The organism is Streptomyces sp. NPDC090088 (genome assembly GCF_044747345.1).
Taxonomy (GTDB): domain Bacteria; phylum Actinomycetota; class Actinomycetes; order Streptomycetales; family Streptomycetaceae; genus Streptomyces.
Genome location: NZ_JBIVDZ010000003.1, coordinates 229,292 through 344,634 on the forward strand (window position 1 = coordinate 229,292; position 115,343 = coordinate 344,634).

97 protein-coding genes, 3 tRNA genes and 1 pseudogene (1 of these 101 cut by a window edge) are annotated in these 115,343 nt (G+C 70.5%); 59 read left to right on the plus strand and 42 right to left on the minus strand.

Translation table 11 applies throughout. The annotated features are described in order from the left end of the window. Positions 1 to 123 precede the first annotated feature (123 nt). Together ACIPSJ_RS17005 and ACIPSJ_RS17010 are read right to left on the minus strand one after the other, a co-directional pair. Positions 124 to 1,509, minus strand: a complete 1,386-nt coding sequence (locus tag ACIPSJ_RS17005) for a serine hydrolase domain-containing protein (protein WP_401346505.1) — start codon at positions 1,507 to 1,509, stop codon at positions 124 to 126. 37 nt (positions 1,510 to 1,546) lie between these two features. Then, positions 1,547 to 2,251 carry a TetR/AcrR family transcriptional regulator gene (locus ACIPSJ_RS17010; protein ID WP_401346507.1) on the minus strand — a complete coding sequence of 235 codons (705 nt, stop codon included), beginning with the start codon at positions 2,249 to 2,251 and terminating at the stop codon, positions 1,547 to 1,549. Between the two features lie 135 nt (positions 2,252 to 2,386). Between ACIPSJ_RS17010 and ACIPSJ_RS17015 the strand changes: the two genes are divergently transcribed. Continuing rightward, the gene (locus ACIPSJ_RS17015) at positions 2,387 to 3,520 is read left to right on the plus strand and encodes an FAD-dependent oxidoreductase (RefSeq protein WP_401346509.1); all 1,134 of its coding nucleotides are present in this window, start codon (positions 2,387 to 2,389) and stop codon (positions 3,518 to 3,520) included. 33 nt (positions 3,521 to 3,553) lie between these two features. Here the strand turns inward: ACIPSJ_RS17015 and dnaB are convergent, their stop codons facing one another. Next, positions 3,554 to 5,026: a replicative DNA helicase gene (dnaB, locus tag ACIPSJ_RS17020; RefSeq protein WP_359211609.1), complete on the minus strand. Its 1,473-nt coding sequence runs from the start codon at positions 5,024 to 5,026 to the stop codon at positions 3,554 to 3,556. 459 nt (positions 5,027 to 5,485) lie between these two features. On the opposite strand from dnaB, the gene ACIPSJ_RS17025 reads away from it, so the two are divergent. After that, complete coding sequence (locus ACIPSJ_RS17025; RefSeq protein WP_401346511.1) at positions 5,486 to 6,823, plus strand: MATE family efflux transporter; 1,338 nt, start codon at positions 5,486 to 5,488, stop codon at positions 6,821 to 6,823. A 129-nt stretch (positions 6,824 to 6,952) separates the two neighbouring features. Here the strand turns inward: ACIPSJ_RS17025 and rplI are convergent, their stop codons facing one another. The 4 genes from rplI to rpsF all read right to left on the minus strand — a co-directional run bounded on the left by rplI (position 6,953) and on the right by rpsF (position 8,679). Then, entirely contained in the window at positions 6,953 to 7,399 is a 447-nt protein-coding gene (gene rplI, locus ACIPSJ_RS17030; protein ID WP_355712524.1) for a 50S ribosomal protein L9, read from the minus strand. 18 nt (positions 7,400 to 7,417) lie between these two features. After that, positions 7,418 to 7,654, minus strand: coding sequence for a 30S ribosomal protein S18 (gene rpsR / locus ACIPSJ_RS17035; protein ID WP_006381652.1), 237 nt, complete (start codon positions 7,652 to 7,654; stop codon positions 7,418 to 7,420). Between the two features lie 64 nt (positions 7,655 to 7,718). Then, the gene (locus ACIPSJ_RS17040) at positions 7,719 to 8,315 is read right to left on the minus strand and encodes a single-stranded DNA-binding protein (RefSeq protein ID WP_359211601.1); all 597 of its coding nucleotides are present in this window, start codon (positions 8,313 to 8,315) and stop codon (positions 7,719 to 7,721) included. Between the two features lie 73 nt (positions 8,316 to 8,388). Continuing rightward, the gene (gene rpsF / locus ACIPSJ_RS17045) at positions 8,389 to 8,679 is read right to left on the minus strand and encodes a 30S ribosomal protein S6 (RefSeq protein WP_093500872.1); all 291 of its coding nucleotides are present in this window, start codon (positions 8,677 to 8,679) and stop codon (positions 8,389 to 8,391) included. A 264-nt stretch (positions 8,680 to 8,943) separates the two neighbouring features. Between rpsF and ACIPSJ_RS17050 the strand changes: the two genes are divergently transcribed. From ACIPSJ_RS17050 to ACIPSJ_RS17060, 3 genes are all read left to right on the plus strand, one after another. Next, the gene (locus tag ACIPSJ_RS17050; protein ID WP_355712520.1) at positions 8,944 to 9,246 is read left to right on the plus strand and encodes a hypothetical protein; all 303 of its coding nucleotides are present in this window, start codon (positions 8,944 to 8,946) and stop codon (positions 9,244 to 9,246) included. A gap of 165 nt (positions 9,247 to 9,411) precedes the next feature. Continuing rightward, positions 9,412 to 10,533, plus strand: a complete 1,122-nt coding sequence (gene femX / locus ACIPSJ_RS17055; RefSeq protein ID WP_355712518.1) for a peptidoglycan bridge formation glycyltransferase FemX — start codon at positions 9,412 to 9,414, stop codon at positions 10,531 to 10,533. 66 nt (positions 10,534 to 10,599) lie between these two features. Then, positions 10,600 to 11,631: an alanine racemase gene (locus ACIPSJ_RS17060; RefSeq protein ID WP_355712516.1), complete on the plus strand. Its 1,032-nt coding sequence runs from the start codon at positions 10,600 to 10,602 to the stop codon at positions 11,629 to 11,631. A gap of 87 nt (positions 11,632 to 11,718) precedes the next feature. On the opposite strand, the gene ACIPSJ_RS17065 is transcribed toward ACIPSJ_RS17060, so the two are convergent. Together ACIPSJ_RS17065 and ACIPSJ_RS17070 are read right to left on the minus strand one after the other, a co-directional pair. Continuing rightward, the gene (locus ACIPSJ_RS17065) at positions 11,719 to 13,218 is read right to left on the minus strand and encodes a glycosyltransferase family 87 protein (RefSeq protein WP_401346514.1); all 1,500 of its coding nucleotides are present in this window, start codon (positions 13,216 to 13,218) and stop codon (positions 11,719 to 11,721) included. A 131-nt stretch (positions 13,219 to 13,349) separates the two neighbouring features. Next, a complete protein-coding gene (locus ACIPSJ_RS17070) occupies positions 13,350 to 15,989 on the minus strand; it encodes a transglycosylase domain-containing protein (protein ID WP_401346516.1) in 2,640 nt (879 codons plus the stop codon). 363 nt (positions 15,990 to 16,352) lie between these two features. Here ACIPSJ_RS17070 and ACIPSJ_RS17075 point away from each other — a divergent pair, with 363 nt between their 5' ends. From ACIPSJ_RS17075 to ACIPSJ_RS17090, 4 genes are all read left to right on the plus strand, one after another. Beyond that, entirely contained in the window at positions 16,353 to 17,036 is a 684-nt protein-coding gene (locus ACIPSJ_RS17075; RefSeq protein ID WP_359211588.1) for a helix-turn-helix transcriptional regulator, read from the plus strand. A gap of 43 nt (positions 17,037 to 17,079) precedes the next feature. After that, complete coding sequence (locus ACIPSJ_RS17080; RefSeq protein WP_359211585.1) at positions 17,080 to 18,162, plus strand: inositol-3-phosphate synthase; 1,083 nt, start codon at positions 17,080 to 17,082, stop codon at positions 18,160 to 18,162. A 111-nt stretch (positions 18,163 to 18,273) separates the two neighbouring features. Continuing rightward, the gene (locus ACIPSJ_RS17085) at positions 18,274 to 19,536 is read left to right on the plus strand and encodes an MFS transporter (protein WP_401346519.1); all 1,263 of its coding nucleotides are present in this window, start codon (positions 18,274 to 18,276) and stop codon (positions 19,534 to 19,536) included. A gap of 118 nt (positions 19,537 to 19,654) precedes the next feature. Next, positions 19,655 to 20,122, plus strand: a complete 468-nt coding sequence (locus ACIPSJ_RS17090) for a hypothetical protein (protein ID WP_401346520.1) — start codon at positions 19,655 to 19,657, stop codon at positions 20,120 to 20,122. A gap of 120 nt (positions 20,123 to 20,242) precedes the next feature. On the opposite strand, the gene ACIPSJ_RS17095 is transcribed toward ACIPSJ_RS17090, so the two are convergent. Beyond that, complete coding sequence (locus ACIPSJ_RS17095; RefSeq protein ID WP_401346523.1) at positions 20,243 to 21,685, minus strand: CCA tRNA nucleotidyltransferase; 1,443 nt, start codon at positions 21,683 to 21,685, stop codon at positions 20,243 to 20,245. Positions 21,686 to 21,972: 287 nt separating this feature from the next. Here ACIPSJ_RS17095 and ACIPSJ_RS17100 point away from each other — a divergent pair, with 287 nt between their 5' ends. From ACIPSJ_RS17100 to trxA, 7 genes are all read left to right on the plus strand, one after another. Next, on the plus strand, positions 21,973 to 24,372 hold the full coding sequence (locus ACIPSJ_RS17100; protein WP_401346526.1) for a DUF6049 family protein: 2,400 nt from the start codon (positions 21,973 to 21,975) through the stop codon (positions 24,370 to 24,372). A gap of 46 nt (positions 24,373 to 24,418) precedes the next feature. Further along, positions 24,419 to 26,728: a murein biosynthesis integral membrane protein MurJ gene (gene murJ, locus ACIPSJ_RS17105; RefSeq protein ID WP_401346529.1), complete on the plus strand. Its 2,310-nt coding sequence runs from the start codon at positions 24,419 to 24,421 to the stop codon at positions 26,726 to 26,728. A 118-nt stretch (positions 26,729 to 26,846) separates the two neighbouring features. Beyond that, on the plus strand, positions 26,847 to 28,568 hold the full coding sequence (locus tag ACIPSJ_RS17110; protein WP_401346531.1) for a protein kinase family protein: 1,722 nt from the start codon (positions 26,847 to 26,849) through the stop codon (positions 28,566 to 28,568). Between the two features lie 26 nt (positions 28,569 to 28,594). Further along, positions 28,595 to 29,320, plus strand: coding sequence for an RNA polymerase sigma factor SigM (gene sigM, locus ACIPSJ_RS17115; protein WP_359211563.1), 726 nt, complete (start codon positions 28,595 to 28,597; stop codon positions 29,318 to 29,320). Next, positions 29,317 to 30,213: an anti-sigma factor family protein gene (locus ACIPSJ_RS17120; RefSeq protein ID WP_401346533.1), complete on the plus strand. Its 897-nt coding sequence runs from the start codon at positions 29,317 to 29,319 to the stop codon at positions 30,211 to 30,213. The genes sigM and ACIPSJ_RS17120 overlap by 4 nt, the downstream gene beginning before the upstream one ends. 194 nt (positions 30,214 to 30,407) lie before the next feature. Then, on the plus strand, positions 30,408 to 31,376 hold the full coding sequence (trxB, locus tag ACIPSJ_RS17125; RefSeq protein WP_365695072.1) for a thioredoxin-disulfide reductase: 969 nt from the start codon (positions 30,408 to 30,410) through the stop codon (positions 31,374 to 31,376). A 46-nt stretch (positions 31,377 to 31,422) separates the two neighbouring features. Further along, positions 31,423 to 31,755 carry a thioredoxin gene (gene trxA / locus ACIPSJ_RS17130; protein ID WP_089100462.1) on the plus strand — a complete coding sequence of 111 codons (333 nt, stop codon included), beginning with the start codon at positions 31,423 to 31,425 and terminating at the stop codon, positions 31,753 to 31,755. A gap of 104 nt (positions 31,756 to 31,859) precedes the next feature. Here trxA and ACIPSJ_RS17135 read toward each other — a convergent pair whose 3' ends face one another. The 9 genes from ACIPSJ_RS17135 to rpmH form a co-directional block, all read right to left on the minus strand. Continuing rightward, positions 31,860 to 32,477, minus strand: coding sequence for a GNAT family N-acetyltransferase (locus ACIPSJ_RS17135; protein ID WP_359211554.1), 618 nt, complete (start codon positions 32,475 to 32,477; stop codon positions 31,860 to 31,862). A gap of 338 nt (positions 32,478 to 32,815) precedes the next feature. Continuing rightward, positions 32,816 to 33,937 (minus strand): ParB/RepB/Spo0J family partition protein, encoded by a 1,122-nt coding sequence (locus ACIPSJ_RS17140; protein ID WP_401346538.1) that lies wholly within the window; start codon positions 33,935 to 33,937, stop codon positions 32,816 to 32,818. After that, on the minus strand, positions 33,934 to 35,007 hold the full coding sequence (locus ACIPSJ_RS17145) for a ParA family protein (protein WP_359211652.1): 1,074 nt from the start codon (positions 35,005 to 35,007) through the stop codon (positions 33,934 to 33,936). The genes ACIPSJ_RS17140 and ACIPSJ_RS17145 overlap by 4 nt, the downstream gene beginning before the upstream one ends. Positions 35,008 to 35,305: 298 nt before the next feature. After that, positions 35,306 to 36,022 carry a 16S rRNA (guanine(527)-N(7))-methyltransferase RsmG gene (gene rsmG, locus ACIPSJ_RS17150; RefSeq protein WP_359211549.1) on the minus strand — a complete coding sequence of 239 codons (717 nt, stop codon included), beginning with the start codon at positions 36,020 to 36,022 and terminating at the stop codon, positions 35,306 to 35,308. A gap of 117 nt (positions 36,023 to 36,139) precedes the next feature. Then, on the minus strand, positions 36,140 to 36,652 hold the full coding sequence (locus ACIPSJ_RS17155) for a R3H domain-containing nucleic acid-binding protein (RefSeq protein WP_359211547.1): 513 nt from the start codon (positions 36,650 to 36,652) through the stop codon (positions 36,140 to 36,142). A 15-nt stretch (positions 36,653 to 36,667) separates the two neighbouring features. After that, positions 36,668 to 37,978, minus strand: coding sequence for a membrane protein insertase YidC (yidC, locus tag ACIPSJ_RS17160; protein WP_401346544.1), 1,311 nt, complete (start codon positions 37,976 to 37,978; stop codon positions 36,668 to 36,670). Between the two features lie 3 nt (positions 37,979 to 37,981). Beyond that, positions 37,982 to 38,347: a membrane protein insertion efficiency factor YidD gene (gene yidD, locus ACIPSJ_RS17165; RefSeq protein WP_401346547.1), complete on the minus strand. Its 366-nt coding sequence runs from the start codon at positions 38,345 to 38,347 to the stop codon at positions 37,982 to 37,984. Beyond that, positions 38,344 to 38,715 (minus strand): ribonuclease P protein component, encoded by a 372-nt coding sequence (gene rnpA, locus ACIPSJ_RS17170; protein WP_089100455.1) that lies wholly within the window; start codon positions 38,713 to 38,715, stop codon positions 38,344 to 38,346. Before rnpA ends, yidD begins: the two co-directional genes overlap by 4 nt. Positions 38,716 to 38,736: 21 nt before the next feature. Next, positions 38,737 to 38,874 carry a 50S ribosomal protein L34 gene (gene rpmH / locus ACIPSJ_RS17175; protein WP_015659252.1) on the minus strand — a complete coding sequence of 46 codons (138 nt, stop codon included), beginning with the start codon at positions 38,872 to 38,874 and terminating at the stop codon, positions 38,737 to 38,739. A 373-nt stretch (positions 38,875 to 39,247) separates the two neighbouring features. Between rpmH and dnaA the strand changes: the two genes are divergently transcribed. From dnaA to ACIPSJ_RS17220, 9 genes are all read left to right on the plus strand, one after another. Next, on the plus strand, positions 39,248 to 41,197 hold the full coding sequence (gene dnaA, locus ACIPSJ_RS17180) for a chromosomal replication initiator protein DnaA (protein ID WP_401346549.1): 1,950 nt from the start codon (positions 39,248 to 39,250) through the stop codon (positions 41,195 to 41,197). A gap of 1,000 nt (positions 41,198 to 42,197) precedes the next feature. After that, positions 42,198 to 43,328, plus strand: a complete 1,131-nt coding sequence (gene dnaN / locus ACIPSJ_RS17185; RefSeq protein WP_355712474.1) for a DNA polymerase III subunit beta — start codon at positions 42,198 to 42,200, stop codon at positions 43,326 to 43,328. 177 nt (positions 43,329 to 43,505) lie between these two features. Further along, positions 43,506 to 44,384 carry a phosphogluconate dehydrogenase (NAD(+)-dependent, decarboxylating) gene (gene gnd / locus ACIPSJ_RS17190; RefSeq protein ID WP_359211533.1) on the plus strand — a complete coding sequence of 293 codons (879 nt, stop codon included), beginning with the start codon at positions 43,506 to 43,508 and terminating at the stop codon, positions 44,382 to 44,384. 40 nt (positions 44,385 to 44,424) lie between these two features. Beyond that, entirely contained in the window at positions 44,425 to 45,546 is a 1,122-nt protein-coding gene (recF, locus tag ACIPSJ_RS17195) for a DNA replication/repair protein RecF (RefSeq protein ID WP_401346553.1), read from the plus strand. Then, positions 45,543 to 46,070, plus strand: a complete 528-nt coding sequence (locus ACIPSJ_RS17200; protein WP_401346557.1) for a DUF721 domain-containing protein — start codon at positions 45,543 to 45,545, stop codon at positions 46,068 to 46,070. Before recF ends, ACIPSJ_RS17200 begins: the two co-directional genes overlap by 4 nt. Positions 46,071 to 46,444: 374 nt before the next feature. Continuing rightward, on the plus strand, positions 46,445 to 48,508 hold the full coding sequence (gene gyrB / locus ACIPSJ_RS17205; protein WP_359211525.1) for a DNA topoisomerase (ATP-hydrolyzing) subunit B: 2,064 nt from the start codon (positions 46,445 to 46,447) through the stop codon (positions 48,506 to 48,508). A gap of 42 nt (positions 48,509 to 48,550) precedes the next feature. Further along, complete coding sequence (gyrA, locus tag ACIPSJ_RS17210) at positions 48,551 to 51,154, plus strand: DNA gyrase subunit A (protein ID WP_359211522.1); 2,604 nt, start codon at positions 48,551 to 48,553, stop codon at positions 51,152 to 51,154. A gap of 18 nt (positions 51,155 to 51,172) precedes the next feature. Then, positions 51,173 to 51,949: a DUF3566 domain-containing protein gene (locus ACIPSJ_RS17215; protein ID WP_401346561.1), complete on the plus strand. Its 777-nt coding sequence runs from the start codon at positions 51,173 to 51,175 to the stop codon at positions 51,947 to 51,949. Between the two features lie 111 nt (positions 51,950 to 52,060). Further along, positions 52,061 to 52,137: transfer RNA gene (locus ACIPSJ_RS17220), tRNA-Ile, on the plus strand. Between the two features lie 224 nt (positions 52,138 to 52,361). Here the strand turns inward: ACIPSJ_RS17220 and ACIPSJ_RS17225 are convergent. From ACIPSJ_RS17225 to ACIPSJ_RS17235, 3 genes are all read right to left on the minus strand, one after another. Beyond that, a complete protein-coding gene (locus ACIPSJ_RS17225) occupies positions 52,362 to 56,420 on the minus strand; it encodes an AAA family ATPase (RefSeq protein WP_401346564.1) in 4,059 nt (1,352 codons plus the stop codon). A gap of 434 nt (positions 56,421 to 56,854) precedes the next feature. Further along, the gene (locus ACIPSJ_RS17230) at positions 56,855 to 57,322 is read right to left on the minus strand and encodes a hypothetical protein (RefSeq protein ID WP_401346566.1); all 468 of its coding nucleotides are present in this window, start codon (positions 57,320 to 57,322) and stop codon (positions 56,855 to 56,857) included. A 75-nt stretch (positions 57,323 to 57,397) separates the two neighbouring features. Next, entirely contained in the window at positions 57,398 to 57,847 is a 450-nt protein-coding gene (locus tag ACIPSJ_RS17235; protein ID WP_365695059.1) for a DoxX family membrane protein, read from the minus strand. Positions 57,848 to 58,042: 195 nt separating this feature from the next. On the opposite strand from ACIPSJ_RS17235, the gene ACIPSJ_RS17240 reads away from it, so the two are divergent. Genes ACIPSJ_RS17240 through ACIPSJ_RS17250 form a run of 3 tightly spaced genes read left to right on the plus strand, consistent with a single transcriptional unit; the run spans position 58,043 to position 60,439 of the window. Then, complete coding sequence (locus ACIPSJ_RS17240; RefSeq protein WP_359211508.1) at positions 58,043 to 59,254, plus strand: amidohydrolase family protein; 1,212 nt, start codon at positions 58,043 to 58,045, stop codon at positions 59,252 to 59,254. Between the two features lie 48 nt (positions 59,255 to 59,302). Then, the gene (locus ACIPSJ_RS17245) at positions 59,303 to 59,506 is read left to right on the plus strand and encodes a ferredoxin (protein ID WP_355712452.1); all 204 of its coding nucleotides are present in this window, start codon (positions 59,303 to 59,305) and stop codon (positions 59,504 to 59,506) included. Positions 59,507 to 59,509: 3 nt separating this feature from the next. Next, complete coding sequence (locus ACIPSJ_RS17250) at positions 59,510 to 60,439, plus strand: FkbM family methyltransferase (RefSeq protein ID WP_401346569.1); 930 nt, start codon at positions 59,510 to 59,512, stop codon at positions 60,437 to 60,439. 87 nt (positions 60,440 to 60,526) lie between these two features. Here ACIPSJ_RS17250 and ACIPSJ_RS17255 read toward each other — a convergent pair whose 3' ends face one another. The 3 genes from ACIPSJ_RS17255 to ACIPSJ_RS17265 all read right to left on the minus strand — a co-directional run bounded on the left by ACIPSJ_RS17255 (position 60,527) and on the right by ACIPSJ_RS17265 (position 62,615). After that, positions 60,527 to 61,306, minus strand: a complete 780-nt coding sequence (locus ACIPSJ_RS17255) for a glycosyltransferase family 2 protein (protein WP_401346571.1) — start codon at positions 61,304 to 61,306, stop codon at positions 60,527 to 60,529. Next, positions 61,303 to 62,091: a GntR family transcriptional regulator gene (locus ACIPSJ_RS17260; RefSeq protein ID WP_401346574.1), complete on the minus strand. Its 789-nt coding sequence runs from the start codon at positions 62,089 to 62,091 to the stop codon at positions 61,303 to 61,305. Before ACIPSJ_RS17260 ends, ACIPSJ_RS17255 begins: the two co-directional genes overlap by 4 nt. A gap of 170 nt (positions 62,092 to 62,261) precedes the next feature. After that, positions 62,262 to 62,615, minus strand: a complete 354-nt coding sequence (locus tag ACIPSJ_RS17265; RefSeq protein ID WP_401346576.1) for a DUF6344 domain-containing protein — start codon at positions 62,613 to 62,615, stop codon at positions 62,262 to 62,264. A gap of 350 nt (positions 62,616 to 62,965) precedes the next feature. On the opposite strand from ACIPSJ_RS17265, the gene ACIPSJ_RS17270 reads away from it, so the two are divergent. Together ACIPSJ_RS17270 and ACIPSJ_RS17275 are read left to right on the plus strand one after the other, a co-directional pair. Further along, positions 62,966 to 63,094 carry a DLW-39 family protein gene (locus ACIPSJ_RS17270; RefSeq protein ID WP_003999697.1) on the plus strand — a complete coding sequence of 43 codons (129 nt, stop codon included), beginning with the start codon at positions 62,966 to 62,968 and terminating at the stop codon, positions 63,092 to 63,094. Positions 63,095 to 63,283: 189 nt separating this feature from the next. Continuing rightward, positions 63,284 to 64,648 (plus strand): hypothetical protein, encoded by a 1,365-nt coding sequence (locus tag ACIPSJ_RS17275; RefSeq protein WP_401347417.1) that lies wholly within the window; start codon positions 63,284 to 63,286, stop codon positions 64,646 to 64,648. On the opposite strand, the gene ACIPSJ_RS17280 is transcribed toward ACIPSJ_RS17275, so the two are convergent. Together ACIPSJ_RS17280 and ACIPSJ_RS17285 are read right to left on the minus strand one after the other, a co-directional pair. After that, entirely contained in the window at positions 64,612 to 66,141 is a 1,530-nt protein-coding gene (locus ACIPSJ_RS17280) for a serine/threonine-protein kinase (protein ID WP_401346577.1), read from the minus strand. The two genes, ACIPSJ_RS17275 and ACIPSJ_RS17280, sit on opposite strands and share 37 nt — an antisense overlap. A gap of 163 nt (positions 66,142 to 66,304) precedes the next feature. Then, positions 66,305 to 66,853: a DNA-binding protein gene (locus tag ACIPSJ_RS17285; RefSeq protein ID WP_359211490.1), complete on the minus strand. Its 549-nt coding sequence runs from the start codon at positions 66,851 to 66,853 to the stop codon at positions 66,305 to 66,307. Between the two features lie 142 nt (positions 66,854 to 66,995). On the opposite strand from ACIPSJ_RS17285, the gene ACIPSJ_RS17290 reads away from it, so the two are divergent. Then, a tRNA-Ala gene (locus ACIPSJ_RS17290) sits at positions 66,996 to 67,068 on the plus strand. A gap of 131 nt (positions 67,069 to 67,199) precedes the next feature. On the opposite strand, the gene ACIPSJ_RS17295 is transcribed toward ACIPSJ_RS17290, so the two are convergent. Then, positions 67,200 to 67,895: a DUF5324 family protein gene (locus tag ACIPSJ_RS17295; RefSeq protein ID WP_355712438.1), complete on the minus strand. Its 696-nt coding sequence runs from the start codon at positions 67,893 to 67,895 to the stop codon at positions 67,200 to 67,202. Positions 67,896 to 68,223: 328 nt separating this feature from the next. Here ACIPSJ_RS17295 and ACIPSJ_RS17300 point away from each other — a divergent pair, with 328 nt between their 5' ends. After that, on the plus strand, positions 68,224 to 68,757 hold the full coding sequence (locus tag ACIPSJ_RS17300; RefSeq protein WP_359211487.1) for a peptidylprolyl isomerase: 534 nt from the start codon (positions 68,224 to 68,226) through the stop codon (positions 68,755 to 68,757). Positions 68,758 to 68,852: 95 nt separating this feature from the next. Beyond that, a complete protein-coding gene (locus ACIPSJ_RS17305) occupies positions 68,853 to 69,752 on the plus strand; it encodes a rhomboid family intramembrane serine protease (protein WP_359211483.1) in 900 nt (299 codons plus the stop codon). 264 nt (positions 69,753 to 70,016) lie between these two features. Here ACIPSJ_RS17305 and crgA read toward each other — a convergent pair whose 3' ends face one another. Then, on the minus strand, positions 70,017 to 70,271 hold the full coding sequence (gene crgA / locus ACIPSJ_RS17310; RefSeq protein ID WP_359211480.1) for a cell division protein CrgA: 255 nt from the start codon (positions 70,269 to 70,271) through the stop codon (positions 70,017 to 70,019). A 152-nt stretch (positions 70,272 to 70,423) separates the two neighbouring features. Here crgA and ACIPSJ_RS17315 point away from each other — a divergent pair, with 152 nt between their 5' ends. The 6 genes from ACIPSJ_RS17315 to ACIPSJ_RS17340 are packed head-to-tail and all read left to right on the plus strand — an operon-like array spanning position 70,424 to position 74,578. Next, a complete protein-coding gene (locus ACIPSJ_RS17315; RefSeq protein ID WP_401346581.1) occupies positions 70,424 to 71,212 on the plus strand; it encodes a DUF881 domain-containing protein in 789 nt (262 codons plus the stop codon). Between the two features lie 24 nt (positions 71,213 to 71,236). Next, entirely contained in the window at positions 71,237 to 71,923 is a 687-nt protein-coding gene (locus ACIPSJ_RS17320; RefSeq protein WP_401346583.1) for a class E sortase, read from the plus strand. 52 nt (positions 71,924 to 71,975) lie between these two features. Then, complete coding sequence (locus tag ACIPSJ_RS17325) at positions 71,976 to 72,137, plus strand: hypothetical protein (RefSeq protein WP_355712426.1); 162 nt, start codon at positions 71,976 to 71,978, stop codon at positions 72,135 to 72,137. After that, complete coding sequence (locus ACIPSJ_RS17330; RefSeq protein ID WP_355712424.1) at positions 72,134 to 72,772, plus strand: aminodeoxychorismate/anthranilate synthase component II; 639 nt, start codon at positions 72,134 to 72,136, stop codon at positions 72,770 to 72,772. Before ACIPSJ_RS17325 ends, ACIPSJ_RS17330 begins: the two co-directional genes overlap by 4 nt. Further along, a complete protein-coding gene (locus tag ACIPSJ_RS17335; RefSeq protein ID WP_401346586.1) occupies positions 72,769 to 73,809 on the plus strand; it encodes a class E sortase in 1,041 nt (346 codons plus the stop codon). Before ACIPSJ_RS17330 ends, ACIPSJ_RS17335 begins: the two co-directional genes overlap by 4 nt. Before the next feature lie 19 nt (positions 73,810 to 73,828). Further along, a complete protein-coding gene (locus ACIPSJ_RS17340) occupies positions 73,829 to 74,578 on the plus strand; it encodes a class E sortase (RefSeq protein ID WP_401346588.1) in 750 nt (249 codons plus the stop codon). 162 nt (positions 74,579 to 74,740) lie between these two features. On the opposite strand, the pseudogene ACIPSJ_RS17345 reads toward ACIPSJ_RS17340, so the two are convergent. Then, positions 74,741 to 75,115: pseudogene (locus ACIPSJ_RS17345) on the minus strand (restriction endonuclease); the annotation flags it as partial. On the opposite strand from ACIPSJ_RS17345, the gene ACIPSJ_RS17350 reads away from it, so the two are divergent. Next, positions 75,023 to 75,379, plus strand: coding sequence for a hypothetical protein (locus ACIPSJ_RS17350; RefSeq protein WP_401346590.1), 357 nt, complete (start codon positions 75,023 to 75,025; stop codon positions 75,377 to 75,379). The pseudogene ACIPSJ_RS17345 and the gene ACIPSJ_RS17350 sit on opposite strands and share 93 nt — an antisense overlap. Positions 75,380 to 75,813: 434 nt before the next feature. Here ACIPSJ_RS17350 and pknB read toward each other — a convergent pair whose 3' ends face one another. The 6 genes from pknB to ACIPSJ_RS17380 form a co-directional block, all read right to left on the minus strand. Next, on the minus strand, positions 75,814 to 77,793 hold the full coding sequence (pknB, locus tag ACIPSJ_RS17355; protein ID WP_359211461.1) for a Stk1 family PASTA domain-containing Ser/Thr kinase: 1,980 nt from the start codon (positions 77,791 to 77,793) through the stop codon (positions 75,814 to 75,816). Between the two features lie 169 nt (positions 77,794 to 77,962). Further along, positions 77,963 to 79,447: a penicillin-binding protein 2 gene (locus tag ACIPSJ_RS17360; RefSeq protein WP_359211458.1), complete on the minus strand. Its 1,485-nt coding sequence runs from the start codon at positions 79,445 to 79,447 to the stop codon at positions 77,963 to 77,965. After that, positions 79,444 to 80,886: an FtsW/RodA/SpoVE family cell cycle protein gene (locus ACIPSJ_RS17365; protein ID WP_355712410.1), complete on the minus strand. Its 1,443-nt coding sequence runs from the start codon at positions 80,884 to 80,886 to the stop codon at positions 79,444 to 79,446. The genes ACIPSJ_RS17360 and ACIPSJ_RS17365 overlap by 4 nt, the downstream gene beginning before the upstream one ends. Before the next feature lie 27 nt (positions 80,887 to 80,913). Next, complete coding sequence (locus ACIPSJ_RS17370) at positions 80,914 to 82,473, minus strand: Stp1/IreP family PP2C-type Ser/Thr phosphatase (protein ID WP_355712536.1); 1,560 nt, start codon at positions 82,471 to 82,473, stop codon at positions 80,914 to 80,916. A 98-nt stretch (positions 82,474 to 82,571) separates the two neighbouring features. Beyond that, positions 82,572 to 83,093 (minus strand): FHA domain-containing protein, encoded by a 522-nt coding sequence (locus ACIPSJ_RS17375; RefSeq protein ID WP_046727648.1) that lies wholly within the window; start codon positions 83,091 to 83,093, stop codon positions 82,572 to 82,574. A gap of 10 nt (positions 83,094 to 83,103) precedes the next feature. Further along, positions 83,104 to 83,979 carry a DUF3662 and FHA domain-containing protein gene (locus ACIPSJ_RS17380; protein ID WP_359211453.1) on the minus strand — a complete coding sequence of 292 codons (876 nt, stop codon included), beginning with the start codon at positions 83,977 to 83,979 and terminating at the stop codon, positions 83,104 to 83,106. 386 nt (positions 83,980 to 84,365) lie between these two features. On the opposite strand from ACIPSJ_RS17380, the gene ACIPSJ_RS17385 reads away from it, so the two are divergent. Beyond that, positions 84,366 to 84,452 (plus strand) — tRNA-Leu (locus tag ACIPSJ_RS17385). A gap of 200 nt (positions 84,453 to 84,652) precedes the next feature. Continuing rightward, a complete protein-coding gene (locus tag ACIPSJ_RS17390) occupies positions 84,653 to 85,585 on the plus strand; it encodes an NAD(P)H-binding protein (protein ID WP_401346593.1) in 933 nt (310 codons plus the stop codon). A gap of 219 nt (positions 85,586 to 85,804) precedes the next feature. Here the strand turns inward: ACIPSJ_RS17390 and ACIPSJ_RS17395 are convergent, their stop codons facing one another. The 3 genes from ACIPSJ_RS17395 to ACIPSJ_RS17405 all read right to left on the minus strand — a co-directional run bounded on the left by ACIPSJ_RS17395 (position 85,805) and on the right by ACIPSJ_RS17405 (position 91,566). Then, the gene (locus ACIPSJ_RS17395) at positions 85,805 to 88,072 is read right to left on the minus strand and encodes a SpoIIE family protein phosphatase (protein ID WP_401346595.1); all 2,268 of its coding nucleotides are present in this window, start codon (positions 88,070 to 88,072) and stop codon (positions 85,805 to 85,807) included. A gap of 165 nt (positions 88,073 to 88,237) precedes the next feature. Then, complete coding sequence (locus ACIPSJ_RS17400) at positions 88,238 to 90,709, minus strand: FtsX-like permease family protein (protein ID WP_401346598.1); 2,472 nt, start codon at positions 90,707 to 90,709, stop codon at positions 88,238 to 88,240. Beyond that, on the minus strand, positions 90,703 to 91,566 hold the full coding sequence (locus ACIPSJ_RS17405; protein WP_401346600.1) for an ATP-binding cassette domain-containing protein: 864 nt from the start codon (positions 91,564 to 91,566) through the stop codon (positions 90,703 to 90,705). Before ACIPSJ_RS17405 ends, ACIPSJ_RS17400 begins: the two co-directional genes overlap by 7 nt. Positions 91,567 to 91,854: 288 nt before the next feature. On the opposite strand from ACIPSJ_RS17405, the gene ACIPSJ_RS17410 reads away from it, so the two are divergent. The 5 genes from ACIPSJ_RS17410 to ACIPSJ_RS17430 all read left to right on the plus strand — a co-directional run bounded on the left by ACIPSJ_RS17410 (position 91,855) and on the right by ACIPSJ_RS17430 (position 96,741). Continuing rightward, positions 91,855 to 93,111, plus strand: coding sequence for a sensor histidine kinase (locus ACIPSJ_RS17410; protein WP_401347419.1), 1,257 nt, complete (start codon positions 91,855 to 91,857; stop codon positions 93,109 to 93,111). Continuing rightward, entirely contained in the window at positions 93,090 to 93,776 is a 687-nt protein-coding gene (locus ACIPSJ_RS17415; protein WP_401346602.1) for a response regulator transcription factor, read from the plus strand. The genes ACIPSJ_RS17410 and ACIPSJ_RS17415 overlap by 22 nt, the downstream gene beginning before the upstream one ends. 284 nt (positions 93,777 to 94,060) lie before the next feature. Continuing rightward, entirely contained in the window at positions 94,061 to 95,458 is a 1,398-nt protein-coding gene (locus ACIPSJ_RS17420) for a DUF2252 domain-containing protein (RefSeq protein ID WP_401347421.1), read from the plus strand. 101 nt (positions 95,459 to 95,559) lie between these two features. Then, entirely contained in the window at positions 95,560 to 96,372 is an 813-nt protein-coding gene (locus ACIPSJ_RS17425) for a hypothetical protein (RefSeq protein ID WP_359211436.1), read from the plus strand. Positions 96,373 to 96,411: 39 nt separating this feature from the next. Next, positions 96,412 to 96,741, plus strand: coding sequence for a rhodanese-like domain-containing protein (locus tag ACIPSJ_RS17430; RefSeq protein ID WP_401347424.1), 330 nt, complete (start codon positions 96,412 to 96,414; stop codon positions 96,739 to 96,741). 124 nt (positions 96,742 to 96,865) lie between these two features. Here the strand turns inward: ACIPSJ_RS17430 and ACIPSJ_RS17435 are convergent, their stop codons facing one another. After that, positions 96,866 to 97,999: an acyl-CoA dehydrogenase family protein gene (locus ACIPSJ_RS17435; RefSeq protein ID WP_401346606.1), complete on the minus strand. Its 1,134-nt coding sequence runs from the start codon at positions 97,997 to 97,999 to the stop codon at positions 96,866 to 96,868. Positions 98,000 to 98,195: 196 nt separating this feature from the next. Here ACIPSJ_RS17435 and pepN point away from each other — a divergent pair, with 196 nt between their 5' ends. From pepN to ACIPSJ_RS17455, 4 genes are all read left to right on the plus strand, one after another. After that, the gene (pepN, locus tag ACIPSJ_RS17440) at positions 98,196 to 100,631 is read left to right on the plus strand and encodes an aminopeptidase N (RefSeq protein WP_401346608.1); all 2,436 of its coding nucleotides are present in this window, start codon (positions 98,196 to 98,198) and stop codon (positions 100,629 to 100,631) included. 486 nt (positions 100,632 to 101,117) lie between these two features. Beyond that, positions 101,118 to 101,900 carry a DUF5819 family protein gene (locus ACIPSJ_RS17445; RefSeq protein ID WP_401346611.1) on the plus strand — a complete coding sequence of 261 codons (783 nt, stop codon included), beginning with the start codon at positions 101,118 to 101,120 and terminating at the stop codon, positions 101,898 to 101,900. Next, the gene (locus ACIPSJ_RS17450; protein WP_359211425.1) at positions 101,897 to 103,108 is read left to right on the plus strand and encodes an HTTM domain-containing protein; all 1,212 of its coding nucleotides are present in this window, start codon (positions 101,897 to 101,899) and stop codon (positions 103,106 to 103,108) included. The genes ACIPSJ_RS17445 and ACIPSJ_RS17450 overlap by 4 nt, the downstream gene beginning before the upstream one ends. Beyond that, the gene (locus ACIPSJ_RS17455; protein WP_401346614.1) at positions 103,105 to 103,839 is read left to right on the plus strand and encodes a TrmH family RNA methyltransferase; all 735 of its coding nucleotides are present in this window, start codon (positions 103,105 to 103,107) and stop codon (positions 103,837 to 103,839) included. Before ACIPSJ_RS17450 ends, ACIPSJ_RS17455 begins: the two co-directional genes overlap by 4 nt. Positions 103,840 to 103,937: 98 nt before the next feature. Here the strand turns inward: ACIPSJ_RS17455 and paaN are convergent, their stop codons facing one another. Then, a complete protein-coding gene (paaN, locus tag ACIPSJ_RS17460; protein ID WP_401346617.1) occupies positions 103,938 to 105,629 on the minus strand; it encodes a phenylacetic acid degradation protein PaaN in 1,692 nt (563 codons plus the stop codon). 148 nt (positions 105,630 to 105,777) lie between these two features. Between paaN and ACIPSJ_RS17465 the strand changes: the two genes are divergently transcribed. After that, the gene (locus tag ACIPSJ_RS17465) at positions 105,778 to 107,298 is read left to right on the plus strand and encodes a 3-hydroxyacyl-CoA dehydrogenase (protein ID WP_401346619.1); all 1,521 of its coding nucleotides are present in this window, start codon (positions 105,778 to 105,780) and stop codon (positions 107,296 to 107,298) included. Further along, positions 107,295 to 107,882, plus strand: a complete 588-nt coding sequence (locus ACIPSJ_RS17470) for a TetR/AcrR family transcriptional regulator (protein ID WP_401346622.1) — start codon at positions 107,295 to 107,297, stop codon at positions 107,880 to 107,882. The genes ACIPSJ_RS17465 and ACIPSJ_RS17470 overlap by 4 nt, the downstream gene beginning before the upstream one ends. 2 nt (positions 107,883 to 107,884) lie before the next feature. Here ACIPSJ_RS17470 and ACIPSJ_RS17475 read toward each other — a convergent pair whose 3' ends face one another. Continuing rightward, the gene (locus ACIPSJ_RS17475) at positions 107,885 to 108,388 is read right to left on the minus strand and encodes a winged helix-turn-helix transcriptional regulator (RefSeq protein WP_390971779.1); all 504 of its coding nucleotides are present in this window, start codon (positions 108,386 to 108,388) and stop codon (positions 107,885 to 107,887) included. A gap of 175 nt (positions 108,389 to 108,563) precedes the next feature. On the opposite strand from ACIPSJ_RS17475, the gene pdhA reads away from it, so the two are divergent. From pdhA to ACIPSJ_RS17505, 6 genes are all read left to right on the plus strand, one after another. Then, on the plus strand, positions 108,564 to 109,721 hold the full coding sequence (pdhA, locus tag ACIPSJ_RS17480) for a pyruvate dehydrogenase (acetyl-transferring) E1 component subunit alpha (protein ID WP_401346624.1): 1,158 nt from the start codon (positions 108,564 to 108,566) through the stop codon (positions 109,719 to 109,721). Beyond that, complete coding sequence (locus tag ACIPSJ_RS17485) at positions 109,721 to 110,725, plus strand: alpha-ketoacid dehydrogenase subunit beta (protein ID WP_359211407.1); 1,005 nt, start codon at positions 109,721 to 109,723, stop codon at positions 110,723 to 110,725. The genes pdhA and ACIPSJ_RS17485 overlap by 1 nt, the downstream gene beginning before the upstream one ends. Beyond that, positions 110,725 to 112,056, plus strand: a complete 1,332-nt coding sequence (locus ACIPSJ_RS17490; RefSeq protein ID WP_401346626.1) for a dihydrolipoamide acetyltransferase family protein — start codon at positions 110,725 to 110,727, stop codon at positions 112,054 to 112,056. Before ACIPSJ_RS17485 ends, ACIPSJ_RS17490 begins: the two co-directional genes overlap by 1 nt. A 96-nt stretch (positions 112,057 to 112,152) precedes the next feature. Then, on the plus strand, positions 112,153 to 113,079 hold the full coding sequence (locus ACIPSJ_RS17495) for an NTP transferase domain-containing protein (RefSeq protein WP_401346628.1): 927 nt from the start codon (positions 112,153 to 112,155) through the stop codon (positions 113,077 to 113,079). Continuing rightward, positions 113,076 to 114,488, plus strand: a complete 1,413-nt coding sequence (locus ACIPSJ_RS17500; protein ID WP_401346631.1) for a molybdopterin molybdotransferase MoeA — start codon at positions 113,076 to 113,078, stop codon at positions 114,486 to 114,488. The genes ACIPSJ_RS17495 and ACIPSJ_RS17500 overlap by 4 nt, the downstream gene beginning before the upstream one ends. After that, on the plus strand, positions 114,485 to 115,343 hold the 5' portion of the coding sequence (locus tag ACIPSJ_RS17505; RefSeq protein WP_355714151.1) for a potassium channel family protein. The gene runs 239 nt beyond the window's last position; 859 of the gene's 1,098 nt are visible here — the first part of the coding sequence; the start codon lies at positions 114,485 to 114,487; the stop codon falls past the right edge of the window. The genes ACIPSJ_RS17500 and ACIPSJ_RS17505 overlap by 4 nt, the downstream gene beginning before the upstream one ends.

The window sequence follows — 115,343 nt, forward strand, 5'->3', positions numbered from 1 at the left end:
TTGGGGGTCGGGGGTGTGGCGTCTCGGCGCTTGTTTTGGGTGTTTGTTGGGTTTGTGGGGGGGGGGGGGGGGGGGCCCCCCCCCCCCCCCCCCCCCCCCCCCCCCCCCCACCCCCCTCGACCGTCAGCCGATCCCCCGCCACCCCTCGGGGTCCACTCCGCCGGGCACAGAAGACGCGTCCTCGTACGGCTGACGGGTGAACACGAACGATCCGAGGTCCAGGTGGCTCACGCTGCCGTCCGGGCGTCGTACGGGTCGTAGAAGCTCTCCGGCGTAGTACCCCTCCAGGCCGGTCCAGGTGCCGTCACCGTCGGCCCGGAAGCGCGCACGGCGGCCGGCGCCCGACAGCGGCCCCAGCGAGACCAGCCCGTCGGCCGTCACCGTCAGCACGAAGGCATGGGTGCCCCAGTACCACTGGCCCGCCAACTCCAGGACGGACGGATCGACCTGGGCCAGCGGGCGCCAGGGCTCGGGGATGCGTGGCTCGGCCTCCGCGACGATACAGACGAGGTCGGCGCCGACGGAGGACAGCAGCGGGCCGGAGGTGCAGTTCGCCAGGGCCACGGCCGCCACATCATCGTCCACGCTGACGGTGAGGTTGGCCAGGAAGCCGGGCAGTGAGCCGGAGTGCCCGACGAGCAGCCTGCCGTCCCGGCGCTGGATCTGCAGACCGAGGCCATAGGTGGCACCGTCCAGAACATCGGCGGCCTCGGCGGGGGCGGCCGGGGTGCGCATCTCCCGCACCGACTCGGCGCTCAGCACCCGGTCGTCGCCGGCCGCCAGGAACACGGCGAAGCGGGCCAGATCGCCGGTGGTCGACCAGAGCTGCCCCGCGGGCGCCATCCGGCCGAGGTCCTCCAACGGCTCCGGGAGCAGCGCGTCGGCCCAGGGGTGCACCGCCCAGCCGCCGGCGTGCGGCGCCTGCGGCTGGGCGCTCGTGCGGTCCAGGCCCAGCGGTTCGAGCACCTCCCGCCGGAGCACCTCCTCCCAGGGAGCACCGCGGAGCTCCTCGACCAGCGCGCCGAGCAGGGTGTAGCCGGGGTTGGAGTAGTGGAACCGGCGGCCGACGGGGTGCAGGAGAGGCTGTTCGCCGAGGACATCGCTCAGCTCCGGCCGCAGCGAGCCCGGGGTGCGCTCCCACCACGGCGCGGGCGACTCGGCGGCCAGTCCGCCGGTATGCGCGAGGAGTTCGGCGATGGTCGCCTCCCCCGCTCCGGTGCCCGGCAGGTGCTTCTCCAGAGGGTCGCCGAGGTCGAGCAGCCCCTCGTCGCGCAGCCGGAGCACCAGAACGGCCGTGAAGGTCTTGGTGATCGAGCCGATCCGGTACTGCACGTTCTGGTCCGGTCCGTGCCCGTCCACCGAGGTCCGCGCCCCGTGCCAGACGGCCCGCCCGCCCCGCACGACCGCCGCCACCAGTGACGGCGCCCGCCCTTCGGCCTGGGCCACGGCGATGCGATGCAGCAGCGCCCGTCTGGTCGCGGGGAGCAGCTCTTCCTGGGATGTCGTCATGTGCCCAGTCCACCCGGTGGGCGGACCGGCGTCGAGTTCATTTCGACGGCGGTGGCCAGGCGCCGTCGGCCGACTGCCGGCCAGCGGTGATCCCGGCGAGGATGAGGTCGATGCCCGCGACGAACTCGGCTCGGTCGTCATGGTTGCGCAACTGGCCGGCGATGTTCCGGGTGAACCCGTACTGGCCGGGGTCGAGTTGCGCCCACTCGGTCGCCACGGCGTCGAGGAAGTCGGTGCGGTTCGTGTCCGGCCGGAGCGTCAGGGTGTTGACGGCGTTCTGGCCCGCGACGCCGAGGATGTAGTTCAGCAGCGCGGACGCCGCGGTGAACTGGGCGGCCTCGGGCACCTGGAGCGCCTGCACCTGGCGTCCGATGCGTTCGAAGACGCCCAGCATCGGCGACTGCCACGAGGTGCGGGCGAGCTGTGCGCCGACCCACGGGTGGGCGTCGATCGCGTCGAACACCCCGAGCGCGAGGTCGCGGATCGCCTGCTGGGGCGTCGCGTCGGTGGCGTCGTCGGCAATGGTGGCGACGACGGCCTCGGTGGCGGCGGCCAGGAGTTCGGCCTTGCCCGTGACGTGCCAGTAGATCGCGCCCGGACCGGTCGCGAGGTGTTCCGCCAGGACCCGGAAGGTGAGCCCGCTCTCGCCCACGGTGTCGAGGAGTTCGACGGCCGCACCGACGATGCGCTCGCGGGAGAGCGGTTCCTGCCGTCGTTCCGGACGACGCGCCTTCGTTGCCATGCGGCCATTCTAGGCATCGTGGAACACCGTTCCACCTTGACAAGCTCTGGAACCTCGTTCCATCGTGGACGCGCTGGAACAGCGTTCCAGAGGCCTGGCGCCCGCCCGGCCGTCCATGGTCAGGAAGGAACCACCATGACCACTCCGGTCACGATCATCGGCGCGGGACTCGGAGGACTGACGCTCGCCCGGGTCCTGCACCTCCACGGCATCCCGGCCACCGTCTACGAGGCGGACCCCTCCCCGGCGGCTCGTGCGCAGGGCGGGATGCTCGACATCCACGACCACAACGGGCAGGTCGCCCTGCGGGCCGCCGGCCTGACGGAGGAATTCCGCGGCATCGTCCTGGAGGGCCGCCAGGCGATGCGGATCCTGGACCGGGACGGGACGGTCCTGCACGAGGAGGCCGACGACGGCACGGGCGGCCGCCCCGAAGCCCTGCGCGGCGAACTGCGGCGGATCCTGCTCGCCTCGCTCCCGGCCGACACCGTCCGCTGGGGCCACCGGGTCACCGGCACCCGCTCCCTCGGCGCGGGCCGCCACGAGGTGACCTTCGAGAACGGCACCGCCGTCGACACGGAACTCCTGGTCGGCGCGGACGGCGCGTGGTCACGGGTCAGGCCGCTGCTGTCCACCGCCACCCCCCGGTACGCCGGCAGGTCCTCCGTGGAGACCTACCTGTTCGACGGCGACACCCGGCACCCCGCCGGCGCGAAGGCCGTCGGCGGCGGCGCGCTCTTCGCACTCGCGCCGAAGAAGGGGATCCTTGCGCACCGGGAGAGCGGCGGCACCCTGCACGCCTACGTGGCGCTGTGCAAGCCGCTGGACTGGTTCGACGCCATCGACTTCGGCGACACCGCATCGGCCACGGCGCGGATCGCCGCGGAGTTCGACGGCTGGGCGCCGGAACTCACCGCCCTGATCACCGACACGGACACTCCGCCGCGACTGCGTCCGCACCACACGCTGCCCACCGAGCACCGCTGGGAGCGGGTGCCCGGGGTGACCCTCATCGGCGACGCCGCCCACCTCACCGCGCCCAACGGCGAAGGCGCCAACCTCGCCATGCTCGACGGCGCCGAACTCGGCCGGGCCCTCGCCGCACACCCCGACGACATCGAGACCGCGCTCGCCGAGTTCGAGCAGGCCATGTTCCCGCGCAGCGCCGCGGCCGCCGTCGACGGCGACGACCTCCACGAAGTCCTCCTCGGCGACGGCGCCCCGCACCACTTCGTCCGCCTCTTCACCGGCCACGCACAGGCCGGCTGAGCGACGGCACCGAGCGGCCGGGGCGGCCCGGGATCAGGTCTGCGCCATGTCCACGAAACGGGAGTAGTGGCCCTGGAAGGCCACGGTGATCGTCGCCGTCGGGCCGTTTCGGTGCTTGCCGACGATGATGTCCGCCTCGCCCGCGCGCGGTGACTCCTTCTCGTAGGCGTCCTCGCGATGGAGCAGGATGACCATGTCCGCGTCCTGCTCGATGGAGCCGGACTCACGCAGGTCGGACACCATCGGCTTCTTGTCGGTGCGCTGCTCGGGTCCACGGTTCAGCTGCGAGAGCGCGATCACCGGGACCTCCAGCTCCTTGGCCAGCAGCTTGAGGTTTCGGGACATGTCCGAGACCTCCTGCTGACGGCTCTCGGAGCGCTTGCCGCCGGACTGCATCAGCTGCAGATAGTCGATGATCACGAGCTTGATGTCGTTGCGCTGCTTGAGCCGGCGGCACTTGGCGCGGATCTCCATCATCGACAGGTTCGGCGAGTCGTCGATGTAGAGCGGGGCGGCCGAGACGTCCGGCATCCGGCGGGCCAGCCGGGTCCAGTCCTCGTCGGTCATCGTGCCGGAGCGCATGTGGTGCAGGGCGACCCGGGCCTCGGCGGACAGCAGACGCATCGCGATCTCGTTGCGGCCCATTTCGAGGGAGAAGATGACGCTGGGCAGGTTGTTCTTGATGGAGGCGGCCCGCGCGAAGTCCAGCGCGAGGGTCGACTTGCCCATGGCGGGACGCGCGGCGATGACGATCATCTGGCCCGGGTGCAGGCCGTTGGTGAGCGAGTCCAGATCCGTGAAGCCGGTGGGCACACCCGTCATCTCGCCGGTGCGGGAGCCGATCGCCTCGATCTCGTCGAGGGCGCCCTCCATGATGTCGCCGAGCGGCAGGTAGTCCTCGCTGGTCCGCTGCTCGGTGACGGCGTAGATCTCCGCCTGGGCGCTGTTGACGATCTCGTCGATGTCGCCGTCGGCCGCGTATCCCATCTGCGTGATGCGCGTGCCGGCCTCGACCAGGCGGCGCAGCACGGCCCGCTCGTGGACGATCTCCGCGTAGTACTCGGCGTTCGCCGCCGTCGGCACCGTCTGGACGAGGGTGTGCAGATAGGAGGCGCCGCCGACCTTGTTGATCTCGCCGCGCTTGGTGAGCTCGGCGGCGATGGTGATGGGGTCGGCCGGCTCGCCCTTGGCATAGACGTCGAGGATCGCCTGGTAGATCGTCTCGTGCGCGGGCTTGTAGAAGTCGTGGCCCTTGAGGATCTCGACGACGTCGGCGATGGCGTCCTTCGAGAGCAGCATGCCGCCGAGCACGGACTGTTCGGCGTCCAGGTCCTGCGGGGGAACCCGTTCGAAGGTGGCGCCGCCCTCCCAGTCGCCGTCCTCCCGGCCCCGGTCGTGCCGGTCGTCCCGGCCTCGGCCGCCCTCACCGCGACGGCGGGAGGCGGGCAGACGATCACTGGGACCGGCTTCGGCCCACGGATCGTCCAAGGGCTCGGAAATGCTCACCGAGCCACCTCCTCCCGTCCGACCGGCGGACCTCGCCGTGCCCTCTTTTCTACGGCACGGCACTGACAACTGGGTCGCCTTGTTCCGGTTCTGGACGCGTCGGTTTTGTGAGGTTTCCGAGGCCGTGAGAAGGAGTGGGCGCCGGACCACGTTAGGCCCGCGGGCACCGTCAGCCAATCTGGTTATCCACAGGCCATGTGGACGACGGCCCGTATGCTGTGGAGAACCCGCCAAAACCTGTGCACGACACGGTGGACAGCCCTGTGAACAAGCCCTCGATCTCCCTCCATGAACAGCCCTGACCTGCGTCTTTGTCATCCACCGGCTGTGCAGAAGAAAAACTTTCCCAGTCGGACCAAGATCGCTTCGAACGGCGCGCGAAAGCACGGCCCCTACACACATCAGTAAGGGTCATTGAGCAATTGCATCTCTTACCTGTGGACGATTAGATTAGCGCCCATGCCACAGGCTCCCGCGATCCCCCAGGCCACTCGACGGCGGCACGACCGAGAGATCGTCACGCTGGCCGTCCCGGCCTTCGGCGCACTCGTCGCCGAGCCGCTTTTCGTCATGGCCGACAGCGCGATCGTCGGCCATCTCGGTACCGCGCAGCTCGCCGGTCTCGGGGTCGCCTCGGCCCTCCTCACCACCGCGGTGAGCGTCTTCGTCTTCCTCGCCTACGCCACCACAGCGGCCGTCGCCCGCCGAGTCGGCGCCGGCGATCTCCAGGCAGCGATCCGCCAGGGCATGGACGGCATCTGGCTGGCGCTGCTGCTCGGCGCCGGCGTCATCGCCGTCGTCCTGCCCCTGGCCCCCGGCATAGTGGAACTCTTCGGTGCATCCGCCACCGCGGCTCCCTATGCGACGACCTATCTGCGGATCTCCTCGCTCGGTATCCCGGCCATGCTGGTGGTGCTCGCCGCCACCGGCGTCCTGCGCGGCCTGCAGAACACCCGGACCCCGCTGTACGTCGCCGTCGCGGGCTTCGTCGCCAACGCCGGACTCAACGCCGGGCTCGTCTACGGAGCCGGACTGGGCATCGCCGGTTCCGCCTGGGGCACCGTCATCGCCCAGTGCGCGATGGCGGCGGTCTATCTGATCGTCGTGGTCCGTGGCGCCCGCAGGCACGGAGCGTCCCTGCGCCCCGACGTGGCCGGGATCCGGGCCTCGGCACAGGCCGGCGCGCCGCTGCTCGTCCGGACACTCTCCCTGCGAGCCATCCTCATGATCGCCACGGCGGTGGCGGCCCGGCTGGGCGATGCCGACATCGCCGCCCACCAGATCGTGCTGTCGCTGTGGAGCCTGCTGGCCTTCGCCCTGGACGCGATCGCGATCGCCGGACAGTCCATCATCGGCCGCTATCTCGGTGCGGAAGACACCGAGGGCGCCCGCGAGGCCTGCCGACGCATGGTCCAGTGGGGCATCGCCACCGGAGTGGCCCTGGGCCTGCTGGTGGTGGCCGCCCGACCGCTCTTCCTCCCGCTCTTCACCAGCGACCCCGCCGTGACGGACACCGCGCTGCCCGCGCTGCTGATCGTGGCCGTCTCCCAGCCGATCTCCGGTGTGGTGTTCGTCCTCGACGGAGTCCTCATGGGAGCCGGAGACGGACCGTATCTCGCCGGCGCCATGGTCGTGACGCTTGCGGTCTTCACGCCGGTGGCGCTGCTCGTTCCCGTCCTCGGCGGTGGGCTCACCGCCCTCTGGGGCGCCATGACGCTGATGATGGCCGTACGGATGGCCACCCTGTGGCTGCGGGCCCGCTCGGGCCGGTGGATCGTGACGGGCGCAACGCGCTGACCGACGCACTCAGTCGGCGGTTTCACGTGAAACATCGCGGGCTGTCACGTTTCACGTGAAACAAGCAAAAGGGGCCGCACCCATGAAGGGTGCGGCCCCTTTCAGTTACTGCTCAAGCCGTGCGCAGCGTCAGGCCGCGACGACCTCGATGCTGACCGTGGCGGCAACCTCGGGGTGCAGACGCACGGACGTCGCGTGGGCGCCCAGGGTCTTGATCGCCGAGGAGACCTCGATGCGGCGCTTGTCGACCTCGGGGCCACCGGCAGCCTTGATCGCCGAAGCGATGTCGGCCTGGGTGACGGAACCGAAGAGGCGACCGGCGTCGCCGGCACGCACGGCCAGGCGAACCTTGACGCCCTCGAGCTGGGCCTTCACCTGGTTGGCCTGCTCGATGGTCTGGATCTCGTGGATCTTGCGAGCACGACGGATCTGCTCGACGTCCTTCTCGCCACCCTTGGTCCAGCGGATAGCGAACTTCCGCGGGATCAGGTAGTTGCGAGCGTAGCCGTCCTTGACGTCGACGACGTCGCCGGCGGCACCGAGGCCAGAGACCTCGTGGGTGAGGATGATCTTCATGTTTCGGTCACCCTTCCCTTAGCGCGCGGTGGACGTGTAGGGCAGCAGCGCCATCTCACGGCTGTTCTTGACGGCCGTGGCGACGTCACGCTGGTGCTGCGTGCAGTTGCCGGTCACGCGGCGGGCACGGATCTTGCCGCGGTCGGAAATGAACTTCCGCAGCATGTTCGTGTCCTTGTAGTCCACGTACTGGACCTTGTCCTTGCAGAAAGCGCAGACCTTCTTCTTAGGCTTGCGCACAGGCGGCTTCGCCATGGTGTTTCTCCTGTGTGATCAAGAAGTGGGGATGCGAGCCCTTGGCTCTTCGGGCCTGTGGCCCTTAGAACGGGGGCTCGTCCGAGTAGCCGCCGCCGCTGCCGCCGGAGTTGCCGGAGCCGCCGCCCCAACCGCCGCCACCCTGGTTGCCGCCGCCGGCGGGAGCGCCGGAGGCCCAGGGGTCGTCGTTGGGAGCGCCGCCCTGCTGGCCGCCGCCGGAGCCGCCGCCCCAGCCGCCGCCACCCTGGCCGCCACCGCCGCCGTAACCACCCTGGCCACCGCGACCGCCCTGACCGCCGGCGGTCTTGGTGACCTTGGCCGTGGCGCTTCGCAGGCTGGCGCCGACTTCCTCGACGTCCAGTTCGTAGACCGTGCGCTTGACACCCTCACGGTCCTCGTAGGACCGCTGCTTCAGCCGGCCCTGCACGATGACGCGCATGCCTCGCTGGAGCGACTCGGCGACGTTCTCCGCCGCCTGCCGCCAGACCGAGCAGGTGAGGAAGAGGCTTTCGCCGTCCTTCCACTCGTTCGTCTGGCGGTCGAAGGTGCGGGGAGTGGACGCGACGCGGAACTTCGCGACCGCCGCACCGGACGGGGTGAAGCGCAGCTCGGGGTCGTCGACAAGATTGCCGACGACCGTGATGACGGTCTCGCCTGCCATGGGGAACCTCTCGGCGGGTTTGCTGCTGGCTGCTTGCTGCTACTCGAAACCCGAGATCAGCTGAGCGGGAAGCTCAGTGGGTCTCGGGGCGGAGGACCTTGGTCCGGAGGACCGACTCGTTCAGGTTCATCTGGCGGTCGAGCTCCTTCACGACCACAGGCTCGGCCTGCAGGTCGATGACCGAGTAGATGCCCTCGGGCTTCTTCTTGATCTCGTACGAGAGACGACGACGGCCCCAGGTGTCGACCTTCTCCACCTTGCCGTTGCCCTCACGGACGACGGAGAGGAAGTTCTCGATCAGGGGGGCGACAGCGCGCTCCTCCAGATCGGGGTCGAGGATGACCATCACCTCGTAGTGACGCATGTGGAACCCACCTCCTTTGGACTCAGCGGCCACGGTCGTTCCGTGGCAGGAGGGTTGTGATGCGTACGCAACGGTATCGGCCGCCACTGACATTCGGGGGGTTCCCTCGGGATCCCCGGCCGCGGCCTGGGCAGACACCGGTGCAGACGGTACAGAGTACCCGCACACGTGCTTCCGGTTGAAATCCGGTGGCCTGGCCCCTCAATCTGTACACATCGGGTGTGTACGGCGCTACGATGCGCCGCCTTCCGCAGGAGGTGCCCTATGGCACAGGCATTGCGACCCAACACCGCCGGATCCCTGTTCGCCACGGACGGCAAGCCCCATCCGCTCCAGGACTCACTGATGGCAGTGACGCTGGTGCTCGGGCTGGTCGCCTTCTTCACCTCGTTCTTCCACAGCCTGCACCTGCTCAGCTCCTGGACCGGCCTGATCGGCATCCTCACCGGTCTGTACGGGCAGTGGATCTCGATCACCACGCGCGAGCGCTTCGGTCTGATCCTGGGTCTCGGTGCCGCGGGCGTCGGCTTCTTCATCGGTATGGCGCACGGCGGGCTGTTCGGGTAGCCGTCCGGCACCTCCCGCAGCACAGCGGAACGTCCCGGCCTTTCGCGGGCCGGGACGTTGGTGCCGTACGCCCGGTCGGGCCGCGAGCAAGGCGCAGTAGGCTTCGGCGCGAGAGCCGGAGCCCCTGTACCCATGGGGACACACCAGCCCGAGGAGCGCCCCGACATGAGCCTGACCCTGAGGACCATCAGCCGCGAACAGCATCTGGCCTACATCCAGAGCCTGCCGGCGGCTAGCCACATGCAGGTCCCGGCCTGGGCAGATGTCAAGGCGGAGTGGCGTTCGGAGAACCTCGGCTGGTTCGACGAGCGCACCGGCGAGATGGTCGGCGCCGGCCTGGTGCTGTACCGCCAGCTGCCCAAGATCAAGCGCTACCTCGCCTATCTGCCCGAGGGCCCGGTCATCAACTGGTTCGCGCCGAATCTCGACGAGTGGATCCAGCCGATGCTGGCCCACCTCAAGCAGCAGGGCGCGTTCTCGGTGAAGATGGGCCCGCCGGTGATCATCCGGCGCTGGGAGGCCAACTCCATCAAGGCCGGCATCCAGAACCCGGACGTGAAGCGGCTGCGCGACATCGAGGCCGACTTCATCGAGCCGCGCGCCTTCGAGGTGGCCGACAAGCTGCGCCGGATGGGCTGGCAGCAGGGCGAGGACGGCGGCGCCGGCTTCGGCGACGTCCAGCCGCGCTACGTCTACCAGGTGCCGCTGGCCAACCGTTCCCTGGAAGACGTCCACAAGAACTTCAACCAGCTGTGGCGACGCAACATCAAGAAGGCCGAGAAGGCCGGTGTCGAGGTCGTCCAGGGCGGCTACCAGGACCTCGCGGAGTGGCAGCGGCTGTACGAGATCACGGCCGTGCGCGACCACTTCCGGCCGCGCCCGCTGTCGTACTTCCAGCGCATGTGGACGGCCCTCAACACCGAGGACCCGAACCGGATGCGGCTGTACTTCGCCCGGCACAACGGGGTGAACCTGTCCGCGGCGACCATGCTGATCGTCGGCGGGCACGTCTGGTACTCCTACGGCGCCTCCGACAACATCGGCCGGGAGGTGCGGCCCTCCAACGCCATGCAGTGGCGGATGCTGCGCGACGCCTACGCGCTCGGCGCCACCGTCTACGACCTGCGCGGCATCTCGGACTCGCTGGACGAGACGGACCACCTCTTCGGCCTGATCCAGTTCAAGGTGGGCACGGGCGGCCAGGCCGCCGAGTACCTCGGCGAGTGGGACTTCCCGCTGAACAAGCTGCTCCACAAGGCTCTCGACATCTACATGTCGCGCCGCTGACGTCACGCTCCGTGCTTCTATAGCCCTGACACACCCCAGCCATCCAGAGAGGTACCAGGTCCGGCCATGGCGCTCACGCTCTACGTCGACACCGCGCGCTGGCGGGCGCACCACAAGCACGTGCAGGAGCAGTTCCCGGGGCTGGTCCCGGTCTGCAAGGGCAACGGCTACGGCTTCGGGCACGAACGCCTGGCGGAGGAGGCCACGCGTCTGGGCTCGGACATCCTCGCCGTCGGCACGACGTACGAGGCCGCGCGCATAAAGGACTGGTTCGGCGGCGACCTGCTGGTGCTGACGCCCTACCGGCGCGGCGAGGAGCCCGTTCCGCTGCCCGACCGCGTCATCCGGTCGGTGTCCTCGATCGACGGCGTGTACGGCCTGGTGGGCGCCCGTGTGGTCATCGAGGTGATGTCCACGATGAAGCGGCACGGCATCAGCGAGCAGGACCTGCCGCAGCTGCACTCGGCCATAGAGAACGTCCGCCTGGAGGGCTTCGCCATCCATCTGCCGCTGGACCGCACCGACGGCTCGGACGCCGTCGAGGAGGTCATCGGCTGGATGGACCGGCTGCGCGCGGCCCGGCTGCCGCTGCACACCATGTTCGTCAGCCACCTCAAGGCCGACGAACTGGCCCGGCTGCAGCAGCAGTTCCCGCAGACCCGCTTCCGGGCCCGGATCGGCACCCGGCTGTGGCTGGGGGACCACGACGCCACCGAGTACCGGGGGGCGGTCCTGGACGTCACCCGCGTCGCCAAGGGCGACCGGTTCGGCTACCGGCAGCAGAAGGCGGCCTCGGACGGCTACCTGGTGGTCGTGGCGGGCGGTACGTCGCACGGGGTGGGCCTGGAGGCCCCGAAGGCCCTGCACGGCGTCATGCCGCGTGCCAAGGGCGTCGCACGGGCCGGTCTGGCCACGGTGAACCGGAACCTTTCTCCGTTCGTCTGGGGCGGCAAGCAGCGCTGGTTCGCGGAGCCCCCGCACATGCAGGTGTCGATCCTCTTCGTGCCGACGGAGGCCCCCGAGCCCAAGGTGGGCGAGGAGCTGGTGGCCCATCTGCGGCACACCACCACCCAGTTCGACCGCATCGTGGACCGCTGACGGTCCCCGGAACGCCGAAAGGGCCGTACACGGACTCCGTGTACGGCCCTTTCTCACGGCAGGAACCAGGCTGTTCGGGCTGTTCGCTCAGAGCGAACCGTCCTCGGAGGATCGGCTTCCCCATTCCACCTGCGGCCCCTCGAAGTGGGCGGCGTGGCGCGGGGGAAGCGTGGCACCGCCGAGCACGAAGACGTCCTCCGCGCCGTCCAGCACCCCGCCCGAGGGGTCGTCGTCACCGGAGCGGCGCACCACGTCCCGTTCGGGCATGAGGATGTCGCGTACGACCATCGCGCACAGGTAGAGCGTGCCCAGCAGGTGCACGGCGATCGCCCAGTGGTAGCCGTGGGTCGGCAGGCCCTTGTGGGCGTCTCCGCTGGTCGTGTACGCGAGGTACATCCAGATCCCCAGGAAGTACGCCACCTCGCACGCCTGCCAGATCAGGAAGTCCCGCCACTTGGGCCGGGCGAGGACGGCCAGCGGCACCAGCCACAGGACGTACTGCGGGGAGTAGACCTTGTTGGTGAGGATGAAGGCCGCCACCACCAGGAAGGCCAGCTGGGCGAAGCGCGGCCGGCGCGGGGCGGTCAGCGACAGGGCGGCGATACCCACGAAGCAGAGCAGCACCAGGATCATGGCCGCGTTGTTCACGAAGTCGGTGGACGGCGGGGTGGTGGTGTTCTGTGCCCAGATCAGCCAGAAGGACCCGAAGTCGACCCCCCGCTCCTGGCTGAACGTGTAGAACTTCGACCAGCCGTCGAAGGCGAAGATCATCACCGGCAGGTTCACCACGATCCAGGCGCCCGCCGCGCCGCCGAAGGCGACGAAGAACTCCCGCCATTTTCCGGCCCGCCAGCACAGCAGGAGCAGCGGCCCCAGCAGGAACACGGGATACAGCTTGGCGGCCGTGGCAAGGCCCAGGAGGACACCGAAGGCGAGGGGACGGCTCCGGGACCACATCAGCATCGCCGCGGCCGTCAGAGCGACCGCCAGGAGGTCCCAGTTGATGGTGGCGGTCAGCGCGAAGGCGGGCGCCAGCGCGACCAGCAGTCCGTCCCAGGGGCGCCGGCGGTGCGTTCGGACCACGCACACCGCGATGACGGCGGCGCAGACCATCAGCATCCCGGCATTGACGAACCAGTACACCTGCTCCTGGAGCTGGATGCTGCCGCTGCCCGGCGTGAGCCATGCGGCGACCTCCATGAACACACCGGTCAGCACCGGGTATTCGAGGTAGTCCATGTCGCCCGGGAGCTTGTCGAAGTACGGCACCAGGCCGTCGGCGAAGCCCCGCCCCTGATAGAGGTGCGGAATGTCCGAGTAGCAGGCGTGGGTGTACTGGGAACTCGCGCCGAAGAACCAGCCGCCGTTGTAGCAGGGCGCCTTCTGGATCAGGCCCAGGGCGAACATGCCGATCGCCACGAGGACCACCACCCGTAGCGGCGTCCACCAGGACGTCCCGAGCAGCGCACGCCGCCCGATGGGGCCACCGATCAGCTCACTCCCGGCGGCGGCGACCGCGTCTTCCCTGGTCGGCCGCACCGGCTCCGGCTCGCGCACGCTCACGGGCGTCGTCTCTGCACTGGGCATGGGGCCCATCCTGCCGTACCTCTCTAGGAATACGCCGAGGGCCGCCGCACCTCGTCGGGTGCGGCGGCCCATGTTTCACGTGAAACACACTACGGCGGGCGAAAAGGTCACCTACCGGTCAGGCCTCACGGCTAGCCGGTCGATCCGCCGAAGAGATTCCCTCCGCCGTTGGCATTGCCTCTGGTGTTGCCTTCGCCGGTCGTCTCCGTGGCCGTCGGCGAGGACGTGGTACCGGAGGTGCTGCCGGTGTCACCGCCGTCGGTCGAGCAGTTCCAGGCGAACTGGCAGGTCTCGGTCGCACTGGGCGACGGCGAGGTGACCGTCTCGCTGGGCGTGGCGCTCGGCGTGATGCTGGGCGTCTCGCTCGGCGTGATGCTGATGGTCGGAGTCGGGGAGGGAGCCCCCGCCTCGTCCGCGACCTCACCGATCTTGCTGGCGTCCGGGAAGCCGGGGTCGTTCTTGCCCTTGAGCGCGGCCGTCATGTACTCGGTCCACACCGAGGTCGGGATGTCACCACCGTGGATGGACTCCACGCCGGCGGTGCCGTTCATGGAAAGCAGCTCGGCGTCCTTCGGGTTCTCCCGGAACATCGCCACCGACGTCGCCAGCTGCTGGGTGTAGCCGACGAACCAGGCGGACTTGTTGCTGTCGGTGGTACCGGTCTTGCCCGCCGCCGTACGGCCCAGGGCCTTGGCGTTGGTACCCGTACCGTTCTGGATCACGTTCTCCAGAGTGTCCGTGACGTTGTTCGCGACGTCCGAGGGCATCGCGGTGCTCACCTTCGGCTTGCTGAAGCCGCTCACCGGCTGCCCGTCCTCCTTGACCTCCGTCACCGAGTACGGGTCCGCGTGCTTGCCGGACGCTGCGAAGGTGGCGTAGGCGTCCGCCATGCGGATCGCGCTGGGGGTGGACGTACCGATGGCGAACGACGGGTTCAGCGTCGACATGCTGTCGGGCAGGATCCCGGAGGACTCGGCCACATCCCGCACATGCGTCAGGCCGACGTCCACGCCGAGTTGCACGAACGGCGTGTTGATCGACTGTTCCATCGCCTTGCGCAGGCTGATGTAGCCCCAGGCGTGGTCACTCTCGTTCCGCTGACGGAAGATCGAGTTGTCCTTGTTCAGGAAGTACGTGCCGTCCTGCTTCTGCACCTTCAGGTTGTCGTTGCCGTTGTACTTGCTCAGCGGCGAGAGCCCGACGCCGTCGGTCTTGTACGTCCCGTACTCCATGGCCGCGGCCAGCACGAACGGCTTCCACGTCGAACCGACGGGGACACCGGAGGTGTCGGCGTTGTTGGTGAAGTGGTTGTTCTCGTAGCCGGCGCCGCCGTACAGGGCGACGATCGCGCCGTCGTTGGGCACCACCGAGGCGGCACCGAACTGGACGTACTTGTCCTTCTCCCGGTTCTTCGGATCCAGCCGCGCCTTCTGGACCTTCTGCACGGCCGCACTCAGCGCGTTGACCTTGTCCTTCTGGAAGGTCGTGTAGATCTGGAAGCCGCCCTTGTCGAACTGCGCCTCCGTGACGTTGGAGTGCGCGAGGACGTACTTCTTGGCCGTGTCGGCGAGGTAGCTGATCTGGCCGGTCATGCCCTTGGTCGCCTTGCGGCCCTGGGGCAGCGGGTACTTCTTGACGGCCTGCTGGTACTGGGCGTCGGTGAGGTGCTGGTCCTTGTGCATCTCCTCGAGGATCCAGGCCCAGCGTTCATGGGAGCGCTTGTAGTTGGCTTCCTTGGTGGCCGCGGGGTCGATGTCCGGGTTGCCCGCGGGGTCGTAGTAGGTCGCGCCCTTGAGCAGCGAGGCCAGGACCGCGCACTGGCTCGGGGTGAGGTCCTTCGCGTCCACGCCGTAGTAGGTCTGGGCGGCGGCCTGGATGCCGTACGCGCCCCGACCGAAGTACGAGGTGTTCAGGTAGCCCTGCAGGATCTGCTGCTTGGTGAGCTTGGTGCCCACCTTGATGGAGATGAACATCTCCTTGAACTTGCGGCTGACGGTCTGGTCCTGGCTGAGGTAGGTGTTCTTGACGAACTGCTGGGTGATCGTCGAACCACCCTGCGTCTCACCACCCCGGGCCATGTTGACCAGGGCACGGGCGATACCCATGGGGTCGACGCCCGAGTCCGAGTAGAAGCTCTTGTTCTCGGCCGAGATCACCGCGTCCTGCATGGCCTCGGGGATCTGGTCGATCGTGACGTTCTGCCGGTTCGCACCGGCGCCCGTCGCGACCATCTGATCGCCGTTGGACCAGTAATAGACGTTGTTCTGGGACTTGGCCGCGTCGTTCTCGTTGGGGATGGTCACCATGGCGTAGCTGACGCCGACCAGCGCCACCAGGCTGCCGAAGAAAGTGATGCACAGCCCGGAGACGAGCTTCCAGGAGGGGACCCAGCGACGCCAGCCGAACCGGTTGGCTCTGGGGTAGTCGATCAGACGCTTCTTGCCCGGCGCCGACGACGCCCGGCCTCTGCCACGTCCGGGCCCGGCAGGACCTCCCGGGCCACGGTTCCCGTTGTCGGGCGCTCTGCGGCGGCCTCCCGTGTTTCTCTGCGCCGCCCGGCGTGCGTCTGCACGACTGCCGTAGGGGCGCTCTTCACCACCCGAGCCTTGGGAGTCCGACCCGTAGGAACGGGACCCATAGGAGTCGGAAGGAGACCCGGTGGCGCCTCGCGGTGCCGCACGGCGGCCGGAGGTCGGGTCGGACTGGCCGCGTCGGGCCGCGGCACGTCCGCCTCCCTGCGGCTGCTGCGGTTTGCGACGGTGCTCGCTCATCGAACGATTACTCCTCGGGCAGGCGCACCCGTGCGCGCCTGGAAACGGCGGCTGGTTTCCGGTCCCCCCGAAGTACGGATGTGGTCGGTCCTGCATTCACCCGTACTGCACCGGGGACAGGGACGCCCCCCAGGCGTCACTCGGTTCCCGGTGGTTTGCATGCCGCACAGACTACGCACCGCCAAAACCCGCCGAGCCCCGAAGTTCACACCAAATCAGGCAAGTTGCCTCCTGCGAATCGGTGATGTGATCCCGTTCACCGTCGTTCCTCTTGTCGCATGGGTCAGCCCGATCTATCGTCGGGATGTATCGAGTCGATACATCAGAGCGAGATAAGCGAGACGCGGACGAGAGGAGGCGACCATGAGCCGGCGCTCCGGCATCCTTGAGTTCGCCGTGCTCGGCCTGCTCCGCGAGTCCCCGATGCACGGCTATGAGCTGCGGAAACGGCTGAACACCTCACTGGGTGTGTTCCGTGCGTTCAGCTACGGGACGCTCTACCCCTGCCTCAAGACGCTGGTCGCCAACGGCTGGTTGATCGAGGAACCGGGAAACACCGCCGAGGACGCCCTCGCCGCACCGCTCTCCGGCCGCCGCGCCAAGATCGTCTACCGGTTGACGGCGGAAGGGAAGGAGCATTTCGAGGAGCTCCTCTCCCAGACCGGCCCCGACGCGTACGAGGACGAGCACTTCGCCGCCCGGTTCGCCTTCTTCGGGCAGACCTCGCGCGATGTGCGGATGCGCGTGCTGGAGGGCCGTCGCAGCCGGCTGGAGGAGCGCCTGGAGAAGATGCGCGCCTCGCTGGCGCGCACCCGGGAGCGCCTCGACGACTACACGCTTGAGCTCCAGCGCCACGGGATGGAGTCCGTGGAGCGCGAAGTGCGCTGGCTGAACGAGCTCATCGAGAGCGAGCGGGCCGGACGGGACCTGAAGGGTCCCGCCTCCGGGGGGTCCGCTCAGCAGAACACCACCAATGGAACGCCGGGCGTCCTGCCCCGGTCCGGGGATTCCCCCGGACCGGATACGCCCGGCGACACCGCCACGTGAGACCCGCTCAGGGCCTCACTCGTACACACAGGGAGCAACCGGAATGGGTTCGGTTCGCGTAGCCATCGTCGGCGTGGGCAACTGTGCCGCGTCGCTGGTGCAGGGAGTCGAGTACTACAAGGACGCCGACCCGGCGTCCAAGGTCCCCGGCCTGATGCATGTCCAGTTCGGCGACTACCACGTCAAGGACATCGAGTTCGTCGCCGCCTTCGACGTGGACGCCAAGAAGGTCGGCCTGGACCTGGCGGACGCCATCGGCGCCTCCGAGAACAACACCATCAAGATCTGCGACGTCCCGAACACCGGTGTGAAGGTACGGCGCGGCCACACCCTGGACGGTCTCGGTAAGTACTACCGCGAGACCATCGAGGAGTCCGCGGCCGAGCCGGTCGACGTCGTGAAGATCCTCAAGAAGAAGCAGGTCGACGTCCTCGTCTGCTACCTGCCGGTCGGCTCCGAGGCAGCGGCGAAGTTCTACGCCCAGTGCGCCATCGACGCCAAGGTCGCCTTCGTCAACGCCCTCCCGGTCTTCATCGCCGGCACCAAGGAGTGGGCGGACAAGTTCACCGAGGCCGGTGTCCCGATCGTCGGTGACGACATCAAGTCGCAGGTCGGCGCCACCATCACGCACCGCGTCATGGCGAAGCTGTTCGAGGACCGGGGTGTCGTCCTGGACCGCACGATGCAGCTGAACGTCGGCGGCAACATGGACTTCAAGAACATGCTCGAGCGGGACCGCCTCGAGTCCAAGAAGATCTCCAAGACGCAGGCCGTCACCTCCCAGATCCCCGACCGGGACCTCGGCGAGAAGAACGTCCACATCGGCCCGTCCGACTACGTCGCCTGGCTGGACGACCGCAAGTGGGCCTACGTCCGCCTGGAGGGCCGCGCCTTCGGTGACGTCCCGCTGAACCTGGAGTACAAGCTCGAGGTCTGGGACTCCCCGAACTCCGCGGGTGTCATCATCGACGCCCTGCGCGCCGCGAAGATCGCCAAGGACCGGGGTATCGGCGGCCCGATCCTCTCCGCATCGAGCTACTTCATGAAGTCCCCGCCGGTCCAGTACTTCGACGACGAGGCCCGCGAGAACGTGGAGAAGTTCATCCGCGGCGACGTCGAACGCTGAGTCTGAAGCTCGCCAAAAATCGCTCCTGCCAGGGCTGCTCTGAGGGTCCCCGGGTCATCCGACCCGGGGACCCTTCCCCTTGGTGCGGTCCCCTGTGTGAGGCTGTGCACCATGCCCGTCGTCCGCGACCTGCGTGTCCTGCTGCGCCTGCGGGACTTCCGCCGTCTGCTCGCCGTACGCCTGCTCTCCCAGGGTGCCGACGGCGTCTACCAGGTCGCGCTCGCCGCCTACGTCGTCTTCTCCCCGGAGAAGCAGACCTCACCGGCCGCGATCGCCTCGGCCATGGCGGTCCTGCTCCTCCCGTACTCCCTCGTGGGCCCCTTCGCGGGTGTCCTGCTGGACCGCTGGCGCCGCCGCCAGGTCTTCCTCTACGGCAATCTGCTGCGCGCCCTGCTGGCCGCGGTGACCGCCGTGCTGATGATCAGCCACGTCCCCGACTGGCTCTTCTACGCCTCCGCCCTGTGCGTCACGGCCGTCAACCGCTTCGTCCTTTCGGGTCTGTCCGCCGCGCTCCCGCGGGTGGTCGACACCGACCGGCTGGTGCTGGCCAACTCCCTGTCCCCGACCGCCGGAACCCTCGCCGCGACGGCCGGCGGCGGTCTCGCCTTCGGCGTGCGGCTGCTGGCCTCGCACTCCGATGCCGCCGTGGTGCTGCTGGGCGCCGCGCTGTACCTGGCCGCGGCGCTCACCTCCCTGACCATGGCCCCGGGGCTCCTCGGCCCCGACCGGCATCCGGCGCAGCCGACCCTGGGGACGGCGGTGATCACCACGGCACGTGACCTGCTGGCGGCGATACGGCACCTCGCCGCGCCCCGACGGCGTGAGGCGGTCTGGGCACTGCTCACGATGACCGCGATGCGCTTCTGCTACGGCGCCCTGCTCGTCCTGGTGCTGATGCTGTGCCGCTACGCCCTCTCCTCCGACCCGGACGAGGGACTCGGTCTGCTGGGGGTGGCGCTGGGGATCTCCGGCGCGGGCTTCTTCACAGCGGCCGTGGTGACGCCCTGGGCCGCGGGGCGGCTCGGCCCCGGACGCTGGATCGTCGTCTGCGCCGCGTCCGCCGCCGTACTGGAGCCCGCCCTGGGCCTCCCCTTCACGACCGGCCCCATGCTCGTCGCCGCCTTCGTCCTGGGACTCGTCACCCAGGGCGCGAAGATCGCAACGGACACCATCGTGCAGTCGTCGGTCGACGACGCCTTCCGCGGCCGGATCTTCTCCGTGTACGACGTCCTCTTCAACGTCGCCTTCGTCGGAGCAGCCGGCGTCGCCGCCCTGATGCTCCCGCCGGACGGCCGCTCCGCCGCTCTCGTCATCACGGTCGCCCTGATCTACGCGGCGGTTGCAGGGGCTATGGCCCGCTTTGAACGCCGCTGAGGATCACAGCGGAGTCACGGAATGTCGCCTGCTCACAGCAGCGTCAGTGGCAACGGCTAACTTACGCGGGTCTTAACTCGCGCATTGCGCACTGATGTTCTCCAGGGGGACTTCCACCGTGACAACTCCGCCGCCGCCCCAGGGCCAGGCTCCGTACCCGCCGCAGGGGCAGCCTCCCTACCCGCCCCAGCCGGGCTTCCCGCAGCAGGGCGGTCCGTACGCGCCGATGCCTCCGCAGCCGCAGCGCAAGCTCAAGCCCAAGACGATCAAGAACATCGTCATCGTCGCGGTCGCCCTGGTCGCGGCCGTCGGCGGCTACCTGGCGAGCCGCAACGACGCCGACACCGCGAAGGTCGGGGACTGCATGCACCGCGGCAGCACCAACGACAGCAACCCGGACCTCGAAGTCGTGGACTGCGGCTCCCCCAAGGCGCAGTACGTGGTCCTGGCCAAGATCGACGGCACCTTCACCAGCGCCAGCGCCCAGATCTCCTGCGAGACCAAGGCCAAGGACTTCCAGTACGCCTACATGGAGACGAAGAGCAGCGACGACTTCCTGCTCTGCCTGAAGGACTACTCGAAGTAAGGACGTAGGTAGTGGAGAGGGGCGATGTTTCACGTGAAACATCGCCCCTCATCGCATCTCGGCGCCCCAGCGTCCCGGCGGGGTCATGTTTCACGTGAAACATGACCCCGTTCCACGCTCTCAGCCCTGCGCGGCCCACCACTCCTTGAGCGCGGCCACCGCGGCATCGTGCTCCATCGGACCGTGCTCCAGCCGGAGCTCCAGCATGTGCTTGTAGGCCTGACCGACCTCCGGACCGGGCCGGACTCCCAGGATCTCCATGATCTGGTTGCCGTCGAGGTCCGGGCGGATCGCGTCCAGCTCCTCCCGCTCCTGGAGCTCGGTGATCCGCTGCTCCAGGCCGTCGTAGGCGCGGGAGAGAGCCGCGGCCCTGCGCTTGTTGCGCGTGGTGCAGTCGGACCGGGTCAGCTTGTGCAGGCGGTCCAGCAGCGGGCCGGCGTCACGGACGTAGCGACGGACCGCCGAGTCCGTCCACTCGCCGGTGCCGTAGCCGTGGAAACGCAGATGAAGTTCGACCAGTCGTGAGACGTCCTTCACGAGCTCGTTGGAGTACTTCAGAGCCGTCATGCGCTTCTTGGTCATCTTCGCCCCGACCACCTCGTGGTGGTGGAAGGAGACACGGCCGTCCTTCTCGAAGCGGCGAGTGCGCGGCTTGCCGATGTCGTGCAGCAGCGCGGCCAGCCGGAGGGTGAGGTCGGGACCGTCCTCCTCCAGCGCCATCGCCTGCTCCAGGACGATCAGGGTGTGGTCGTAGACGTCCTTGTGCCGGTGGTGCTCGTCGCTCTCCAGACGCAGGGCGGGCAGCTCGGGCAGGACATGGTCGGCCAGGCCGGTGTCGACGAGCAGCGTCAGCCCCTTGCGGGGGTGGGCGGAGAGGATCAGCTTGTTCAGCTCGTCCCGGATCCGCTCGGCCGAGACGATCTCCAGACGTCCGGCCATGTCCGTCATCGCCGCGACGACCTCGGGGGCGACCTCGAAGTCGAGCTGGGCGGCGAAGCGGGCGGCGCGCATCATCCGCAGCGGGTCGTCCGAGAAGGACTCCTCGGGCGTCCCCGGGGTGCGGAGCACGCGCAGTGCCAGGTCCTCCAGGCCGCCGTGCGGGTCGATGAACTCCTTCTCCGGCAGGGCCACCGCCATCGCGTTGACGGTGAAGTCACGCCGGACGAGGTCCTCCTCGATGGAGTTCCCGTACGACACCTCCGGCTTGCGCGAGGTGCGGTCGTAGGCCTCGGACCGGTAGGTGGTCACCTCGATCTGGTAGCCGTCCTTCTGTGCCCCGACTGTGCCGAAAGCAATACCGACCTCCCAGACGGCATCCGCCCAGGGACGGATGATCTTCAGTACGTCCTCGGGGCGGGCGTCCGTGGTGAAGTCCAGATCGTTGCCGAGCCGGCCCAGCAGCGCGTCCCGGACCGAGCCGCCGACCAGGGCAAGCAGGAACCCGGCCTCCTGGAATCGACGGGCGAGGTCGTCGGCGACGGGGGCCACCCGCAGCAGCTCGCTCACCGCGCGCTGCTGCGCCTGGCTCAGGGCAGTAGGAGTGTCTTCATTGGCGTTCGGCACAACAGAAAAGGGTACGTGCCCCGGGCCGCCCGAAGCGCCGCCATATTCCGGCAGCGGCCCTGCGTGGGCCCGTGCAAGAGGAGTGGGACAGCTCACTCCAAACCCGCTCAAGAACAGCGCTCGGCGCCTACGGGAATCCTCTGGCGATACTGAAACATAGGGGACGGGCCGGTGTTCTTTCCCGATCTTGCGGAGCAGACCGCGGCACTTCCGTTCAGCGCACCTCGTTACCATGCGTGGACGCACATTCCGACGACCACTGACGACGACTAGGGACGGACGAGCGCGTGGCCGAGGCGGCAGACTTCCAGGGGACGCCCTCACCTGCCCGCCGCTGGCTGCGGCGCACCGGGGCACTGCTCGCGGGCGCGCCCCTGCTGGCCGGACTGATGCAGCTGCCGGCCGCGACGCCGGCCCAGGCGGCCGGCTCGGACACGGTGTCCGTCGCCCTGGACTCGCTCAGTCCCAGCGCCCCCAGCGACGGGGACACGCTGACCGTGTCCGGCACGGTGACCAACAACGGCAAGCAGGCCGTCACGGACGCCCATGTGGACCTGCGGGTGGGTGCGCTGCTCAGCACGCGGTCGGCGATCGACACGGCCGCCCAGCACTCCGACGACCTACAGACGAGCCTGGGCACCGACGTCGGCGACAAGTACGCCGAGGACTTCGACTCGCTCTCCCCGGGGGTCGCCGAGCACTTCAGCATCTCCGTACCGGTCGACAAACTCGATCTCGGCCAGGACGGCGTGTACCAGTTCGGCGTCTCGGTGTCCGGCCAGACCTCCGCACAGCAGTGGGACCAGGTGCTCGGCATCCAGCGGACGTTCCTGCCGTGGCAGTCCTCCGAGGCCGACACGAAGACGAAGACGACGTATCTCTGGCCGCTGACCTCCACCGTCCATGTGACGGCGCGGACGGGGGCGGGCGAGCTGCAGACGCCGGTCTTCCTCAACGACGACCTCGCCAAGGAGATCTCTCCCGGCGGCCGGCTGGCGCAGATGCTGGCGCTCGGCAAGGAGCTGGACGTCACCTGGGTGATCGACCCGGACCTGCTGGCCTCCGTCGACGCGATGACCCGCAACTACCGGATCCAGGGCGCCGGCGACAGCACCACGGCCGGCACCCATCAGGCGGTGGCCAAGCAGTTCCTGTCCGACCTGCAGGACGCGGTGGCGGACCGGGAGGTCGTGGCTCTCCCCTTCGCCGACCCGGACCTGGCCTCCCTCGCCCACAACGGCACGAGCGTGACCGGCTCACTGAGCCACCTCAAGGACGCCACCGACGTCGCCGCGACCACCGTGAAGACCGTGTTGCACGTCACAGCCGACACGGACTTCGCATGGCCCGTGGACGGCGCCGTCGACCCGTCGATCATCAAGGTGGCCACGTCGGCGGGCGCCGACAAGGTGATCGCCCGCAGCGACAGCCTCCAGGAGACCGGCGGGCTGACCTACACGCCCTCGGCGGCGCGTCCGGTCGGTGGCGGCACGACGGCGGTGGTCGCGGACGCCCGGCTGTCCACGGCGTTCGAGGGCGATCTGACCAACGCGGACTCGGCCGTTCTCTCCGTGCAGAAGTTCCTCGCCCAGAGCCTGGCGCTGAACACCCAGACCGGCGAGCAGCGCAGCATCGTCGTCGCGCCGCAGCGGATGCCGTCGGCGAGCCAGGCCCAGGCGATGGCGACGGCGATCACCGCGCTGCAGGACAGCAACTGGTCGCAGTTCCAGGACCTCGCCTCGGCCGCGAAGGACAAGCCCGACCCGGGCGCGACCACGAAGATCCCGTCGTCGTCGGCCTACCCGTCCTCGCTGCGCAAGCAGGAGCTGCCCCGGACGGCCTTCGAGCAGATCGCCCGCACCCAGGACAAGCTCGACAACTTCCAGGTGATCCTCACCGACGAGTCCCGGGTGGTGACCCCCTTCGGGCGGGCCATAAACCGTGAGATGTCCACGTCGTGGCGGGGCCGCGGCAGCGAGGCGGACACCTTCCGCACGGGCGTGGAGTCCTGGCTCGACGACCTCATCGGTCAGGTCAAGCTGATCGACAAGTCCGAGACCAAGCTCTCCGGCCGCAGCGCCACCATCCCGGTCACGGTCCAGAACAACCTCGTCCAGGGCGTCGACCACCTCGTCCTGCGGCTCACCTCGTCGATGCCGACGCGACTGGAGATCGGCGGCAAGCCCTACTACGAGCAGCGCGTCGAGGTCTCCGGCGGTCACAGCCAGTCCGTGAAGTTCTCCACCTCGGCCAATGCCAACGGCCGGATGGAGGTCACCGCCCAGCTCTACACCGAGGACGGCCAGGAGTACGGCGACCCGGTCAAGTTCGACGTCAAGGTCACCGAGGTCACCCCCACCGTGATGCTGGTCATCGGCGGCGGTGTGCTGCTGCTGGTGCTCGCCGGCTTCCGGATGTACACACACCGCAAGCGGGCGACCGCCCGCCAGGCCGAGGAGAGCGACGGTCCCGACGAGGCCGGCGGCGCCGCCCCGGACGCCCCCGAGTCCGACGGCCCCGAGGGCACCGACGGACCGGAGAACCCCGGCACCAGTGGCGATCGTCTCGCGCAGGAGTCCGTGGCCCGGTCCGGGGAAGACGACCCGGAGCAGCCGAGTGACCCGACACCGGACACCGCACCGGAAAGCGCCGACCCGTCGGAAACGGGTGAGAGAGTGGACCGTTGAGCGAAGTCGTGGCCGGTGTGGCCCGGGACGATGAGGTGGGGTAACCATGAACGCGCCGTACGACGGTGAAAGCGGCCAGGGCGCGGCCGGTTCGGGCTACCCCGAGCCGCCGCCGGAGCCCGGCCAGGTCCCGCCGCAGCACGCGGCTGACATGTACCTCCAGGACGCCTACGACCAGGACCCCTACCGGGCACAGGACCTCTCCGCCCAGGACCCGGTCGCCGAGGCGCTCTACGACCGCGCCGCGCACCCCCCGCCGCCCCCGGGCACCTACCCGCAGCAGCCGCTGTACGGCCGGCCCGCCCAGTCCCCCTACGCCCCCGACCCGCACGTGTGGGCCCAGACCCCCGCGCCCGAGCCGGAACGCCCGGCCCAGTACCTGCCGTACGGCGACGACCCGCGCACGACCCAGTTCGTGGGCGTGGACGACCTGGTCACGCACTCCGGCGAGGAGCGCCACGAACCGGACGCCTTCGCGCACCTCTTCCGGGACCAGCAGCAGGGCGGCTACCGGGATCCGCAGCAGGGTGGCGGGCGGCTGCCGTCCGAGCCCCCGTCGGTCCCTGGGCCGGCCGGCGCCCCCGTCGGGCCCCCGTCGGTCCCGCACTACCCGTCGCAGGCCGCGACGCCCGCGGCCGACCAGACCCTGAACCTCGGCGCCGCGCCCGTGGCACCCCCGGCAGCCGCCCGGACCGAGACCCCGGCGGCCGCGCCCGCGAAAAAGGGCGGGAAGGCCACGGGGCTGCTGAAGTCCAGTGCCGTGATGGCGGCGGGCACGATGGTCTCCCGCCTCACCGGCTTCGTCCGCTCCGCGCTGATCGTCTCCGCGCTCGGCGTGGGCCTGCTCGGTGACACGTTCCAGGTCGCCTACCAGCTGCCGACGATGATCTACATCCTGACCGTCGGCGGCGGCCTCAACTCTGTGTTCGTGCCGCAGCTGGTGCGGGCCATGAAGGAGGACGAGGACGGCGGCGAGGCGTTCGCCAACCGGCTGCTGACCCTCGTGATGGTGGCGCTGGGCCTGCTCACCGCGGCCACCATCGCGGCCGCGCCCTTCCTCATCCGCCTGCTGTCCGACTCGGTCGCCAGCGACCCGGCGGCCAACGAGGTCGGTGTCACCTTCGTCCGCTACTTCCTGCCCTCGATCTTCTTCATGGGCATCCACGTGGTGATGGGTCAGATCCTCAACGCGCGGGGCAAGTTCGGCGCGATGATGTGGACCCCGGTCCTCAACAACATCGTCATCATCGTCACCCTCGGCCTGTTCATCTGGGTGTACGGCACGGCCGCCCACTCCGGCATGAAGGTCACGACCATCCCGCCGGAGGGCCAGCGGCTGCTCGGCCTCGGCGTACTGCTCGGCCTCGTGGTCCAGGCCCTGGCGATGATCCCCTACCTGCGCGAGACCGGATTCCGGCTGCGGCTGCGCTTCGACTGGAAGGGCCACGGCCTCGGCAAGGCCGCCACCCTCGCCAAGTGGACCGTGCTGTTCGTCCTCGCCAACCAGGCGGGCGCCCTGGTCGTCTCCCAGCTGTCCACCTCGGCCGGCAAGCACTCCCCGGTCGACGGCACCGGTTTCGCCGCCTACGCGAACGCCCAGCTGATCTGGGGCCTGCCGCAGGCCATCATCACGGTCTCCCTGATGGCCGCCCTGCTGCCCCGCATCTCCCGCTCGGCCGCCGAGAACGACGGGGGCGCCGTCCGCGACGACATCTCCCAGGGACTCAGGACGACCGCCGTCGCGATCGTCCCCATCGCCTTCGGCTTCCTGGCCCTCGGCATCCCGATGTGCACCCTGATCTTCGGCTCCTCGGGCATCAGCCAGTCCACCAACATGGGCTTCATGCTGATGGCCTTCGCCCTCGGCCTGATCCCCTACTCGGTGCAGTACGTCGTCCTGCGCGCCTTCTACGCGTACGAGGACACCCGCACCCCCTTCTACAACACGGTCATCGTCGCCGCCGTCAACGCGGGCGCCTCAATCGCCTGTTACGTCCTGCTGCCGGCCCGCTGGGCGGTGGCGGGCATGGCCGCCTCCTACGGCCTGGCCTACGCGATCGGCGTCGGGGTCGCCTGGCGGCGGCTGCGCAAGCGGCTCGGCGGCGACCTGGACGGCACCCGGGTCATCCGCACGTACGCCAGACTGTGCATCGCCTCCGTGCCGGCCGCGCTGCTCAGTGGTGCGGCCTGCTACGGCATCGGTCACACTCTGGGGCAGGGTGTGATCGGTTCCTTCGCCGCGCTGGTGGTCGGCGGAGCCGTGCTGCTCGGCGTCTTCTACGTCGCCGCGCGCCGCATGCGCATCGAGGAGCTCAACTCCCTCGTGGGTATGGTGCGCGGGCGTCTGGGTCGCTGAAGCGGGGGCAAGCGCACAACCATCGTTCGCCGCCGCGTGTCGTGCATGGCGGGGGACTGTGGGCACAATTGATTTCGGCGTCGGACAGCGTGCAACGGATGGGGAGGCAGGAACGACGGTGGCGGAACGGAGCACGGCTGCCGTCGACGTGGCAGACAACAGCGGTGACGAGCCGCTGACCGCCAAGGCGGACCAGTCCACGGCCGACGGGGTGGCCAAGAACCCGGAGCGGGACACGGACAGCGACGAGGCACAGGGGAGCGGCACGGCCGCGGGCCCCGGGAAGAAGACCTCACCTCCCGAACTGCACAGCGGTCACAAGCTCGCCAGACGCTATCGCCTCGAGGAGTGCGTCACCCGTCTGGACGGATTCAGCAGTTGGCGTGCGGTCGATGAAAAACTCCGGCGTGCCGTCGGAGTCCACATCCTGCCCGCCGACCATCCACGGACCCGTGCGGTGCTGGCCGCCGCCCGTTCCGCGGCCCTGCTGGGCGACCCGCGGTTCGTGCAGGTCCTGGACGCCGTCGAGGAGAACGACCTCGCCTATGTCGTGCACGAGTGGCTGCCGGACGCCACCGAGCTGAGCACGTTGCTCGCGGCCGGCCCGCTGGAACCGCACGACGCCTACCAGATGGTCAGTCAGATCGCCTCGGCGATGGCGGCCGCGCACCGCGAGGGGCTGGCTCATCTCCGCCTCAACCCCAACGCCGTGCTGCGCACCTCCACGGGCCAGTGGCGCATCCGCGGGCTCGCGGTGAACGCGGCGCTGCGCGGTATCAGCTCCGACACCCCGCAGCGCACCGACACCGAGGCGATCGGCGCCCTGCTGTACGCGGCGCTGACCCAGCGCTGGCCGTACCAGAGCGACGCCTACGGTCTGCCGGGGCTACCCAAGGACGTCGGTCTGATCGCACCCGACCAGGTGCGTGCCGGTGTCCACCGCGGGCTGTCCGAACTCGCCATGCGCGCCCTCGTCAACGACGGCGCCACCGCCTCCCGCCACGAGTCCGCGTGCACCACGCCGGAGGAGCTGGTGAAGGCGATCGGCGAGATGCCCCGCATCCGGCCGCCGGAGCCGGCCTTCACCACGCCGCCCGACTACCAGCGCACCACGTACCAGCAGGGCACCTACGGCCGCCCCACGCCCCCCGGCGTGTCGCAGCCGCTCCAGGCCCCGCCGTCCCCGCTCCAGAGCCGTACCGGCAAGGCCCTGAAGTGGGCCGTCTCGGCCCTCCTCATCGCCGCCCTGGGCCTGGGCAGCTGGCAGCTCGCGGACGCCCTGATGAACCAGGGCGGTTCGTCCGACGACACCAACAACACCCAGACGACGGACGACGGCGACAAGAGCAGCGCCAGCCCCACGCCCGCCGCCACGATAAAGATCGCGGGCGCCGAGGAGTACGTCGCCGAGGGCGGTGCCCAGCACCCGGGCGACGTGAAGCTGACCTACGACGGCAGCACCTCGACCTACTGGCGGACGAAGACCTTCAACGAAGGTCCCGAGCTGGCGCCGTACAAGCCGGGTGTGGGCATCGTGTACGACCTCGGTTCCGCCAAGGAAGTCAGCACGGCGAGCATCGGGCTTCGCTACGCTGGCGATCACACAACGGTCGAGCTGTACGCGGCCGACTCGCTGACCCCGTCGTCGTTGGGTTCGATGACGAAGATCGGGAGTGTGACGACCAGCGGCAACACCGCCTCGGTGAAGGTCAGCAAGAAGGTGAAGAGCCAGTACGTGCTCGTGTGGATCACCGCTGTACCGAAGTCGGGAGAGGACCCCGCCGCGTACTCGGGAGCCGGCTACAAGCAGGCCATCACCGAAGTGAAGTTCACAGGCTGACGTCTCACCGTAGGCGGAGGGGGCAGATGGCGGAGGGTGCCGGATACGGCGGGGCGAGCGACCAGGAGTTGCTCGCCCGCCATGTGGAGGGCGACCCCGATGCCTTCGGTGAGATCGTGCGGCGGCACCGGGACCGGCTCTGGGCGGTCGCGCTGCGGACCCTGGGGGACCGCGAGGAGGCCGCTGACGCCGTCCAGGACGCCCTGGTGTCCGCCTACCGGGCCGCCCACACCTTCCGGGGCCAGTCGGCCGTCACAACGTGGCTGCACCGGATCACGGTGAACGCCTGCCTCGACCGGGCCCGGAAGGCGGCCTCCCGCAAGACCGCCCCCGTCGACGACACCGAGCGGCTGGAGCAGCTGCTGGAGCCGCATGAATCGGCCTCCGCTCCCGCCGAGCGGAACGATCTGCACCGCCAGCTGCTCGAAGCCCTCGGCACGCTGCCGTACGACCAGCGTGCCGCTCTCGTCCTGGTGGACATGCAGGGCTATCCGGTGGCGGAGGCGGCCCGGATCCTCGAGGTACCCACCGGGACGGTGAAGAGCCGCTGTGCTCGCGGCAGAGCCAGACTCCTGCCCTTGCTCACCCATCTACGGCCGGAAAACACCGGTGCCGAAAACGACCCGGACCCGGCACGGAACCGGGCGGAGGGGACATCCGTCCCACCTGCAGCGGGGCCCCAGGACGGTGGCCCACAGGACACCGGGCCGAGTGATTCGGCCGCAGTGAAGGGCGGAGGTGGGCGAGCGTGACGTCGACGACAGACACGACCGGGCACCCGGACGTCGCGGAGATCTCCGACCTCACCGAAGGCCTGTTGCCGCCCGCCCGGACCGAAGAGGTACGACGGCACCTGGACGAGTGCGAGCTCTGTGCCGACGTCCACACCTCGCTGGAGGAGATCCGGGGTCTGCTGGGCGCCCTGCCCGGTCCGCCGCGGATGCCGGCCGATGTCGCGGCCCGGATCGACGCCGCCCTCGCCGCCGAGGCCCTGCTGACCGCGACGACACCCGAGGCGCATGTTTCACGTGAAACATCGACCCTCGCATCGACTTCCGTGGACCGGCCCGCCGGCCGCCCCAGCGCCTCGACCGGCCCCGGCCGCAAGGACCACCGTGACCGCGGACATGCTCGCGGCCGGCGCCGCCGGACCCTCGTCCTCGGCGCCGTCTTCACCGCCGCCGTCCTGGGTGCCGGTTCCTTCCTCCTCCAGTCGCTCGGCGGCAGCGGATCGCCGACGGCTCAGGGCAAGCCCACCGACTCCGCCGGAACCTTCTCCGAGAGCACCCTGCACAGCCAGGTGAAGGACCTCCTCGGTACGCGGACGGGCACACAGCGAGGCTCTCAGAAGCCGTACCGCATCGATGGCCAGTCCGTCGGACCCAGCCCGACGGACAACCTGAACACCTTGATCCAGCCCCCGGGGTCGGTGCCGTCCTGCGTCCGCAACGGCATCAGCCAGAGCGGCAGCGTCCTCGGCGCGAAGGAGGGGACCTACGAGGGCAAGGACGCCTATCTCGTCGTGCTCCCCGACCCCGACGACGCCTCCCGGGTGACGGCGTTCGTCGTCGACGCCTCGTGCGTCGGCAAATCGACCGCCTCCCCGGGCAAGGTCCTCCTCAAGGAGTCCCTGGCGAAGTCCTGAGCGGCCTCGATGCGTCCCTCGGAGCAGGGGACGCATCGTCTCGTCCCGGCGTGGAAATCCGTACGGTGTGGGATGCCCGTGTGCCCGGACACACCGGGAATGCGCGCCCCGTAGGATCCGTTGGGTGGGGTGAGAGCTTCTGACAGAAACTCCCACCGGTCGAATGACGTAGACCAGAGACGAGGAACCAAGCCGTGAGCGACGTCCGTAACGTGATCATCATCGGCTCCGGGCCCGCCGGCTACACGGCGGCGCTCTACACCGCGCGCGCGTCGCTGAAGCCCCTCGTGTTCGAGGGTGCCGTCACCGCGGGCGGTGCGCTGATGAACACCACCGAGGTGGAGAACTTCCCGGGCTTCCGCGACGGCATCATGGGCCCCGACCTCATGGACAACATGCGGGCGCAGGCCGAGCGCTTCGGCGCCGAACTCGTTCCGGACGACATCGTCTCCGTCGACCTGACCGGTGAGATCAAGACCGTCACCGACACCGCGGGCACGGTCCACAAGGCCAAGGCCGTCATCGTCACCACCGGCTCCCAGCACCGCAAGCTGGGCCTGCCGAACGAGGACGCGCTCTCCGGCCGTGGCGTCTCCTGGTGTGCCACCTGTGACGGGTTCTTCTTCAAGGAGCAGGACATCGCCGTGATCGGCGGCGGCGACACCGCGATGGAGGAGGCCACCTTCCTCTCCCGGTTCGCCAAGTCCGTGACGATCGTCCACCGCCGGAACACCCTGCGCGCCTCCAAGGCGATGCAGGAGCGCGCCTTCGCCGACCCGAAGATCAAGTTCGCCTGGGACAGCGAGGTCGCCGAGGTCCAGGGCGACCAGAAGCTGGCCGGCCTGAAGCTGCGCAACGTGAAGACCGGGGAGCTCTCCGACCTGCCGGTGACCGGCCTGTTCATCGCGATCGGCCATGACCCGCGCACCGAGCTCTTCAAGGGCCAGCTGGACCTCGACGAGGAGGGCTACCTCAAGGTCGCCTCGCCCTCGACGCGCACCAACCTGACGGGTGTGTTCGCCGCCGGTGACGTGGTGGACCACACCTACCGCCAGGCGATCACCGCGGCCGGTACCGGCTGCTCCGCTGCTCTCGATGCCGAGCGTTTCCTCTCCGCCCTCGCGGACGAGGAGAAGGCCGAGCTCGAGAAGACCACCGCCTGATCCTCCCCCTTCCGCCCCACCGCACGATCAAGTAAAGGAGCCCGCCGTGGCCGGCACTCTGAAGCATGTGACCGACGCCGACTTCGAAGAGGTCGTCCTCAAGAGCGACAAGCCCGTCCTGGTCGACTTCTGGGCCGAGTGGTGCGGCCCGTGCCGCCAGATCGCCCCGTCGCTCGAGGCGATCGCCGCCGAGCACGGCGAGAAGATCGAGATCGTCAAGCTGAACATCGACGAGAACCCGAACACGGCGGCCAAGTACGGCGTCATGTCGATCCCGACCCTGAACGTCTACCAGGGTGGCGAGGTCGCCAAGACCATCGTCGGTGCCAAGCCGAAGGCCGCGCTCGTCCGCGACCTTGAGGACTTCATCGCCGAGTGATGTTTCACGTGAAACACGAATGGGCCAACCCCTCGGGGTTGGCCCATTCGCTTGAGCGGACGGGCTCCGGACCGCTCTGCTTGCGTGGGCGGGCTCCGGACCACCTACAGCGGTCGCAGCACCGGTTCCTTCTGTACGGCCCCCAGAAGGCGGTCGAGCGCCAGCTCCACGTCTTCCTTCCAGGAGAGCGTCGTCCGCAGCTCCAGCCGTAGCCGAGGGTGCGAGGGGTGCTGCCGGACCGTCTTGAAGCCCACGGCGAGCAGATGATCCGCGGGCAGCAGACAGGCCGGCTCCTTGTAACGGGCGTCGCCGAACGCCTCGATCGCCTTGAAGCCTCGCCGCAGCAGATCCTTGGCGACCGTCTGGACCATCACCCGTCCAAGTCCCTGCCCCTGATAGCCGGGCATGATGAAGCCGGTCATCAGCTGGACGGCGTCCGGTGAGACCGGGCTCGTGGGGAACGCCGTGGACCGTGGGACATAGGCGGGCGGGGCGTAGAGCACAAAGCCGACCGGGATGTCGTCGACATAGACCACCCGGCCGCACGATCCCCAGTCGAGCAGGACCGCGGAGATCCAGGCTTCCTTTTCCCGGGCGGCCCTGCCCGCCCTTACCGCTGCTTCGCCGCTGACGGGATCCAGTTCCCAGAAGACACACGAGCGACAGCGCTGGGGAAGGTCCTGAAGGTTGTCCAGGGTGAGCGGTACGAGCCGACGCCCCATGAAGGCTGTTCCTCGCTTCCTTCGCCCGCGGCATCGCGAGCGGCTGTCAGAGCGCTGCGTTCCCTGAGCAGACTGCCGACGAAGCCGACGGTCGCGCCCAGTCCCAGGCCCGCGCTCACCAGGCCGGTGCGGCTCATCGTTCGCATGGCCCTTGCCTCTCCCTCGGAGGTGCTGCCAGCTGCCGGGTGGATGCGCCATACCCGAACGCATCGTATCCACACAGCGATTCCATCGAAACTGCCAGAAAGCAAAGAGCGGACCGTGTTCCGGCACGCACCGGACACGATCCGCTCTCTGAATGACAAGAGGTCGACCGAGCGGGACCCCACTCGGGTCGGTCAGTCCTCGGCCTCCTCGGACTCCTCGGAGCCCGTGGAGTCGCCGTCGTGGAGGCCCTGGTGCAGGACCGGCCCCTCGCCCGGAGCGAGCGTGCCGAGGATCCGCTCAAGGTCTTCCATCGAGGCGAACTCGACGGTGATCTTGCCCTTCTTCTGACCCAGGTCGACCTTCACCCGGGTCTCGAAGCGGTCCGAGAGCCGCGTCGCCAGGTCGGTCAGCGCCGGGGAGACCCGGGCGCCGGCCCGCGGACCCTTGGCCCGCGTCGTCGCCTGGGGCCGCGAACCCATCAGGGTCACGATCTCCTCGACGGCCCGTACCGACAGCCCCTCGGCCACGATCCGGTGGGCCAGCCGGTCCTGCTCCTCCGAGTCGTCGACGGAGAGCAGCGCCCGGGCGTGCCCGGCGGACAGAACTCCGGCGGCCACCCGGCGCTGGACCGCCGGCGAGAGCTTCAGCAGCCGCAGGGTGTTGGAGACCTGCGGGCGGGACCGCCCGATGCGGTCGGCCAGCTGATCGTGCGTGCAGTTGAAGTCCTTCAGCAACTGGTCGTAGGCGGCGGCCTCTTCCAGCGGGTTCAGCTGGGCCCGGTGCAGGTTCTCCAGCAGCGCGTCCAGAAGGAGCTTCTCGTCGTCCGTCGCGCGGACGATCGCCGGGATCGCCTCCAGGCCGGCCTCACGGCAGGCCCGCCAGCGCCGCTCGCCCATGATGAGCTCATAGCGCGAGGGACCCAACTGCCGTACGACGACGGGCTGGAGAAGGCCGACCTCCTGGATGGAGGTGACCAGCTCCTGTAGAGCGTCCTCGTCGAACACCTCACGCGGCTGGCGCGGGTTCGGCGCGATGTCGTCGAGAGGGATCTCCGCGAAGTGGGCGCCCATCGGAGCAGCGGGCACCTCCGCGGCTCCGCCGAACACCGACGGCTCCTCGGTTTCATGGGAAACCGGCGGCAGTGTCGTCACCTTGGCCGCAGCGACACCACGGTCGGTCGTCAGCACCGGGACCGCTGCGGGGGACGGGGATACCGCACCCCCCACCGCCGTCTGAGCCGGGGTCTTCTCGGTCGGTGCAGCTGGGATCAGTGCGCCGAGGCCGCGTCCCAGCCCCCTCCGTCGCTCGCTCACTGGATCCCCTCCACCATGCTCGGGTTCGTCTGGGCGCCGATATGGGCCTGCGTCGGGTCGTAACTGACTCCGATGCCCTTCAGCGCGATTTCTCGGGCCGCCTCAAGATAGGAGAGGGCACCGCTCGATCCAGGATCGTAGGTCAGTACCGTCTGCCCGTAGCTCGGCGCCTCGGAGATACGGACCGAGCGAGGAATGCTCGTCCGCAGCACCTCGTCGCCGAAGTGACTGCGCACCTCGTCCGCGACCTGGGAGGCAAGGCGCGTCCGGCCGTCGTACATGGTGAGCAGGATGGTCGACACATGCAGGTTGGGGTTGAGGTGCCCCCGTACCAGGTCGACGTTGCGCAGCAGCTGGCCCAGGCCCTCCAGCGCGTAGTACTCGCACTGGATCGGGATGAGCACCTCGGCGCCCGCGACGAGCGCGTTGACCGTCAGCAGGCCGAGTGAGGGCGGGCAGTCGATGAGGATGTAGTCCAGCGGCTGCTCGTACGCCAGGATCGCCCGCTGGAGCCGGCTCTCCCGTGCCACCAGGGACACCAGCTCGATCTCCGCACCGGCGAGATCGATCGTGGCGGGGGCGCAGAAGAGACCTTCGACGTCCACCACCGGCTGTACGACCTCCGCCAGGGGCTTGCTCTCGACCAACACGTCATAGATGGACGGAACTTCGGCGTGGTGGTCGATCCCCAGCGCTGTGGACGCGTTGCCCTGAGGGTCGAGGTCGATCACCAGAACGCGGGCGCCGTGCAGAGCCAGCGACGCGGCAAGGTTGACGGTCGTCGTCGTCTTGCCCACGCCACCCTTCTGGTTGGCGACCACCATGACTCTGGTCTGCTCCGGACGTGGCAGTCCTTCGCCGGCGCGGCCCAGAGCCTCCACCGCGAGTTGGGCAGCACGACCGATGGGAGTGTCGTCCATAGGAGGCGGTGTTTCACGTGAAACATCCGCCCCCATCGACTCGGTACGGGGACCGGGGACCGGATCGGTCATCGGTCCCGCGATGTTGGCGTCGGACCGCAAGGATTCACTCTCCTCGACTTCAGGCTCGCAATGAACAGAGCCTCCCATGTCTTCGGGGTCGCGAACCAGTGAGGCCTGTTGTTCTGTGGAGAAATCCACCTCTGTGGACATCTCCGTGCCCCTCAAGGGGGACGGAGCGTCACCAGAGGCTCCCTCTCCGAGGGCTCCTAGAGATTTTCGGTCGCGTGGTTCGGCCGCGGCGCGAGTCCGACCGATGATGCCGTGCAGCAGTGAGCGACGTTTCACGTGAAACACGATGCACAGCGAGCGCGACCGAAAAGCCGCGACACTCCGTCATGCGTAGGTTTGGCAGCTTGTGTGGAGTACGTCTCGTCCGCAGGACGGATCAGCGGCGCCTACGCGCCCTTCCCGTACGAGCCGCCTTCGCCCGCTTGGCCGCGAAGCGCACCCCGCCCGGACTCTCCCCGACCTCCACCCGCACCACGGTGGAGAGCGGATCCACCACACCTTCACCCACATGCAGGATGGACGTGGACACCGCGCCGAGCTTCGTGAGAGCGGTGGACGCCGCCTTCAGCTCCTCCTCCGCCGTGTCCCCCTTGAGGGCGAGCATCTCGCCGTAGGGACGCAGCAGCGGAATGCCCCAGGTGGCCAGCCGGTCCAGCGGGGCCACGGCACGGGCCGTCACCACATGCACCGGGGGCAGACTGCCCATGACCTCCTCGGCCCGGCCACGCACGACGGTCACATGGTTCAGGCCCAGCAGCTCGACGACCTCGGTGAGGAAGTTGGTGCGGCGCAGCAGTGGCTCCAGCAGGGTGATGTTGAGGTCGTCCCGGACCAGCGCCAGGGGGATGCCCGGCAGACCGGCACCGGAGCCCACATCGCACACCGTCACCCCTTCGGGGACGGCCTCCGAGAGCACCGCGCAGTTCAGCAGATGCCGCTCCCACAGGCGGGGTACTTCCCGTGGGCCGATCAGACCACGCTGCACACCTGCCTCGGCGAGCAGCTCCGCGTAGCGGACCGCATCGGCGAAGCGCTCGCCGAAGACTTCCCGCGCCTGTTCGGGCGCCGGGGGGAGCTCCGCAGCCTCCGTCACGGGGACCGTCCTTCCGTACAGCGCCGGCGCTCCGCGCACCGGCCACCAGAACTACCAGGCTGACAAAGTTCGGCCCCGCCTGCTCAACAGACGGGGCCGGTACAACGTGGGGACCGATCAGGCGGGCAGCACGACGACGAACCGCTGCGGCTCCTCGCCCTCCGACTCGCTGCGCAGTCCGGCGGACTTGACCGCGTCGTGCACGACCTTGCGCTCGAACGGGGTCATCGGCTTGAGCTTCACGGGCTCACCGGTGCTCTTGACCTCAGCGGCGGCCTTGGCACCCAGCTCGGAGAGCTCGGCGCGCTTCTTGGCACGGTAGCCCGCGATGTCGAGCATCAGCCGACTGCGGTCGCCGGTCTCCCGGTGCACGGCCAGGCGGGTCAGCTCCTGGAGCGCCTCCAGCACCTCGCCGTCGCGGCCGACCAGCTTATGCAGGTCGCGGCCGCCCGAGTCGGAGATGATCGACACGGAGGCGCGGTCGGCCTCGACATCCATGTCGATGTCGCCGTCGAGATCGGCGATGTCCAGCAGACCCTCGAGGTAGTCCGCCGCGATCTCGCCCTCCTGCTCCAGGCGGGTCAGGGTGTCTGCACCCTCGGCAGCGGCGGAGGTGGTGCCTTCCGTCACGGGATGGGCTCCTTCTTACTTCTTGGACGGGGACTTGGGGCGCTGCGGACCGCCCTTGCGCTGACCGGACTGAGCCCTGCTGCGGCCGTTGGAGCCGCCCTTCGGGGGCTGCTGGGCGGCGGGCTTGGCGTCCTGCGGCTCGTCGGACTTCTCCAGCGAGGTGGTCTTCTGCGAAGAGTCCGAGGAGTCCGAGGAGTCCGAGGCATCCGACGGGGAATCGCCGGCCGCCTTCGTACCGCCGGACTGCCGCTGGGCCTTGGTCTGGCGCTTGGGCTGCTGGCGCTTGGCGGCGGCGGTGGTCGCGACGCCGTCCTCGGTCAGCGTGGCGGCCTGGGCCTCGCCCTTCACCACGGTGCCGTCGGCCTGGGCCACCAGGCCCGACTTGGTCAGCGCGTTGATGAAACCGCGCTCGAACTCGTTGCGGTCGCGGCCCTTCGCGACGATCGCCTTGATGATCGTCTTCTCGCTCCGGCGCCGGGTCTTGCCGTGGTCCGTGACGTGCTTGGTGAGGCGCTCCAGGTAGGCGGCCTGAGCCTTGGAACCCGGGGTCGGGTTGTTGCGGATGACGTACATCTGCTGGCCCATGGTCCACACGTTGGTGGTCAGCCAGTAGACGAGGACACCGACCGGGAAGTTGATACCGAAGACGGCGAACATGACCGGGAAGACGTACATCAGCATCTTCTGCTGCTGCATGAACGGCGTCTTCACCGTGGTGTCGACGTTCTTCGTCATCAGCTGGCGCTGCGTGTAGAACTGCGACGCCGACATCAGAACGATCATGATCGCGGTGACGACCCGGACGTCGGTGAGGGAGGCACCGAGCGCCTCCACCTTCGCGGAACCGTCCGTGAACTTCGCGGCGAGCGGGGCACCGAAGATGTGCGCATTACGGGCGCTGGCGAGCAGCGACTCGTTGATGACACCGATCGTCGTGCCCGTCGCGATGCCGTTGAGCACGTGGTACAGGGCGAAGAAGAACGGCGACTGCGCCAGGATGGGAAGGCACGAGGAGAGCGGGTTGGTACCCGACTCCTTGTACAGCTTCATCATCTCTTCGGACTGGCGCTGCTTGTCGTTCTTGTAGCGCTCCTGGATCTTCTTCATCTCGGGCTGCAGCGTCTGCATGGCCCGGGTCGCCTTGATCTGCTTCACGAAGAGCGGGATCAGGCAGATGCGGATCAGGATCACCAGGGACACGATGGACAAGCCCCAGGCCCAGCCCGTGTCGGGACCGAAGATCTTCCCGTACACCGAGTGGAACTGGACGATGACCCATGAAACGGGTGTCGTGATGAAGCTGAACAAGCTGGCAATCGTGTCCACTAATCATGCTCCTTGGGCATGGGACGAAGTCTCTGCGGCCGGGCTCGAAGGAAGCTCGGTGGGAGCCTTCCCTTCGGTGGCCGAGTCGGCGGCGGAGGGCCCGCCCCTGCGTGCACGCCAGGCGTCACGCAGCATTTCGTGCCACCGCGGGCGCTTGCGCGGCGGGACATGGTCCACACCGCCGAGCGACCACGGATTGCACCGCAGGATGCGCCAGGCGGTCAGTGCCGTTCCCTTGATCGCACCGTGCCGGTCGATGGCCGTGTAGCCGTAGTGGGAGCAAGACGGGTAGTACTTGCACACCGGCCCGAGCAGCGGACTGATCGTCCACTGGTACAGCTTGATCAGAGCCAGCAGTGGGTACTTCATCGCGCGCCCCCTCCCAGCAGCCGCTCGATGGCGGCATCCAGGTCTCGGGCCAGCTGTGCATGGTCGGCGTCACCCGCTCCGGGCAGCGCTCGTACGACTACCAGGCTACCGGGGGGAAACAGGGCGACTCGCTCGCGCATCAGATGACGCAGTCTGCGCTTCACCGTGTTGCGCACCACGGCACCACCCACGGCCTTGCTCACGACGAAACCCGCACGCGTCGGGGGAGCGCTCTCCCCAGGCGCGTGCGGGTCCGTGGCACCGCTACGAAGGTGGACGACGAGGGACGGGCGGCCTGCCCGGCGACCCCGTCGTACCGCGGTCGCGAAGTCCTCGCGCCGCCTCAGCCGATGCTCGGTAGGCAGCACGACGTCATGACCTGACCGGGATCAGGCGGACAGGCTGGCGCGACCCTTTGCACGACGGTTCGCGAGAATCGCGCGACCGGCACGGGTGCGCATCCGCAGGCGGAAGCCGTGGGTCTTGGCGCGACGACGGTTGTTCGGCTGGAAGGTGCGCTTGCTCACTCGGGGGCTCCAGAAATCAAATCGGTGTGGCGGGTGCCGTCCTGGCTGTCACCGTGCGCCCACGAGTAGCTCGCATCACGCCCGAGTGCACCGCTTCCCGATCACCTTCAGCGATCTGTGCCCATCGGAGGCAGGCGGCAGCAGCCATCGACAACTCGACCTGGTTACGGTACGCGGGGCTACGCCATTCGGTCAAACCAGCAGTGACCGAGAGACACTATCCACAGGCTGGGGACAACAACTTGAACCGCACCCGCCACGCTGACTACCGTGGCTGGACTCCGATTCGTTCCTTTATCCCCGCCCGACCCGATATTCATCCCGACCCGTCCTCGAACCACACGTTCGTGGGACCCGTGAGAGAGCGTGCCCTGTGGCTGACGTACCTGCCGATCTTGCCGCAGTGTGGCCACGAGTACTGGAGCAGCTCCTCGGTGAGGGCCGCGGTCAGGGTGTGGAGTCGAAGGACGAGCACTGGATCCGACGCTGCCAGCCGCTCGCGCTGGTCGCGGACACCGCCCTGCTCGCCGTACCGAACGAATTCGCGAAGAACGTACTGGAGGGCCGTCTCGCCCCCATCGTCAGCGAGACCCTGAGCCGTGAGTGCGGGCGCCCGATCCGCATCGCGATCACCGTGGACGAGTCCGCGGGCGAACCGCCGGCCCCGCCGGCGCCTCCCCTGCAGCAGCAGCGTTACGAGGAGCCCGAGCTTCCCCCGGCACCGTACGACGGCGGCTACGGCCGCCACCGCGCCGAGGACCAGGGCGGCCGCGACCAGCTCCCGACCGCCCGTCCCGCCTACCCCTCCGAGTACCAGCGCCCCGAACCCGGCGCCTGGCCGCGCCCCGGGCAGGACGAGTACGGCTGGCAGCAGCCCCGGCTCGGCTTCCCCGAGCGCGACCCCTATGCCTCGCCGCCCCAGGACTCCTACCGCTCCGACGGCTACGGCGACTCCTACTCCCAGGAGTACCGCCCGCAGCAGCCGATGGACCGGCCGCCGTACGAGCAGCAGCGCGCCGAGTACGAGCAGCAGCGCACGGACTACGAGCCGCCGCGCGCCGACTACGACAAGCGATCCGAGTACGACAGCCGGCCGGACTACGACAAGCGGCCGGACTACGACCGGTCCGAGTACGACCAGCGCGACGCCGGCCGCCGTGAGCGGTCCGAGCCCTCGGGCGGGACGGTTCAGGGGCACCGGGGCGGTCCCGGACGGGCGGACCTGCCGAGCGCCGGCGGACCCGGCCCGCTGGGCGCCAAGCCCGCGCCGGCCGGCGGGCCGGGCGAACCGACCGCCCGTCTGAACCCCAAGTACCTCTTCGACACGTTCGTCATCGGCGCGTCCAACCGCTTCGCCCACGCGGCCGCGGTCGCCGTCGCCGAGGCGCCCGCGAAGGCGTACAACCCGCTCTTCATCTACGGGGAGTCCGGGCTCGGCAAGACGCACCTGCTGCACGCGATCGGGCACTACGCGCGGAGCCTCTACCCGGGCACCCGCGTGCGGTACGTGAGCTCCGAGGAGTTCACCAACGAGTTCATCAACTCGATCCGCGACGGCAAGGGCGACAGCTTCCGCAAGCGCTACCGCGAGATGGACATCCTGCTCGTCGACGACATCCAGTTCCTCGCGGACAAGGAGTCGACGCAGGAGGAGTTCTTCCACACCTTCAACACACTCCACAACGCGAACAAGCAGATCGTGCTGTCCAGCGACCGGCCGCCCAAGCAGCTGGTCACCCTGGAGGACCGGCTCCGGAACCGTTTCGAGTGGGGCCTGATCACCGACGTCCAGCCGCCGGAGCTGGAGACGCGGATCGCGATCCTCCGCAAGAAGGCGGTGCAGGAGCAGCTCAACGCCCCGCCGGAGGTGCTGGAGTTCATCGCCTCCCGCATCTCCCGCAACATCCGTGAGCTGGAGGGCGCGCTGATCCGGGTGACGGCCTTCGCGTCGCTCAACCGGCAGCCGGTCGACCTCGGGCTGACGGAGATCGTCCTCAAGGACCTGATCCCGGGCGGGCAGGACACGACGCCCGAGATCACCGCGACGGCCATCATGGCGTCGACCGCCGACTACTTCGGCCTCACCGTCGAGGACCTGTGCGGCAGCTCGCGCGGCCGGCAACTGGTCACGGCGCGCCAGATCGCCATGTACCTCTGCCGGGAGCTGACGGATCTGTCGCTGCCGAAGATCGGGGCGCAGTTCGGCAACCGGGACCACACGACCGTGATGCACGCCGACCGGAAGATCCGGGCGTTGATGGCGGAGCGGCGGTCGATCTACAACCAGGTGACGGAGCTGACGAACCGGATCAAGAACGGGTAGCGGTCGGCGGCTCAGCCGACGGTTCTACGGCGTTCAGGGCGCCCTTGGGAGAGATCCCGGGGGCGCCTTTTGCTGCCTGGGGGCGGTTCGGGAGTGGTCTGCTGCGGGCTCGGTGGGGGCTGGTCACGCCCACGCGGCGGAGCCGCATATCGATACAGCCCCGCGCCCCTGACGGGGCGCGTTCCCTGAACGGGGTCGCAGGCAAACGCCCCCCGGTGTTCGATTACCGGCCTGGTTACGGCCGTCCTCCACAGATTTGCCGACTTTCTTGCGTCCACACCCTGGGGACTGTGAAGTTGTCCCGAACGTCGTCCACAGGCTGGGGGCTGAAAGAGGATCAAGGCAGCTCAAGGGGCTGTGGAATCGTGGACGAAGGATCTCCACAGGCTGTGGACGACGAAGACGTCCACAGGGTGTGCATGAAGTTGTCCACCGGCAACCCACAGGCTGAGGGGCGGTTGTCCCCAGCGATCCCCAGCTTCTCCACACCGCTGTCCACTGTTCGGCAACGCGACGCGCCTCCTCACCGAGTCGAGTGAAAGGCGTCACACAAAGGTGCCGGGTTGGGCTGTGGGAAAGGTGGGTAAAGCTGGGGACGGCGTTGGGGAGAAGTGCCCTCGGGCTGTGCACGGTGTGTGCAGAACTTTCTGTTCTCCACAGAGACGCCCAGTTGTCCACCGGCTCCACCCACAGGGGCAGTGGACAAAATCTGGCCCCTGAGCTGGGCAAACGAGGTTATCCACGGTATCCACAGCCCCTACTACTACTGACAACTAGAGAGAGCTGGGAATCCGTTTCGAAGAGGGCCCTGTGCACAACTCGCTCTTCGGCCTCTGACCGCGCCTCGTCACGACTTGACCCCGACGGGCACCAGCTGTCAGTGCGGTGCGTCAGACTGGTCCCCGGTGTTCTTCCCCTCCCAGGGGCCGACGACACCGGAACAGACGACGAAGACGCAGCAGGGCGAGAAGCCCCGGCAACAGCAGGAGGCGGGCTTACGGTGAAGATCCGGGTGGAACGCGACGTACTCGCGGAGGCAGTGGCCTGGGCGGCACGCAGCCTCCCGGCCCGTCCGCCGGCGCCGGTCCTCGCCGGCCTGCTCCTGAAGGCCGAGGACGGCCAGCTGAGCCTGTCGAGCTTCGACTACGAGGTCTCCGCGCGGGTCAGCGTCGAGACCGAGGTCGAGGAGGAGGGCACGGTCCTGGTCTCCGGCCGGCTGCTCGCCGACATCTGCCGCGCCCTGCCCAACCGGCCGGTGGAGATTTCCACAGACGGTGTACGGGCGACGGTGGTCTGTGGATCCTCCCGGTTCACGCTGCACACACTGCCTGTGGAGGAGTACCCCTCCCTGCCGCAGATGCCGAACGCGACGGGCACGGTTCCCGGCGAGGTCTTCGCCTCCGCCGTCTCCCAGGTGGCCATCGCCGCCGGCCGTGACGACACCCTCCCGGTGCTCACCGGTGTGCGCATCGAGATCGAGGGCGACACGGTCACCCTGGCCTCCACCGACCGCTACCGCTTCGCGGTCCGCGAGTTCCTGTGGAAGCCGGAGAACCCGGAGGCCTCCGCGGTCGCCCTGGTGCCCGCCAAGACGCTCCTGGACACCGCCAAGGCGCTCACGAGCGGCGACAGCGTCATCCTGGCGCTCTCCGGCTCGGGCGCGGGCGAGGGGCTCATCGGTTTCGAGGGCGCGGGCCGCCGTACCACCACGCGGCTGCTCGAGGGCGACCTGCCGAAGTACCGGTCGCTGTTCCCGACCGAGTTCAACTCCGTGGCCGTGATCGAGACCGCCCCCTTCGTGGAGGCCGTCAAGCGTGTCGCCCTGGTCGCCGAGCGGAACACCCCGGTGCGGCTCAGCTTCGAGCAGGGCGTGCTGATCCTGGAGGCCGGTTCCAGCGACGACGCACAGGCTGTGGAGCGGGTCGACGCGCAGCTGGAGGGCGACGACGTCTCCATCGCCTTCAACCCGACCTTCCTGCTCGACGGCCTGAGCGCGATCGACTCGCCGGTGGCCCAGCTGTCGTTCACGACGTCCACGAAGCCGGCGCTGCTGAGCGGAAAGCCCGCGCTGGACGCGGAGTCGGACGAGGCCTACAAGTACCTGATCATGCCGGTGCGCCTCAGCGGCTGAGTTGTCCACAGCTGTGCACGGTGCCGGGCTCCCCCTGTGGGTACCCGGCACCCTCGCGGGGCGGGTTTCCCCAGGTGAGCGCCTATGCCCACAACTGTGCGCAAAGGGCCGGGACTAGGCTCGGACGTAGGTACGAAAGTGCCTCTCCTGCCACACCGCTACCTAAGGAACCAACTGATGGATCTCGGTCTCGTCGGCCTCGGCAAGATGGGCGGCAACATGCGCGAGCGGATCCGCCGCGCGGGCCACACCGTCGTCGGATACGACCGCAACCCGGACCTCGCCGATGTCCACAGCCTGGAAGAGCTTGTGGGCAAGCTCAGCGCCCCGCGCGTGGTGTGGGTGATGGTCCCGGCCGGGGCGCCGACCCAGTCGACGATCGACGAGCTGGCCGAACTGCTCGAACCCGGTGACGTGGTCGTCGACGGCGGCAACTCCCGCTGGACGGACGACGAGCGGCACGCCGAGGAGCTGGCGGCCAAGGGCATCGGCTTCGTCGACTGCGGGGTCTCCGGGGGCGTCTGGGGCCTGGAGAACGGCTACGCGCTGATGTACGGCGGCGACACCGGGCACGTCGAGAAGGTGCGGCCGGTCTTCGACGCGCTGAAGCCCGAGGGCGAGTTCGGTTCGGTGCACGCCGGCAAGGTCGGCGCGGGCCACTTCGCGAAGATGGTCCACAACGGCATCGAGTACGCGATGATGCAGGCCTACGCCGAGGGCTGGGAGCTGCTGGAGAAGGTCGACTCCGTCACGGACGTGCGCGAGGTCTTCCGCTCCTGGCAGGAGGGCACGGTGATCCGTTCCTGGCTGCTGGACCTCGCGGTGAACGCCCTCGACGAGGACGAGCACCTGGACCGGCTGAAGGGGTTCGCGCAGGACTCCGGCGAGGGCCGGTGGACCGTGGAGGCCGCCATAGACAACGCGGTGCCGCTGCCCGCGATCACCGCCTCGCTGTTCGCGCGGTTCGCCTCCCGGCAGGAGGACTCGCCGCAGATGAAGATGATCGCCGCGCTGCGCAACCAGTTCGGCGGTCACGCCGTAGAGACCAAGCAGTAGACCGAGCAGTAGCAGCCAACGGGGAGGTCGGCGCACCACCATGCACGTCACGCATCTGTCGCTGGCCGACTTCCGCTCCTACGCCCGGGTCGAGGTCCCGCTCGACCCGGGCGTCACCGCCTTCGTCGGTCCCAACGGCCAGGGCAAGACCAACCTCGTCGAGGCGGTCGGCTATCTCGCCACCCTCGGCAGCCACCGTGTCTCCTCCGACGCCCCCCTGGTCCGGATGGGCGCCGACCGCGCGATCATCCGCGCCCAGGTCCGGCAGGGCGAGCGGCAGCAGCTGGTCGAGCTGGAGCTCAACCCCGGCAAGGCCAACCGCGCCCGCATCAACAGGTCCTCGCAGGTCAGGCCCCGGGACGTGCTGGGCATCGTACGGACCGTGCTGTTCGCGCCCGAGGACCTCGCGCTGGTGAAGGGCGACCCGGGCGAGCGGCGGCGCTTCCTCGACGAGCTGATCACCGCGCGGTCGCCGCGGATGGCGGGCGTGCGGTCCGACTACGAGCGGGTGCTGAAGCAGCGCAACACCCTGCTGAAGACGGCGGCCCTCGCGCGGCGGCACGGCGGCCGGACCATGGACCTGTCCACGCTCGACGTGTGGGACCAGCACCTCGCGCGGGCCGGCGCCGAGCTGCTCGCGCAGCGGCTCGACCTGGTCGCCGCGATCCAGCCCCTCGCCGACAAGGCGTACGAGCAGCTGGCGCCGGGCGGCGGTCCGGTCGCGCTGGAGTACAAGCCGTCCGCGCCCGGCGAGGCCCACACCCGTGAGGACCTGTACCCCCAGCTGATGGCGGCCCTGGCGGAGGCCCGCAAGCAGGAGATCGAGCGGGGGGTGACCCTGATCGGCCCGCACCGCGACGACCTGGTGCTCAAGCTGGGGCAGCTGCCCGCCAAGGGGTACGCCTCGCACGGCGAGTCCTGGTCGTACGCGCTGGCGCTGCGGCTGGCCTCGTACGACCTGCTGCGCGCCGAGGGCAACGAGCCCGTGCTGGTGCTCGACGACGTGTTCGCCGAGCTGGACGCCCGGCGCCGGGAGCGGCTGGCGGAGCTGGTCGCCCCGGGCGAGCAGGTGCTGGTCACCGCCGCGGTGGACGACGACGTACCGCATCTGCTCACCGGCACCCGGTACACGGTGGCCGACGGGACGGTGGAGCGCGCATGAGCACCGACGGGCCGGCCCCCGAGAAGGAGCCTTCGGGCGTGGACCTCGCGCGCGTGGCGCTGCGCGCGGCGAAGGAGGCGGCACGCGCGCGGGGCGAGGCGGCGCAGCAGAAGAAGCAGGCGCGGCGCGGTGGCCTGCGCTCCGGCGCGCGCGCCGACGGCCGTGACCCCATGGCGCTCGGGTCCGCCATCAACCGGCTGATCACCGAACGCGGCTGGGAGACGCCGGCCGCGGTCGGCGGGGTGATGGGCCGCTGGCCGCAGATCGTCGGCGAGGACCTGGCCAAGCACTGTGTGCCGCAGCGGTACGACGAGGACGAGCGGGTCCTGGTCGTGCAGTGCGACTCGACGGCCTGGGCGACCCAGCTGCGCCACCTCGCGCCCGCGCTGGTCGCGCGCCTGAACGAGGACCTGGGGCACGGCACCGTACGCCTGATCAAGGTGCTCAATCCGGGCGGTCCGGTCCGGCGCTACGGCCCGCTGCGCGCCCCCGGGAGCATCGGCCCCGGCGACACCTACGGGTGACTTACGTCACGCCATCAGCCGAGCTGGGAGCCGTCGTACGGCCCGCTCGGCTGATCGTCGTACAACCGCACGCGGATGCGAATCGCGACCTGACCCCGGAGTAGCCAAGGGTTGACAGCCGGAAGCGCTGAGTGCCTCCGTGAGCCTCTTGGAGCCCCCATCCGTATATCGGGAGTCGGCAGAGGCGGGTTCAGGGCGGCACATGCGGACTCAGGTACCGGCAAACCCCCATCACTGTCGGCGCTACCGGTAGACTGGAAGCCAATCCCGCCCCAAACGTGGGGACCGTCCGGGAAAAGCTGAGCAACGCTGATCAAGGCTTACCAACGCAACATGCCGCAGCCGCTCCGGCAACCCGCCGACGAGCCCGGCTCGTGCTGTGCCAGAAAGGGCGCTTCGTGGCCGATTCCGGCAACCCCAACGAGAACATCCCGTCCACCGACGCCGGCGCGAACGGTGAGGTCACCGCCTCCTACGACGCCAGCGCCATCACCGTCCTCGAAGGGCTGGACGCGGTCCGCAAGCGACCCGGTATGTACATCGGCTCCACCGGCGAGCGCGGCCTGCACCACCTCGTGTACGAGGTCGTGGACAACTCAGTCGACGAGGCTCTGGCGGGCCACGCGGACACGATCGACGTGACGATCCTGGCCGACGGCGGCGTGCGCGTCGTGGACAACGGCCGTGGCATCCCGGTCGGCATCGTGGCGTCCGAGGGCAAGCCGGCCGTCGAGGTCGTGCTGACCGTGCTGCACGCGGGCGGCAAGTTCGGCGGCGGCGGCTACGCGGTCTCCGGTGGTCTGCACGGCGTCGGCGTCTCCGTCGTGAACGCCCTGTCGTCCCGGGTCTCGGTCGAGATCAGGACCGACGGCCACCGCTGGACGCAGGACTACAAGCTGGGCGTCCCGACGGCTCCGCTGGCACAGCACGAGGAGACGGGCGAGACCGGCACCTCGGTCACGTTCTGGGCGGACCCGGACATCTTCGAGACCACCGAGTACTCCTTCGAGACGCTGTCGCGGCGCTTCCAGGAGATGGCGTTCCTCAACAAGGGCCTGACCATCCGGCTCACCGACGAGCGTGAGTCGGCGAAGGCCGTCGCCGGGGCGGACGAGGCCGGCGCGGACGAGAAGTCCGAGGTCAAGACGGTCACGTACCACTACGAGGGCGGCATCGTCGACTTCGTGAAGTACCTCAACTCCCGCAAGGGGGACGTGGTGCACCCGACCGTCATCGACCTGGAGGCGGAGGACAAGGACAAGAGCCTGTCCCTCGAGGTCGCCATGCAGTGGAACAGCGGCTACAGCGAGGGTGTGTACTCGTTCGCCAACATCATCCACACGCATGAGGGCGGCACGCACGAGGAGGGCTTCCGCGCGGCGCTCACCTCGCTGATCAACAAGTACGCGCGCGACAAGAAGCTGCTCCGCGAGAAGGACGACAACCTCACCGGTGACGACATCCGTGAGGGTCTGACCGCGATCATCTCGGTGAAGCTGAGCGAGCCGCAGTTCGAGGGCCAGACGAAGACCAAGCTGGGCAACACGGAGGCCAAGACCTTCGTGCAGAAGGCGGTCTACGAGCACCTCAACGACTGGCTGGACCGGTACCCGGTGGAGGCCGCGGACATCGTCCGCAAGGGCATCCAGGCGGCCACCGCGCGCGTGGCGGCCCGCAAGGCCCGTGACCTGACCCGCCGCAAGGGCCTCCTGGAGAGCGCCTCGCTGCCGGGCAAGCTCTCGGACTGCCAGTCCAACGACCCCACCAAGTGCGAGATCTTCATCGTCGAGGGTGACTCCGCCGGCGGTTCGGCCAAGTCCGGCCGCAACCCGCAGTACCAGGCGATCCTCCCCATCCGCGGCAAGATCCTCAACGTCGAGAAGGCGCGGATCGACAAGATCCTGCAGAACCAGGAGATCCAGGCGCTGATCTCCGCCTTCGGCACGGGTGTGCACGAGGACTTCGACATCTCGAAGCTCCGCTATCACAAGATCATCCTGATGGCGGACGCCGACGTCGACGGCCAGCACATCAACACCCTGCTGCTGACCTTCCTGTTCCGCTTCATGCGGGACCTGGTGGAGCAGGGGCACGTGTACCTGTCCCGTCCCCCGCTCTACAAGATCAAGTGGGGCCGGGACGAGGTCGAGTACGCGTACTCCGACCGCGAGCGCGACGCCCTGCTGGAGCTGGGCCGGCAGCGTGGCAAGCGCGTCAAGGAGGACTCGATCCAGCGCTTCAAGGGTCTCGGCGAGATGAACGCCGAGGAGCTGCGCGTGACCACCATGGACGTCGACCACCGCGTCCTCGGCCAGGTCACCCTCGACGACGCCGCGCAGGCCGACGACCTGTTCTCGGTCCTGATGGGCGAGGACGTCGAGGCCCGCCGCCAGTTCATCCAGCGCAATGCCAAGGACGTCCGCTTCCTCGACATCTGAGTCGGTCTCAGCTGACCGCACCAGGAAGGATCTTCACCAGCAATGGCCGACGAGAACACTCCTGTCACCCCTGAAGAGGGCGGCGACGTCGTGATGCGCATCGAGCCCGTCGGGCTCGAGACGGAGATGCAGCGCTCGTACCTCGACTACGCGATGTCCGTCATCGTCTCCCGCGCGCTGCCCGACGTCCGGGACGGTCTCAAGCCCGTCCACCGGCGCGTGCTGTACGCGATGTACGACGGCGGGTACCGCCCGGAGCGCGGCTTCTACAAGTGCGCCCGTGTCGTCGGCGACGTCATGGGCAACTACCACCCGCACGGCGACTCCTCCATCTACGACGCCCTGGTCCGCCTCGCCCAGCCGTGGTCGATGCGGATGCCGCTCGTCGACTCCAACGGCAACTTCGGCTCCCCGGGCAACGACCCGGCGGCCGCCATGCGCTACACCGAGTGCAAGATGGCGCCGCTGTCGATGGAGATGGTCCGCGACATCGACGAGGAGACCGTCGACTTCACGGACAACTACGACGGCCGCTCCCAGGAGCCGACCGTCCTGCCCGCCCGCTTCCCGAACCTGCTGATCAACGGCTCGGCCGGTATCGCGGTCGGCATGGCGACCAACATCCCGCCGCACAACCTGCGCGAGGTCGCGGCCGGCGCCCAGTGGTACCTGGAGAACCCGGAGGCCTCGCACGAGGACCTCCTGGACGCGCTGATCGAGCGCATCAAGGGCCCCGACTTCCCGACCGGCGCGCTGGTCGTCGGCCGCAAGGGCATCGAGGAGGCCTACCGCACAGGCCGCGGCTCGATCACCATGCGGGCGGTCGTCGAGGTCGAGGAGATCCAGAACCGCCAGTGCCTGGTGGTCACGGAGCTGCCGTACCAGGTCAACCCCGACAACCTCGCGCAGAAGATCGCCGACCTGGTGAAGGACGGCAAGGTCGGCGGCATCGCGGACGTCCGTGACGAGACCTCGTCGCGTACCGGCCAGCGGCTCGTCATCGTGCTGAAGCGGGACGCGGTCGCCAAGGTCGTCCTCAACAACCTCTACAAGCACACCGACCTGCAGACCAACTTCGGCGCCAACATGCTGGCGCTGGTCGACGGCGTGCCGCGCACCCTGTCCCTGGACGCGTTCATCCGGCACTGGGTGACGCACCAGATCGAGGTCATCGTCCGCCGTACGAAGTTCCGGCTGCGCAAGGCCGAGGAGCGGGCGCACATCCTGCGCGGTCTGCTCAAGGCGCTGGACGCGATCGACGAGGTCATCGCGCTGATCCGGGCCAGCGACACGGTCGAGATCGCGCGTACCGGGCTGATGGAGCTCCTGGAGATCGACGAGATCCAGGCCAACGCCATCCTCGAGATGCAGCTGCGCCGGCTGGCCGCCCTGGAGCGCCAGAAGATCATCCAGGAGCACGACGAGCTCCAGGCGAAGATCACCGAGTACAACGCGATCCTGGCCTCGCCGGTCCGCCAGCGCGGGATCGTCAGCGCCGAGCTCGCCGCGATCGTGGAGAAGTTCGGCGACGACCGCAAGACCATGCTGGTGCCCTACGACGGTGACATGTCCATCGAGGACCTGATCGCCGAGGAGGACATCGTCGTCACGGTCTCGCGCGGCGGTTACGTCAAGCGGACCAAGACGGTCGACTACCGGGCGCAGAAGCGCGGCGGCAAGGGCGTGCGCGGTACGAAGCTGAAGGAAGACGACATCGTCGACCACTTCTTCGTCTCCACCACGCACCACTGGCTGCTGTTCTTCACCAACAAGGGCCGGGTGTACCGGGCGAAGGCGTACGAGCTGCCGGACGCCGGCCGGGACGCGCGCGGTCAGCACGTGGCCAACCTGCTGGCCTTCCAGCCGGACGAGGCGATCGCCGAGATCCTCGCGATCCGGGACTACGACGCGGCGTCCTACCTGGTGCTGGCCACCAAGGGCGGTCTGGTCAAGAAGACGCCTCTGAAGGATTACGATTCGCCCCGCACCGGCGGTGTGATCGCGATCAACCTGCGTGAGCGCGAGGACGGTTCCGACGACGAACTGATCGGCGCCGAACTGGTCTCGGCGGACGACGATCTCCTTCTGATCAGCAAGAAGGCACAGTCGATCAGGTTCACGGCCTCCGACGACTCGCTGCGCCCCATGGGCCGGGCCACCTCCGGTGTCAAGGGCATGAGTTTCCGCGAGGGCGATGAACTTCTGTCGATGAATGTTGTTCGACCCGGTACGTTCGTGTTCACTGCCACCGACGGGGGGTACGCGAAGCGGACCCGTGTCGACGAGTACCGCGTCCAGGGCCGCGGCGGCCTCGGTATCAAGGCCGCCAAGATCGTGGAGGACCGCGGTTCGCTCGTCGGTGCGCTGATTGTCGAGGAGAACGACGAGATCCTCGCCATCAGCCTGTCCGGCGGTGTGATTCGCACGCGAGTCAGCGAGGTCAGGGAGACGGGCCGTGACACCATGGGCGTCCAACTGATCAACCTGGGCAAGCGCGATGCCGTCGTCGGTATCGCACGTAACGCCGAGGCCGGCAGCGAGGCGGAGGAAGTCGACGGTGACGACACCGTGGACGAGACCGCCGAGACCGCCGAGGGTCTCGAGACCAGCGGTACGGACGAGGGTGAGGCGCCCTCGGCCGAGTAGCACGAGGAGAGAGTCATCGTGAGCGGAGCCACGGGCGCCGGATCGGCCGGTACCTCGACGGGTACGGATGCGGACGGCGGCGCCCGTGGCTCCGCCGCGTCCGACGGGGGCGGTACGCCGCAGCCGCCGGACACGCACACGACCCAGCTGAAGGCGATCAAGGCGCCCACGAAGGCGCCCGCGCCGGACGCGCAGGGATCCCAGGGGGGAACCGTGACCGACAGCCGAGGCCCGGCCGCGCCGGGCGCCCAGCCGGCGCCCGGGCAGCAGGCCCCTTCCCCGCTGCCCGGGGAGCGGCACCAGGAGCAGCCCGCCGGGCCCTACCACCCGCCGCAGGCCTACCCGGCGGCGCAGGCCGCGGCGCAGGCGCCCACGGGGGCCGTACGACGCCCGCGCACCGGCGCCGGGCAGCGCACCGCCCCCCGCACCCGCAAGGCCCGTCTGCGGGTCGCCAAGGCCGACCCCTGGTCGGTGATGAAGGTCAGCTTCCTGCTCTCCATCGCGCTCGGTATCTGCTCGATCGTGGCGTCGGCGGTGCTGTGGATGGTCCTGGACGCGATGGGCGTCTTCTCGACGGTCGGCGGCACGATCTCGGAGGCGACCGGTTCGAACGAGTCGAACGGCTTCGACCTCCAGTCGTTCCTCTCCCTCCCGCACGTCCTGACGTTCACGGCGATCATCGCGGTCATCGACGTCGTCCTCGCGACGGCGCTGGCGACCCTCGGCGCGTTCATCTACAACCTCTCCGCGGGCTTCGTCGGCGGCATCGAGCTGACCTTGGCCGAGGACGAGTAACCGGAGTTCAAACCTCTCCTGAAGGTCCCCCGACAACCGATTTTGGGACTGCCCCGGTCGTGCGCTAATCTTCAGGAGTCAGCGCGCGGGACACACACCGCAGAGCGCGGCGGGGCTATAGCTCAGTTGGTTAGAGCGCATCCCTGATAAGGATGAGGCCACAGGTTCAAATCCTGTTAGCCCCACCAGTACGAAGACCCCCGGTCCGGATGGATCGGGGGTCTTCGGCGTTCACGGGGCGGGAGGGCCGGCGGCGGGCATGAAAAGGCCCGGTCGCTGGCGACGGGGGATGCACCAGCGACCGGGTTGTGGTCAGCGTAACAAGGTGGCCTGTGCGGGGGGAGCCAACTTCTTCGCCGTGGTGAGCAGTTGTGATCGGGATCACTCAAGCGCTGTCATATGTGGGGGTGGTTCAGTCGCCGCAGGGCGGGTCGTAGGTGAGGCGGGGGAGGTACTCCTGCCACTTCTCGCGGGTCAGGACGTTGCGGGTGACCGAGCAGATGCGGGTGACGGCTTCGGCGACGTCCAGGCTCCACAGGCGGACCGTGCCGGCGCCGCTGGAGACGCCCAGCATGTCGCTCTGCGGGCCGAAGGAGAGGAAGTTGCCGGTCTTGGCGTTGGGGCTCATGGACTGGCCGATGGGGTGGGCGGAGGACGGGGACGACACGTTCCAGAGGCGGACGGTGTTGTCGTTGCCGCCGCTGGCCAGGATCCTGCCGTCCCGGCTGAAGGTCAGGGAGACGACCGCCTCGGTGTGGCCGGTGAGGACCGGGCCCAGACGGCTCGCACGGGCGGGATCGGAGACGTTCCAGAGGCGGACCGTGTCGTCGTCGCTGCCGCTGGCGAGGGTGGCTCCGTCGGGGCTGTAGGCGAGCGTGTTGATGGGGCCCAGGTGGCCGGTGAGAGGGGCGCCGAGCGCCTTGGCGCGCGTCCGGTCGGAGACGTCCCAGAGGCGGACCGTGCCGTCCGCGCTGCCGCTGGCCAGGGTCCTGCCGTCCGGGCTGAAGGCGAGTGCGTTGACATAGCCGGTGTGGCCTTTGAGGGGCGCGCCCAGGCGCCTGGGGTGGGCCGGGTCGGAGATGTCCAGGAGCTGCACCGTGCGGTCGTCGTAGTCGGCGGCCACGGTGCGCCCGTCGGGGCTCAGCGCCAGCGCCTCGGCGCCTGCGTACCGGGTGTTCAGCCGGACGGGCGCGCCGTACTGGGCGGGGTGCGCGGGGTCGGAGACGTTCCAGAGCTGCACCCAGTTGACGTTGTTCTCGCCGGTGAGGATGACCAGGGTGCGGCCGTCACGGGTGAACACCATCGACCGCAGATCGCGCCAGCCGGTCCGGAACGGCTCGCCGAGCGCCGTGGGACGGGCCGGGTCCATGATGTTCCACAGCCGCATCCGGCTGTCGTTGCCACCGGTGGCCAGGACACGCCCGTCGGGGCTGAACGCCCCCGCCTCGCCGATCATGTCGGACCCCGGGATCGACCAGAGCCGCACCTTGCCGTCCCCGCTGCCGGTGGCGAGGGTGTGCCCGTCGGGGCTCCAGCCGACGGCGTACATCTCGCCGCTGCTGCCCGCGAGCGGCTCGCCCACCTGGGACGGGAAGGCCGGGTTGCCGACGTTCCACAGGCTGGCCGTGGAGTCCGCGCTGCCCGCGGCGAGCATGGAGCCGTCGGGGCTGAAGGCCACCGACCAGACGGGCCCGGTGTGGCCGGTGAGCGGCCCGCCGAGCGCCTTGGCGTGCGCCCGGTCGGAGACGTCCCACAGCCGTACGGTGTCGTCCTTGCTGCCGCTCGCGAGGGTCCTGCCGTCCGGGCTGAAGGCCACGGAGTGCACGGTCGCGGCGTGCCCGGTCAGCGGAGCGCCCACCCGCCGGGGATGCCGGGGGTCGGAGACGTCGTACAGGAGGATCGAGTTGTCGTCGCTGCCGGCCGCCAGCGTGCGGCCGTCGGGGCTGAAGGCGATGGACCGGACGCCCTCCGTGTGGCCGGTCAGGGTGCCCAGCGACGAGGGGTGGCGCGGGTCGCGCACGTCCCACAGGTGGACGGTGTGGTCCTCGTCGGCGGTGGCCAGGGTGCGGCCGTCCGGGCTGAAGGCGACCAGGTAGATCGTGCCGTTGTGGCCGGTCAGCGGGGAACCCAGGGCCGCCGGGTGCCTGGGGTCGGCGACGTTCCACAGACGTACGGTGCCGTCGTCGCCCGCGCTGGCCAGGGTGCGGCCGTCCGGGCTGAAGACCGCGCTGGAGACCCAGCTCGTGTGGCCGAGCAGCGGTCTGCCGAGCGCCTTCGGCCAGGTCGGGTCGCTCACGTCCCACAGCCGGACCGTGCGGTCGTAGGCGGCGGTGGCCAGGACCTTGCCGTCGGGGCTGAAGCTGGTGAGGTAGACCGCTCCGGTGTGGCCGAGCAGCGGGGTGGCCAGCGGAGCGTTGACGATGGATATCAGGCGGTTGGCGGCGCCCTCGTCGTCCGGACGCAGGTGGTGCGCGACCAGGTCGAGCTGGGCGGACAGCGACGGGTCCGCGTACTGGAACCGGTCGGCCTCGGCCACCACCTGCTCGAACATCGCGTCGTCCCGCTGCTGCCGGGCGACCACGGCGGAGCCCGCCGCCAGGATCGCGAGCACGACCAGGGCCGCCACGGCGGTCCGGCTGATCCACACGGTACGACGGCGCAGCCGCACCGAGGCCGCCAGGAACTGCACCGCACTGCGGGTCAGGAAGGTGTCGTCGGCCGACTTGGCCCAGGTGTGGGCCTGTTCGAGCCGTGAACCCCGGTAGAGCAGCGCCGCGTCGTGGTGCGACTCGTCCCAGGCCCGGCCGTCCTCCTCCAGGCGCTGGCGCAGCAGATTGCCGTTGCGGTCCTCGTCGAGCCACTCGCGCAGCCGGGGCCAGGCGTGCAGCAGCGCCTCGTGGGTGATCTCCACCGTGTCCGCGTCCAGCGTCACCAGCCGGGCCCGGACCAGGGCTTCGAGCGACTCCTCGGTCTTGCCCGGGTCGGTGGACTCGGCGGCCAGCTGGCGCCGGGTGCCGCGCCTGCGGGTCGCCTGGGTGTCCTCGCCGAGCCGGACCAGACGCAGCAACAGCAGCCGGGCGGCGGTGCGGGCGGCCGGGTCGAGGCTGGACCAGGCGCGTTCCGCGGTCGCGGCGACGGCGCCCTGGATTCCGCCGGCCGCGCGATAGCCGGCCAGCGTCAGCCGGCCCGCCTTGCGGCGCTGCCAGGTGGCGAGCAGGGCGTGCGAGAGCAGCGGGAGGACACCCGCGTCATGGGCGCCACGGGGGCCGTCGGCGCTCACCTCACGGACGATCAGCTCGGCGAGCCCCGGCTCCAGTTCCAGCCCCACCGCCTTGGCGGGACCGGCCACCGCCTCGCGTAGTTCGACGGTGGTCAGCGGACCGAGCACCATGGGGCGCTGCTGGAGCGCGTCGGCCAGCTCGGGATAGCCGAGGCACTGCTCGTAGAAGTCGGCACGGATACCGAGGACGACCAGGGCGGGAGCGGGCTCGTCGGCGTCGGCGTCGGCGGAGGTGCTGGCCGTGTGCAGGAGCTGGACGAAGGTGCGCCGGTCCGTCTCGTCGGCGCAGAGGGTGAAGGTCTCCTCGAACTGGTCCACGATCAGGACCGGTCGGGCCGGACCGGCTGCACGGGCCGGGTCGGATCCCGACGGCCATGTTTCACGTGAAACATCCCCGGCCGCACGCCGGGCCCAGGCCGTGACCGCTGCCCGGACGGCCTCCCGATCGTCCAGGTCCGCCAGATCGGCCAGCTCGGGTATCCGGCGGGTCAGCTCCTTGACCGGATCCGCTCCCGGGACGAGTTGGAGGATCTCGCGTGGGCGCCCCTCCTCGTCGGCCAGGGCGCCGTTCTGCAGCGCGGTGACCAGACCGGCGTTCAGCAGCGAGGACTTCCCCGCCCCCGAGGCGCCGACCAGCATGACCGGACCGCCGCCGTCCTGCGCCGAGTGGAGCTGGGCGACCAGCGCGTCGGTGCTGCGTTCGCGGCCGAAGAACCAGCGGGCGTCCTCACGGCGGTAGGAGGCCAGACCGCGGTACGGGCAGACGCTGTCGACCGGCGGCGCCTCCGTCTCCTCCGCCGTCTCCGGTGCGTCCGGTTCGCCGACCGGGTCGGCCACCGCCCGCTCCCACAGCTTCTGCCACTGGGCCAGGTCGTAGAGCCCCGAGGAGACCGGTGCCGGCTGGGAGCGGCGGGCCTGCGGGACGAGGACATGGAGCACGGCGGAGAGCGCGGCGAACTGTGCGGGCACGTTCTTCGCCCGACGCCAGTCGCTGATCCGCTGGGCGGAGACCCGCACCGGCCGGCCCCGCTCGTCGACCCGGTGCAGTCGGTCGACCGCCTCGGCGACACGTTTGAGCGGAGGGTTACCGGCCTCCTTGTACAGCAGCGCGAGTCGTTCCGCGAAGGCTGTGCGTGCCCCTGCGTCGGGACCCAAGGCTCTCCACCCCTTACTTCCCCCGCTGCTGGACATCCGGACCGGAAAACTCACTTTATACGGCTGACCTGCGGCGAAGCCTTGGACCGGACGTCATGGCCTCCTCAGATGTGCTCCTCGACTGGCAGGATTTCGCCACAGCACCGCGGCAATCGGGCGTCGCCCGACAGGCCGACCAGCTCAGCATCCGCAGAGACGGTTCACGGCACCGCACGTTCTCGGTCAGCTTCCTCCGGTGATCACCTGCCGGAGTGGCGCGACGACGGCAGCCGCTCTCTCCGACTGGGCAGGCCGCCCGTCCGCAGGCGGGGTCCGACGCCACCCGCGCCGTTCGGCACCGGTCCCCACGTGGGGAGGGACCGGTGCCGAACGGCACGGGATCACCGTTCACCCGGGGTGCGGCCGGGCATCCGGTCGGTCGGCCCGGCGCTCGTGTCCGCCGCCGTACGGGCCGTCGTAGCGACCCGTCCTCAGTCCCGCAGCCAGCCCGCCGTACGCGCCGCCTCGACCGCGCGTTCCTCCGCGTCGTCGGCCGCGGTGTTGAGCGCCGTGTCCTGTCCCGCCGCCGCTCCGGCGGCCGCCGCCGCCGCCCGGGACGCGGTGAGGGCGGAGGCCAGGGCCGCCGAGGCCTCGGGGCGGTCGTCGAGGGCAGCGGCCACCTGTGCGGCCAGCGCCGCGGTGGCGGCCGCGTTGCGGGCACAGCGGGCGTCCGCCGCGGGGTCGGGTGCGGTGCCGGGCGCGGTGTCGGCCAGGGCGGCGAGCGACTGGGCCGACAGCCGGAGCGCGTTGGCCGCCCGGCCGACCGGGCTCGTCGGGACCGTCTGGGCCGCGTCGGGGGCGATCCCCGCATGGCGGCAGACGGCCGCGGCACGCTCGTACGCACTGCGCGCACGCGCGGAGTGCAGTTTCCTGAGCGTCTCGGTCGAGGGATCAGTCATCTCCGCCTCCTCGCTGCCGGGCGCGGGCAGGGTGCCACGCCGGGCGCGAAGACTCCAGGGATATGGCGTGGTGAGCTAGCCGAACAGTCCCAGTGCGGAGTCCAGGGACCAACTCTGCCAGCAGATCGCGAACAGGCCGACCAGGGAGATCAGGGCCATCATCAGGTTCTGCCCCTGCTCCGCCCAGTCGTGGATCATGAGGACCAGGTAGACCAGGTTGAGCAGGAGGCCGGCCACCAGGGCGATCGGGGTGAGGAAGCCGGAGACCAGGCCGAGGCCCAGGGCGAGTTCCGCGTACGCCACGACGTAGGCCATCAGCCGGGGGCGTGGTGCGACGACCGTGTCGAAGCCGCGGCGGACCACGGGCCAGCGGTGTTTCTCCGCGATGCCGGCCGCCCAGCGGATGCCCCCGCCGCCGAACCACTGCTTCTTGTCCTTGTGCCGCCAGCTCTCCAGCCACCACAGCCCGAGCCCGATGCGGAGCACCGCGAACCATTCGGCACCGCTCAGCAAGGCTGATCGCATCCCGCACCCTCCCCGGATCCGTGGACTCATCTGACGATCCGTCAGTTCAGCGGATGGCGGCGCGGCCCGCAAGGGGGTGGGCGTGTTTCCGGCGGCCCTTGCTGGTCCCGGCCGCTGGGCCTAGCCTGAATGTCGAAACGAAATCTGATGGGTCGTCAGATATAACGGAATCTCCGCAGGCAGCAGGGGGTAGGCATGGCAGTGGACGCGACCGGCACCCAGGATCTGCCCAGGGTCGTCAGCGTGGACGACCACGTGATCGAGCCCGCGCACCTCTTCGAGAGGTGGCTGCCGGGCAAGTACCGCGACAAGGGGCCCAAGCCCTTCACCGCGGGGATCGGCGAACTCGCCTACATCGGCGGCAAGTACCGGTTCACCACGGACCCCGCGGGCCAGCTCACCGACTGGTGGGAGTACGAGGGCCTGCTCTTCCCGTACAAGCGGATCATCGCGGCCGTCGGGTTCTCCCGGGACGAGATGACGCTCGACGGCATCACCCGGGAGCAGATGCGGCCCGGCTGCTGGGACCCGAAGGAACGGCTCAAGGACATGGACATCAACCATGTCGAGGCCTCCCTCTGCTTCCCGACCTTCCCCCGCTTCTGCGGACAGACCTTCGCCGAGGCCGACGACAAGGAGGTCGCGCTGGCCTGCGTCCGCGCCTACAACGACTGGATGGTCGAGGAGTGGTGCGGGGACAGCGGCGGCCGGCTGATCCCGCTGTGCCTGATCCCGCTGTGGGACATCGACCTGGCCGTCGCCGAGATCCGGCGCAACGCCGCACGGGGCGTCCGGGCCGTCACCTTCAGCGAGATCCCCACCTATCTGGGCCTGCCGTCCATCCACTCCGGCTACTGGGACCCGTTCTTCGCGGCCTGCGAGGAGACCGGCACGGTCGTCAACATGCACATCGGCAGCAGCTCGCAGATGCCCGCCGCCTCCCCCGACGCCCCGCCCGCCGTCCAGGCCTCGCTGAGCTTCAACAACGCCATGGCCTCGATGATGGACTTCCTCTTCTCCGGGGTCCTGGTGCGCTTCCCCCGGCTGAAGCTCGCCTACAGCGAAGGGCAGATGGGCTGGATCCCGTACGCCCTGGAGCGCGCCGACGACGTCTGGGAGGAGCACCGCGCCTGGGGCGGGGTGAAGGACCTGATCCCGGAGCCCCCGTCGACGTACTACTACCGGCAGATCTTCTGCTGCTTCTTCCGCGACAAGCACGGCATCGAGGCGATCGAGACCGTCGGCGTGGACAACGCGACCTTCGAGACGGACTACCCGCACGTCGACTCGACCTGGCCGGAGACCAAGCGGGTGGCCCAGGAACACGTGGGCGGACTGGCCCCGGAGGTGGCCTACAAGCTGCTGCGCGGCAACGCGATCCGGATGCTGGAGCTGCCCTTCACCTGACCGGACACGACCGGTTCAGCGGGTCCCCTGCGGGGCAGGGGACCCGGCATGAAGGTCTCCGTGGACGCCGACGTCTGCTACGGGTCGGGTGAGTGCGCCTTCCGGGCGCCCGCCGTGTTCGGCTTCGAGGACGGGTACGGTTTCGTCCTGCCCGGACGGGAGGAGTCCGGGGACGACGAACTGATCCGGGACATCGCCGAGCGCTGCCCGTCCCAGGCGATCCGGATCGACGGCAGAAGGATCACTGACTAGCGGATGAGCGACACCCGTACGGAACTCACCGAACTCCTGGCCACGCTCGGCCGCCGCTACGTCCGCGACTCACCGGTGCCCTGGGGTAAGGCCCGCGCCGCCCGCGCGCTCAACCCCTACCTGCGCGACCACCCCCGGCGGCGCGTCGTCGAGACGCGCTCCGGCGCCCGGTTCGCGGTCGACACCCAGGACCTCATCCAGCGCTATCTCTACCTCTTCGGGGTGTGGGAACCGCACATGACCCGCTGGCTGCGCGCCCGGCTGGCACCGGGGGACTGCTTCGTCGACGTCGGCGCCAACATCGGCGTCTTCAGCGTCCTCGCCTCGCGACTCGTCGGCGACCGGGGCCGGGTCGTGGCCGTCGAGGCCTCCCCCGCCTTCCACCGCCGGCTCCAACAGCAGGGCGCGCTCAACGGCTGCCGGAACATCCGCGCGGTCAACGCCGCCGTCTCCGACACCCACCGCACCCTGACCTTCGTGCTCGCCAGCTCCCGCAACATGGGCGCCAACAGCATCGTCCCGTGGGACGGCCCGGCCGAGTCCAGCTTCGACATCGAGGCGGTACCGCTGCCCGAGCTGCTGCTGCCGGAGGAGATCGAGACCGCCCGGGTCGTCAAGATCGACGTCGAGGGCGCCGAGGGCGCGGTGGTCCGCGGACTCGCCCCGCTGCTGGAGAAGCTGCGCCCGGACGCCGAGATCACCGTCGAGGTCACCCCCGACCGCATGGCCCAGCTCGGCGACTCGGCGGACGACCTGCTGCGCACCATGACCGACGCGGGCTACCACGTCTACCGGCTCGCCAACAGCTACGCGGCCGACAGCTACCCCCGGGCGCTGCACGGCGCGCCGGTAGTCCCGGTCCGCTGGGACGGGCCGGTGACCGAGGAGAGCGACCTGGTCTTCTCCCGGGTGGACGCGCCGACCCTGCCCTGACCGCCAGCGACCCTGCCTTGACCGCCAGCGACCCTGCCTTGACCGCCAGCGACCCTGCCCTGACCGCCAGCGACCCTGCCCTGACCGCTAGCGGCCCGGCGGGTACTGCCACCCGAAGCCGGCCAGTGCCCGCGCCCGTGCCTCGACGACGGCCATCCGGGCCCCCCGCTCCACCGGGTCGGTGTGCGCGGACTGGCCGGTGACCTGGCCCTCCCACTTGCGGTAGAGCAGCCCGGTCGCCGCCGAGAACCAGCCCCGGCTCACCGCGTTCAGCGCGAGCAGCAGCCCGGTGTCCTCGGAGGCGGGCAGCGCCATCCAGCCGCCGAGGGCCAGCAGCAGCTCGCGGCGGACGAAGAGGGAGGCCGGGTGGACCTGGGCGCGGAAGTCGTTCGCCGCCCAGAAATCGAGCACGGCCCCGCGCTCGATCGGGCCCTCCTGCGGATCGCCCGGGAAACCGGCCGTGGAGCCGTCGGGCAGCAGGTCCAGGACCCGTGAGGTGGCCCAGCCTACGGCCGGGTCGCCCTCCAGCACGGCCAGATCACGGGCCAGCGCGCCCGGCGGCAGCCGGTCGTCGGCGTCGAGGATCCTGACATACGGCCCCTCGGCCCGGGCCAGCGCGATGGTGCGCGCGACACCGGGACCACCGGCCCGGCCCTGCCGGAACGACACCCGGGCGTCGTCGGGGACGTACGGGCGCACCTCGTCGCCGTACCCGTCCTCCTGCACCAGCCACCGCCACTCCCAGCCGTCCGGCAGCCGCTGCTCGCACAGCGACGCGTAGGCCTCCGGCAGGAAGCGGGCCGACGGGGCGTGCACCGCGGTGACGACGGTGACGACAGTGGCGCGCCGGCTCACGGCAGCGCTCACCACCTTTCCAGATATGTGGTGAAGAGCAGCTCCGTGCGGTCGCCGGGGAGCGTGACCAGGGTGATGTCCACGATGCGGTCGTGGACGTCGTACGAGGTCTTGTGCAGCAGGATCACCGAGGTGCCGGCCGGCAGATCCAGCTCCCGGGCCTCCTCGGGCGTCGGCGGGCGGGCGGTGAAGCGCTCCTCGACACGGCCGACCTCGATGCCGACGGTGTGCAGCTGGTTCTGGGTGCCGCCCGGCCAGGGTTCGTTGGTCTCGTCCAGGAGATCCGGGTTCGCCGCGACCATGTCACGGACGAGGTACGAGGTCACCAGGCTGAAGGGGCCCCTCTCGGCCGCGTGCCGGGTCCGGTAGGTGCGTTCCAGGAGCACGGTGCCCTCCGGTACCCCGAACGCGTCGGCGAGGTCGCTGGGCGCGGTCAGCTCGCGGTACCGGGCGAAGAAGACCAGGTCGTCGAGGACCAGTCCGGTGTCGTGCTCGGTCGCGCCGGTCTCGGCGCGGGCGGCCTCCGGCATCCGGGCGCGGTTCTTCTCCCACTGGTGCCGGGTGTTGTCACGGACGGCGCGGGTGCGCGGACGGCGCACGAAGGTGCCGGTGCCGTGCCGCTTGTCGATCAGGCCCTCCGCGCTCAGCAGCCGGAGCGCGTTCTGCACCGTGGGCACGCTGCGGCCGTGCCGCCGGGCCAGCTCCGCCTCCGAGGGCAGCCGGGCACCGGGCTTGAGCGCGCCGTCCCGGATGGCGCGGCGGAGATCGTCGGCGATCTCCTCGTAGGCCTTGGGCACGCTCTCAGGCTACGACTCCTCAAGAGGACTTGATGAGTCGGGCGGCCGCCCGCGGCCCCGGACGTGCGAAGACCCGCGGCCGGTTCCCGGTCGCGGGTCTCTGTCGCAGTAGGCGCTGGTACGTACGCAAGTCGCCCTTGCGCCGTTTGCGTCTCAGCCGGCTGTGCGGGTCAGCAGTCGAGCTGTTCCGAGGGAGTTTCGGCCGCGGTCTCCGACTCGGTCGTGTCGAGGGCCCGGTGGCGGCAGCTGGGGGTCTTGCCGTGGGCCTCGGCCCGGATGCGCTGCTTCATCGTGGGGGGCAGTGACCTGGCCTGGGACCAGAGCCAGTGAGTCTGTGCGGGGATCCTGACCCGGTCGGGGACCTGTTCGCTGCCGTGCTCGTCGCCGCTGCTGTTGCGCGGGGTCTCGGTCTGCGGTACCGCGGCGGCGGTGGTGGCGGAGACGAATCCGAGCGCCGTGCACAGCGCGAGGAAGGCGGTGACGATGGCGGTCCACAGCTTCATGACCTTGGCGTTCCGGGCCATGGCCCCTCACTTTCGGGTTGGGCGATTTGCGTACTTTCCTCATGATGTGTATGGGGATCGCGAAGTGGGGGACGCCGACCCGTGGCGCGTCGATGTTCAGATGAACACCACCCGGTTGGACGCAGGAAGGTCAGAAAACTCCCAAAAGTAGGCGAGAGGGGCCAAAGTAACCGTCCGTGGGGGTGTGATCACCCTCCGATCGGAACGGCCTCGGCCGCACGCAACACCGTGCCGGGGGCCGGAGTTGAGGCCGGATGCGGGCCGGAAGCCAGGTCACCGATCGGTATCGGTCGGTGTGTATAGTCGGGCGCCAGAGGTCCCCTACGTCAAGGAAGAGACGAGGTCGCGCGGTGAAGAAGCTTCTCCTGGTCGCACTGGCCGCCATCGGCGGGCTCCTCGTGTACCGCCAGATCCAGGCGGATCGCGCCGAGCAGGATCTGTGGACGGAGGCGACTGACTCCGTGCCCACGGGTTCGTGAGTACCGACAACAGACGACACTGAGACCCCGGCCGCCTCGCGGTCGGGGTTTTGCGTTCTCCGGGACCTGGCGCGACGCGGGTGTTTCGGACGGTCGTACCGATTGCCGGGTGGCGCGCGGGCGCGCGCGGCAGTATGGGGCGGGTCCGGGACTTCGGCGGCGGGCGAGCGACGGCGGGGGGCGCGCGTGATACGGCGGTGGCGTACGACGGCGGGGCGACGGGACACCGGCAGGGCGACCCCGCCCGGAGCCCGCCTCGGAGCCGCCCTCGCACTGACGGCACTGCTGCCCGCCTCTCTGCTCTCCCTGGCCTCCCCGGCGCTCTCCCTGGCCTCCCCGGCCCGGGCGGACGGCGGCAGCGGATACGCCTTCGCCGCGGACGCCCGCACGGTCACCGGGGCGAAGGGCACCGCGGACGCCGTACCGCTGGAACCCGGCGAGACCTACCGCAGCTCCCTCCCCGACAAGGGGCAGCGCTACTTCCGCCTCGAACTCGCCGCCGCCACCGACGCCTACGTCCCCGTCACCGCCGTCCCGCCGCCCGACGCCACCGTCTCCGCCAGCGACGGCATCACGGTCTCCGTCGAGGACGCCAACGGGGTCTCCTGCCACTACGACAGCGCCCGCTTCGGCGCCGGACTGAGCCCCCGCCCGATCACCGCACTCGGACGCCGGGAGGCGGGCGGCGCGCTCTGCAAGGACGCGGGCACCTACTACCTGGTCGTCGAACGCGCCGTGTCCGGCTCCCGGACCACGACCCCGGGCAGCTGGGACCTGGAGATCGCCCCCGCCACCGAACCCGCCCTGGCCGGCACGGGCGCCACCACCGCCCCCGAGACCTGGAACTCCGCATCGCCCGAGCCGCTCACCGCGGACCCCCACCGCCGCACCGGCGGCGCCGGCTTCAGCACGGCCCGCACCCTCGACCAGGGCGTCTGGCAGACCCGCATCACCCCCGGCCAGACCCTCTACTACGCGGTCCCCGTCGCCTGGGGCCGGCAACTCCACGCCACCGTCGACCTCGGCAGCACCGGCGGAGACGCCCACGGCTATGTCAGCGCCGCGCTCAACCTCTCCCTCTACAACCCGGTCCGCGGCTACGTCGACGACGTCTCCCTCGGCTACGACGGCACCCAGAAGTCGTCCTCCCTCGACCCCCTGCCACCCGTGGCGTACGCCAACCGGTACGCCGTCTCCGGCGAGCAGAACGCCCTCCGCTTCGCCGGCGCCTACTACCTCGTCGTCCATCTCACCGGGCAGACGGCGGACACCTTCGGGCTGGGACCGTACGGCGTGACCCTCCGCGTCCGGCTCGACGGCACCCCGAACTCCGGCCCCGAATACGCCGGTTCATCCGTCCCGAAGGGCCTCTTCGACGCGTCGTCGGACCAGGGAAGCCTCGGGACCGCGACCGGCGACGACCACACCGCGATGCGGGCGCTCGCCGCGGCCGGGATCGGCACGGGCACCGCCCTGCTGCTGGTCCTCGGCGTGTGGACCCTGACCGCCCGCCGCGCTCAGATCCGCGTCAACGCCCAGAAACCCACCGCGTAACAGGCCAGCGCCAGCAGCAGGATGGGCACGGCCGCCTTCGCCGGGGGCCCCGGGCGACGGACCCGGCGCCGACGCCGTCCATGGGTCCGCACCGCCACCGACGCGGCCTGCCCGGCCTCCGGCGTCCGCGGCGTCTGCGGGTCCCGGGCGGTGTAGGTGGCGGTGGTCGTGTCGGCATCCGGCTGGACCGGGGGAAGCGGCTGCGCGGGAGGCCAGGGGGTGTGGAACTGCGGGACGGGGGCGGCCGGTTGGGGTTGCGGTTGTGGCTGTGGCTGCGACAGGGCGTACGGCGGATACGGCGGTGTCGGCCGGGGCGGCTCCGCGGTGGGGGTGGGGGGCGTCGGCGTCTGCGTCTGCGTCTGGGGAGGCGGTAGCCGGAAGCTGCCGGTGTCGGACATGCCGGCGGGGGCCGGGGGAGCGTCCGGGAACCCCGCCGGGGCGACCGCATCAGCGGACGACCGCTCTCCGACCGTCGAACCCGAACCGGGACGGGAACCGGCGCCCGAACCCGGACCGGAACGCGGACCTGACCCCGTCCCTCTGTCCGTGTCCCCGCCCGCGCCCGCTTCCGAACCCGCCGACGTGCCGGTACTCGTGTCGATCCCGGACGCCCTCCGCAGGGGACCCTCCGGCGCGAACCCCGAGGGCAGCGGGCCCAGTTGGTCGAAGATCTCGATCGACTCGTCGTCGTCGGTCTCCGGCAGGAGCTCCCTCGCCTGGGCGAGGGCCTTGCGGGCACCCGTGGCCGTACGGAAACGCGACTGGGGATCGGGCTGGAGGAGACCGGCGACGACCTCCCAGAGCGGGTCGGGGATGCCCTTGGGAGCCCCCGGGGTGCCGTGTTCGGCGAAGTACTGGACGAGCGCCTTGGCGTCCGGTTTCGCCCCCTCCAGGAGATACAGGGCGACCAGGCCCACCGCGAACAGGTCGGCCGTGAAGTCGGGCTCCGCGCCCAGGAGTTGTTCGGGGGCGATGTAACCCGGCGTGCCGACCACGAGGTTGGTCTCGGTCAGCCGGGCCTCGCCGAGCCGCATGGCGATGCCGAAGTCGGAGAGCCGCAGGCGCGGACGGGCGGTGCCGGTGGCCTCCAGCAGGATGTTCGCGGGCTTGATGTCCCGGTGGACCACGTCCTCGGCATGCACCGCGCCCAGGCCGGAAAGAAGCTGGTCGAGCAGCGTGCAGACGAACGACGGGGGCAGGGGGCCGTAGTCCCCGACGAGATGGACCAGCGAACCGCCGGCGACCAGGTCCATGGTGAACAGGACCTTGTCGTCGTCGGCGGCCCAGCTGGCCGGAGCCAGGACATGGGGGTGATCGATGCGCAGCGCCTGCTCCCGCACGAAACGCAGGAGCGCGTGGGCGTCGCTCTGCTGGAGCACCTTGGCCGCCACATAGCGTTTCCGCCGGTGGTCCCAGGCGCGCCAGACGGCGCCCACCCCGCCATGACCGATCGGGTCGGCCAGTTCGTACCGGCCCGCGAAGACCTCACCCATGACTGCCCGTACCCCTCCCCCTCGGGTCCCCCCTGCCACCCCCTTGCCTGTTACCCCCCTTGCTTCCCCCGGATGAGCGATACGACCCCTCTCGCGTGCCCCCGTTGCCAGAGCCTTGCCCCGCCCGGTCCACCGGACCCCCTCCGGTGTGCCGGGCCGCGGCTCAGCTCTGGTGGGACTGGTAGTGCGTGACCGCGTCCGAGGTACGGCCGGCGCCGTACACCCGGAGGAACTCCGCCAGCTCCGGATGGGTCGCGGCGAGAGTGTCGGCCGCGTCGATGATGTCGCCCGCGGCGGCCACCGAGCGCAGCAGCGACTGGATCTCGCGGACCACCCGCTTGACCGTCGGCGCTCCCGAACCGCTCGTCGTCTGCGTGGTGTTGCTGAGCACCGAGCCCCCCTGGGACTTCTTGATCTCGTCCATCCGCTCGGTCGCCTCGGCCGCGCTCACGCTGCCGTCCGCGACCTGCGCCGACAGGTCCTGGAGCAGCTGCACCCGCTGGACCACGGCCGGGTTGCCGATCTTCGCCCGCTGGCCGCTCATCAGCTGCGACAACATGGGCGCGGACAGTCCGAGGACCGCCGCCAGACGAGCCTGGTTCAGCCCCAGGTCGTCGATGAGCTTACGGAAGAGCGCCCCCAACGGCTCTCCGTACCAGTTCCGCTGCAGCTCCCGCGCTCTGGCGGTGGCTTCCTGCTGTGCGGCGTCCATTGCGTCTCCCCATCGCTTCCCCAAAAAATCCACGGTTCGCTACAGCGAACCTCGTCGAGCATCTTACGGAGCGTGGTCATCCGGGGGGACCCCCAATCTTTTTGCGAGGTACGGGGGGTGACCCGGTACTCTGTTGAGCGCCGGGGCCTTAGCTCAGTTGGTAGAGCGCCGTCTTTGCATGGCGGATGTCAGGGGTTCGACTCCCCTAGGCTCCACAACAAAACCCCCTGACCTGCGGAAACGCGGTCAGGGGGTTTCTCTGTTCATGCCGGTTCAGGTCGGTTCATGCCGGTGGTTTCACGTGGAACAGCGGGCCGGTTCCACGTGAAACATGGAACGCGACCGGTCAGCGCTTCTTGCCGTCCCGGTTCGCCCGCTCCTCGGCCTCCTTGGCCTGGACCTCGGGATCGAGCGGGGAACTGCCGTCCACCGAGCCCAGGCGGCCCCCGTCGGGGACCTCCGTGGCCGCGGGCGGCTCGACCAACCAGTCGGGATTGGCCTGCTTGTCCCACCACTTCCAGGCCGCGAGGCCCGCACCGGCCAGCAGACCGAACACGGCGAACGCCTTGAACGCACGGCCGCACGCCGACCGCCGCTGGTTCCGGCGGGCCAGCTTCTCGATGTCCTCCGCCGAGACATTGCCACGCAGCGCCGCCAACGCGGCGGCACCCCGGGCCGAGGCCTCCTCACGGACCGGCCCCGCCGCCGCCACGGCCTGCTCGATCCTCGGACGCGAGTAGTCGGCCGCCTGCCGCGCGGCCTTGCGGGTCAGATCCGCGGCATCGTGCGCGGCCTGGTCCACCTTCGGCGGCACATGCGTGCGAGCCTGCTCCAGACGCGGCACGAGACGGGCGTCGTACTGGACGCGGGCCTGCTCAGCAGCCTGCGACACCACGGGCGCGAGCCGTACGCGTGCCTCCTGCGCGTAGTACGCGGCACGCTCCTTGGCCGTGTCGGCGTAGGGCGCCACCGCTTCCGCGGCGTGCCGCACGCTGTCCTTCGCCGAACTGGTCGCGGCGCGCACGCTCTCTTTGCGGGTCACGGGTTTCCTCCTCCTCGGTGGCGTACGGTATTTCGACTTTCCACCCTTTTAGGGATCATGCCTGCCAACGGGCCGGGCGGCGCGCGAGGGCGGGCATACGGGTGCAACCAGAGCTAAGAGGGGCTTGTCGACGACAATGCCACGGATCGGCGCCGCGCGCCCCCGGCCGGACGAGGTGACTCCGCCGGGTTTCGGCAAGCGATTCGTGAGGATGTCCGCCGGCAGCCCGCAGCCGGGCCACAGAGCCGCCGCACCGTGCGAGGATCGTGCCGTCCAAGCCAGCACCGGGTTACACCCGGACGCACATGAGCACAACGGAAGGCGGACCGTGGCCGAGCAGCTCTACGCCACTCTGAAGACCAGCCTCGGCGACATCGAGGTCCGGCTTTTCCCGAACCACGCCCCCAAGACCGTCAAGAACTTCGTCGAGCTCGCCCTCGGCGAGCGCGAGTGGACCGACCCGGCCACCGGCACCGTCTCCGCCACCCCCCTCTACGACGGCACCGTCTTCCACCGCGTGATCAGCGGCTTCATGATCCAGGGCGGCGACCCGCTCGGCACCGGCATCGGCGGCCCCGGCTACAAGTTCGAGGACGAGTTCCACCCCGACCTGCGCTTCGACCGCCCCTACCTGCTCGCCATGGCCAACGCCGGCCCACGCACCAACGGCTCGCAGTTCTTCATCACGGTCAACCCCGCACCCCACCTCAACCGCAAGCACACCATCTTCGGCGAGGTCACCGACGCGGACAGCCAGAAGGTCGTGGACAAGATCGCCTCCGTCGCCGTCAGCGGCCCGAACAAGCGGCCCGAGAAGGACGTCGTCGTCGAGACGGTGCTCGTCGAGAAGCGCGAGAACTGAAGGCCCCGGACAGACCCCCGAAGGGAACCAAACGCCCCGCCCGTCCGTAAGGATGTGCGGGGCACAATGGTGACCACCACGAGCGAGGGGACCCCATGGAGGACCAGGCGGCAGGCAGCGCGCGCGACGCCCACAGCCTGCCCATGTGCTACCGGCACCCGGACCGCGAGACCGGCGTGCACTGCACCCGGTGCGAGCGCCCCATCTGCCCCGAGTGCATGGTCAGTGCCTCCGTGGGCTTCCAGTGCCCCGAATGCGTCCGCGGCACCACCCCCGGCCAGAGCGGCCCGCCCCCCGCCGCCGCCCAGCCCCGCACCATCGCCGGCGGCACCATCACCGCCGACCCCCGGCTGCTCACCAAGATCCTGATCGGGATCAACATCGCCGTCTTCCTGATCCAGCTCTCCGTCGGCGACAGCTTCACCAACCGCTTCGACCTGATCGGCCAGGCCTGGTTCCCGCAGTACGGCGATGTCGAGGGCATCGCCCAGGGCCAGTACTACCGAATGCTGACCTCGATGTTCCTGCATGACAGCTCGAACTACATGCACATCGTGTTCAACATGCTCAGCCTGTGGTGGATCGGCGGCCCGCTGGAGGCCGCGCTCGGCCGCGCCCGCTACCTCACGCTCTACCTCGTCTCCGGACTGGCCGGCAGCGCGCTCACCTACCTGCTCGCCGCCCAGAACCAGCCCTCGCTCGGCGCGTCCGGCGCGATCTTCGGCCTCTTCGGCGCGACCGCGGTGCTCATCCGCCGGCTGAACTACGACATGCGGCCGATCATCGCCCTGCTGGTGATCAACCTCATCTTCACCTTCAGCGGCGGGATCGCCTGGCAGGCCCACATCGGCGGCCTGGTCGCCGGTGTCATCACCGGGTACGCGATGGTGCACGCCCCGCGCGAGCGGCGGAACCTCATCCAGTACGGCACCTGCGCGCTGGTCCTGGTCCTGGCCGTGGTGCTCACGGTCGTCCGCACCGCCCAGCTCACCTGACCCCGATCACGGCGGCGCGCTGCACTGTTGCCGAACCGTTGTCCACAGTTCGTGGCGGATCTTGTGCACAACGTGCGTGCACAACTGTGCCCCCTCCCACTCACTTGCGTTCCCGCAGGTCAGGGAGGGGGCGAACAGTTTTACGGCGAGTGTTGTGGTAGTCGTACCGGCGTCAACGCCTGGCGGGTTATCCACAGATCGTCTTCTTTTCCCCAGGTCCATACACAGGCCTGTGGATAACTCAGCGGATAACCCTGGGCAGAGCTACTTCCACTGCGTGGAGACGCCGAAGCCGGCCGCGATGAAGCCGAAGCCCACGACGATGTTCCAGTTGTCGAGGCTGTCGATCGGCAGTGAACCGTCGGTCACATAGAAGACGACGATCCAGGCCAGCCCGATGAGGAACATGGCCAGCATCACCGGCGCGACCCAGGCTCGGTTGTTCAGCTTGAGGGTGGTCGCCTGCTTCGCCGGGGGCGGCGTGTAGTCGGCCTTCTTGCGGATACGTGACTTCGGCACGAGGGTCTCTCCTGTCGATGCGCTGCGTGGCCGCGCAGGTAACTGGGTCGGGCTCGGGGCAGCGTACAAGGGGACAGTAAGGGCAGACTGAGCGCTCCCCCGGGCGTCCGTTAGCGTAGTGCTTCCGTGGCGCTGAAGGAGATAAGGGTACGTTGAGCAATTCTGCCGACTCCAACGCGACCGGATCAACGGGTGCGGCCCCGGCCCGCAAGGGCGGCTTCCGGCCGGTGCGGATTCTCACCGTGGGTGTCTTCGCCCTCGCCGGTCTTCTCTTCTTCACCAGCTTCAACACGGCCAAGGGCACCGACATCCGCTCGGACGACAACCTGCTGAAGCTGTCCGACCTGATCCAGGAGCACAGCCGCAAGAACAAGGAGCTGGACGAGTCCAACGCGAGCACCCGTGACCAGAACGAGAAGCTCGCGAAGCGCGACGACGGCTCCACCAAGGCCGAGGACGACAAGCTGACCGGGCTGGAGAAGGACGCCGGCACGCGGAAGCTGACCGGCAGGGCGATCACCGTCACCCTCAACGACGCCCCGCCGAACGCCACCGCCAAGCTGCCCGGCTATCCCGAGCCGCAGCCCGACTACCTGGTCATCCACCAGCAGGACCTGCAGGCCGTGGTGAACGCCCTCTGGCAGAGCGGCGCCCAGGGGATCAAGGTCATGGACCAGCGGCTGATCTCCACCAGCGCCGTGCGCTGTGTGGGCAACACCCTGATCCTCCAGGGCCGCGTCTACTCACCGCCGTACAAGATCCAGGCGGTCGGGGACCCCGCGAAGATGCAGCAGGCGCTCGCGGACTCGGAGGCCATCCAGAACTACATGGTGTACGTCAACGTCTACGGTCTCGGCTGGAAAGTCACCGAGGACGGGACGGTGACTCTGCCGGGTTACTCGGGCACAGTGGATCTGCACTACGCGAAGCCCGTGGAGTAAGCAGCTCGGCCTTTGGAGCCGCCGGTGCGCGTGATCGTCAGGACCGTCAGCGAGCTCTGCATCACCGTCGGCACGCTCATAGTGCTCTTTGTCGTGTATGTGCTGTTCTGGACCGGTGTGAAGGCCGACAGCGTGATGCACGACCAGATCAACCAGTTACAGCGCCAGTGGTCGGACAGCGCCGCCGTCCACCCCACGGCCGGGGCCTCCGCGGCCGCCCCCGCCGAGCCGGCCGCGTACCACTACGGCAGGCCTTTCGCGATCATGTACATCCCGCGGTTCGGTTTCACGTGGAACAAGCCGGTCCTGGAGGGCACGGGGACCGATGTGCTGAAGAAGGGCCTCGCCCACTACGCCCGCACCGCCCGGCTCGGCCAGGAGGGCAACTTCGCGGTCGCCGGCCATCGGCGCACGTACGGTGACCCGTTCCTCGACTTCCCGAAGCTGCGGGTGGGGGACGCGATCGTACTGACGGACGGGACGACCTGGTTCACGTATCGGATCGACAAAGGCCCCTACAAAACAGTTCCGACGGACGTTGAAGTGATCGACCCTGTGCCACGTAAGTCGGGGTATACGCGTCCGGGGCGCTATCTCACGCTGACCACGTGCGATCCGGAATGGGGGCACAGCCATCGGCTGATCGTCTGGGCGCACTTGGACTCCACACAGCCTGTGGAGGCAGGCAAACCCAAGGCGCTGCGCCGTTAGTCTGGTGCAGTACGGCGGGATTCTGGTGCCGTGGTGGAACGGAAGGGACGGCATGTACGGCTGGATCTGGCGGCATCTGCCGGGGAACGCGTGGGTGAGGGCGTTGATCTCACTCGTGCTGGTCCTGGCCGTGATCTACGTCCTCTTCCAGTACGTCTTCCCCTGGGCCGAACCGCTGCTGCCCTTCAACGATGTGACGGTGGACAACCAGTGAGCGCGCGGATTCTCGTCGTCGACAACTACGACAGCTTCGTCTTCAACCTGGTCCAGTACCTGTACCAGCTGGGCGCCGAGTGCGAGGTGCTGCGCAACGACGAGGTGTCGACGGCGCATGCCCAGGACGGCTTCGACGGCGTTCTCCTGTCGCCGGGTCCCGGGACACCGGAGGAGGCCGGTGTGTGTGTGGACATGGTCCGCCACTGCGCGGCCACGGGCGTTCCGGTCTTCGGTGTCTGTCTCGGCATGCAGTCGATGCAGGTGGCGTACGGCGGTGTGGTGGACCGGGCGCCCGAGCTGCTGCACGGGAAGACCTCGCTGGTGGAGCACGAGGGCCGGGGGGTCTTCGCGGGGCTGCCCACGCCCTTCACCGCGACCCGCTACCACTCGCTGGCCGCCGAGCCGGCGACGGTGCCGGCCGAGCTGGAGGTGACCGCCCGTACGCACGACGGGATCATCATGGGGCTGCGCCACCGTGAACTCCCGGTGGAGGGTGTGCAGTTCCACCCGGAGTCGGTGCTGACCGAGCACGGGCACCGGATGCTGGCCAACTGGCTGGTGGAGTGCGGTGACCAGGGGGCCGTGGCGAGGTCGGTGGGGCTCGCCCCGGTGGTGGGCAGGGCCACGGCGTGACCGCGCTGCGCCCGGAGCGCGAGACCGATACCTCGTACGGGGATCAGTCGTACGGGGGCTCCGGCGCGCTCGGCGAGACGGCGTACCTTCCACCGGTCGGGGAGTCCACGGCGTATCTGCCGCCGATCGACGAGGAGACCGTCGCCCTGCGGATCCCTGATCCGCCGCCCATATCGGCTTCTGCGGGCACAGCAGCCTCTTCCGCCACCAGAGTCCCAGGTGGCGGTCGCGCGGCCCGCAGAAAGGCCGCCAAGCGTCGCGGTGGCCGCCATGGTGGCGCATCGGAGACGGCGCCTCAGGAGAGCCAGGCGTCGGGACGTCCGCTGTCCCGGGTGGAGGCCCGGCGCCGGGAGCGGTTGCGCAAGCCCTCGCCGGCCGTCGTGGCGAGCCGGGCGATAGGCGAGGTGTTCATCACCACCGGCGTGCTGATGCTGCTGTTCGTCACGTACCAGCTGTGGTGGACGAACGTGCGCGCCCACGCGCAGGCGGGCAGCGAGGCCAGCAGTCTCCAGAAGGACTGGGCGAGCGGCAAGCGGGCGCCGGGTGTCTTCGCGCCCGGGCAGGGCTTCGCCATCCTGCACATCCCGAAGCTGGATGTGGTGGCGCCGATCGCCGAGGGTGTCAGCAACAAGAAGGTCCTCGACAAGGGCATGGTGGGCCACTACGGCGAGGGCGCGCTGAAGACCGCGATGCCGCAGGACAAGACCGGTAACTTCGGGCTGGCCGCGCACCGCAACACGCATGGCGAACCGTTCCGGTACATCAACAAGCTGGTGGCCGGTGACGCGGTCGTGGTGGAGACGCAGGACGAGTACTTCGTGTACAAGGTGACGTCGATGCTTCCGGTGACGGCGCCCAGCAATGTGAGTGTGCTGGACCCGATTCCGAAGGGGTCGGGCTTCACCAAGGCGGGCCGCTACATCACGCTCACCACCTGCACGCCGGAGTTCACCAGCAAGTACCGGTTGATCGTCTGGGGCAAGATGGTCGAGGAGCGCCCGCGCAGCAAGGGCAAGCCGGACGCGCTCGTCGAGTAAGGGCAGAGGCAGAGGAACAGTGGCAGCGACCGCCGACGACACCGAAGACCAGACCGACGCGCCGGACGCGGCTCCCGTACCGGGCCGTCGGCCGATCGGCCGGATCGCGACGGCGGTCAGCGTCTTCGGTGAACTCCTGATCACGGCGGGTCTGGTGCTCGGCCTGTTCGTCGTCTACTCCCTGTGGTGGACGAACGTCGTCGCCGACCGCAAGGCCGACCGGGAGGGCGACAAGGTCCGTGACACCTGGGCCCAGCAGGACACCGGTCCCGGCGCGCTGAACACGAAGAACGGCATCGGTTTCCTGCACGTCCCCTCGATGAGGAACGGCGAGGTGCTGGTCGAGAAGGGCACGTCGACGGACGTCCTCAACGACGGCGTCGCCGGCTACTACACGGACCCCGCCAAGGCCGCCCTTCCCACCACCGGCAAGGCCGGCAACTTCACCCTCGCCGCGCACCGCGACGGCCACGGTGCCAAGTTCCACAACATCGACAAGGTGAAGGTGGGCGACCCGGTCGTCTTCGAGACCCGGGACGACTGGTACGTCTACAAGGTCTACGACATCCTCCCCGAGACCTCGAAGTACAACGTCAAGGTCCTCTCCCAGATCCCCAAGGAGTCCGGCAAGACCAAGCCGGGCCACTACATCACCCTCACGACCTGCACCCCGGTCTACACGAGCCGCTACCGGTACGTGGTGTGGGGCGAGCTGGTGCGGGTGCAGAAGGTGGACAGCAAGCGGACCCCGCCGAAGGAGCTGGGCTGACAGCCCCTCTTGTCTCGGGGTTACCTCAGACCCTTGAGCGGTGCCCCGGCGCTCCACGCCTCCAGCTCGTCGCGGTCGACCATGGTGACGCCACTCAGTTTGGATGGCCTGGGCTTCGCTGCTGAAGTGACAGGTGGCGACGAAGAGGGCGACATCCACGCAGTCGACGGCTCGTGCGGCACCGGCGAATTTCTGCATGTCGGCGCTGCGGACAGAGCGGCGACTGGTGTGGTTCTTGCACTGGACGGCCACGGTGCGTCCGTCGGCGGTGCGGGCTGTGACGTCGATGCCCCGGTCCTTGTGCGCCTGACGTACGACGACGTCCGTGCAGCCGTCCCGCCGCAGAAGATCGGCGACGTGTCGTTCGAGTGCTTGCCAGGTCATCCCCTTGAGCGCCGGGGCGACTCCTGAGGCGCGTCCTTCCTCCAGGAAGCTGATGCGCCGGTGGTGCTGGCACAGCCTGCGTTCCACGTGTTCGATGTCCTGCCGGAGCTCGCGGCGATGCCCGCCCGACGATTCGATCAGGGTGTTGAACATCGGGACGACGGTCTTGCCGAGGATGTGGGTGATGCGCTGGTCGATGCGGTCGTCGAGGGCCTGGAGGTCGGCCGGGGCGGAGTTTTCCACAGGCTGTGTCCGGGCCAGGTACTCCATGTCGAGAAGGTAGACACGCACCTGACGTGCGACTTCGCTCTCGCGGAGGAGCATGGCGACGTTGAGGACTGCTCGGCGGGAGAAGAGCGCGAGGGACGCGGTGCGCGACTGAATCCCACTGAGTTCCTTAAAGGAGCTCAGTTCTGAACCTGTCAAAACTTGGTAGCCATTGGCATCCAGTTCTGGGCGGTGGTCGAGTACGAGAGAACGGATGGCTTTGATGCCCACCTGAAAGTAGGTCGCCACCATCGCCGTGGTCACATGCATCCCGTCCGGCAGCAGTGACAGCGCCTTTACCCGGTCGAGCACGTCGGTGCGGTCCAGCACGCTGCTGCGCAGGGTCTGGGACTCCAGCAGAGCTGTTTGGCCGATCATGTTCTGCCCCCTTGTTCGTCGTGGCCGTACGGCCGGGGCGGCGAACAGAGTCCCCACCCCACCCGATCAACGAGGGAGGGCAGGCGAGGGCACGATCGATGAGGGAACTCACGTGCGGGATTCGTGGGTCTGGGAAAGGGCGGAGCCCCGGTGCCCTTCCGAGGGAAGGACGCCGGGGCTCCGTTGTGGCGATCGGGGCGTCGGCCTCAGCCGCTGGTGCCGCCGAAGAAGGTGGTGCCGCCGTTGTTCCCGCCGTTGTTGCCGTTGCCGACGCTCACGGTGGTGAGGGTGATCGTCGTGCTGCCGGGGTCGTTGACGCCGGTGTTGGCCTGGGGGTCCTGGCTGGCGACGATCGCGTTGTCGCTGGAGTCGCCGTTCACCTGGATGTTGGTGAAGCCGGATGCCTGCAGGGTCTGCCTGGCCTGCTTCAGGGTCTGGGTGACCACGCTCGGCACGGCCGTCTGCTGCTTGGCCTTGCCGATCTGGATGTTGACCGTGGAGTCCTTGTCGACCTGGGTGCCGGCCTGCGGGTCGGTCGAGACGACCTTGCCGACCAGGTTGGCGTCGTCGGTCTCCACCTCGGAGCAGTTGCCGGTGAGGTTGTTGGCCGTCATCTGCGCCTTGGCCTCGTCACAGGTCTTGCCGCTGACGTCGGGGACCGTGGACTTCTCCTCGGCCTTGGCGACCTCGAGGGTGATGGTCGAGCCCTTCTCCTTCTCCGTGCCCGGGTCGGGGTTCTGGCTCAGGACCGTGCCCTCGGACTGGGAGGAGACGGTCTTGGTGATCTTGACCTTGAAGCCCTTGTTCTCCAGCTGAGTGGTGGCGTCGTCGACGTTCTTGCCGATCACGTTGTCCACCGCGACCTTCGGCGCCCCCGTCGAGACGACGAGGTTGACGGTGGAGTCCTTCTTGACGGCGGTGTTGGCGGCCGGGTCCTGGGAGCAGATGTTGCCCTTGGGCTGGTCGTCGCAGGTCTTCTGGGTGAACGCCAGTTTGAGGCCGATGTTGGTCGCCATCTGTTTGGCGGTCTTCTCGGTCTGTCCGACGAAGGTCGGCGTCTGGACCGTGTCGTTCCCGGCTCCGCCGCCGCCGAAGGCCCACTTGCCGATCAGGATGGCGCCGACCAGGACCAGGACGCCGGCGACGATCAGGAGGATCGTGGAGGTGTTGTTCTTCTTCTGCTGGCGGCGGCGGTCGGGGCGGTCGTCGTAGCCGTAGCCGCCGTCGTCCGGGTTCATGGGCGGGAGCATGGTGGTCGCGCCGGCGTCGGCGCGCAGTGCGGTGGTCGCCTGGTCGTCCGGGTAGCCGTAGCCGACCGAGCCCATGGCCGCGGTGGCCGCGACGGGCTGGCCGTCGAGGCAGGCCTCGATGTCGGCGCGCATCTCGTCCGCGGACTGGTAGCGGTAGTTCGGGTCCTTGACCAGGGCCCGGAGGACGATGGCGTCCATCTCCGGGGTGATCTCGGGGTCGAACACCGATGGGGGCTGCGGTTCCTCGCGGACGTGCTGGTAGGCGACGGCCACCGGGGAGTCGCCCACGAAGGGCGGTCGTACCGTCAGCAGCTCGTAGAGGAGGCAGCCGGTCGAGTAGAGGTCCGAGCGGGCGTCGACCTGTTCGCCCTTGGCCTGCTCGGGAGACAGGTACTGGGCGGTGCCGATCACGGCCGCCGTCTGGGTCATCGTCATGCCGGAGTCGCCCATGGCGCGGGCGATGCCGAAGTCCATCACCTTGACCTGGCCGTTGCGCGTCAGCATGACGTTCGCGGGCTTGATGTCACGGTGGACGATGCCGCTGCGGTGCGCGTACTCCAGGCCCTGGAGGATGCCGATGGTCATTTCCATCGCGCGTTCGGGCAGGAGCTTGCGTCCGGAGTGGAGCAGTTCGCGCAGGGTCGAGCCCTCCACGTACTCCATGACGATGTACGGGATCGAGACCCCGTCGATGTAGTCCTCGCCCGTGTCGTAGACCGCGACAATCGCGGGGTGGTTGAGCGAGGCGGCCGACTGAGCCTCCCGGCGGAACCGGGCCTGGAAGGACGGATCACGCGCGAGGTCCACGCGGAGCGTCTTCACGGCCACCGCTCGACCGAGCCGCGTGTCATGCGCGAAGTAGACCTCCGCCATGCCACCACGGCCGAGCACGTGGCCCAGCTCGTACCGGCCGCCGAGGCGACGCGGCTCTTCCATAGCTACCTACCAGCCCTCTCCGTCGGTCCCGGCCGCCACGGGTGTGTGGCCGGAGGCTGCCGTCCGGGCCTACCGTACCCGGCTGTGTTTGTGTGACCTGGCCAAGCCCGTAACCCGATACAGGACCGGTATCGCAACGTGCACCGATGTGAAGGGAACGTGATCGGGCTCACTTCTTGGAGTCGATGACCGCCTCCATCACGCTCTTCGCGATCGGGGCCGCGAGGCCGCCGCCGGAGATGTCGTCACGGTTGGCCTGATCGTCCTCGATCACCACGGCGACGGCGACGGGCTTGCTGCCGTCGGGGAGCTTGGCGTACGAGATGAACCAGGCGTAGGGGTTCTCGCTGTTCTCCACACCGTGCTGGGCGGTGCCGGTCTTGCCGCCGACGGTGACGCCGTTGATCTGCGCGTTCGTACCCGTGCCCTGCTTGACGACCGTCTCCATCATGGACTGGAGGATCTGGGCGTTGTCGGAGGAGAGCGGCTGGCTCAGCTCCTCGGGCTCGGTCTGCGAGATGGTGTCGACGCTCGACGACTGGAGCTTGTCGATCATGTACGGCTTCATCAGCTTGCCGTCGTTGGCGACCGCGGAGGCGACCATGGCCATCTGCAGCGGGGTCGCGGCGGTGTTGAACTGGCCGATCGAGGACAGCGCGGTCTGCGACTGGTTCATGTTGTCGGAGAAGACCGAGGCGCTGGAGCGGACCGGGGTGAACTGCTCCTCGTCGAAGCCGAACTTCTTGGCCTCGGCGAGCATCTTGTCGTTGCCGAGGTCGGCGCCGATCTTGCCGAAGACGGTGTTGCAGGAGTACCGCAGCGCGATCCGCATGGTCGCGTTCTTGCAGGGGATGCTGCCCTCGTTCTTCAGCTCGGTGGTGGTGCCGGGCATGACGTAGGGCAGCGGTGACTTGGTGGCCTCGTCCGCGGAGGTGTAGAGCCCGTTCTGCAGCGCGGCCGCGGCGGTGACCACCTTGAAGGTGGAGCCCGGCGGGTAGGTCTCGCGCAGTGCCCGGTTGAGCATCGGGTCGTTCGGGTCGTACTTCTTCTGCAGCTTCTTCCAGGCCGCCGCGTCGGTGTTCGAGTTGCCCGCGAAGACCGAGGGGTCGTACGACGGGTAGGAGGCGAGGGCCAGGATCTTGCCGGTGGAGGGGTCCAGGGCGACGACGGCGCCCTTGCCGCCCTGCTTCTTCAGCCCGTTGTAGGCGGCGCTCTGGGCGGCCGCGTTCAGGGTGGTGACGACGTTGCCGCCCTGCTTCTGCTTGCCCGTGATCATGTCCAGGGTGTTGCGGAAGAAGAGCCGGTCGTCGTCGCCGGTGAGGATGCCGTCCTCCAGGGACTCCAGCTGGTTGGAGCCGAAGGCCTGGGAGGCGTAGCCGGTGACGGGGGCCCACATGGGGCCGTCCTTGTAGGTGCGCTTGTACTTCAGGTCGTTGAGGCCGGAGGAGCCGGACGCCGTGGACCCGGTGATCGGGTTGCCGTCGACGATGATGTCGCCGCGCGGGGTGGAGTAGCGGGCGATGGTGACGCGGCGGTTCTTCGGGTCCGTCTTCAGGGTGTCGGCCTTGACGTACTGGAGCCAGTTGTCCCGTAGCAGCAGGGTGAGGACCAGCAGTCCGCAGAAGAGCGCGATCCGGCGCAGGGGCTTGTTCATGACGGGCGGACCACCTGGGTCATCTCGGCGTCGGGGTTGCCGGCGGGGGCGGGCGCCGGGCGGCGTGCGGTGTCGCTGATTCTGATGAGGATGCCGATCAGCGCCCAGTTGGCGAGTACGGAGGAACCGCCGTAGGCCATGAACGGCATGGTCATACCGGTCAGCGGGATGAGTCCCATGACACCGCCGGCGACGACGAAGACCTGAAGGGCGAAGGCTCCGGACAGGCCGATGGCGAGCAGCTTGCCGAAGGGGTCGCGGGCGGCGAGGGCGGTGCGGACGCCGCGCTCCACGATCAGGCCGTAGATCAGCAGGATCGCCATGATGCCGGCGAGGCCCATTTCCTCGCCGAAGGTGGCGAGGATGAAGTCGGAGTTGGCGGCGAACCGGATGAGGTCGGAGTGGCCCTGGCCGAGGCCGGTGCCGAGGGTGCCGCCGGAGCCGAAGGCCCACAGCGCCTGCATGGACTGCTCGGAGTGGCCGGCCACGCCCTGCTGGCTGAGCGTGTACTCCTTCATCGGGTCGAGCCAGGCCTGGACGCGCTGCTGGACGTGCGGTTCGAAGCTGGCCACGCCGACGGCGCCGGCCGCGGACATCAGCAGACCGAAGACGATCCAGCTGGTCCGCTCGGTGGCGACGTACAGCATGATGACGAACATTCCGAAGAACAGCAGCGAGGTACCGAGGTCGGTCTCGAAGACCAGGATGAGGATCGACATGAGCCAGACGACCAGGATGGGTCCGAGGTCGCGGCCGCGCGGCAGGTACAGGCCGATGAAGCGGCGGCTGGCCAGGGCCAGGGCGTCGCGCTTGACCATGAGGTAGCCGGCGAAGAAGATCGCCAGGGCGATCTTCGCGAACTCACCGGGTTGCAGGGAGCCGAGTCCCGGCACCCGGATCCAGATCTTGGCGCCGTAGATGTTGGCGCCGAGGCCGGGCACCAGCGGCAGGACGAGCAGTACCAGCGCGCCGAACATCGAGATGTAGGTGTAGCGCTGCAGGACGCGGTGGTCCTTGAGGAAGATCAGTACGACGACGAACAGCGCGATGCCGAGCGCGGTGTAGAGCAGCTGGCGGGGTGCGGCCTGGAAGTAGTTGGGCAGTGATTGCAGCAGCTTCGACTGGTCGAGCCGCCAGATGACCACCAGTCCGAGGCCGTTGAGCAGCGTGGCCAGGGGCAGCAGCAGCGGATCGGCGTACGCGGCGAACTTGCGCACGGCGAGATGGGCGACGCCGGCCATCAGGCCGAGGCCCAGGCCGTAGCTGAGCAGGCCCGCGGGGATCTTGTCGTCGATGGCCAGGCCCACGTTGGCGTAGGCGAACACCGGGATGACGACGGCGAACACCAGGAGCGCCAGTTCGGTGTTGCGGCGGCTGGGTGCGCCGATGGCACCGATCGTGGACGTGTGGTGTGTCGAACTGTTGGTAGTACTGCTCATGGTGTGACAGGGCCTCTCACGGCTTGCCTACTGCTTACCGCACAGCGAGACGACCTTCTGCTCATCCTCCGAGAGGGTGGGGCCGGGGCTGGGGGTCGCTGAGGGGGACGGGGACGGTGACGCCGTGGAGGACGCCGAGTTCGAAGGGCTTGGCGAGGCCTTGGACGTGAGAGAGGTCTTGGTGGTTCCCGTGGTGCCGCCGGCCTCGCCCTGGCCGGTCTTGGAGTTGGTCTTGGACTCGGCGGCGGTGCGCTCCGACTCCTTCTTGCAGGCGGACGCCTGCACGGCCAGTTCCTGGACCTTCGACTGGGCGTCGGTGAGACCGCCCTCGGCGATGGTGGCCTTGACCTGCTTCTGCTGGTACGGCGGCAGGTACTTGAGTTCGATCTCGGGGTGGTCCTTCTCCACCTTCGACAGCGACACCCAGGCCAGGTCCTGACTGATGCCCTGGTACAGCGCGATGTGCTCGCCGTTGGCGCCGACGTAGTACTGCGTCTGCGTCCAGCGCCAGCCGCCGTACAGGCCCCCGCCGATGACGGCGAGGGCGAGCACGCTGAAGAAGGATCTCTTCAGCCACTTCCGGCCCGTGCGGGGCTTCACGAAGTCGTCGTCGGTGTAGTCGCCGAAGCTGCCCGCCGGGACGTACCCGGTGGTGTCGCCGGAGCCGGGCGGGCCGAACTCGCCGCCTCCGCCGTGCCCCTGGCGGCCGAGGTTGGCGGCCCGGCCGGCCGGGGTCTGCATGAAGCCGTTGTCGTGCAGGTGCTGCTGGTTCTCCGCGACGGCGCCGACCACGACCGGGGTGTCGGAGAGCTGCCCCGCGAGGGTGTCGCCGGTGTCCAGGTCGAGGACGTCCGCGATGATGACGGTGATGTTGTCGGGGCCGCCGCCGCGCAGCGCGAGCTGGATCAGCTCCTGCACGGTCTCCTGCGGGCCCTGGTAGCTGGCGAGGGTCTCCTCCAGGGTCTGGTGGGAGACCACCCCGGAGAGGCCGTCGGAGCAGATCAGGTAGCGGTCGCCGGCGCGGACCTCGCGGATGGAGAGATCGGGTTCGACGTGTTCGCCGCTGCCCAGCGCGCGCATCAGCAGGGAGCGCTGCGGGTGGGTGGTGGCTTCCTCTTCGGTGATCCGGCCCTCGTCGACGAGCCGCTGCACCCAGGTGTGGTCCTGGGTGATCTGGGTGAGCACGCCGTCACGGAGCAGGTACGCGCGGGAGTCGCCGACGTGCACCAGGCCGAGGCGCTGGCCGGTCCACAGCAGGGCGGTGAGGGTGGTCCCCATGCCCTCCAGCTGCGGGTCCTCCTCGACCATGGCGCGCAGCTGGTCGTTGGCCCGCTGCACGGCGTGGCCGAGGGAGGTGAGGATGTCGGAGCCCGGCACGTCGTCGTCGAGCGTGACCAGGGTGGAGATCACCTCGGAGGAGGCGACCTCACCGGCGGCCTGGCCGCCCATGCCGTCGGCGATGGCGAGCAGGCGGGGACCGGCGTAACCGGAGTCCTCGTTGCCCTCCCGGATCATGCCTTTGTGCGATCCGGCGGCGAAGCGCAGTGACAGACTCATGCGCACCTCGCCCGTCGGCTCCGGGTACATCCGCACGGTGCCCACCCTCCGGTCGGGAGCGCGCGAAGGACCGGCGTCCGGTCCGCCGCCGCGTGCTCGCTCCGCTCGCGCCTACTCATGATGTAGCACTACTTCCGCAGCTCGATGACGGTTTTGCCGATGCGGATCGGTGCGCCCAGCGGGATCGGTGTGGGAGTCGTCAGCCGGGACCGGTCCAGGTACGTGCCGTTCGTCGACCCGAGGTCCTCGACGATCCACTGGCCGTCGCGGTCCGGGTAGATCCTGGCATGGCGGCTGGAGGCGTAGTCGTCGTCCAGCACGATCGTGGAGTCGTGGGCGCGGCCCAGGGTGATGGTCTGGCCCTGGAGCGCGACCGTCGTCCCCGTCAGGGTTCCCTCGCTCACGACCAGCTTGCTGGGGGCGTTGCGCCGCCGGCCGCCGCTCGCGGGCTGCTGGCCGCGCTGCTGCGGGGGCGCGGCCTGCTGCCGGGCGGCCGGCTGCTGCCGGCGTCCTTCTTCCCTACGCGATCCGCGCTGGGTGACGCGCGTACCGAACAGGTCGCTGCGGATGACCTGCACGGCCACGATCACGAACAGCCACAGTACGGCCAGGAAACCCAGCCGCATGACCGTGAGGGTCAGCTCTGACATTGCCCCCGCTTCACCCTTCGGCTTGCCGGTAAATGATGGTGGTGCTGCCCACGACGATCCGCGAGCCGTCGCGGAGCGTAGCGCGGGTGGTGTGCTGCCCGTCCACCACGATGCCGTTGGTGGACCCGAGATCCTGGATCGTCGAGGGCGTTCCGGTCCGGATCTCGCAGTGCCGGCGGGAGACGCCGGGGTCGTCGATCCGCACGTCGGCCTCGGTGCTGCGGCCCAGCACGAGCGTCGCGCGGGAGATCTGGTGGCGGGCGCCGTTGATCTCGATCCAGTAGCGGGTACGGGAGCCGGGCGCCGGGGCGCCGACCGGTCCGGAGGGACCGGCGGGCCGCTGGCCGGCGGGGGGCGGGTAGCCGTAGCCGCCGGGGCGCTGCGGGGCGCCGGGCGGCGGTGCGCTCGGCATCGGCGGGGCCGCGGCGCCGCCGGCCTGCGGCTGGCCGTAGCCGCCGGGGCGCTGCGGGGCGCCGCCCGCGGGTGCGCGCTCCGGGGCCTGCTGGCTGCTGGAGGAGGCGAGCGTGCGGCTGCGCACCCGGTACAGGCCGGTGTCGAGGTCGTCGGCCTTCTCCAGGTTGACCTTGATCGGCCCCATGAAGGTGTAGCGCTGCTGCTTGGCGTAGTCGCGGACCATCCCGGCGAGCTCGTCGCCGAGCTGCCCGGAGTAGGGGCTGAGGCGCTCGAAGTCGGGGGCGCTCAGCTCCACGATGAAGTCATTGGGTACGACGGTCCGGTCCCGGTTCCAGATGGTCGCGTTGTTGTCGCACTCGCGCTGCAGCGCTCCGGCGATCTCCACGGGCTGGACCTCGGACTTGAACACCTTCGCGAAGGTGCCGTTGACCAGACCTTCGAGACGCTGCTCGAACTTCTTCAGGACTCCCACAGGGCACCTCCTCTGTCGCCTTGCCCGTACTGCGGCTGCTTCCGTCACCGCTCACTGATCGTATCTACGCGTCCGGCAATCAGCCGGTTCCCCGAGCGGCCCTCCTTCGAACTCCTCGGCGGGCTCCTCTTGCCATGGATCGTAGAGGTGGGGCACGACCAGTGTCCCGCACCTGACTGTGGACCCGATCCGTCTCCTGGAGAGATGGGCTGGACCGGTACGAGGTTGATACGTGACCGCCGACTGCTCGGTACGCGGGCGTCGGGTGAGCGCTGCCCAGGCATAAGTGATGTGAACCCACCCTGCCCCACGTGCTAGTGTTCTCGATGTCGGAAGGGGCCAGCCCAAAGGAAACAACGGGCCGGGAGCCGGAAGACACACCCAATGCGCGGGTGGCGGAATAGGCAGACGCGCTGGATTCAGGTTCCAGTGCCCGCAAGGGCGTGGGGGTTCAACTCCCCCCTCGCGCACCACTGGAAGCCCCTCAGGTCCTGGACCTGGGGGGCTTCTTCGTTGTGGCCGGGGGTGTGAGGGAACGCACAGCCCGGTCGGGGCGGATGACGGCCCTGGCCCGTGAGCTATCTCACGGGTGGGGCGGGTCCTGGTGCCGGGCCGCCGGGGCTGGACGTCACCCCCGGTTGCGACCCGGCCGGGCGGATCGCAGGCTGCCCCCATGGACGAGTACAGCCCGGAAGCAGGCGTGCGGCCCGTGCTGGTGACCGGTGCCGCGGGCAGCGTCGGGGCCGTCGGCAGGACCGTGGTCCAAGGTCTGCGGCGCCGGGGCCTGCCGGTCCGTGCCCTGGTGCGCCGGGACGACGACCGGGCCCGGGCGCTGCGGGCGACGGGTGCCGACGTCGTGGTCGGCGATCTGACGCGGGCCCGGGATGTCGCCGACGCCCTCGACGGCTGCGGGCGGATGTATTTCGGCATGGCGGTCTCGGCGGAGTATCTGCTGGCCGCCGTGACCACGGCGACGGTCGCGCGCGCCTACGGAGGGCTGGAGGTGTTCGTGAACATGTCGCAACTGACCGTCTCCGAGATGGACGCCACCCGCGGCTCCGAGTCGCATCAGCACCGTCAGCAGTGGCTGGTCGAGCAGGTTCTCGACTGGTCGGGCCTGCCCGTGGTCGAGGTCAGGCCCACCGTCTTCCTGGAGAACCCGCTCTTCCGGGCCGTGTTCTCCTCGATCGCCGAGGACGGCACGCTCAGGTGGCCCTTCGGTGCGGCGAGGACCTCCCCGATCGCGGCCGGTGACGTCGCCGCGGCCGTCGAGGAGATCCTGGCCGATCCGGCCGGGCACATCGGCCGGACCTATGAGCTGACCGGCCCCCGGTCACAGGACGCCGCCGCCCTGGCCGCGGAGATCTCCGGTGCCCTGCACCGCACGGTCGGCCACACCGACGTCCCGTTGCGGGAATGGCTCGACGACGATCTCGGGGCGCTGGGACTGCCGGACCACGTCCTCCAGCACATCTCCACCATGGCCCGCCTGCACGCGGCCGGCCGCTACGACCGCCAGGCGGACGGCATGGCGGAGATCACCGGACGGCCCGCCACGGGGGTCGCCGACTTCGTCCGCGAGAACCCCGCGCTGTTCACCCGCTGACGACGCCTGCCGATCGGCTGTCTTGCCGTCGGGTCGTCCTGCCTCCCGGTCGTCCTGCCTCCCGGTCGTCCTGCCGTCCGGCTGTCTTGCCGTCGGGTCGTTCTGCTGTCCGGCTGTCCGGCTGTCCTGCTGCCTGGCTGTCCTGCCGTGCGTCTCCGGCCGTCCGCCCGGGCGCCGCCGCGGTCGGCCAGGGGGTCGGCCCGGGGGTCGGTCAAGGGGTCAGCTGGGGCATCGCTGGGCCCAGACCGTCTTGCCGTCGCCGTTGTAGCGGGTGCCCCAGGCGTCGGCGAGGCTGGCGATGATGAAGAGGCCGCGGCCGTCCTCGTCGATGGTGCGCGCGTGCTTGAGGTGCGGGGCGCACTCGGCCGCGTCGCTGACCTCGCAGGTCAGATGGCGGTCCAGGACGAGACGCAGCCGCAGCGGCGGGACGCCGTGGCGGATCGCGTTCCCGACGAGTTCGCTGACGATGAGCTCCGCGGTGAAGGCGTCCTCCTCCCCGATGTCCCAGGCCGCGAGCTGCCGGCGGGTGGCGGCACGGGCGAGCGGGGCCGCCCGGCTCTCCGCGGGCAGCGGCAGCACCAGCACCCGGTCGGCGGGGAACGCCTTGGCCCTGGCCAGCAGCAGGATCTTCTCCGTCTCACGGCGGTCCCGCAACGCGTACGCGATCGAGTCGCACACCTGGTCCAGTGACTGGTCCGCCGCCGCTTCGGTGAGCAGCGAGCGCACCTGCCCGGACGGCGCCAGCAGATCCTCGTTGCCGAGCGCGAGGACGCTGCCCTCGGGGAGCTCGACCGTGGTCGCGGGGAACGGGGCGTGCCCGCTGCCGGCGAGGACCGGGCCCTCCGGGACGGCCACCACGGCCGCCCGGCCGCCCGGATAGACCGCGTACGGGTCCGACAGCCCGGCCCGCACGATCGTGCAGCGCTGCTCCAGCGCGTCGTACACCGCGATCAGACAGCCGGCGGTGAGCGGCTCGGCGTGCAGGCTGTCGCCGGCCGGGAGGGCCGCGCGTTCGGCCGCGAGGCGGGCGGCGGTGTCGCTCAGCCGGGCCATCATCTCGTCCGGTTCCAGGTCCAGGGCGGCCAAGGACTGGATCACGGTGCGCAGTTGGCCCATGGTGGTGGCCGTGGCGACGCCCCGCCCGGCGACGTCGCCGAGGACCAGGGCGGTCCGGGCGCCGGCCAGCTCGATGACGTCGGACCACGCGCCGCCCCCGCCGGGCCCGGGGATGTGCAGACGCGCGAGGTCGACCGCCGAGGTCGCCCGGGGCTGCTGCGGCAGCAGCCGGCGCTTCATGGTGGCGGCGATGGTGCGCTCCCGCGTGAAACGCCGTGCGTTGTCGAGGCACAGCGCGGCGTGGGCGCACACGTCCGCCGTGAGCGCGATGTCCCGCTCCTCGAAGCGCTCCTCGGTGCCGTGCCGGTAGAAACTCACCACGCCCATCGCCTGACCGCGCAGCGCGAGCGGGGCGACGATCAGGGAGTGCACGGCAGACTGCTCGATGGCCGCCGCCCGCGCCGGGTCGGCCGACATCCAGGGGCTGTCGTGGTCCACGGGGACGAGCCTCGGCCGCAGATCGGCCAGCACCCGCGCGAACGGAGTCCCGTCGGGCAGCCGGCTCACCCCGCCCACGGGATGGGCCGACACCACCCCGCGGAAGGCGGCGCGCAGCAGCGGCACATCGCCGTCGACCGGTGCCAGGGGCGGGGTGTCGCCCCGTACGACGTCCTCGATCACCTCGACCACCGCGATCCCGCAGAACGCGGGCACGACCGCGTCGATCAGCGCCTCGCACACGGCGATCACGTCCAGGTGCTCGCCGACGCTGCCGCGCACCGCCTCCAGGATCTCCAGGCGCTGCATGGCCTGCATGCGGTCGGTGACGTCGAGGGCGAGGACGATCAGCCCCACGGTGTCCCGGCGGGCGTCCTCCAGGCGGATGTAGGAGACGGAGTAGTGCCGAGGCCCGGAACCGCCGGACGACCGGGTCCGCACGATGCGGTCCAGAGCCGGTCGCCCGGTCGCCAGGACCCGGCGGGCGACCGCGTCCTCCTCCTCGGGGGCGGCGAGATCGTAGGCGTCGGGGAACACTCCGCCGAGCAGGGCGTCCGGACGCTCCCGCTCCCGCCCGCACGCGCCGCTCGTGCGGACGATGCGCAGTTCCCGGTCGAGGACCTGGAAGATCATCGGCGAGCAGCCGGCCAGGGCCTCCAGGACGGCCGGGGTCCACCCGCAGTCGATGCCGTCCGCCGCGTGCACCTCCCACACCAGCGCGGAACCGGTGAGCACCGGCCGTACGGCCAGGCCCACCGCCGACGCGCGGAGCGCCGCCATCCCGGCCGCGCCGTCGCCCTCGCGTACCAGCTCGCCGATGTGCCTGCCCACGACCTCCTGCCGCGACCAGCCGAACGCCTCCTCGGCCGAGGCGGACCACTCGACCACCCGCCCGTTGTCGCCGACCAGCATGAACGCGCCGTCGCTGGGCATGGCAAACACCTCCACAGGGGGCACGTCCCCGGACAGGAGCCCTCCGGCGACCATCCACGGCCGTGTCCGCTTCCTCCTTATTCCTCCTTATAGTGCGCTCCCGCTCGGCGGCCTCGGCAACAGAAGGAAAGGAACAGAAGTGACAGGAGGAGGCGGCCGGGCGGGTCAGCCGGGGGACGGTGCGCCGCGCCGCAGGGTGCGGGCGGCCGGGACGACCGCCGCGGTCACGGCGAGGAGCGCGCAGGCGGTGACGGCCGCGCCGAGGGCCGGCCAGGGGAGCCGGACCGGCGCCGGCGCCGACTGCAGGCGCAGCGCCGCCGCGATGCCCGCCAGGTCCAGGCCGGCGACCAGCAGGCCCAGCAGCGCCCCCACCGCGACGACCGTGAGGGCCTCGGCGCCCACCAGTCGCAGTGCCTGCCCGCGGGTGGCGCCGGCCAGCCGGAGCAGGGCCAGTTCGCGGGTCCGGTCGGCGGTGGCCATCACCACCGTGTTGACCAGGGAGATCCCGGTGTAGAGGAGCGCGATGCCGAGGACGAGGAGGAGGCCGAGGCGGGTGGTGCGGTCGGTCCCCGGAGAGACCGCCGTGATCCACCGGTCCGCGGTACGGACCCGGCCGCCCCGCTCGCCGAGCGCCGCGCGCAGCCCGGCGGCCACCGCGGCCGGGTCCGCGCCGTCCCGCAGGGCCACGTCGACCCGGTCGACGGCCGCGCCGACCGCGTTGGCCGGGGTGACGTACACCCCGTTGTCGCCGGTGCCGGTCCGCAGCACGGCGGCGATGCGCAGGGTTCGCTCCGTGCCGTCGCCCAGCCACACCCGCACCCGTTCGCCGACGGTGTGCCGTGCCCACTCCTCGTTGACGATGATCGAGTCGTCGTCGAGGTCGGCGGTCCGGCCGGCGGCGAGCGGGAGGCGGGCGGTGGCGGCCAGCGCGGCGGGATCGGCGGCCCTGGCCCCGGACCTGATCAGGGCGACCCCGTCCTCCAGGACGTACACGGCGCTCCCCGCGCTCGCGGACACCTCGGCGCCGGGCACCGCGCGCAGCGCCCGCACCGTCTCCGCGTCGAACCCGTCCCCGCCCGGGGGCGTGACGACGAAGTCGGCGGCGGTGCGGTCGCGGACCTCGGCGGCCCGCGCCGCGTTCAGGGTCGCGGTGGTGCCGAGCAGCGAGCCGGTGAGGGCGACGGTGACCAGCACGGGTGCCGCGACGGCCGCGGTACGACGGACCGCGGCCGCCGCGTGCTCCCGCACCAGCAGGCCGCCGGCGCCCGGGAGCCGGGCCGGGGCCCAGGTGAGCAGCCGGGTCAGCGGGCGGACCGCGACGGGCGCGAGCAGGGCGACCGCGGTGATCAGCAGCATGGGCCGGGTCACATAGGTCTTGCGGTGCAACAGGTCGCCGGGCGTGCCCAGGAACAGCAGGACGGCCGAGGTCAGCAGCAGACCGGTGCCGATCGCCCAACGGGACCGGGTCATGGGCCTGTTGTCCGCGTCCGCCTCGCGCAGCGCCGCCAGCGGCCCGGTCCGGCCCGCCCGCCAGGAGGCGGCGAGCGCCCCGCACAGGGCGACCAGCAGCCCGGTCGCGAAGGCCGCGCAGTACGGCCAGGCATGCGGCCAGGCGGACGGCCACTCGTGCGGCCGGGCCTGGTCGGGGATGCGGAACCAGGCCGGGGCGAGACCGCTGTGCACCGTCCGGCGGACGAGGACGGGGGCGCCGTACCCGCCGAGCACACAGCCCGCCGCCGAGGCGACCACCCCGACCAGCAGGGCCTCGGCGAGCACCGTCCGGCGCAGCTGCCCGGGCGTCGCCCCGGCGGTGCGCAGCAGGCCGAACTCACGGCGGCGCTGGGCGACCGCGAAGGCGAACGTCGACGCCACCACGAACACCGACACGAACCCGGTGACCCCGCCTGCCGTGCCGAACAGGGCGTTCAGCGCGGTCAGCGCGGCCTGGTCGCGGCCGGGGTCCGGATCGGCGTAGCGGCGGCCGTCCCCGGTGAGGACCCGTACGCCCGGGACGTCCCGCACCGCGTTCCGTACGGCCGTCACGTCCGCGTCGACCACCAGCTGGGTGCTGCGGGGCGCCAGCCGGGCGGCCCGGGTGTCGGTGTAGAAGACGGCGTGCTCGAAGCCGCGGTCGGTGACGGTGCCGACGACCGTGACGCTGCCCTGGTCCGTGCGCAGCCGCCGGCCGGGCCGTGTCCAACTCCCGCCGACGACGACCTCGTCGGCGGTGCGGGGCGCCCGCCCCGAGACGATCTCGTACGGCGCGAACGCGGCCACCGACCAGGGGTGACCGACCAGATCACCGGGCCCGCCCGGCACCCGTACGGCGAAGGAGCGGTCGGGGGTCACCCTGCCGAGCCGCCTCAACTCGGCGACGGCGGTGGCGGGCAGGGCGCGCGGCTCGGCCAGCGGCTGGGTGCGGTCGCCGATCGGGGTGGCGACCCGCAGGGTGTCGGCGCCCCTGACGACGAGGGGAGCGGCGGCGAACCGCTCCGGGGCGCGGTCCGGAGCGTCCAGCGTGGCGGCGAGCGCCAGGCCCATCACGGTGAGCAGGGCGACGCCGAGCGCGAGCGCGACGAAACTGCCGACGAAGCCGGTCCAGCGGACGCGGAGGGTACGGAGCGCAACGCTCAGCATGGGCGGACCTGGGGCTTGGGGGTGGCCTGGGGCTTGGGGGTGGCTTTGGGCTTGGGGCGGGCGTTCGGCTTGGGGGTGGCTTTCGGCTCGGGCTGGGCTTTCGGCTCGGGCTGGGCTTTCGGTTTGGGCTCGGGTGTGGTTTCCAGCCTGTTCATGGCGGTGGCGATGGTGTCGGGGTGTGCGCCGGTGAGTTCGCCGTCGACCCGGCCGTCGACCAGGAAGACCACGCGGTCGGCGTAGGAGGCGGCGACCGGGTCGTGGGTGACCATGACGGTCGTCCGGCCCTCGCCGTCGACCATGTTCCGCAGCAGCGTGAGGACTTCGCGGCCGGTCCGGGAGTCCAGGGCGCCGGTCGGTTCGTCGCCGAACAGCACCTCGGGGCGGGTGATCAGGGCGCGGGCCAGCGCCACCCGCTGCTGCTGACCGCCGGACAGCTCGGCCGGCCGGTGCCGGGCGCGGTCGGCGAGACCGACCTGGCCGAGCACCTCGCGGACCCGGGACCGCGGCACCCGCCTGCCCGCCAGCCGCAGCGGCAGCGCCACGTTCTGCTCGGCGGTGAGCGCGGGCAGCAGGTTGTACGCCTGGAAGACGAACCCGACGCGCTCCCGGCGCAGCAGGGTCAGCCTCGTCTCGCTCAGCCCGGTCAGCTCGGTCCCGGCCAGCCGGACCGACCCGGAGGTGGGCCGGTCGAGCCCGGCGGCGCACTGCAGAAGAGTCGACTTGCCGGAGCCGGACGGGCCCATGACGGCGGTGAAGGTGCCCTCGGAGAAGTCCAGGGAGACCTGGTCGAGGGCGGTGACGGCGCCGGCTCCGGAGCCGTGTCGTCTGCTGACGGAGCGCAAGCTGAGGGCGGACATGGAACCTGGCCTCGTTTCCCCGGTGGTCGGCGGTGGTCGGCGGTGGTCGGCGGTGGTCGGCGGTGGTCGGCGGTGGCTGGCGGTTGTCGGTGATGCGGGCGATGTGGGCGATGTGGGCGAGGGCTCCACGAAACCGTCCGGGGCATGGGCGGCGCAGTGCGGCAGGACCGAGACCTGGGGTAGGGCCAGGCATACCCCAGGCACGGGGGCCGGACGGATGGCCGGGGCGCGGGCCCGCCGCCTACCGTGACCGGCATGCAGCCCCCTCCCCGCAGCGTCTGGCAGGCCATGGCCGGGCCCGGCTTCCTGCTCTCCCCGTGGCCGTGGCGGGCCGCCGGCTACCTGCTGACGGGGGCGGTGACCGGTGCCGTACTCCTCGTGGGGCTGGTCACCGCCGTCACGGTCGGCGGGGTGCTCGCCGTCGTCCTCGTAGGGCTGCCGCTGCTGCTCCTGACGGCGCTCGCGGGTCTTCCGGTGGCCTGGCTCGAACGGCACCGGCTGCGGCTGGTCGACCGGGAGCGGCTGTACGACCCGCACGCGCGCCCCTCCGCGCCCGGACTGCGCGCGTGGCTCACGACCCGGCTGCGGGAGCGCGCGACCTGGCGCGAACTCGGTCACGCGCTGCTGTTCGCGGGCCTGCTCTGGCCGGTGGACGCCCTTGCCGTGCTCCTCGCCCTGGTCTGCCCGCTGTCGATGGCCGCCGCCCCGCTGCTGCTGGCCACGGCGGGCGACGGCCGGGAGACGAAGGTGCTGAAGGTGTGGACGGTCACCGGCTGGCCGGCCGCCCTCGGGGTGGCGCTGGCCGGGGTCCTGCTGCTGGCCCTCGGGGGCTACGCGCTGGGCGTGGCGGCCGGTGCGCGGGCCGGGCTGACCCGGCTGCTGATCGCGCCGCGCGAGGCCGAGTTGGGGGCGCGGGTGGTCGAACTGGCGCGGTCCCGGGCGCGGTTGGTGGACGCGTTCGAGGCGGAGCGGCGGCGTATCGAGCGTGATCTGCACGACGGGGCACAACAGCGCCTGGTCGCCCTGTCGATGACGCTGGGCCTGGCCCTGCTGGACGCCCCGCCGGGCCCGTTCGCCGACCAGCTCGCCAAGGCCCAGCGGGAGGCGGGGGAGGCGCTCGCCGAACTGCGCGAGATCGTCCACGGCATCCATCCCCGGGTGCTCGCCGACCACGGTCTGGCCGCCGCCGTGGCCGACGCGGCGGACCGCACGGCCGTTCCCGTGGACGTCTCCTTCCGGCTCCCGGTGCGGCTGCCGCGGTCCGTGGAGGCGGCCGCGTACTTCGTGGTGCGCGAGGCGCTCGCCAACGTCGACCGGCACAGTGGCGCGGGCCGCGCCGAGGTGACCGGCGGGCACCGGGACGGCCGGCTGTTCCTGGAGGTGCGCGACGACGGGCGGGGCGGCGCGGACGCCACGGCGGGCAGCGGGCTGACCGGGCTCGCGGACCGGGTGTCGGTGCTCGATGGCAGACTCTCCCTGTCCAGTCCGCCGGGCGGACCGACCCTGCTGCGTGTGGAGTTGCCGTGCGGTCCGTGCAGTCCCTGACGCCCTCGCCCACCGGCCGGGCGCTGCGCGTGGTCCTCGCCGAGGACAGCGTGCTGCTGCGCGAGGGGATCGTCGGGCTGTTGGGCCGGTTCGGGCACGAGGTGGTCGCGGCCGTCGGCGACGCGGAGGCGCTGGTCGCCGCGGTCGAGGAGCACGCGCCCGACGTCGTCGTGACGGACGTACGGATGCCGCCCGGCTTCCAGGACGAGGGACTGCGCGCCGCGGTGCGGTTGCGCGCGGCGCGGCCGACGCTGCCGATCCTCGTCCTCAGCCAGTACGTCCAGCGCGGTTACGCGGCCGACCTCCTCGACTCCGGGGACGGCACGGCTGTCGGCTACCTGCTCAAGGACCGGGTGGGGCAGGTGGCCGAGTTCGTCGGGGCGTTGGGTGAGGTGGCCGACGGGGGGACGGTGGTCGACCCCGAGGTCGTACGGCAACTGCTGCGCCGGCGACGGGATCCGCTGGAACGGTTGTCGCCGCGCGAGCGGGAGGTGCTGGCGCTGGTCGCCGAGGGGAAGTCGAACGGGGCGATCGCGCGCGAACTGGTGGTCTCCGAGGCGGCGGTGGGCAAACACATCGGCGCGATCCTGGCGAAGCTGGATCTGCCGCCGGCCGAGGAGACGCATCGCAGGGTGCTGGCGGTACTGGCGTATCTGCGGGCGTGAGGTCTCCTGGTTTTTTGCGGGCGTGAGGTCTCCTGGTTTTTTTGGGGCGTGCCGTGGTGTTTCGGCCGCGGGTGCGTCGTGGTTGCCCGCGCAGTTCCCCGCGCCCCCAAACGGGTGGGTCCACTGAGCCCACCTACTTGGGGGCGCGAACGCCCCCCACCCAAATCCCCCCGAAGTTGTCCACAGGGTCTGACGTGTTCCGGCCCCCACCTGTACCGTCTCCACGAGTTGATGTTGTGCGGAGTGCGGGGGAGGCGGTCGACGTGACCGGATGGGAAGAGCCGATGGCGGCCGGGGCGCGCACGCTGCCCTCGCCGAAGGGCTTCGCGCAGTGGCCCCCGCAGGGTTCCCCCAAGGAGGAGGGCAAGGCGCTGCGTGCGGCCGTGCCGCGTGCCGCGCATGACGCCCTGGACCTGGACGGCTCCCGGCCCGACGCGGTGAGCGCCGTCGAGGAGTCCAACCGGGACCGCATCCCGGAGCTGATCCCGATAAGGGTCGGCAGGATGGCGACCAGTCCCTTCGCGTTCCTGCGCGGCTCGGCCGGACTGATGGCGCACGACCTGGCCCGCACCCCGATGACCAGGATCGCCACCCAGATATGCGGCGACGCCCACGCGGCCAACTTCGGTCTGTACGGCGATCCGCGCGGCGACCTGGTCATCGACCTCAACGACTTCGACGAGACGGTGCTGGGCCCCTGGGAGTGGGACCTCAAGCGGCTCGCGGCCTCCCTGGTGCTGGCCGGCCGGGAGGCGGGCGCCGACGAGGACATGTGCCGCAAGGCGGCGGGTGACGCGGCCGGCGCCTACCGCCGCACCATGCGGCTGCTGGCCCGGCTCCCGGTGCTGGACGCGTGGAACGCCATCGCGGACGAGGAACTGGTCTCCCACTCCGACGCCCACGACATGGTCGGCACCCTGCGCCGGGTCTCGGAGAAGGCCCGGGCCAACACCAGCGGCCGGTTCGCGGCCCGCTCCACCGAGCCCACCGAGGACGGCGGCCGCCGCTTCGTCGACGCGGCGCCGGTGCTGCGCCGGGTCCCGGACGTGGAGGCGAAGGCGGTCACCGCGGCCCTGGAGCACTACGTCACCACCCTCTCCGAGGACCGCCACCCGCTGCTCGCCCGGCACACCCCGCACGACGTCGCCTTCCGGATCGTCGGCACCGGCAGCGTCGGCACCCGCTCCTACGTCGTCCTCCTCCTCGACCACCGCGGCGAGCCGCTGATCCTCCAGGTCAAGGAGGCCCGCCCGTCCGCGCTGGTCCCGCACCTGGCGACGGCCGGCTTCGACGCGCCGGCCGTGGACCACGAGGGCCGCCGGGTGGTCCTCGGCCAGAAGCGGATGCAGGTGGTCAGCGACATCCTGCTGGGCTGGACGACGGTGGAGGGCCGCCCCTTCCAGGTCCGCCAGTTCCGCAACCGCAAGGGCAGCGTCGACCCGGCCGCGCTCTCCCCCGACCAGATCGACGACTACGGCCGGATGACCGGCGCCCTGCTGGCCCGCGCCCACTCGCACAGCGCCGACCCGCGCCTGATCGCCGGCTACTGCGGCAAGAACGAGGAGCTGGACGAGGCGATCGCCGCGTTCGCGGTGGCCTACGCCGACCGCACCGAGGCGGACCACGAGGAACTGGTGACCGCGGTACGGGCGGGACGGATCGCCGCCGAGCTCGGGGTGTGAGGTACGTCGCAGGCGCCGAGGACCTGGTCGGGGCGTGCCCGGACCAGGTCACCGAGTGGGTCCCGGCCACCGAGGGCGGCGACACCCCCTAGTCTGGTCGGGTGACGACCCCGGAAGCTGAGCAGTCCCAGGCACCGCGGCCCGAGGAACGCCTGGAGCGTGCCGTACGGGCCGCCGAGCAGGCCTTGATCGAGTACGAGATCGCGGTCGAGACCTTCCGTGTCGAGGTCGAGAACTTCTCTCGCCTGCACGAGCAGAAGCTCGGCCCCGTCTACCTCCGCCTTGAGGAGCTGGACGCGCGGATCGCCGAGGCGAAGGCCGCCCGCAGCGGCGACCCCGAGGACATCCGCGCCGCTGAGGAGGCCCGTGCCCGGGTCATGCCCATCCCCGGCGTCGAGGAACTGCTGCACGGCTGGATGGACAGCGACGGCCTGTTCCCGGAGGCCGTGGCCATGCTCACCGAGCAGGAGGTGCGGCCCCCGCAGCGGGTACGGCCCAGCGAGGAGGCCCGCCGGCTCTACCGCGAGCTGGCCCGCAAGGCCCACCCCGACCTGGCGCAGGAGGAGGCCGAGCAGCAGCGGCGCGAGGAGTTCCTCAGCCGGGTCAACGCGGCCTACGCCCGCGGTGACGAGACCCTGCTGCGGGAGCTGGCCGAGGAGTGGGCGGCCGGACCGGTCCCGCCCGAGCGCAAGCCGAGCCGTGCCGAGGAGCTGTACGCCCGCCTCGAATGGCTCGCCCAGCGCAAGGAACTCCTCACCCTGGTCGCCAAGGAGCTGGAGAACGGCCCCATCGCCGGTCTGCTCCGGCTCGCCCCCGACGACCCCGACGCCCTGCTCGACGAGATCGGCGAGAAGCTCCACAAGGACGTGGCCGAGCGGGAGGCGGAGCTGGCCGCGCTGCTCGCCCAGGAGTAGCCGTCGGGTAGCGTCGGACGCATGAACTTCGCAGCGCGTGTGCCCACGGTCGAGGTCGCGGACCTCAAGGACGGCGACTTCCTGCTGGACGTCCGCGAGGACGACGAATGGCAGGCGGGCCACGCCGCCGGTGCCCTGCACATCCCGATCAGCGATTTCATGGCCCGCTACGGAGAGTTCACCGAGGCCGCCCCCCAGGACGCCCGCGTCAACGTCATCTGCCGCTCCGGCGGCCGCTCGGCCCAGGTCACGATGTACCTGGTCCAGCAGGGCATCGACGCCGTCAACGTCGACGGCGGCATGCAGGTATGGCAGGCAGCGGGCCGAGCAGTCGTAACGGACGCCGGCGAAGACGGCTTCGTTCTCTAATAACCCCCCGCACTTTTCAGCGCCCCGCACTCCAGCGCCCCGAAAGGGGCGCGGGGAACTGCGCGACCAGCCCCCACCGGCCGGCACTGACCGCACGACCGCACGCCCCCATCCCTCATCGCCCCTATCCCAATGGATGCGCGGCGAGCAGATCCCCCAGCGCCTCCTCATACGCCCCCGCACCCCCGAGCGCCAGCTCGATCTGCTTCGCCCAGGCGTGATACCGGTGCAGCACATACTCCGTGTCGGCCCCGAACCCCCCGTGCAGATGCTGCGCCGTCTGCACCACCCGCCGCACCCCCTCCGCCGCCCAGATCTTCGCCACCGCCACATCCCCGGCCGTCGGCAGCGCCCCCGCCGCCCCCGACGCGATCCGCCACGCCGCCTGCCACAGCGTCGCCTCCATGGCCCGCAGGTCGATGTACCGGTCGGCGGCCTGCACGGCCACCGCCTGGAACGTGGCGACCGGATACCCGAACTGCTCCCGCTTCCCGGTGTACTCGCTGGTCATCCGCAACACCCGCTCGCCCAGCCCGAGCGCCAGCGCACACGTCCCGGTCGCGAGCAGCTCCCGCAGCCACTCCCAGGCCCCCTCCGCCGTCACCACGTCCCGCGCCGCGACCTTCGCCGACTCCAGCCGCAGCTCACCGAGGCGCTCCCCGCTGGTCGACACCTGCTCGGCGAGCGTGACCCCTTGGCTCCCCGGCGCCACCAGCGCCAGCACACTCCGATCGGCCTCGGTGTGCGCGGGTACCAGGACGAGATCGGCGTCGTACGCCCATGGCACCGCCGTCTGTACCCCGTCCAGCACCCATGTCTCCCCGTCCTGCCGCGCGGTGACCGCGAGTTCGGCCGGGTCGTGCCCGGTGCGCCCGCTCGCGGCGACGGTCAGCACCAGCTCGCCCCGCCCCGCCCGCACCAGCAGCCGGTCCTTCAACTCCTTGTCGCCGTAGGTCTGTACGGCCGCCACGGCCGCGCTGTTCTCCAGCAACGGCACCCGGGCCAGCACCTTCGCCGACTCCCGCAGCACCAGGCAGAGCGCGACGGCGTCCAGGCCGGCCCCGCCGTACTCCTCGGCCGGCAGCAGACTCAGCAGGTCCGCGCCCGCCAGCCGGTCCCACAGTTCCCGGTCGAAGCCCTCGGCCACGGCACCGGTGGTCAGCGCCGGGCTGGGCACCTCGTCCGGCGCCACCCCGGCGAACACCCCGCGCGCCGCCTCGGCCGCCGCCAACTGCTCCTCGCTGAAGGTGAAGTCCACGGTCCTGTTCCTTCCGGCGGATCCGGTGATCTGACGGTCGATCCGACAGCCGACCCGACGGTCGATCTGACGGTCCGTCAAGATAGAACAGGTTCTAGAAGAAGGGAACCGAAAACATCTGCGATCACCAGCTCTTTCCGTCGTAGGCTGACGCCCGCTGTCTGCCGATGGGGGACGGACACACGAGGGAGGACACATGGGGATCCGAAGCCTGACCCGCACGGAAGCCGAACGCCGGTCCGCACTGATCGCGGTCGAGCGGTACGACGTGGACATCGACCTCACCGCCCTGCCCGGGGGACCGGAGGTCCGCTGTGTCTCCACGGTGACCTTCACCTGCCGGGAGCCGGGTGCGGAGACCTTCGTCGACTGCGCGGCCGAGGTCCGCGCCGCCACCCTGAACGGCACCCCCCTCACCCCCTCCGACGACGGCCGGATCCCGCTGCCCGGCCTGGCCGCGCACAACGTGCTGCGCGTCGAGAGCGTCCAGGCCGACACCGCCACCGGCGAGGGCGTGCACAAGGCCGTCGACCCCGCCGACGGCGAGGTGTACGTCTGGACCAGCTTCGAACCCGACGAGGCCCGCTTCGTCTGGGCCTGCTTCGACCAGCCCGACCTCAAGGCGTCGCACGCCTTCACCGTCACCGCCCCGGCCGCCTGGACCGTCCTCAGCAACTCCGGTGACGCCCGCGTCGAGGAGCAGGGCGCCGCCCGCCGCTGGGCCTTCCCGGACACCCCGCCGCTGTCCGTGTACAACACGGTCGTCAACGCGGGCCCCTTCCACGAGATCCGCCGCGAGACCGACGGCCACGACCTCGGCATCTACGCCCGTCGCTCGCTCGCCGAGATCCTGGAACGCGACGCCGACGAGATCTTCACCCTCACCTCCCAGGGCCTCGCCTTCTTCGCCGAGGCCTTCGCGATGCCGTTCCCGCAGCGCAGGTACGACCAGGTGTTCATGCCGGAGTTCGGCGGCGCGATGGAGAACTACGGCTGTGTGACCTGGTCGGACGGGTTCCTGCGGCGGGCCACGCCGACCCACGCCGAGCGTGAGCTGCTCGCGCTGGTGCTGCTGCACGAGATGGCGCACATGTGGTTCGGCAACATCGTCACCATGCGCTGGTGGGACGACCTCTGGCTGAACGAGGCCTTCGCGGAGTTCGCCTGCCACTGGGCCGCCGAGGACGCCACCCGCTACACCGACGCCTGGGCGAGCCATCTCGCGGGCGGCAAGCTCAAGGCCTACCTCTCCGACCAGGGCCCGGTCTCGCACCCGATCCACCAGCCCATCCACGACGTGGCCCAGGCCGCGTCGATCTTCGACAACATCACCTACCCCAAGGGCGCCTCCGTCCTCCAGCAGCTCATGACCTATGTGGGCGAGGACCGTTTCCGGACCGGCATGGCCGCCTACTTCGCCCGCCACGCCTGGGGCACCACCACCCTCCAGGACCTGACCGACGCCCTCGCCGAGGCCGGCGACCGCGACCTGGCCACCTGGCGCAAGGCCTGGCTGGAGACCGCCGGCACCGACCGCTTCACCCTGGAGCAGGACGGCGACACCGTGACCCTGGTCGCCGACGGCACCCCGCGCCCGCAGGTCCTGGCCGTCGGCGCGTACGACCGCGCCGGCGACGCCCTGGAACGCACCGCCCTGGTCCGCGTCGAGGTGACCGAACCCCGCACCCCGGTCACCGGCCTTCCCGCCACTGCCGACCTCCTTCTGATCAACGACGACGACCTCACCTTCGCCACGACCCGCCCGGACCCCGCCACCCGGGACACCCTCTTCCGCACGGCGTCCCTGCTGCCCACCGCCATCTCCCGGGGCGTGGCCGCCGCCACCGTCTGGGACATGCTCACGGCGGGCGAGGCCACGGCTGCCGAGGCCGGACGGAGCCTCACCGAACTCCTGGCGGCCGAGACGTCCGACGCCGTGATCGAGCCCTACCTGACCCTTGTCACCAACATCGCCGAACTCTGGGCCCCGGCCGCCGAGCGCCCCGCGCTGACCGAGGCCGTGGCCGCCGTCTGCCGCCGGCTCGCCGCCGACCCGGGCCGCCGCCAGGTCGCCCTGCGCGGCCTCGCCCGCACCGCGACCGGCGCCGAGGACCTCGCCTGGCTGCGCGAGCAGGCCGGCGACGACGTCGACCTGCGCTGGCGCGCGCTGACCCGCGAGGCCGAACTCGGCGCCGACGTCACCGCCGAGTCCGCCGCCCTGCTCGACCGCGACCCCGACCCCGACGCCTGGGTCCGCGCCCTCACCGTCCGGGCCGCCCTGCCCGATCCGGAGGCGAAGGCGGAGACCTGGCAGCGGCTGGTCGTGGACCGCACGGTGCCCGTCCAGTCGGTCGGCCCGGTGGCGGCCGCCTTCTGGCGCCCCGGCCAGGACGCCCTGCTGGCCCCCTACGCCCAGCGCTACCTGGACGCGATTCCCCAGCTGGAGCAGGGCGGCATGATCCCGGCGATGGTGTACACCTCCCAGCTCTTCCCGCCGTACGGGATCGGGCCCGAGTTCGTCGAGGAGGCCCGGCGGGCGGCCCAGGACGTGGCCCCCGTGGTCCGCAACAACCTCCTGGAGCGCTCGGACGCCGTCCTGCGCATGCTCGGCGCCCGGGCCGCGGGCGCCTGACCCCGGGGAGGGGGAGACCCGCGCCGGCTCAGCGGCCGAGCCCGGCTCCCCCTCTTCGCCCGCGACCGCTCCGCCCGCGGCGGCCCCACGCGATCCCTCTGATCTCGGACTCCGTCACCTACACCGCCCCTCTCAACCGATCGTTCGGTTTGTGTGATTCCATGGTCGCCGGGCCGGGGCGGCGGATCAACCGCTGTGGAAAACCTCTGCCGCGGCCTGTGGACAACTCGCGATGCGGGCCCGGCGGACCCCGCCCGAAGGCCGTACGACCTGCGCCGACCTCGGCCGGAGGGCTCCGGCGCCCCGGACCGGGAGGGCCGCCGGCACCGGCCGGAGTGGTGATGGCCACGTTCTCGGGCTCCGCCACGGGGCTGCGCTCGACGGCCGGTGCTGAGTACCGTTCCGTGCGAGTGCCGGGCAGCGGCACACCGGGCGGTCCCGGATCGGCGGACCGGACGACCTGGCGGAATCGGGGAACGGGGCGGCATGGACGCGTACGACGGGGACTCGGACGCCCGGCAGGGGCCGCAGGGCCCGGTCGGGACGCGTCCGGACCACCCCGCTGACCCCGTTGACCCCCCTGGCCTCGGCGAGCCCGACGGCCCACCGCCACCCGTCCCCCGTACCGGCGTCGCCGCCCTCTCCCCTCGCTACCAGGTCGGCGCGGCCCTCGCCCTGGCCCTGGTCGCGGTCGCCGCCTGTGTCCACCTCGGGATGGTGTTCCTGAGCGTCGCGCCGGCGAACACCGTGACGAAGCAGCACGGCAAGGCGATCGAGGAGTGGGTGTACCCGGAGTTCGAGCAGAACTGGAAGCTCTTCGCGCCCAACCCCCTGCAGCAGAACATCGCCGTGCAGGTGCGCGCCGACGTGGTGATGCAGGACGGCACCACGACCACCACCGGCTGGAACGACCTGTCGGTCCAGGACGGCAAGGCCATCGACGGCAGTCTGCTGCCGAGCCACACCGTGCAGAACGAGCTCCGCCGGGCCTGGGACTTCTTCGTCAGCACCCACGGCACCGACAACCGTCCGATGGGCCTGCGCGGCTCCCTGTCCGAGCAGTACCTGCGCCGGATCGTCGTGATGCGCATGTACCGGCAGGACGCGACCAGTGAGAAGGGCACCATCGAACGCGTCCAGGTGCGCTCCAGCACCACCAACGTGCCCCCGCCGGACTGGAGCGGTGAGAAGGTCTCCGACGTCCCCGTCTACCGGGTGCTGCCCTGGTGGACGGTCACCGCGGACGAGGCGAACGGGGGTGTGCGGTGAGCCGTTTCGCCCTGTGCGTGTCCCGCGCCATCGCCCGGGTCACGGGGTCGGCGCTCGGCCCGTACCAGACGGCCGTCGTGCGCATCGGCTTCGCCGCCACCTGGCTGCTGTTCCTGCTGCGTGAGTACCCGCACCGCCAGGAGATGTACGGCCCCGACGGCACCTGGAGCTTCGACCTCGCCCAGCAGCTGACATCGGACAACCACGCCTTCACGGCGCTGATGTCCTCCGACAGCCAGGCGTTCTTCGAGGTCTTCTACTTCCTGGCCGTCCTGTCCAGCGCGCTGCTGCTGGTGGGCTGGCGCACCCGCGCCACGTCCCTGATGTTCATGGTCGGGGTGCTGTCCCTGCAGAACCGCAGCGTCTTCATGGGCGACGGCGGCGACAACGTGCTGCACCTGATGTCCATCTACCTGGTGTTCACCCGCTGCGGCCAGGTGTGGTCCCTGGACGCGCGCCGGGCGGCCCGCGCGAACGCGGCACGCGCGCGTGGCGAGCCGGTGGCCCCCGACCGGGCCGGCCCCGCGCTGTGGGCGGTGTCCGGACTGGTGCTGACCGTGGCGGCCCTCACCGGCCGCAGCGGCGGCGGCTGGCTGATCCCGGCCCTGCTCTGGGCGACCTGGGCGGGTGTCGCCCTGTGGTGGGCGGTGGGTCGCCGGGCACGCACGGCCGAACCCCGGATCCTGCTGGACGTCATCGCGAACATCCTGCACAACGGCGCCCTGTTCGTGATCATGGCCGAGGCCTGCCTGATCTACGCCACCGCCGGCTGGTACAAGATCCAGGGCTCCCGCTGGCAGGACGGCACCGCCGTCTACTACCCGCTCCACCTGGACTACTTCTCGCCCTGGCCGGCCCTCGCCGACCTGCTGTCCGCCAACGGCACCCTGGTGATGCTGGTGACCTACGGGACGGTCATCGTGCAGGTCGCCTTCCCGTTCACGCTGTTCAACCGGCGGGTCAAGAACGTGCTGCTGGCCGCGATGATGACCGAGCACGCGGTGATCGCGATCGTCCTCGGCCTGCCCTTCTTCTCCCTCGCCATGATCACGGCGGACTCGGTCTTCCTGCCCACCTCGTTCCTGCACCGGCTCGGCGGCTGGGCGGCCCGCGCACGCGACCGTGTCCTGCGCCGCGACGACCCGCCGCTGCCCGTGCCGCGCTCCCCCGAGGCCGACGAACAGCCCCGCGTAGGCTTCGGGGCATGACCGACCCCCTGGACCACTGGGCGCGGCGGGCCGGCTCCGCCGTCCTGCTCGACGGCTTCCACGCCCTCAAGCACGCCCTGCGCTTCGGCGCGGAGGTGCCGGTGGCGGTCACCACGGACCGCGCGGCGACGCTGGCCCTGGCCGACGAACTGGCGCCGGACGTACGGGAGGCGCTGGCCGCGCTGCTGACGGAGGTGCAGCCGGAGACCTACGCGTCCCTCGTCCCCCGGCCCCACCCCACGGCCGTGGCCGCCCTGGCCGTACGACCGTCCCGCGAGGCCAACCTCCAAGCCTTGGCCCACCTCCCGCGCACCGCCCCGATCGTCGTCCTCGACGAACCCCGAAACCTCGGCAACGCGGGCGCCGTGATCCGCCTGGCGGCGGGCTTCGGAACGACGGGAGTCATCACCACCGGCACGCTCGACCCCTGGCACCCCACGGTCGTACGAGGCGGCGCGGGCCTCCACTTCGCCACGGCGGTGGAGCGCCTGACGGTGGCGGAGCTGCCGCCGGGCCCCGTCTACGCCCTGGACCCGGAGGGCGAGGACATCCGCGGCACCAAGCTCCCGGACGACGCCGTCCTCGCCTTCGGCTCGGAACGCACGGGCCTCTCTCCAGACCTACGCGCGCGTGCCGACCATCTCCTCCGGCTGCCGATGCGCCCCCAGGTGAGCAGCTACAACCTGGCGACGAGCGTGGCGATGACGCTGTACCACTGGAGCGCCCCGTAGGGGCGCGGGGCTGTCATTGACATGCGGCTGCCGCCGCGGGGGCGCGACCAGCCACGACGGACCCGCAGCTCCCCACGGCGACCAGCCACCCCCAACGGCTACGCCTCCCTGCGCACCTCGATCACCCGGAACCGGTTCGCCACGAACGCCCCGTCGCACAGCGCGGCGTTCGCCGCCGGGTTGCCGCCCGACCCGTGGAAGTCGGAGAAGGCCGCCGTCTGGTTGACGTACACCCCGCCCACCAGGTTCAGCGACAGCTGCGCCGCCTCCTCCAGGCAGACCTCCTCGACGGCCCGCTCCACGTCGGCGTCGACCGTGTACGCCCCGACGGTCATCGCGCCCTTGTCCCGCACCGTCCGCCGCAGCAGCTCCGTGGCGTCGGCGGCCGAGTCGACGGCGACGGCGAAGGAGACCGGGCCGAAGCACTCGCTCATGTACGCGGCCTCGTCGTCCGGCTTGGCCCCGTCCAGCTTGACGATCACCGGGGTCCGGACGACCGCGTCCGGGAACTCCGGGTTGGCGATCTCCCGGGAGGCGAGGGCGACCTCGCCGAGCCCGGCGGCGGCCTCCAGGCGGGCCTTGACGTCGGGGTTGACGATCGCGCCGAGGAGCGCGTTAGCGCGGGCGTCGTCGCCGAGCAGACCGTCGACCGCGCGGGCGAGGTCGGCGACCACCTCGTCGTACGACCGCGGGCCCTCCTCCGTGCGGATGCCGTCGCGGGGGATCAGCAGGTTCTGCGGGGTGGTGCACATCTGGCCGCTGTACAGGGACAGCGAGAAGGCCAGGTTGGAGAGCATGCCCTGGTAGTTGTCGGTCGACTCGACCAGCACCGTGTTGACGCCGGCCTTCTCCGTGTAGACCTGCGCCTGCCGGGCGTTGGCCTCCAGCCAGTCGCCGAAGGCGGTGGAGCCGGTGTAGTCGATGATCCTGATCTCGGGGCGGGTCGCCAGCGTCTTGGCGATGCCCTCGCCGGGCCGCTCCGCCGTCAGCGCCACCAGGTTCGGGTCGAAGCCGGCCTCGGCGAGGACCTGGCGGGCCACCTGCACGGTGAGGGCGAGCGGGAGCACCGCGCGCGGGTGCGGCTTGACCAGGACCGCGTTTCCGGTGGCGAGGGAGGCGAACAGGCCCGGGTAGCCGTTCCACGTGGGGAACGTGTTGCAGCCGATGACCAGCGCGATGCCGCGCGGGACCGGCTTGAAGGCCTTGGTCAGCGCGAGCGGGTCGCGCTTGCCCTGCGGCTTGGTCCACTCGGCCGTGTCGGGGGTGCGGACCTGCTCCACGTAGGCGTACGCCACCGCTTCCAGACCGCGGTCCTGGGCGTGCGGGCCGCCCGCCTGGAACGCCATCATGAACGCCTGGCCGCTGGTGTGCATGACCGCGTGCGCGAACTCGTGCGTGCGGTCGCTGATCCGCTTGAGGATCTCCAGGCACACCACCGCGCGCGCCTCCGCGCCCGCGTCGCGCCACGCGCGCTGCCCCGCCTTCATGGCCGGCAGCAGTGTGTCGACGTCGGCGTGCGGGTAGGTCACGCCCAGCTCGATGCCGTACGGCGAGAGCTCGCCGCCGACCCAGTCGTCGGTGCCGGGCTGGCCGAGGTCGAGGCGGCTGCCGAGAAGGGCGTCGAAGGCGGCCTTGCCGGCCGCCGCGTCCAGGCTGCCGTGCTCGCCGTAGGCCTTGGGGTGCTCGGGGTGGGGGGACCAGTACGCGCGCGTGCGGATCGCCTCCAGCGCCTGGTCAAGCGTGGGCCGGTGCGTGGCGATCAGCTCGTGCACGGTGAGTTCGGCGGTCATGCGGGACCAACTCCTCGTCTGATGAGCTCCCCTTCGAGCTCATGACCTGGGCGGAAACGGCCGGACAGAGTTAGAGTAACCGAACGATCGGTCGGGACAAGGGGGCCTGCCGCATCTGTGGAAAACCCCGTGCGGGAGGATCGCGCACATGACAGCACTCGACCTCAGCAGCCCCGTGGGCGTCGTCGGCACCGGCACCATGGGCCAGGGCATCGCCCAGGTCGCACTCGTGGCGGGCCATCCCGTACGGCTGTACGACACCGTCCCCGGGCGGGCCGAAGACGCGGCCGCGGCGATCGGCGCCCGTCTCGACCGGCTCGTAGAGAAGGGCCGGATGACGGCCGCGGCCCGGGACGCGGCCCGCGCGCGGCTGCTGCCCGCCGAGGAGCTCACCGGGCTCGCGGACTGCGCGCTGGTCGTCGAGGCCGTCGTGGAGCGGCTGGAGGCCAAGCAGCAGCTGTTCCGGGCCCTGGAGGACATCGTCGACGAGGACTGTCTGCTCGCGACCAACACCTCCTCCCTGTCGGTCACCGCCATCGGCGGCGGCCTGCGCGCCGCCTCCCGCCTCGTGGGCCTGCACTTCTTCAACCCGGCCCCGCTGCTGCCGCTGGTCGAGGTGGTCTCCGGGTTCGCCACCGACGTCACCTCGGCCACGCGCGCGTACGAGACCGCCCGCTCCTGGGGCAAGACGCCGGTCGCCTGCGCGGACACGCCCGGCTTCATCGTCAACCGCATCGCGCGGCCCTTCTACGCGGAGGCGTTCGCGGTCTACGAGGCGCAGGCCGCCGACCCGGCCACCATCGACGCGGTCCTGCGCGAGTGCGGCGGCTTCAAGATGGGCGCCTTCGAACTGACCGACCTGATCGGCCAGGACGTCAACGAGTCCGTCACGCACTCCGTGTGGCAGGCGTTCTTCCAGGACGTCCGCTTCGCGCCCTCCCTGGCCCAGCGCCGGCTCGTCGAGTCCGGCCGCCTCGGCCGCAAGACCGGCCACGGCTGGTACGACTACGAGGACGAGGACGGCGAGGAGCGCCCCGAGCCGCACACCGCCGAGCCGGCCGACCGGCCGCCCTATGTCGTCGCCGAGGGCACCCTGGGCCCGGCCGCCGAGCTGCTCGCGCTGATCCGCGAGGCGGGCATCCAGGTCCGCGAGGAGGACGAGGACCACGGCACTCGCCTGGTGCTGCCCAGCGGCGGCCAGCTGGTTCTCGCGGACGGCCAGACCTCCGTCGAGTTCCGGGACGTCGTCTACTTCGACCTCGCCCTCGACTACCGCCGCGCCACCCGCATCGCCCTGTCCGCGGGCCACGACACCCTGCCCCAGACCCTGAGCGAGGCCGTCGGTCTCTTCCAGGCCCTCGGCAAGCAGGTCAGCGTCATCGGCGACGTCCCCGGCATGATCGTCGCCCGCACGGTCGCCCGGATCGTCGACCTCGCGCACGACGCCGTCGCCAAGGGCGTCGCCACCGAGGAGGACATCGACACCGCGATGCGGCTGGGCGTCAACTACCCGCTCGGCCCCTTCGAGTGGAGCCGGCGCCTCGGCCGCGACTTCGCCTACGACCTCCTCGACGACCTGCACCTGCGCGACCCGAGCGGCCGCTACGCGCCCTCCCTCGCGCTCTACCGCCACGCCTACGCCACCGAGAAGCGGGAGGGCGCCTCATGACCACCGCCAAGCGCGACACCTACACCCCCGAGACCCTGCTCTCGGTGGCCGTACAGGTCTTCAACGAGCGCGGCTACGACGGCACCTCCATGGAGCACCTCTCCAAGGCGGCCGGCATCTCCAAGTCGTCGATCTACCACCACGTCGCCGGCAAGGAGGAACTGCTGCGCCGCGCGGTCAGCCGGGCGCTGGACGGCCTGTTCGGGATCCTCGACGAGGAGCACGCGCACACCGGCCCCGCCGCCGACCGCCTGGAGCACGTCGTACGGCGCATGGTCGAGGTGCTGATCACCGAACTGCCCTATGTGACGCTGCTGCTGCGGGTGCGCGGCAACACCGGCACCGAGCGGTGGGCGCTGGAGCGGCGCCGCGACTTCGACCACCGGGTGGCCGACCTGCTGAAGGCGGCCGCCGCCGAGGGCGACATACGGGGCGATGTCGAGGTGCGGCTGGCCACCCGGCTGGTCTTCGGCATGGTCAACTCGATCGTGGAGTGGTACCGCCCGGACGGACGCGGCGCCAGCGAGCGCGAGGTCGCCGACGCGGTCGTCCGGCTGGTCTTCTCCGGCCTGCGCGCGGCCTGACGTCAGTTGTCGCCCGGTTCCAGGTCCTCTTCCTCGAAGACCAGCAGCGTACGGCTGCTGAGCACCTCGGGGATGGCCTGGAGCCGGGTCAGCACCAGCTCGCGCAGCGCCCGGTTGTCGGGCGTGTGCACCAGGAGCAGGACGTCGAAGTCGCCGCCCACCAGCGCGATGTGGGAGGCGCCGGGCAGCTGGCGGAGCTGCTCGCGGACCGTGCGCCAGGTGTTCTGGACGATCTTCAGGGTGATGTACGCCGAGGTGCCCTGGCCTGCCCGCTCATGGTCCACCCGGGCGCCGAAACCGCGGATCACCCCGTCCTCGATGAGACGGTTGATACGCGCGTAGGCGTTGGCGCGCGAGACATGGACGCGTTCGGCGACCGACCGTATCGACGCCCGGCCGTCCGCCTGGAGGATCTGGAGGATGTCCTGATCAATGGCGTCCAGCGGGCGGGCGGGCGGCAGCGCCGCCCGGTCCTGCGGGCCTTCGGCCATTTGTTCAGGTGCCATGTCCCCCCGCCTTCCTGTCATGGACGTACTGCGTTCATTCCAGGCTGTGGAGAACCGTTTGTCCACAGCCTGATGCCGCCTGTAGCCAAAATGTGCCAACGACCGAACAATCGGTAGGTGGGACGGGTCACAGGCGATCCGTCTCCCGTAGCCACCCCCATGAGGAGGTGCCGTCATGACGGTCATGGAGCAGCGGGGCGCATACCGCCCTTCTCCGCCGCCCGCCTGGCAGCCCCGGACGGACCCCGCGCCACTGCTGCCCGACGAGCGCCCGTACCGCGTCCTCGGAACGGAGACGGCCGCCAAGGCCGACCCCGAGCTGCTGCGCCGGCTGTACGCCCAGCTCGTCCGCGGCCGCAGGTACAACGCCCAGGCGACCGCCCTCACCAAACAGGGCCGCCTCGCCGTCTACCCGTCCAGCACCGGCCAGGAGGCCTGCGAGGTCGCCGCCGCGCTCGCCCTCGAAGAGCGCGACTGGCTCTTCCCCAGCTACCGCGACACCCTCGCCGTCGTCGCCCGGGGCGTGGACCCCGTCGAGGCGCTCACCCTGCTGCGCGGCGACTGGCACACCGGCTACGACCCCCACGCCCACCGCGTGGCCCCTCTCTCCACCCCTCTCGCCACCCAGCTCCCGCACGCCGTCGGCCTCGCCCACGCGGCCCGCCTCCTGGGCGACGACGTGGTCGCGCTCGCCATGGTCGGCGACGGCGGCACCAGCGAGGGCGACTTCCACGAGGCGCTGAACTTCGCCGCCGTCTGGCAGGCCCCGGTCGTCTTCCTCGTCCAGAACAACGGCTTCGCCATCTCCGTCCCGCTCGCCAAGCAGACCGCCGCCCCCTCCCTGGCCCACAAGGCCGTCGGATACGGCATGCCGGGCCGCCTGGTCGACGGCAACGACGCGGTCGCCGTGCACCAGGTCCTCACCGACGCCGTTCGACGCGCCCGCGAGGGCGGCGGCCCCACCCTGGTCGAGGCGGTGACCTACCGCATCGAGGCCCACACCAACGCCGACGACGCCACCCGCTACCGCGGCGACGCCGAGGTCGACGCCTGGCGCGACCACGACCCGATCCTGCTCCTGGAGCGCGAGTTGACCGACCGCGGGCTGCTCGACGAGGACACCGTCCGCCACGCGCGCGAGGACGCCGAGACGATGGCCGCGGACCTGCGTGAGCGCATGAACCGCGACCCGGAACTCGACCCCATGGACCTCTTCGACCAGGTGTACGCCGAGACCACCTCCCAGCTGCGCGAACAGCGCGCCCTGCTGCGGGCCGAACTGGACGCCGAGCAGGGCGCCGAGCAGGGCGACCACCGGGAAGGCGGCCACTGATGACGACCGTCGCCGTCAAACCCGCCACGATGGCGCAGGCGCTCACCCGCGCGATGCGCGACGCGATGGCCGCCGACCCCGCCGTGCACGTCCTGGGCGAGGACGTCGGCACCCTCGGCGGCGTCTTCCGGGTCACCGACGGTCTCGCCAAGGAGTTCGGCGAGACCCGCTGCACCGACACCCCCCTCGCCGAGGCCGGCATCCTCGGCACCGCCGTCGGCATGGCGATGTACGGACTGCGCCCGGTCGTGGAGATGCAGTTCGACGCCTTCGCCTACCCCGCCTTCGAGCAGCTCATCAGCCATGTCTCCCGGATGCGCAACCGCACCCGGGGCCGGATGCCCCTGCCGATCACCGTCCGCATCCCCTACGGCGGCGGCATCGGCGGCGTCGAGCACCACAGTGACTCCTCCGAGGCCTACTACATGGCCACCCCCGGCCTGCACGTCCTCACCCCCGCCACCGTCGCCGACGCCTACGGACTCCTGCGCCAGGCCATCGCCTCCGACGACCCGGTGGTCTTCCTCGAACCCAAGCGGCTGTACTGGTCCAAGGACTCCTGGAACCCCGAGCATCCGACGGACGTTGAACCCATCGGCCGCGCGGTGGTGCGCCGAACCGGGCGCAGCGCCACGCTCATCACCTACGGCCCGTCCGTACCGGTCTGCCTCGAAGCCGCCGAGGCCGCCCAGGCGGAGGGCTGGGACCTGGAAGTCGTCGACCTGCGCTCCCTGGTGCCGTTCGACGACGAGACGGTCTGCGCCTCGGTTCGGCGCACCGGGCGAGCGGTCGTCGTACACGAGTCGGGCGGGTTCGGCGGACCGGGAGGGGAGATCGCGGCCCGGGTCACGGAGCGCTGCTTCCACCATCTGGAGGCGCCGGTGCTGCGCGTGGCAGGGTTCGACATCCCGTATCCGCCGCCGATGCTGGAGCGCCACCACCTGCCCGGCGTGGACCGCATCCTGGACGCGGTGGCGCGTCTGCAGTGGGAGGCCGAGGGCTGATGGCACAGGTGCTGGAGTTCAAACTGCCCGACCTCGGGGAGGGGCTCACCGAGGCGGTGATCGTCACCTGGCTGGTCCAGGTCGGCGAGGTCGTCGCGATCGACCAGCCGGTCGTCGAGGTCGAGACGGCCAAGGCGATGGTCGAGGTGCCCTGCCCCTACGGCGGTGTGGTCACCGCCCGCTTCGGCGAGGAGGGCAGCGAACTGCCCGTCGGCGCCCCGCTCCTGACGGTCGCCGTCGGCGAGGCCACCCCGGTGCCCGAGGCGGAGGGCTCCGGCAACGTGCTGGTGGGCTACGGCACGGGGGCGCCCCCGGCGCGCCGCCGCCGAGTCCGCGCCTCCGCCCCGGAGCGGGCCAACGGCACGGCCGACCGGAACACCGCACCGGAGCGAGCGCCGCACACCGCCGTCGCGGAGACGACGCCCCGCGCGCAATCGCCCGCACCGCCCACCGCGCTCGCCGAAGGCCCCCTCCCGGTGATCTCCCCCCTGGTCCGCCGTCTCGCCCGGGACAACGACCTGGACCTGCGGGCGCTGTCCGGCTCCGGCCCCGACGGCCTGATCCTGCGCGCCGATGTCGAGGACGCCCTGCGGGTCGGCGCGGCCCGCGCCGCCGCCCCTGCCGTCACCGCTCCCAAGGCGGTCGGCACCCGCACCCCCCTCAAGGGCATCCGGGGCGCGGTCGCCGACAAGCTCTCCCGCAGCCGTCGGGAGATCCCCGACGCGACCTGCTGGGTGGACGCCGACGCGACCGAGCTGATGCGCGCCCGCGCCGCGATGAACGCGGCGGCGGGCCCGAAGATCTCCCTGCTCGCCCTCCTCGCCCGGATCTGCACGGCCGCCCTGGCCCGCTACCCCGAGCTGAACTCCTACGTCGACGTCGAGGCCCGCGAGATCGTCCGGCTCGACCACGTCCACCTGGGCTTCGCCGCCCAGACCGAACGAGGCCTGGTCGTCCCCGTCGTCCGCGACGCCCACGGCCGTGACGCCGAGTCCCTGACCGCGGAGTTCGCCCGCCTGACCGACTCCGCCCACGCCGGCACCCTCACCCCCGTGGACCTCACCGGCGGCACCTTCACCCTGAACAACTACGGCGTCTTCGGCGTCGACGGCTCCACCCCGATCATCAACCACCCCGAGGCGGCCATGCTGGGCGTGGGCCGCATCGTGCCCAAGCCCTGGGTGCACGAAGGCGAGTTGGCGGTCCGGCAGGTCGTCCAGCTCTCCCTGACCTTCGACCACCGAGTCTGCGACGGCGGCACAGCGGGCGGCTTCCTGCGCTACGTGGCCGACTGCGTGGAAAACCCGACGGTACTTCTCAGGACGCTCTAGCCGCAGCGCCCCGCCAGGGGCGCACGCAACCACACCCTGCACATCCCACGCCCCCCATCGGTTCCCCGTGATCAGAACGCCCCCCATACTCGAAAGGTGACCGCCACCGACCCCCCGCCCTACGACGCGATCGTGTTGGCCGGCGGCGCCGCACGGCGCCTCGGCGGGGCCGACAAGCCGTCCGTCAGGGTCGGCGGACGCCCCCTGCTCGACCGCGTCCTCGCGGCCTGCGCCCGCGCACGGCGGACCGTCGTCGTCGCGACTCCCCGCCCCACCTCCCGCCCGGTCCACTGGACCCGCGAGGACCCCCCGGGCGGTGGCCCGGTCGCCGCCCTCGACGCCGGCCTGCGCCACACCACCGCCGACCGCGCGGTCGTACTCTCCGCGGACCTCCCGTTCCTCGAAGAGGCGACGGTGCAGCGGCTGTTGGCGGCCCTGCACACGACCGGCGCGGACGGTGCGCTGCTCACCGACGCCGACGGCCGCGACCAGCCCCTCGTGGCGGCCTACCGCACCACCGCACTCCGTCACGCGCTGTCGGCCCTCGCCGAAGCCAATGGCGACGGCCTCACCGGCCTCCCCCTGCGGCGCCTGACCGCCGCGCTGAACCTCACCCGCGTCCCGGACCCGCTCGCGTCCTTCGACTGCGACACCTGGGACGACATCGCCGACGCCAGGGCACGCATCAGGGAGCATGGGCACGTGTTGGATGAATGGATCTCCGCAGTCAAGGACGAGCTGGGCATCGACCTGGAGGTCGACACCCACCTGCTGCTCGACGTGGCCAGGGACGCCGCGCACGGTGTGGCCCGCCCGGCCGCCCCGCTGACCACGTTCCTCGTCGGCTACGCGGCCGCACAGGCCAAGGGCGGCCCCGAGGCGGTCGCCGAAGCCGCCCGCAAGGCCGCCGCGCTGGCCCTGCGCTGGGCTGAGGAGGCGAACGCCCCCGAGCAGTCCGCTTCCGAGCAGCCCGCTCCCGCCACCCCCGCCTCCGAAGACCCAGCCCCCGGGCCCGGCCGGTGACCGCCCCCGGTACCCGGGCGGGCGGGCCTGTCGGGGACACCGACGACGATCTCGACGTCGAGGAGGCGCTCGCCCTCGTGAGAGAGCCAAGGGAGCCGCGCGAGCCCCGAGAGGGCGGGGCTGCCGCACCCACCCCCCACGGCGGCCACCCCCGCGGCGGCCACCCCCACGGCGAGCACACCCCCGGCGCCCCGTCGGCCCACCGCCACCGTGCCACCCCCTGGCCCCGGGCCCGCGAGATCGCCGCCCGTGCCGCCCGGTCCGGCGTCCGCCGCGCCCCCGTCTCCGTGCCGCTGGCCGACGCCCTGGGCCTGGTCCTGGCCGCTCCACTGGACGCGCTGACCGACCTGCCCTCCTTCGACACCTCCGCGATGGACGGCTGGGCGGTCGCCGGTCCCGGCCCCTGGGACGTACGCGAGCAGGGCGTCCTGGCCGGGCACGCGCAGCCCGAGCCGCTCACCGACGGCGAGGCGGTCGGGATCGCCACCGGCGCCCGGATCCCGGCGGACACCACCGCGGTGCTGCGCAGCGAGCACGGCCGCACCGACGCCCAGGGCCGGCTGCACGCCACCCGTGAGACCGTCCACGGCCAGGACATCCGCCCGCGTGGCCAGGAGTGCCGCAGCGGCGACCAGTTGCTGCCCCTCGGGACCCTGGTCACCCCGGCCGTCCTCGGCCTCGCCGCGGCCGCCGGGTACGACACCGTCACCGCCGTGCCCCGCTCCCGCGCCGAAGTCCTGATCCTGGGGGACGAGTTGCTCACCGAGGGCCGCCCACACGACGGACTGATCCGGGACGCGCTCGGCCCGATGCTGCCGCCCTGGCTGCGCGCGCTCGGCGCCGAGGTGACCGCCGTACGCAGGCTCGGCGACGACGCCAAGGCCCTGTACAAGGCGATCAACTCGTCGACGGCCGACCTGGTCGTCACCACGGGCGGCACCGCCTCCGGCCCGGTCGACCATGTCCACCCCACCCTGGAACGCCTCGGCGCCGAACTCCTCGTCGACGGCGTCAAGGTGCGCCCCGGCCACCCCATGCTGCTGGCCCGCACCAAGCCGAACCAGCACCTCGTCGGCCTTCCCGGCAATCCCCTCGCCGCGGTCTCCGGCCTGCTCACCCTCGCCGAGCCTCTGCTGCGTACGCTCGCCGCCCGCCCGGCCCCCGAGCCCTACGCCCTGCCGCTGACGGAAGCGACACACGGGCACCCCTACGACACCCGGCTCATCCCGGTCGTCCTGCGCGGTGACGCCGCCGTCCCGCTGCACTACAACGGCCCGGCGATGCTCCGCGGGATCGCGGCCGCCGATGCCCTCGCGGTCGTACCGCCGGGCGGTGCGCACCAGGGCGAGGAGACGGAACTCCTCGACCTGCCGTGGGCGTCCGCCGGGATCGGGGTGTGTTTCACGTGAAACTTCCGGGCCATGACGCCATCGCCCGCCAGGCCGACGAACATCTGGTGACCCATCGGGTGAAGCTCCCGACGAAGGTGGTGGAGCGCCCGATCCGACAGGTCGCCAAACGGCTGTCCATGGCCCTGCTGGTGCTGGTCGCCACCGCGTTGATCGTCTACGCCGACCGCGAGGGCTACACCGACAACTCGGACAAGTCCGTCGACCTCCTGGACGCCTTCTACTACGCGACCGTCACCCTCTCCACCACCGGCTACGGCGACATCACCCCGGTCAGTGACGGCGCCCGGCTCATCAACATCTTCGTCATCACGCCACTGCGCGTGCTGTTCCTGATCATCCTGGTCGGCACCACGCTCGAGGTCCTCACCGAACGCACCCGGGAGGAATGGCGCCTGAACCGCTGGAGGTCCGCCTTGCGCGATCACACCGTCGTCGTCGGGTTCGGGACGAAGGGGCGGTCGGCGATCCAGACCGTCTGTGCCACCGGGCTGAAGAAGGAGCAGGTGGTCGTGGTCGACCCCAGCTCCAAGGTGATCGAGGCGGCCACCTCCGACGGGTACGCGGGCGTCATAGGTGACGCGACCCGCAGCGAGGTGCTGACCCGGGCCGAGGTCCAGCGGGCCAGGCAGATCATCATCGCCACCCAGCGCGACGACACGGCCGTGCTGGTGACACTGACGGCCCGGCAGCTCAACAAGGGCGCGAAGATCGTGGCCGCGGTCCGCGAGGAGGAGAACGCGCCGCTGCTCAAGCAGTCCGGCGCCGATGCCGTCATCACCAGCGCCAGCGCGGCCGGGCGCCTGCTGGGCCTGTCCGTGCTCAGCCCGGCCGCCGGCATGGTCATGGAGGACC

Coding starts and splice junctions, on each gene's coding strand:
- pknB (WP_359211461.1), bottom strand. CDS start 77,793: ATGGAAGAGCCGCGTCGCCTCGGCGGCCGGTACGAGCTGGGCCACGTG.
- ACIPSJ_RS17145 (WP_359211652.1), bottom strand. CDS start 35,007: ATGGGAGGCTCTGTTCATTGCGAGCCTGAAGTCGAGGAGAGTGAATCC.
- rplI (WP_355712524.1), bottom strand. CDS start 7,399: ATGAAGATCATCCTCACCCACGAGGTCTCTGGCCTCGGTGCCGCCGGC.
- ACIPSJ_RS17445 (WP_401346611.1), top strand. CDS start 101,118: ATGGACGCGTACGACGGGGACTCGGACGCCCGGCAGGGGCCGCAGGGC.
- ACIPSJ_RS17370 (WP_355712536.1), bottom strand. CDS start 82,473: ATGTACCCGGAGCCGACGGGCGAGGTGCGCATGAGTCTGTCACTGCGC.
- murJ (WP_401346529.1), top strand. CDS start 24,419: ATGAACGCGCCGTACGACGGTGAAAGCGGCCAGGGCGCGGCCGGTTCG.
- yidD (WP_401346547.1), bottom strand. CDS start 38,347: ATGAAGTACCCACTGCTGGCTCTGATCAAGCTGTACCAGTGGACGATC.
- ACIPSJ_RS17265 (WP_401346576.1), bottom strand. CDS start 62,615: ATGGCCCGGAACGCCAAGGTCATGAAGCTGTGGACCGCCATCGTCACC.
- ACIPSJ_RS17485 (WP_359211407.1), top strand. CDS start 109,721: ATGACGACCGTCGCCGTCAAACCCGCCACGATGGCGCAGGCGCTCACC.
- rpsR (WP_006381652.1), bottom strand. CDS start 7,654: ATGGCGAAGCCGCCTGTGCGCAAGCCTAAGAAGAAGGTCTGCGCTTTC.
- ACIPSJ_RS17080 (WP_359211585.1), top strand. CDS start 17,080: ATGGGTTCGGTTCGCGTAGCCATCGTCGGCGTGGGCAACTGTGCCGCG.
- paaN (WP_401346617.1), bottom strand. CDS start 105,629: ATGACCGCCGAACTCACCGTGCACGAGCTGATCGCCACGCACCGGCCC.
- ACIPSJ_RS17365 (WP_355712410.1), bottom strand. CDS start 80,886: ATGAGCAGTACTACCAACAGTTCGACACACCACACGTCCACGATCGGT.
- ACIPSJ_RS17050 (WP_355712520.1), top strand. CDS start 8,944: ATGGCACAGGCATTGCGACCCAACACCGCCGGATCCCTGTTCGCCACG.
- ACIPSJ_RS17005 (WP_401346505.1), bottom strand. CDS start 1,509: ATGACGACATCCCAGGAAGAGCTGCTCCCCGCGACCAGACGGGCGCTG.
- gyrA (WP_359211522.1), top strand. CDS start 48,551: ATGGCCGACGAGAACACTCCTGTCACCCCTGAAGAGGGCGGCGACGTC.
- ACIPSJ_RS17400 (WP_401346598.1), bottom strand. CDS start 90,709: ATGCTGAGCGTTGCGCTCCGTACCCTCCGCGTCCGCTGGACCGGCTTC.
- ACIPSJ_RS17040 (WP_359211601.1), bottom strand. CDS start 8,315: ATGGCAGGCGAGACCGTCATCACGGTCGTCGGCAATCTTGTCGACGAC.
- pdhA (WP_401346624.1), top strand. CDS start 108,564: ATGACGGTCATGGAGCAGCGGGGCGCATACCGCCCTTCTCCGCCGCCC.
- ACIPSJ_RS17200 (WP_401346557.1), top strand. CDS start 45,543: ATGAGCACCGACGGGCCGGCCCCCGAGAAGGAGCCTTCGGGCGTGGAC.
- ACIPSJ_RS17395 (WP_401346595.1), bottom strand. CDS start 88,072: ATGCCCAGCGACGGCGCGTTCATGCTGGTCGGCGACAACGGGCGGGTG.
- ACIPSJ_RS17325 (WP_355712426.1), top strand. CDS start 71,976: ATGTACGGCTGGATCTGGCGGCATCTGCCGGGGAACGCGTGGGTGAGG.
- ACIPSJ_RS17235 (WP_365695059.1), bottom strand. CDS start 57,847: ATGCGATCAGCCTTGCTGAGCGGTGCCGAATGGTTCGCGGTGCTCCGC.
- ACIPSJ_RS17010 (WP_401346507.1), bottom strand. CDS start 2,251: ATGGCAACGAAGGCGCGTCGTCCGGAACGACGGCAGGAACCGCTCTCC.
- sigM (WP_359211563.1), top strand. CDS start 28,595: ATGGCGGAGGGTGCCGGATACGGCGGGGCGAGCGACCAGGAGTTGCTC.
- ACIPSJ_RS17065 (WP_401346514.1), bottom strand. CDS start 13,218: ATGCCCAGTGCAGAGACGACGCCCGTGAGCGTGCGCGAGCCGGAGCCG.
- ACIPSJ_RS17075 (WP_359211588.1), top strand. CDS start 16,353: ATGAGCCGGCGCTCCGGCATCCTTGAGTTCGCCGTGCTCGGCCTGCTC.
- ACIPSJ_RS17390 (WP_401346593.1), top strand. CDS start 84,653: ATGGACGAGTACAGCCCGGAAGCAGGCGTGCGGCCCGTGCTGGTGACC.
- ACIPSJ_RS17470 (WP_401346622.1), top strand. CDS start 107,295: ATGACCACCGCCAAGCGCGACACCTACACCCCCGAGACCCTGCTCTCG.
- ACIPSJ_RS17375 (WP_046727648.1), bottom strand. CDS start 83,093: ATGTCAGAGCTGACCCTCACGGTCATGCGGCTGGGTTTCCTGGCCGTA.
- recF (WP_401346553.1), top strand. CDS start 44,425: ATGCACGTCACGCATCTGTCGCTGGCCGACTTCCGCTCCTACGCCCGG.
- ACIPSJ_RS17360 (WP_359211458.1), bottom strand. CDS start 79,447: ATGAACAAGCCCCTGCGCCGGATCGCGCTCTTCTGCGGACTGCTGGTC.
- femX (WP_355712518.1), top strand. CDS start 9,412: ATGAGCCTGACCCTGAGGACCATCAGCCGCGAACAGCATCTGGCCTAC.
- ACIPSJ_RS17135 (WP_359211554.1), bottom strand. CDS start 32,477: ATGGGGCGTCGGCTCGTACCGCTCACCCTGGACAACCTTCAGGACCTT.
- ACIPSJ_RS17085 (WP_401346519.1), top strand. CDS start 18,274: ATGCCCGTCGTCCGCGACCTGCGTGTCCTGCTGCGCCTGCGGGACTTC.
- ACIPSJ_RS17070 (WP_401346516.1), bottom strand. CDS start 15,989: ATGAGCGAGCACCGTCGCAAACCGCAGCAGCCGCAGGGAGGCGGACGT.
- rpsF (WP_093500872.1), bottom strand. CDS start 8,679: ATGCGTCACTACGAGGTGATGGTCATCCTCGACCCCGATCTGGAGGAG.
- ACIPSJ_RS17405 (WP_401346600.1), bottom strand. CDS start 91,566: ATGTCCGCCCTCAGCTTGCGCTCCGTCAGCAGACGACACGGCTCCGGA.
- ACIPSJ_RS17015 (WP_401346509.1), top strand. CDS start 2,387: ATGACCACTCCGGTCACGATCATCGGCGCGGGACTCGGAGGACTGACG.
- gnd (WP_359211533.1), top strand. CDS start 43,506: ATGGATCTCGGTCTCGTCGGCCTCGGCAAGATGGGCGGCAACATGCGC.
- ACIPSJ_RS17225 (WP_401346564.1), bottom strand. CDS start 56,420: ATGTCCAGCAGCGGGGGAAGTAAGGGGTGGAGAGCCTTGGGTCCCGAC.
- ACIPSJ_RS17245 (WP_355712452.1), top strand. CDS start 59,303: ATGAAGGTCTCCGTGGACGCCGACGTCTGCTACGGGTCGGGTGAGTGC.
- ACIPSJ_RS17060 (WP_355712516.1), top strand. CDS start 10,600: ATGGCGCTCACGCTCTACGTCGACACCGCGCGCTGGCGGGCGCACCAC.
- ACIPSJ_RS17490 (WP_401346626.1), top strand. CDS start 110,725: ATGGCACAGGTGCTGGAGTTCAAACTGCCCGACCTCGGGGAGGGGCTC.
- ACIPSJ_RS17025 (WP_401346511.1), top strand. CDS start 5,486: ATGCCACAGGCTCCCGCGATCCCCCAGGCCACTCGACGGCGGCACGAC.
- ACIPSJ_RS17250 (WP_401346569.1), top strand. CDS start 59,510: ATGAGCGACACCCGTACGGAACTCACCGAACTCCTGGCCACGCTCGGC.
- ACIPSJ_RS17230 (WP_401346566.1), bottom strand. CDS start 57,322: ATGACTGATCCCTCGACCGAGACGCTCAGGAAACTGCACTCCGCGCGT.
- ACIPSJ_RS17455 (WP_401346614.1), top strand. CDS start 103,105: ATGACCGACCCCCTGGACCACTGGGCGCGGCGGGCCGGCTCCGCCGTC.
- ACIPSJ_RS17420 (WP_401347421.1), top strand. CDS start 94,061: ATGGCGGCCGGGGCGCGCACGCTGCCCTCGCCGAAGGGCTTCGCGCAG.
- ACIPSJ_RS17240 (WP_359211508.1), top strand. CDS start 58,043: ATGGCAGTGGACGCGACCGGCACCCAGGATCTGCCCAGGGTCGTCAGC.
- ACIPSJ_RS17465 (WP_401346619.1), top strand. CDS start 105,778: ATGACAGCACTCGACCTCAGCAGCCCCGTGGGCGTCGTCGGCACCGGC.
- ACIPSJ_RS17410 (WP_401347419.1), top strand. CDS start 91,855: ATGGCCGGGCCCGGCTTCCTGCTCTCCCCGTGGCCGTGGCGGGCCGCC.
- pepN (WP_401346608.1), top strand. CDS start 98,196: ATGGGGATCCGAAGCCTGACCCGCACGGAAGCCGAACGCCGGTCCGCA.
- ACIPSJ_RS17305 (WP_359211483.1), top strand. CDS start 68,853: ATGGAGGACCAGGCGGCAGGCAGCGCGCGCGACGCCCACAGCCTGCCC.
- ACIPSJ_RS17285 (WP_359211490.1), bottom strand. CDS start 66,853: ATGGACGCCGCACAGCAGGAAGCCACCGCCAGAGCGCGGGAGCTGCAG.
- ACIPSJ_RS17280 (WP_401346577.1), bottom strand. CDS start 66,141: ATGGGTGAGGTCTTCGCGGGCCGGTACGAACTGGCCGACCCGATCGGT.
- ACIPSJ_RS17475 (WP_390971779.1), bottom strand. CDS start 108,388: ATGGCACCTGAACAAATGGCCGAAGGCCCGCAGGACCGGGCGGCGCTG.